Here is an 89,197-nt window from a genome sequence, read left to right as displayed (position 1 = left end):
CCTGACAGTGGATCAACTAAACCGAACTGTTATGTACGTTCTTTCACACAGTGTGTGAATAAAAAAACGTACGTTGAACCGCAATCCATTCTTTTTCTGCCAGAAGGACTTTGTCGACAACTGGAGCCGGAAGACGTGACGATGCTAAACAGCCAATTGCAAGCGCTGCCTGCTGAACAGGCGCAAACTGTGTTGAACTGTTTGGATAAGGCATTACGGGCCGGGAAAATTGGTAATCCGGTTGGCTGGCTGCTGGCGATGATGAAACGGGCACGGGAGGGGAAATTATATGGGCAACCTGAAGCCGTTGCTGCTACGCCTGTTCCCACAAAGACGCAAGTTGGATTCACACGGGAAACGGAGCGCTCGGTTTCTCCCGCCTCACAAGCTCATGTCCGCAATATGGTGAAAGAAATCCGCCAACGGCTGACACAGGCGAAATATAACCGGGATGGTGTTGATTAAAAACCAGACTCTGTTGCCCAGGGCAACACAGGCTAAAAATCATACGGTGTTGCCCTGGGCAACAGAGACTAAAAAATAACCTGTTCTGCGCTACCTAATCAAGGAAGCATTTTTCCCTTTTTCTATAACTGGTTATTCATTGAGTCGCCAACACCTTTGCCTTGATAGTTTTACCGACTTATCAAAGCAAAGGAGTCTTTGTGCATGTCTGATTCAGAAGACAAATCATCACCCCAGCCACGTTTACGCGCTGGGGTCTTAACCTCCTCATTAACGATTGAACTGCATACCCACTATGCCATCCGGCTTTGGGCAGGGCGCAGACGGGAAGAGATCAGTAATCCCCGAAAATTTTCAGGCATTCTCGGGATGCCGCAGGTTATTAAACGCGCGGGCACGATCAGTGTGGATTCCGCCGCCGATAACCCGTATGCCGATACCTGGCTGGTGAAACTGGAACACGCGCTGGATACGGCTTCCGCCAACCTCCAGCAAAGTATAGCCACCTTGCAGGATACTCTGAACGCCGTACCGCAGCAAATCACCTTATCCGCCGTTTCCTCTGTCGAACCGCTGAATATCGGGGTTTACAGCTATTCACCATTAGGCTATCGCTGTGTCTGGCTGCTGGTTGGCTATGACCAGCTGGCGATGAAAACGTTCCAAGCTTTCCATTATGGGCTGATTTCACGCTCAGAACGTGACGATTTTCTGCACAAGGGGAGCCGTGCCCTTCGCCAGATTTACGGCATTGTACGCTCTTACCGTTCACTGGCAGTCACCCGGCAGGATATTGCGGAAAAAACGCCGGCCGGGCTTGAGGCGATTAAACTGCTGGGTGAACCGCATCCCGATATTTTGTCAGGCAAGTTGCGTTCGGTTTTTTCCCCACCTTTACGTTCGGTTGAACCCAATTAATGGAGGGGATGCAATGCAGCTTTATCTGTGTGAAAAACCCTCCCAGGCCAAAGACATTGCCAAAGTCCTAGGGGTGAAACAGCGCGGGCAGGGATTTCTCTTCAGTGCCCGTATCATTGTCACCTGGGCCATCGGGCATTTACTGGAGATAGCCGCGCCCGAACACTATGGCGAGCAGTTTGTTCCGCCGTGGCGCATGGATGTATTGCCGGTGCTGCCCGCTCAATGGCAATGGTCGATAAAAAAAGAGACTGCCGGGCAGTTTGCCGTGATCCAGCAATTATTAAAACAGGTCGATGAGGTGATTATTGCCACCGATGCTGACCGTGAGGGAGAAGTGATTGCCCGCGAGTTGCTGGAATATTGTTGTTTCACCGGCACGGTCAGGCAGCTGTGGCTGTCGGCACTGGATGAAACCAGCATCCGGCAGGCGCTGGCGGCCATCTTACCGGGCGAGCAGACGGAAGCGTTATATCAGGCCGGGCTGGGGCGGGTACGAGCCGACTGGCTGACGGGCATCAACCTGACCCGCCTGTATACCCTGAAAGCCCAGGCACTGGGTTTTGGAGAGGTGTTGTCCATCGGGCGGGTACAGACACCGACACTGGCATTGGTGGTGAACCGGGATAAGGAAATCAGTCAGTTTGTGCCCAAACCCTACTGGCAGGTGATGGCGAAGCTGGAAAAAGACAATATCCGTTTTCAGGCTAAATGGCTGCCCACCGCAGATGATAATGATGAAGAAAACCGCTGTACCCAGGGGGCCGCACAGGCCGTGCAGCAACGTTGCCAGCAGGCAACACACGCCACCGTGATGGAAGCCAGCAAAAAACGGGAGAAAACCCCGCCCCCGCTTTGTTTTGATTTAGGCACGTTGCAACAGACCGCTTCCCGTCACTGGGGTATGGGAGCGAGCTAGGTACTGGCGATTGCTCAGTCCCTGTATGAAACCCATAAAGCCATGACTTACCCGCGCACGGATTGCGGCTATCTGCCTGTATCCATGCAGGCAGATATTCCTGCCGTGCTGACAGCACTGGCGCGAACCGATCCGGCTATGGAGACCATTATCAGCCAACTGGATAAACAATGTGTTTCCCGCGTCTGGAATGACAAAAAAATCACGGCACACCATGCCATTATTCCCACGCGTCATGCTTTTGATATCACCCGGTTAACGACCGATGAGCTGCGGGTTTATCAGCTTATCCGCCAGTATTACCTGGCGCAATTTCTTCCTGCTCAGGAAGCGGATGTGACCGCAGTAACGCTGGATATTGGTGGGCAATTATTCAGGGCGAAAGGCAGGGTTAATGTGATGACGGGCTGGAAAGCGTTGTTTACCGATGAGGCGGGAGAGCATGGAAAGGCGGAAGAAAAGGAAGCCGATTTACCGCTACCGGCACTTAATCAGGGTGATCGCAGTCAGATTATTGAGGCGAAAATTCAGTCACTCCACACCAAACCCCCGGCACCGTTTACTGAATGGACGCTGATTGCCGCGATGAAAAATGCCGCCAGTCTGGTCAGTGATCCGCAATTAAAGCAGGTCTTGCGTGAAAGTGCCGGGCTGGGTACGGAAGCGACCCGGGCCGGCATTCTGGACACCTTGTTTAAACGCCAGCTGATTGAGCGAAAAAAGAAAGCGATCCACGCAACGCCTTTGGCGCAGGAACTGATTGCCGGGCTGCCGGCGGTGCTGACAGATCCGGGCATGACCGCGTTATGGGAGCAGTCGCTGGAGGATATTGCGCAGGGCAAAACGTCGCTGGCAGTTTTTATGCAAAAACAGGCGCAATGGCTTGTGCATTTAGTCGAGCGGGGCAAGGCGCAGCCGCTTCATCTGACGTTGCCGAAAACCCCGGCCTGCCCGAACTGTGGCGGCCGGATGCGGCAACGGCAGGGAAAAACCACGCCGTTTTGGGGTTGCGTGAACTATCCAGCCTGTAAAGGGATGCTGAATGACAAAGCGGTCACGCAATCACGCAAGGCCAGGCGGGCAAATCAACGGACATGAAGATCTGGTTGTTGATTGACGTGTTGATGGGATGCTTTAAGAATCAACCTGTTTCTTAAATGATCGGTGAGCCTGTAACGATCGCCTCCGGGTGGCTGTAAAACTCCCGTAGCCTGAAAGGGAGTGCCTCAGCGCGGTACATCTGCTCACCTTTGGAAGCAAATATTGTCAGTCCAACGGCAATGAAGGTTCATTATTCTTTATCAGAACGTCAGCAACGTCACTGTCTGACACCCGTCGGGGAAAATCATTCCCGTCAGGGGTAGGGTTTTCTCTGTTGCACCTGATTCTTTACCTCCATGGAGAAAATCGTATGTCTGAGAACGCAACTTCGTTAACTAAAAATGACTATTTCAACCTGAATATTAAGGGACTGGGTTATTTGAACCATATCCGCCATGTCAGCACCGCCAGTGGCACGTTTCTGAGTTGTGTGATTAATGCGTTAAATGGTCCGAGTGATAATCCGGTCTATGTGCGTTTTGATATTACCGTGGTCGGCAAGGAGGCGACCAGTCTGATCGCCCGTTGCCAGAAGGCCGTAGACGAAGACAAAAAAGTGTTGCTGGGGTTTACCTTAAGTAATCCTTCCACCGATATTTTTACCCTGAAACGCGGGGATCATTCCGGTGAACAGCGCGTCAGCCTGAAAGCCCGGTTGATCAAGGTTGACTGGATTAAAATCGGTCAGGACAAGGTCTATCAGGCTGAACAATCCGATTCGACACCGCCACAGAACGGTGTTGCGCAAACTGAATATGCAGAAAACTCTTTCTGATATTTGTTATCCCTCTGACCTGCCCTGAATCATTGTCTTCAGGGCAGTTCCCTTTCTCAAATAACAGGATACAGCTATGAATGTTGCACCAATTGGTTTGCTGGCACTGCAATATTGTCATAAGCAATTACCGTTAACGGTGTTGCAAACCCGTGCGTGCTTTTATATCGGCACGATAGAAGGCGGGGTGCCCTACTCCCGTGAGTCTATGGAATATTTTGCCCGCCGTGAACAGGCGGAGTTTGCCCTGAAACAAGGGCGCTGGACACAACGTCAGTCATCGTAACAGAGAGGAAATGGGTATGTCTTCACGTGGCGTAAACAAGGTCATTTTACTGGGGCATCTGGGACAAGATCCGGAAATCCGTTACCTACCCACGGGCGGCGCTGTGGCAACACTGTCACTGGCGACTTCAGACAGTTGGCGGGATAAACAAACCGGCGAAATTCGGGAGAAAACCGAATGGCACCGGGTAGTGATCTTCGGCAAGTTAGCGGAAATCGCGGCGGAGTATCTGCAAAAAGGTACTCAGGTGTACATCGAAGGCCAGCTGAAAACGCGTAAGTGGCAGGATCAACAGGGACAGGATCGCTATTCAACCGAAGTGGTGGTGAGTGTCAATGGCACGATGCAGATGCTGGGAAGCCGTGGCGAGGCAAAACAGGCGGCGGCTCAGCAGGCTGGGCATAAGCCAGCACCGAAGCCACAATCTTCGCAACCCACCAATAAGGAAAGAAAGGCGACTCCGGCAGTACAACCTTCTGTGTTACCGGAAGAAGAGGAAATGGATTGGGATTCAGAAATCCCTTTTTGAGCAAACATATAAAATTTATTAGGAGAGTCTTCAACGGCCTGCTTTTTTGCAGGTCTTTTTATTTGTGTCCCAGATGCATCACATAATGCTGGAAATATTACTTCAGCAGTCATCATTGATGAATATGTTCTATTAATTTAGTATTATCAAACAATTCAGCTTAGTTTCATTGTATATTGTAAGCCATCTTAGGTTTCATTTCTGTATGAAAAGTTTCATACGAAAAACCCGTGATCTGGTTGCGGAGCATTTCCAATCTGGCTTTTGTTATATCAGATATTTGCTTAAAACCAGAGCTATAAGCAACGTGTTGCTCAGGAATGAGTGAGTCTGTTTCCATTAGAATGGTTTTTCTGTTCCCCGTATCTGCTTGATTGAGCATTGCCGCTGCATGGGCTGTAGTGCCTGAACCTGCGAAGAAATCCAATATAATAGCTTCTGATGAAGCCATAGAATTAATAATAGCTTTGATATATTCAAGTGGTTTAGGCGTATCAAAAACTTTTGTTCCAAAGAGCTTGGTCATTTCATTGGTTGCTCGCTCTGTGTAAAATGATGTATCGCTCCAAAGTGTTCTCACTTTTGTTCGTTTGTTTTTGTCATTACTTGCATAATTTTTGACGTAAATAACACCCTTTTGGCTTGCATATAGTTGCCATGCCCTTTCGCGAGCAGTGTCGCAAGACCATAACCAACGCCTTTCTATTCCTTTAGAGTCAATGGGAAATACCATTCCCCATCCAGGCATCGGGTCAACGGATACGCGGTTTGTTTGAGCATCAAAATAAAGTGGGTAAAACATATTGGGCCTATCTGTACGGAGACTGGCTTCCCCCTTTTTTCTAAAAAGTCCATCTATTCTATAATGACCATACTTATCTGTTTTATTGTATGAATCATGGTCATCAGGTTGTCCAACTAATTCCGCCTCTGATGTTTTTCCGTAGATAAGCAGGTATTCATGGCTTGGTGCTATATTTCTTTTGCTACCTTTTCCATTTTTAGAACGGCACACAACGATATTACCGATGAAATTTTTTTCACCGAAAATGTGATCCATCAAGACCTTAAGGTAGACCTGCTCATAGTCATCAATACTGACAGCAATGATTCCTGTGTTTTTAAGTAGTTCTCTTGCCATAACCAAACGTGGCAACATAAATCCCATCCATTCGCTATGAGTTCCAAATGGCCCTGATAGTTCTGATTTACGGCTATCGTGATAAAGAAACTTATTGCCAGTGTTGTAAGGTGGATCGATGTAACATAGGTCTACTATATTTGGACTGTGATGAGCAAAGTGCTTTAGAAAGGTTAAATTATCACCAACAAACAGGGTTGAAGCTGATAGAATCTGAGGGAGAAGTTTTCCCGGAGTCACTGTTAAATACTCAAGATCAGGATATTGCTGGGAATGTAGCCCTAAAGTTTTTTCTAACTGGCTGATTTTATTGTCGATGAATGATAACATGTTAAGTCCTCTTGCTAATGATATTATAGCGTCCGGGGAAAATATTAACAGAAGGATGAAAAATGCAGCTTCCTCCAGAGAAGGTTGATACAGCTGAGCAACTAGCTGAGTTCGACCAATGGCTAACGGCTAAGTTAGAACGGATCAAAGATAGCAATAAATTTACCTCTGAAATAAATTCATTATGTGATTGTATTCAACATATCGCACCATTTCTCGACAACTTCTCTGATCATAAATCATGCGGCATAGATAACCTATGTTGTGCGGTTATTCAAGCAAGCTGTAGTTTCCTTTCTGGAGAAGACTTTTTTGAAGATGAGCTTAAAATAGCAAATTTTTATGACGCTTTCTTCAATTTACTATTTTTAACCTCTGGTGCTACAGACAATAATCTGAAAAATCATTTTTTGATTAAGTTGAAAGATGACGAAGTTAATCCCTTAATCCCCAAGCGCGGATTAGGAAAGAAAATTATTAAGTTTCAATTGATTGAATTGCCATCAACAACTAAATCAGACATGATCGCTAAGCTACTTTCTTCTTGCTATGTCGGTAGCCGTGTTGAGTATGCTGATAAAATCAGAACGGAACCTATTTTTAATCTTCAGACTTATCTTGAACTCTTTCTAAAAGAATATGTTAGTTTAATATTGGAAGATTCTGAAGAAGTCATGCAATTTTGGGCTATATGCCGTTCCTACATATCACTTAGTCGGATTTCTGATGATATTGATTTTGGTCGGTATTTGCTTAACTCATGTACCATATTCAAAGTTAGAGGAAGTGTTTCGGCTTCTGGTGGTCATATCACTGAAGATATCCTGCGTGAAAAGCTCGATGAAATGGGGTTGAGACCAGAGCTTGATTATAATATCAATGACGTAGCGATTGGGGAGCAAGAAGTCGTTGAAGATGGCAAACGAAAAAAGAAAACCAGAGCATACGACTTTATACTCCCATATGATATTGACGGTTGGGAACCTAAACCGAAATTATTTATTCAGTCACAATTTTATGCGGGAGATTCTGGCAGTGTTTCACATAAAGTTGTAGACCAGACAGAGAGTTCTCGGCAATTTACATTAAAGAAGTATGCAAATGCACGTTTTGTTGAATATTTAGATGGAGCTGGTTATTACGCCTCGTTACGAGGTGATTTGGCACACATGTTATCATTGGACAGTACGGCGTCTTTTTTTCAAGTAAAAAGCATTCTTATTCGGTTACGACGTGAATTTCAAAATATCAAGTTTATTACCCCGATAGAGTTTGAACATGCTTTGTTAATGACTGACAAGCACTCAAGGGAGGATGTCTTTGCATTACTAATGCGGGAAGGATACCCAAAAGATGAGGTAGAACGCGCAGAAAAGGCATCTATCGGATCTGGGTATATTTCTCTGAATAGTGGAATTTATCAGATTGCGAAACAGCGGATTATCATCGCCAGAAGGCTATTAATTCTAGATGTTGCAGCATCTAATGTCAGTAAAATATCAGATGAAGAGCGTAACAGTCAGAAATATTTGCTAGTACCTGGTTATGGCCCCAATATGGCAATATTAGAGTCCACATTATCGAAGTTAGTTTGTGACATAATAAAAGCAATTCGAATAACTCCGTACGATTTTTCAAGCGATATTGAGTGGTTGCTTGATGAAGGTGTAATGAAACGTCGCTAATTTAGTGAAAGATAATACTAACTAATTGAGTTAAATAGAAAATGGTGGTATTTGGTAGATTTATTCGATTTAATCACATTAATAACCAATTCACTTGTTAAACTTACATGTTCGATTATTGAATTCGATAACACAATCGGTTAAAGTGAAAAAGCTATCAGCAAATCTGATAGTCGGGAGGTCGCAGCCCCGTAAGTTATCCACTGGTAGGAAGTTTCTACCAGTGTGCCTGCTATCGCACCTTCAATGGCGGTTCAGGCAGGGGAGACTCACGTCTCGCCGGCTGATAACTCCGGTACTGCGAACCCTGTCTGAACTACCACCAATAATCAACAGAAGGGGAAGCAGGTATGATTAATACTCACCAAGACTGGCACCCAGCCGAAATTATTTGTGCATTACGCAAGCGTGGTACGACACTCGCCGCTTTATCCCGTGAATCGGGACTCAGTTCTTCTACACTGGCAAATACCTTATCTCGCTCATGGCCCAAAGGGGAATTGATCTTCGCCACCCGTTTGGAGATGGAACCTGCTGAAATCTGGCCCAGCCGCTACTTTGATGCTCATGGCAATTTGCTTGAGCGAAAAATACGCAAATCGGTTGCTGAATAATGTGCCGTTATCACCCATGCCACGTAATACGATAATACCGGTTTAGGATTTATCCGTTATTTTCTGTTTTGACATGTTTATTTCCAGCAAACACAATTGAGTTGTTCATTGAATACATCACAGGATTCCTTGCATAGTCAGGATTATGTTACGACTGAGCAGGAACCTATTTGGCATGAAAATAAATGCGTTAGTTGGTCTGATAGCGATAACGCTAACCGGATGTGTGGCTCCGGTAAAACCACCATCATCTCCTTCCTCAAAAGAAATTTCCCCTTCCGTCCCGCTGGCACAAAACATCCAATCCGTTTCACCAGATATTTATGGACAAACGTCTGAAGTCGTCCGCTATGGACGTTATTTATTGGTGAGTACCGACCTGACAGCGGCCCAGCGTGCTCCACTTTCCCAGCTGACTAATATTCAGCTCCCCGCGTCCCAGAATCCCACGGTTGCCGATGCGATGCGTTATGTATTGCGTCAATCGGGCTACTCGTTATGTACGCCGGAAAAAACCAATGCCATTTTATATCGTCAGCCGCTGCCCTCTGTGCACACGCAGTTAGGCCCTGTCCGTTTGCGTACTGCGTTGCAAATTATGGCAGGCCCGGCCTGGCAACTGGAAATCGATGAGGTGCTGCGTGTGGTGTGTCACCATTTGCGCCAGGGCTATCAGCTACCGGCTTCGGCTAAATCCCCTCAGCAGGAAAAAACGTCATGAGATTGAACCGAATCGGTCTATGGGGATGGTTGTTGCTGAGCAATTCGGTCTGGGCAGCTACACCGACACCATTAGCTTCACAGCAGACACCATCGACAGAAAGCCAGCAGCACGCCCTGAAAAGCCAGACTGAACAGTGGAAGTTAAGTGCCGATGAATACCAGCGCTATCAGCATCTGATGAATGGGCCTCGGGGTATCCAGTCACCGGGGCTTGATCCGCTGACAACATTAGGCATTGAAGCCGACAGTGATACCGAGCGCCGTCGTTATGCTGAACAGTGGGTTAAATCAGAATTTGCCCGTACCGAGAAAGAATTGCGCTTCCAGCGGGAAGTGGATGCGGCGTGGCAACGGTTTTTTCCGGATGTATTGCCGGTCAATATGACAACATCACGCGCGACAAGTGGCCGTCTGGCGCTGTTTGTCAGAACCAAAGATTGCCCACCCTGTGAAACTCGTCTGGCCGAAGTCCTGACGGCGAAGCAACCCGTTGATATTTATCTGGTCGACAGTCAGGGTAATGACGACACCTTACGCCGATGGGCCAAAAACCACCATATCCCAGTTGAACGGGTACGTAACCGACAAATCACGCTGAATCATGATGCAGGGCACTGGTTTCGGTTTGGCAAGGGGCTGATGCCGGTGGTGTTGCGACAAGGGGAACAAGGATGGCATATCACATCATTACCATGAAACGGCTGGGCATATTCCCCATTATCGGCCTGTTAGGGATGAATACCTGCCAGGCTGAACTGAACGTGATTGCCGATTTAGGCGGTCGAGATGCCTCGCTCTTTTATGCAGGTATTGATGCCCAGCCTGACGGTATTTCTGCGCTGCCACCCAATTTCTCACCAGAGCAGGCCGGTGAAGCGGCCATGTTACCGGTGAAAACACCGGAACTGACGCCAGGGAAAGTGGCAAGCCGGTCATTGCAACTGCCGGGCATTGGCGCGTTATTTCTGATTGGTGATGATACTGATTCACGCCAGTGGTTAAGCCAGAATGCAGTACGTCTTAAGCAATTGCACGCCGTGGGGCTGGTCATTAATGTCAGTACAATGGCAGATTTACAGTCACTGCGGGCATTAGTGCCGGATGTCTTGTTATCGCCGGCTTCCGGCTCGGAATTGGCTCACCGTTTGCAACTGCGACATTATCCGGTATTAATCACCGAAACTGCGCTCTCTCAACAGTTATCACCATGAGCCGCCGTTACGTTGTTGAAGCCCTGTTACGTCCTGCCGTTGAACTGAATACTGCTGTGGTCTCAGCTGTTGCCGCATTTATCTGTATTCGGGCACCGTGGGCGATTGCACTGGCCCCCACAGTCAGCTATGTGATGGCAGGGAGTTTTACTGTATTAGTAATGATACGCACATGGCAGGGTATTCAGGTTATCCGCTATCGCCGAAATCTGAGCCGTTTACCGCGTTACCAGATGAGCACAAAGCACATTCCTGTCAGTCATCAGCGCTTGTTTCTGGGCCGAGGCTTTCGCTGGCAGCAGAAGCATACCCAGCGTTTGCAGGATACACGCCGACCGGAGGTCGAGCGGTTTGTGCAGCCGTCCCGGGTATATCAGCTTGCCCGGGCACTGGAACGCCGTACAGAATACCGCTGGCCAAAGTTATCCGCGTTGCTACTCCAGGATTCGCCGTTCAATCCGGTGCGTCCATTGCCGCCCGTTGGCGGTAATCCCGTGATCCACGGTATTGAACCACAGGAAGCGGAAGTGTTTATGGATCTGCGCGAGCGGGTTGGGCATACCCTGGTGATGGGTACCACCCGTGTGGGAAAAACCCGGCTGGCTGAGTTACTGATCACGCAGGATATCCGGCGGGGTGAGGTGGTGATTATTTTTGATCCCAAAGGCGATGCTGATTTGTTAAGGCGTATCTGGGCGGAAGCGCACCGGGCTGGGCGTGGCAATGAGCTTTCTCTCTTTCATCTGGGCTGGCCGGAAATCTTGGCGCGTTATAATGCCGTCGGGCGGTTTGGCCGGGTTTCGGAAGTCGCTTCCCGTCTGGCGGGGCAATTAAGTGGTGAAGGGAACAGTGCGGCGTTTCGTGAATTTGCCTGGCGGTTTGTCAATATTGTCGCCCGCGCGTTGGTGGCATTGGGTCACCGGCCGGATTACACGCTCATTACGCGTTACGTTAATAATATCAGCGAACTGTATCAGCTTTATGCCACCAAAGTGATGGCAGACAGGCAGCCATTGCTGCTGGAGCAAATCCATCATTACCTCAGCAAGCTGAAAGAAAAAGACATCCCGCGCAATATGCAGGGACAGCCGGATGCGCTTAGACTCTGGGCGATGGAAGTCACGCTGAGTTCAGAAGCGGGTAAGCAACTCTATGACCCCATTCTGGACGGATTACGTTCTGCCGTGCGTTATGACCGTACCTATTTTGATAAAATTGTCGCCTCTCTGTTGCCCCTGCTGGAAAAACTGACCACGGGAAAAATCTCAGAACTGTTATCACCGGATTATCTCAATATGGCGGATCTGCGCCCTATCTTCGACTGGGAACAGGTGATCCGCAAGAACGGCATTGTCTATATCGGGCTGGATGCGTTGTCTGACAGCGATGTGGCTTCTGCGGTAGGAAACAGCATGTTTGCGGATTTGGTCAGTGTGGCCGGGCAAATTTATAAGTACGGTATGAATGCAGGGTTGCCGGTTCGCCAGGACGGGAAGCTCGCGATTAACCTGCATTGTGACGAATTCAATGAACTGATGGGCGATGAATTTATCCCTCTGATTAATAAAGGCGGAGGTGCCGGTATGCAGGTCACCGCCTATACCCAGACCTCCTCGGATATTGAAGCCCGTATAGGCAGCCCGGCTAAAACCGCGCAGGTGATTGGTAACTTCAATACCCTGATTATGCTGCGGGTGCGGGATAACCGGACAGCCGAGTTACTCACCAGCCAATTGCCCGAAGTGGAAATTTACAGCAAAACACTGGTCTCAGGGCACTCGGATATTGCGGATGTTGAACAGGGGCAGGATTTTACCTCATCCACACAGGACAGGGTCGGAACAGTCAAAACACCGCTGGTGACGCCTGCTGAGATGATTAACCTGCCGAAAGGGCAGGCGTTTGCTTTACTGGAGGGCGGTCAGTTGTGGAAAATTCGTATGCCCTTGCCTACAGGCGATGATGACGATGCCCTGATGCCGGCGAGTTTGCAAAAAATCGCCGAACAGATGCGACGGCACTACCGCACCAGTGAAGCCTGGTGGGAAGAGAAAGGATAATTTCCGGCCATGGCACAGTCAGAAAATCAATCCCGCCAACCAGCTCAACCGCCTCGTAAGCACGGCCTGCTGTATCGTGTGTTATGGGAATGGCCGTGGCAAATCGCTGGGTTTATTGTGATGTCCTGGCTATTCAGCCTGTTACTGGAATATCTCGGTATGACCTTTCTCTGGCAGGATGAGGGGGCGGCTCACAGCCAGATGATGATGAAAACTGAGCTGCAATTTTTATCCACGGAATTTACTCAAAGCCTGTTGCTGTCAGCACCTTCACAAACGGTCTCTGACTGGCTGGTACTGTCGTATCAATGGCTGTTTGTGGACAGTGGTTTTATGCACTGGATACAGAAACAGCAACAATACCCGCGACAGGCCAATAATGATTTTATGCGTGAATTCAATGCCGTATTGCATGGGGTATCGGGCTATTTACAGGAATATGGGCTGGCCACGGTGTTTATCACCATGGTGACGTTGATCCGGCTGGCGATCCTGCTGTTATCCGTCCCCCTGTTTGTGATGGTGATTTTAGTCGCACTGGTTGACGGATTGGGACGGCGGGATTTACGGCGTTACGGGGCAGGGTATGAATCGAGCTTTGTCTATCATCATGCCAAACGAGGAATTAAACCTGCTTGTACCATTCCGTGTGTATTGTATTTATCCTGGCCGGATGTGGTGTATCCCACGGTGATATTGTTGCCAGCGGCGATAATACTGGGCATGGCGGTTGTGATCACGTCATCGATGTTTAAGAAGTATATATAGTGCTGCACGATGGAATGCAAAACGGGTTTTTGTTTTGTGTTCCATCGTCAGCAGACAAGCCGCATCGCGACGCGTCAGTCTTCCCGGCTAATGCTGATACTTTGATTGCCCATTCACCACCTGCGTCATCCATTCAAACCAGTCACAGGCTTTATAGGCTCGGCTGCCCAGCTTCGGATCGAAATGGTAGTGATGATGCGAGATATCTTCACAATACCCCACAAAGGGCTGATCAATACGGTGAAGCTGAATAGCAGCCGCTTGCTCTTTGGTCGCAGGGAAAAATGCGCCACCGATTTCCGCAAACATATCGGTATCATCCTGCTGTGCCCCACAGTGCTCGCAGTGATTTAGCCAGTGCTGCCTGCGTATTCGCTGCCCGACCGTTTTGCGTAAGGTGTGATGAAAGCTGGGCAGCACGTTACGCACAATGCTGGGAATATCGGCGATATAAAAAAGAAACGCCGGGCTGCCCTGCTCTGAATAGTCAACTTCAGCACTGGTTTCGTCGTCATCTTCATCGTCATCATACGCTTCCAGCATCTTATGCCCGGCAGGCAGCATAAACCCAGTCACAGTCGTGTGTTCGTGGCAATGTGGACAAAGCGTCCGGGTTTGGGCGAGATACCAAAAAGCAGCATGGACATTGTAGAACGGTAACCAGTGCATAAACGGGGTCGGGTCAAAACTGTGGTCGATATACCAGGTTTGGGCGGCCGCATCCCAGTGAGCGCCCAGCTTCCGTACTTTCTCGTATTCATCGTCGGGGACGTTTAAATCAATTCGCAGCATGTGTCTTCCTTCATTATTAAATCGTTAACTCAATAAATTAGTCAGACTATTTAGCTAATTTTCACCAAAGCATAAAGAGTTTATTGCTGACTGCCGCGAAAAAACCCCGCATCCTCGGTATGTTGGCATCCATTATAAGGTAATTATCTATGCGCGGTGGCTTTTCCATATCCTGTTTTGTCGGCCTGCTGGGATTGGCTATGTTGTGTATGCCGCTGGCTCAGGCGGCCGAGAAAGATGAGCTGGCAAGTGTAAAGCGTCTGATTGAGCAGGTGCAAATGGCCCTGGAGCGCGCAAGTATCGCAGAAAAGCAATCTGACACCGCAAAACGCCCTCGTTATGACTTTGATTATCCGCGCATTAAAGCCGATCTCAACACCATTAAAGCCGGTATCGATCACTACCTTATGCCTTCCCGTGACCAGCCCCATGAATCCGGCTTGTTATCCGGCCATTACCGTCAGGAAAACCCGCAATGACGCCGGCGCAACGCAATGCCTTTGAAGTGGCCTCAGGGCACTTTGATATCACTTTTTTGTATCTGGTATGTGTCGGATTTTTCTTAGCCACCTTATTTTTCTGGGCGGCCTGGGCGGCGGTGGATGTCTGGAACGGCTGGGCAAATGAAAAAGTGCGTAATCAGACCCTCAGCCAGTTTGCCCTTCGAACCGCGGTATTGCTGGTCGTGGCTGTCTGGATGTTTGCGAGCTGAGGCAATGAACACAATGAAAAGGAACAGAGTCATTATGAAGCACATTTTTACCGTCTGCCGGCGTATCGGTACCAGAATAAATGCCTTTCTTTTATTGTGCTGCCTGTCCTGTGAATCTGCCCGGGCCGATTTACCGGCTATCGAACCGCCCAAAAGTGGGGGCGGGGGCGGATTGCTGGGACAGGCGAAAGGGTACGCGCAGGATGGCATTGTGATTGGCGGGTTGATCCTCTCAGCGGTGGCGTTCTTTAAGGTCGCTTCAGCCGCAGTGGAAACTTTTTCCGAAGTGCGGGATGGCAAATCGACCTGGACCCAGTTTGGTGCCATCGTCGTGGTCGGCGTGGTGCTGTTGGTTGCCGTGATTTGGCTGCTGTCGAAATCGGCCAGCATTATTTTTTAAGGGCATCACCATGCAGACAATCGCTTTCTTACCGGATCGTTTAAACGCTGAACCGGTGGTGTTTCGCGGGTTCACCACGCCTGAGATGGGACTGGCTGCACTGGCGGGGATCGTGCTCGGACTGGCCGTCAGTCTTCCCCTGATCCCGTTAGCCGGTTGGGTCATGCTCCCGACCGGCATGTTGGTGATGCCCTTGTTACTGGTCAGCTTTGGCGGGCGTTGGCTTGCGCATGTTAAACGTGGCAAGCCGGAGAATTATATTTGGCTGAAACTGGAAGAGAAAAAACGCCGGCTGGGTCTCGGTGATCCGGCCTTGATTATTACCGCTCAGGGCTGGTCGTTGCGCCGCAGCAGGAGCCTGAGATGAGCCGGTTTCGTCATGCGATCAAAAATCGGGATCAGCATATTCTGACCCTGAGAATGGCGTGCGGCATTTTGGTGCTGATATTGCTGCTGAGCCTGTTCGGCTGGATGGCGTCACCGCGTAATCTCACCATCCATCATCCGCCGGACTTACGCACCGGCAGCACCCGCCCGTGGTGGGAAGTGCCGACACCCAGTGTCTACAGTTTCGCCTTTTATATCTTCCAGCAACTGAATGCCTGGCCGAAAAATGGCGCACAGGACTATCCGGCCAAAATTGATGCACTTTCTCCTTATCTGACGCCGGCCTGTCAGGATTTTTTGCGGGAAGATGCCAAAACCCGGGCTGACAGTGGTGAGCTGCTTGACCGGGTGCGGGTGGTGTATGAAATTCCCGGCCGCGGCTATGGAACGCGCCGTGTGACGGTGCGTGACCGGGATAACTGGGTAGTCCGGCTGGATTTGGTGGCGGATGAATATTATCACGCCGAACCGGTCAAACGGGCGCTGGTGCGCTATCCGCTGAAAGTGGTGCGCTGGGAAGGCGATGCCGAGCGGAATCCTTTTGGTCTGGCACTGGATTGTTACGACGGCATGCCACAGCGGCTGGAAGCCCTGCCGCAACCTTTGGAACAGAAAAAGGGGGTATTTCAATGAAAGGATATCCACTTGGCTGTCGCCGTGTTTGGCTGGGTTTGGCCTGCATGTTGCTGTTTTGCGTCGGCGCTAAGGCCGATGAACTGATGAAATGGGAACGTATTCCCTTATCCCTCTCGCTCAAGGTCGGGCAGGAACGGATTATTTTTGCTGAGCGAAATGTTCGCATTGGTTTGCCGCCGTCACTCAGTGATAAATTGCGGGTACAGAGCGCCGGCGGGGCGGCGTACCTGAAAGCCCACATTGCTTTCCCGCCAACCCGCCTGCAATTGCAGGACAGCGAAAATGGCGAAATCATTTTACTGGATATCACCGCGAGTAAAACGGGCGCAACGGAACCCGTGCGTATTATTTACCCGAATGAAAAACAACCTGATTCAACCGAAAAATCACAACACCAGAGTAAACCCCAATTATCTGCGCCCATTCCGGTGACCTTAACCCGCTATGCCGCGCAGCAACTGTATGCCCCATTACGTACCGTCGAGCCGGTGACAGGCATCCAGCCGGTGAATCTGCATTTACCTGAGTTTATCACGACACTTTACCCGTCAGAGCCGATTGAAATTACCCCGCTGGCCGGCTGGAGACTGCACCATTACACTGTGGTAGCACTGAAACTGCACAATCCCACCCAACGAAAAATCACCCTCGACCCGCGAGAATTACAGGGGCAGTTTGTCGCGGCCACGTTCCAGCATCGCTGGCTGGCTGAAACGGGGACGCCGGAGGATACGACGGTATTGTACCTGGTCACAAAAGGGCAGCCGGATAATACCTTTATCCCTGAGCCGGCATCGGTGAAACCGGGAGGCCGCCATGGAAGTTAAGTCTAATGCGTTGGTGAAAATACTGGTGCCGGTGGTATTGCTTATCGGCGGGGTTATTGGCATCAAAAGTTGCCGTTCAACGGAAAGTGCCGCGCCCGGCACAACAACGAATAATGTGCTGGCCACGCTGTCACCGGAAGAGTTGCAGGCGTTGGGTGTCGGGGGCGATACGCCGGAAGATACCCTGCGTACCCTGATAGGCGCCCTCAATAAAGTGCGCGCAGAGCAGAAACGTTTAAGCCAGCAGAATGCCGATATTTTAAAAGAAAATAACCAGTTAAAAAGTCAGAATCAGGATGTTGCCGGCCAAATCGATGCAGTGGTTGCGGCTATTCGTCAGGACGATGAACAGCGTCAGCGTACGTTGCAGGATGAGCAGCAGGGATTACTGGCACAGATTGATTTGCTGACGGAACGATTAAATTCAACGCCTTTGCCTTCTCAGGATAATCAGATGCCGCTAGGGTTGGGACTGGCCGGTAGTCCGTATTCTGCCCAGCCAGCCAGAGGGCAGGATGAACTCATCTGGGTGACACCTGCTGATGAAAAGTCTTCAGATATGCAAGCTATGGGTAATGGAAAAACCACGGCACAATTTCCGACTTCTTTTTTAAGTGAACAACCGACAACGGGGCAAAATACACCCCAAAATTCCTCGCTGAAGGAAGAAAACGAAAAACCGGTCTATACCCTGCCGGAAAATGCCACGTTAGTGGGCAGTCAGGCGATGACTGCGTTGTTAGGCCGCGTTCCTGTCAATGGTACGGTCACTGACCCGTATCCGTTCAAAATTCTTATCGGCAAAGACAACCTGACGGCTAACGGTATCGAACTGCCGGAGGTGGAAGGTGCGGTGGTGTCGGGTTCCGCCAGTGGTGACTGGACACTGTCCTGCGTGCGCGGTCAGGTCAGTTCCATCACCTTTGTTTTTCAGGATGGCACCGTGCGCACTTTGCCGGGCAGCGGGCAGAATCAGCAGGGAATCGGCTGGCTGTCCGATGAAAACGGCATTCCCTGTATCAGCGGTGAGCGCAAATCCAACGCCAGTACCTATCTGCCGACACTATTTGCCTTGTCCGCTATGAATTCCGCTGGCGATGCGCTGAACGAAAGCCAGCGAACTTCACAAACCAACGGCACTGGCAGCATCACGTCAGCGTTAACCGGCAATGCCGGACAGGCGGCACTCGGCAAAGCTCTGTCAGGGGGCATGAATGAGATGAGCGAATGGCTCAAGCAGCGTTACAGCCAGACGTTCGATGCAGTTTACGTCCCGCCCGGCGCTAAGTTAGTGGTGCATATCACACAAAGTCTGGCGATTGATTATGAAACGGCAGGCCGTAAGGTGCGTTACGGTTTTAGTGAACCTACCCAATCTGTCACTCAGGAAGCCTTAGATTAATGGAAACAACTTCTTCTCAATGGCTGTTTTGTGCCAGCCAGCCTTATTGCCTGCAAATCAGTATAACGCCACATACTGAACCGACATCGGTTCAGCTTGACTGGCGACACGTCCGTACTAAAGGCAGTCAATTGTATCTCTCCAGCGGCAATGAATGCCGACTGCTGAATGACGGTGATTTTATCGTCTTTCGTCTGACCGAAATCCAGTGGCAGGCGGTAGTGGAACGTCACGCAGAGCCTGCACCTGAACAGTGGGAACGTCTGCCCTTTACCTTATCGGAACTGGCGGTACACCCGGAATTTGCCACTTTTATCATTATTAGTAGCATGGAGGCTCAGGGATGCGAAAAATAACCTACGCTATCGTGTTAGGTCTGACGGGGCTAATGGCAGGCTGTTCAACCTCAAAAGACACGTTGCTCCCAGCCGGAGAACAGACTGTGCTGGCGATGTGGCAGGGCAATAAAGCCGGTCACACTGCTGTGCAGGCAAGAGCCGCATTGCGCAGAACGTTGACCGGAACCGAACGGCGACGGGCGCGGGAAGAGCCTGACCATTATAGCCGTTCGGCGGCGCAGGAAATCAGCCGGCAGTTTCCCCGTCTCCCCAATCCCGATATGGTGATGTATGTCTTCCCGCATCTGGCCGCCGGCAATACGCCGATACCGGGCTACAGTACCGTGTTCCCGTTTTATCAGCAGGTGCAGTACGCCCTGCCGGGTGAACGCACGGAGGCCCTGTAATGGAACCCCCAAAACCGCTGCATCGCCCCGGCAGGCTGCGTGAAGCCGATGAAGCCGCGATTTACCGGGCCAATCCCTCCATCATTGACTATCTGCCCTGGGTGGAATATCTGGAAGACGGGCAATGCCTGTTACTGGATGACGGGGTTTCCGTCGGCGCGGTCTACCGGATTGAAGCGGTCGCCACAGAAGGGCGCCCCCTTGAGCGGCTGATTGAAATCCGCGATCAGCTGGAAGATGCGATTCAGGACAGTCTGGAAGAAGACGATATTTCACCGTGGGTGGTGCAGTTTTTTTGTCAGGATGAAGATGAGCCGGCCAGTTATCTCAATACATTACGGGACTATGTGAAACCGTGGGCGCAGGGCACTGCCTTTACAGACACCTTTCTGGCTGAATCGGAACGCCACCTGAAGGGGATTGCTCAACCTGACGGGATATTTCAGGACTCTCTGATTACCGGGCAACCCTGGCGAGGTCAGCAACGTCAGACGCGTATGGTGATTTACCGCTGGCACCCCTCTGGCCACAAATCCCGTGCTGACAATCATCTCTTGTCATCCGTCACGGCACTCAATCAGGTCTGTGAACGACTGGTATCATCACTGGCATCGGCGGGTATTGTGGCGATCCAGCAAGATGGCGGGCAGATCCACAGCTGGTTGCTGCGTCATTTTAATCCGGCCCCGGACTGGGGCATGACAAAAGCCGATTTCTACCGTACGGTGAGTTATGAAACGCCCATACCGCCCGATCTCCCGGTTAACAATGACTTTGCCGAAAGCCTGTGGTTTACCCCGCCGCTATCTGATCCCGAAAACGGTGTCTGGTGGTTTGACGGCCTGCCGCATAAAGCGGTGCCGGTTGAACGTCTGCGCCGTCCGCCTGAGCCGGGCACCCTGACAGGGGAAGTAAAACGGGGGGATCATATCAATGCCCTGATGGATATGATGCCGGCAGGCACCATGGTTTCTTTGACCATCGTGGCACAGGCGCAGGATACGTTGGAAGAGAGCCTGACCCGGCTGGCAAAAAATGCGGTAGGGGAAAATACCGAATCACTGCGCGTTCGCCAGGATGTACAGGAAGTGAAGGAATTACTGGGGTGACGCCATAAACTGTACCGCAGTGCGCTGGCCTTTCTGGTGCGCGGCAACGATGTCACTGACCTGAACCATCGGGTGCATCAGTTATCGTCAACCCTGCTGAGTGCTGGATTACAGCCTGTGCGACCGGAATTCAGTGTGTCCCCGCTGAATACCTATTTACGGGCGTTGCCGATGTGTTTTAATCCGCAGAAAGATAAAAGACACTGGTACAGCCGCCTGATGTGGGTTCAGCATCTGGCCGGATTATTGCCGGTGACAGGCCGTTCAACCGGCACCGGGCAGCCGGGGTTCAGCTTCTTTAATCGCGGTGGTGCACCGCTGACCTTCGATCCGATGAATAAACAGGATCGCACCCAGAATGCCCACTTATTGCTGTTTGGCCCGACCGGCGCAGGCAAATCCGCCACCCTGTGTGCCTCGCTGGTGCAACTGATGGCTATCCACCGGCCGCGCTTGTTTATTGTCGAAGCGGGAAACAGCTTTGGTTTACTGGCCGATTACTACGCCAGTCTGGGATTGACGGTCAATAAAATCGGTATCAGACCGGGCTGTGGCGTCAGTCTGGCACTGTTTGCCGATGCCCATCAGTTGCTGCAACTCAGCCCCAATCAATGGCAGAACATTCCTGATGAATCGCAAGAAGACGAAAATGATGAGCAGCGCGATATTCTGGGCGAGATGGAAATTGCGGCCCGGCTGATGATCACCGGCGGTGAGAAAAGAGAGGAAGAGCGCCTGACCCGCTCAGATCGCGGTTTGATCCGTGAAGCGATTATGATGGCGGCTCATACCAGTCATAAAGAACAACGGCAGATGCTCGCCTCAGATTTACAGAATGCGCTGTATGCCATCGCCCGTAATCATCAGCAGGACGAGCATGGTCAGCCGTTAATCACGGCACATCGCCGGGCACGGGCGGATGAAATGGCCGGCGCCATGTCGATGTTTACCCAGGGGTTTGAGGGGGAACTGTTTAACCGCCCCGGCACACCGTGGCCGGAAGTGGATGTGACGTTAATTGATCTGGGTACGCTGGCCCGTGAAAACTACTCGGCGCAGATGGCACTGGCGATGGTGTCACTGATTAATAAAGTCAATTACCTGGCCGAACGCGACCAGTATCAGGACAGAGAATTGATACTGGTGATTGACGAAGGCCATATCACCACTACCAATCCGCTGCTCTCCCCCTACATGACCAAAGTGGTGAAAATGTGGCGTAAACTGGGTGCCTGGTTGTGGCTGGCGACACAAAACCTCGCTGACTACCCGGATACCGCTGAGAAAATGCTGAATATGGCGGAATGGTGGTTGTGTCTCACGATGCCCCCGAATGAAGTGGAACAAATCGCCCGGTTTAAAAAACTGACGGAAGAACAAAAAGCGGTGTTGCTCTCTGCCGGTAAACTCCCCCGCTGTTATACCGAAGGGGTGGTGCTGGCGAAAAAAATCGAAGCCTTATTTAGGGTCGTGCCGCCGAGCCTCTATCTGGCACTGGGCATGACGGAAAAAGAAGAAAAAGCCGAACGGCGGGCGTTAATGCGGGAATACCAGTGCAGTGAACTGGAAGCGGCGGTTTTGGTGGCAAGGCGGATGGATGTAGTTCGGGGATTGAAAGCAGTTTATTGAATCCAGGCTTAATATCAATTCTGGAAGGAGACAGAAAGAAGCACTTCCCCCTCGTCATTAAGGGGGATAATAGGGTTGTAGATCCTATACATAATATTTTTCAATTTCATAAGTAACTTAGTCTTTCCATAATGCCATTTTTGAATACTTTGCAGTAATAGTTAGGAACATTATTGGTGTGAACCCGATTATTTCCAACGCGTTCAAGATAGCGCTCGACAGAAGCTCTGTTACTCCCATTATTTAGATAATAATACTGATAAATATCGTTATGCCTGAAATTTATATAAGCTGAACCTACATAGCCTTTAACTTCAGTATTTCGTATTATTGCTGACACTTTTGCTGCGAGAGAGGCACTATCATAATTCGCTGAATTGCAAGCAAGAATATGGATTCTGTGCAATGGCTCAACCGTTGTGTTTGACTGAATGTATCTGGCCACGATGTCGTAAGTCCAGAGTTGATTGTTTATTGCAAGACATTCCGGCCTCCCATTAAAAACAGCTAATCCATGACAAGCAATTGTAAATTCATTTATTACGTATCCATCATGAAAGGTTGATGAAATGTACATATGAGCATCCGGATAAATGTCTATAAGATGGACTCTTTGTGTCAAGGGCATTTGAAGTTTTCTCCCTAAAAAGTAGGTTTGCATTAACGGTATTGGTTATGTATATACCCATCTCATTTCAAGTTACAAACTATTTTTGTTTTGTAGGATGCAACTTGAGTTGCTTATGTAAATACGCCTAAAACACGTCCTGGATATTTAATTGTTCGTAGCACCTTGAAATAAATATTAAAATGCTTGTTTATATTGAGTGGACATATAAATAGTTAAATTTTCCCTTTCGGAAAAAGAATTAAGCACAGTATTTAAAGTACTTTTTCTGCATGTTACCCCTTTCATCATTAATGAAAAGGGTAACAATCTGTGGTGCAAAAAATCCAATCTCTTCGATTCAGCAGGGTAAAATCTTCGATTATTAGCCTGTTGAGCCTGTCGCTCAGTTTTTCCGGTCAGGCCACACCAGAAGATCAACAGGCACAAAAGCTGGCTGAAATCACCGCTCAATGGGGGCAACTGACGCAGTCACAATCACCCGGCGACGCGGCAAAGACAATGGCCGCCCAGCAGCTATCGTCGGTGGTGACGTCAACACTGACACCGTGGTTAAATCAATACGGCAATGCCCGCCTCACACTCCCTTTCGACAGTCATTTTTCGTTAAAAGACATTTCATTTGATGGGTTACTGCCTTTTTATCAACCGGTTTCGGGTACTGCATTCAGTCAGATAGGGGTAAAAACCCACCACGGTCAGACAACAACGGCAGTCGGATTCGGCTATCGCTATCTGGCCGATAACTGGCTCTGGGGGGCCAATGCCTTCTGGGATGTGCTATGGCCGGAACAACATCATCGTTACAGCATCGGGCTGGAAGCCTGGCACGATAGCTTTAAATTGTCTGCCAACCTTTACCAGCGTTTATCCCACTGGAAACCCTCCCGGCTCACGGATTTTGATGCAAGACCGGCAAACGGCTGGGATATCCGTGCAGAAGCCTGGTTACCTGCGTTTCCTCACTGGGGCGGGCAGTTGCAGTTTGAACACTATTACGGGCAGGAGGTTGCATTATTCGGTGAATCAGAACGCCAGAAAAACCCGTACAGCATCACCGCCGGGCTGACTTACACGCCTGTGCCGTTAGTGACACTGGGCGCCGATTTTCGGCAGGGTAAACAAGGTGCCGATGAGAACCGTTTTACCCTGAACCTCAATTATCAGTTAGGTGTTCCGTTCAGCCAACAGCTTGATCCGAACGCAGTCGCACCCTTGCGTAACTTGAGATCCAGCCAGTTGGATTTTGTGAACCGGCGCAGTGACATGGTGCTGGATTATCAGAAGCAGATCCTGATAACACTGGCCTTTCCGGCCTCCATGAGAGGCTATGAAGGCAAGGAGGTGAGCTTTGTACCGGTTATCCAGTCCCAATATCCACCGGCACGTTTAGCGCTGGATACCCGTGAATTACAGCAGACAGGCGGAAAAATACTTTATCAGCAACCAGATAAAGTGACGTTACGGTTGCCGAAAACCACGAAAAACCCCGTCCGGCTTTCGGGGATCGCCATCGACAGCCGGGGTAACCGCTCCAGCCGGGCAGAAATCATGATAGTGAGTTTGCCGACTGAAAAACAGTTAAAGGTCACCGCGAATAAAACGCAGGCCAACGCTAATGGTCATGACAGTGTGATCTATACCGTCCTTGTTACCGATCAGGAAGGCGCTCCCATTTCCAATCAGGCTGTTATCTGGTCAGGTGATAAAGGCGAATTATCCCAAACCCGGCAGAACACGGATGCGCAGGGGCAGGCTGCGGTTGTGTTGCGCAGCCGTCAGCCGGGGCTGCACACTGTACGTGTTGCTGTCGATGAGCACGTTACCATGGCGCCTTCGGTACAGTTTGATGCGGTGCTGATACCCGAGATCACCGTTGATAAGCACAGTGTTAAGGCGGATGGAAAAGCCAGGGCGTCCCTGAGTGTCACGGTTAAAAATGCCGACGGTCAACCCGTAGCGAATCAGGCGATTGGCTGGCAAACTAATCTCGGTCAGTTCTCCTCATTTTCATTAATGACTGATATGAAAGGGCAGGCCTCCGCCTGTTTAACCAGCCGGGTATCAGGAAATGCAGAAGTGACGGTGGCGGTTGGCAGCGAAACGGTGGTGTCTTCACCGGTTACCTTTATCGCCTCGCTGACGCACACGCTTCAGGCGGATAAACAAACCGCGATTGCTGATGGTCAGGACAGCATCCTTTATACAGTGAACGTGCGCAATGCAGCGGAGCAACCCGTTGCCCACAGCAAAGTGCAATGGTCAGCGGATAATGGGCAACTGCTGGATAAACAGGAGCAGACAAACAGCCAGGGGGAGGCTACAGCCCGGTTAGTCAGCCGCACCGCCGGGAGGGTAACAGTGAGTGCGGAAGTGTCAGGAAAAACACTTGATGCTGCTCCGGTGATGTTTGAACGTAGGTTGAAACCCGCGATCACGGTGGACAAAGTCCGGGCCAAAGGTGACGGGCAGGATGCGGTTGTGCTGACGGCTATGGTGAAAGACTTACTGGGATCCCCCGTGGAAAATCAGTCAGTGATTTGGCAAACGGATCACGGCGTGTTGTCCTCAGAACGGACACAAACTGACCATCAGGGACAAGTGCAGGTTCAGCTGAGCAGTACATTTGCAGGGGATCACCAGGTTCAGATCCAGGCCGGCGATCATAAAGTGACCGCCCCTGTTGTCACATTTGATGAAGTACTCTCATCAAAAATCCGGGTCAATAAAACTCGTGCGGCTGCGGATGGCAAAGCCCGGGTGACCTTTACGGTCACCGTGACAGATATTCATGGTCAGGGCGTACCTGATAAATCCGTTGATTGGTCGGGGAATTTGAGTGAAATGATTTTTGCCGATGCCCGGACAGACAGTCAGGGGAAAGCGACCGCCACCTTTATCAGTCACCATGCAGGCCGGGTTTCGGTAACGGCTCAGATGGATGAGCAGCAGATGGTGTCTCCGGTTGTGGAATTTATCACACCGTTACGCCTTGTTGATACCGTTGCCGTTGACAGTGAGGGCGGTAATGTTAACCAGAAATCCTTTGGCACCAGAGGGCCTTCCGTACTTTGGCGTGGTGCGAAATTCCGCCTTATCACAGCAGACAATACAGGCCGGGTAAGCTGGCAGAGCGATTTGTAGTGGTATAAGGATCTCGGACACCTCAAAATCCTGACGGAGTAAGATTCACCGGTACTGATGAGACCGGGCAACAGATCGCACTGACCTTGACGGTTCACACCTGGTTTGAGCGCTCCGGCCTGACGGAAGATTTTTACTCGAATGCAAAACAGATTTGTCAATCACTCGGCAGCCGGATTGCCTCCAAATATGCACTCGAACAATTCTATAAGGAGTGGGGTAATTTTTATCTTTATGATGGTTGGGCGCGGGAATTTTATGTGACATCCACGGATTATCTGGCAGCCAGCTCAGGCTCAGCAGAACATCAGGCAAAATGGGCGTTTTGGGCAGAGACAGACCTGTGGGTGCGAAATGCCTGGGCGATGACGGCATTTGCGTGTGGTAAGTAGCAGTACTGAATAGAGTGTTCCATTATTTTACCTATAAGAGAAATGAGCGGCTGTTTGAGCAGTCACTTGAAACGCCGCCATTTTTTCTTCGTTTTGAATACTTTTTTTTGAATACGGCATTACATCCAGTGGTGATCCTGATTCAGACACAGGTTCCCCCCAGAAAAATTCTTATCACTTCAAGTACTCATCTCTTTGGATCAACAGATTTTCTCGAGCAATCCGTTTCCATGCATTACGTTTTTCTCATCCCTGAGCTGACAAATATCGATCGATTGATGGGGAGTTATTAACGGGTTATTCGTCCTCACTAATAAAAAAGTTAGTTAAATATAAATATTGGTTATTATGATGAAAAGAGATATTTCACTTATATAAATAACATGTTAACAATACTCATGGTAACGATATAATCAAACAAATTTAACGGCATAATAAAAAATATTACACCGAAATAAAATCGTGAAGTTATATTTCATATTGGTGAAAGTGTGTTAATTATCACATTTCAATGTAATTGAGAATTCCCATTTCATTTGCAAAATAAAATTAAAACAGAATAAAAGACAAATGCTAAAAATAATGCGATTATAATACAACTGGTTGTTTTTTATGAAGATAGGTTAGAATAAAATATGGTTACCACGCTAAGTTTTTTAATATGCTGTTAATTGGTTATTTTTCAGGTAAAAATTTAAGAGTAAAATCACATTTTTAACGATAAATAATATATCATTAAGTTTTCGATCGCTTTCTCACTACCAGCATAATGTATAAAAATACGCTTTACTGTCATTAATCAATGGAATAAAAACAACTATGTTTAAAAACAATAAAGGGCATAGTATGAGAAAAATGGATAATCTGGAGTTTAGAATATTACAACTGCTCAGGAAAAATCCTTTTCTCGCCCAAAAAGAAATCGCTGATATTATTGGCGTTAGTCGTTCAAGTGTCGCAGGATATATCCTTAACCTACAAAAAAAAGGGCATATAAAAGGAAAAGGATACATTTTTTCCAGTGGAAATTATGCCGTAACGGTGGGGGCTTCCAATATGGATATTACCAGCTTCGCTTCGACTGAATTATTAAAGAAAGATTCCAACCCAGGGAAAACAAAATATACGCTAGGTGGTGTTGCCCGAAATATTGCGCATAACATTGCCTTGCTAAAGAATGATAGTTATTTAATTTCTGTTTTTGGTGATGATTCATATGGAAAAAGATTATTTAGAGAAACCAGATTAGCCGGTGTTGATCTTAGCCATTCTCATAAGCTAAGTGATGAAAGAACCTCGATTTATCATTCAATAGTTGATAGTCATGGTGAACCGCACACATCCGTGAGTGATATGGATATTTTGAAAAAACTCACTCCTGAGTTGCTAAATAAATCTAAAGCTCTCATTGAACGAGCAGGAATACTGAGTATCGACTGCAATTTGAAAGAAGATGCTCTGGAATGGCTATTTAAAAACTCAGGTAATGTGCCCATATTTGTTAATCCTGTCTCGTCATATAAGGCGGGCATAGTACGTAACTGGTTATCATATATTCATACTATCAGACCCAATCGGCTGGAAGCAGAAAAAATCAGTGGCATTAAAATTAACTCAATAAAAGAGGCTAAGTTGGTAACATCATGGTTTCATGAACAAGGGGTCCAGCGGGTAGTTTTAAGTATGGGAGCTGACGGTGTTTATTACAGTGAGCTGGATTATATATCAGGTCACTCTCCGGCATTTCCTGCTGATATTGTCAATAACACGGGTTCTGGTGATGCAATGATGGCGGGATTAGTTCATTGTGCGTTAGCAGGTATGGATTTTGAAGAAAGTGTACATTTTGCACAACGCTGTGCAGCACTTGTACTGTCTACTGAATTAACTCATTCACTAACCCTGTCGCCCTTCGATGTTGAAAATTTGCTGGTATTGGATTCATATCGTTAATAATCATTGTGAAATAACATGATTCATCCCGCCGACATTATAAAAATAAAAAGATTTTAGAGTATTTGGCTAAAGCCGGGCGGAAACCCGGCAATTTTTTCAATGTTTCCTGTATAATAAGTATTATTCACTAATTGAAAAGACAGGAAAGGTTTATGTTCGATGAAATGAAATATATCCATCAATGCGGAGGTAATGGACAACGAACCTAAAACTGACAAATAAGTCCGGTATGAACACAATTCTGCAAATAAATATCCCAAAAACCTTGAGGATAACGTTCTAAGTCGCTTTCTAGGACGGTTGGTTTTTGCCAGCTAAAATGATCGAATCCTGCTTTTTTAAGCGCTTTTTCATAGCTTTCACGACTCCAACGATAAAACGTGAAAGGGCTTGGGGGGGTTGACAGAAATTTTGCCTGGTGACGGAAGCCATTTTTCCAAGGCTCTTCGCTCAAAATCTTAAAGCCATAATTCTCACAGTTTCCGCTTTCTAGCCGATAATCAGGTGATGCCATATAAGCAATCAATTTGCCGGAAGGTTTTAAATGCTCAGCAGCTGATTGAAACATCGTTTCCAGTTCTTCTGTGGATTCTGCATAGTGGAATAAAAAAGCGGCGATGACGATATCAAATTTTCCATCTAATTTCATTTCACATACATTTTTTACATGGAACTCAATATTATCACCATACAGTTTTGACTTGATTTTAGCGAGTTCAATCATTTTTTCAGAGATATCGACGCCAACCACTTTTGAAGCCCCACGGCGGTGCAATTCCCGCCCAAAATAACCATACCCGCAAGCTAGATCCAGAACTGACTTTCCTTGTATCTCACCGACCATGTTGAGTATATCCCGAAGCTCAGACTGTCGCTGGGCTACCGTATTGGAAAACTGTTCGTAATGTTCTCCAATTGAATCATAGCTTGCTTGCTCTTCCATTATTATGGCTCCTGATAAAAAATAGAATAAGGGTACTATTTTATAAAGATAAAGTATCATGAAATAATTAGATATAATTATTTTTGTAACGTGATTAATTTTACACGATAAACAATCTGTTTGAATTAAAACAAGAATAATCAGATGTTGCTCTATTCAAGAGCCTTGCCCAATTTTAAGCAGAGAGTCACCTGTCTGTGATAAAAACTGAGTATAACAAAGAGGAAGGTCTCCGTTGGAGGACCTATTTTTTCAGCCAGAAATCAGCAGATAACTGCTAACTATCCAGTTAAGTCGCCGTCAAGAAGCATTTCCCCGAACAGGCTCAAATGGAGTTAGCTAGTGAGAAAATGTAACATCTATATTTTGCGCCACCGTGAACTATTTGGCACACTGGATGTGTTTGGCTATGTTTTCACTGTGTTATGCTCGAGTTAAACAAACAATTTTTTGAGGCTAATGGAAGCGCTGTTGTGGATATCAAACTGAAAAAGACCATCAAGAGTAAGTGGATTGAACAGGAATGGGATCAGATTCAGCATATCATTTGTTTACTCAGCAAAGCGCAGTGATCAGGAAGTTATCTGGCAACAAGCGGAACAATAGAACACCGTTAGCCCTTTATGTGTATGATAGGCTGATTAAGTGATTCTATCTGCTCGACTTATTGGCCCTTTTTCACATCCGTTTCATAATAACCGATGGTTGGGGCAGTTATGCCAGAGAAATGGAGCTAGGAAATAGTGTGGAATGTACATGAAATAGTCAAGTTAGTTCCAGTCTTTTCACCATATAAACAAAGATCGCCGAAACCACTTCTGACAATAACATGATAAGCATCCATTGACTTAAATGGCGTATCTGTTAACCACATATCAACAATATCTTCATAAACCCTGAGGCTTACTATGCTAAATAGTCCATCATGGTAACTATTCCAATCCTCTGTTGACCAATAATTTAATAGCCTGTCAGGTAATTTTCCACGCCATTGATTTATTGTTTCTGTGGGAAATTCCCTATATTGAGTCGCTTCTTCAATCTTTTTAATAAAATATTATAAATATACATCACGTATTATTTATGTCCATCATTAATAGGTAAAGTGGCTGTTTGAACAGCCATAGTTATTAATAGATAACAATTATAGATTAAATTTCCTGAATATCTGGATCAGCGAATTGACGAAGAATGTCGAGATGAATATGCATATCCAATTTACTGACATTTTCAAGTTTGATTTCGCCACCTAAAATAATGGCAGGTTCAAAGCCAAATATTTCGTGCTCACCTAATGGACCATATTTTTCTACAGCTTTTGCAAAGATACCTTTTTTTGTGCCGCCTTTTAAATCAATATCGTCGATTGATTTTACAGCAAAAAAAGAAGATATATCGTAATCTAATTCTTTCTTTTCTTTTTTATAAGCTCTTTTAGGAGAATAAAAAAAGGTATTAAAAACACAATCAAGTGTTAAGTTAATTCCTGTTTGTTCGCCGCAGAGGTATAGTTTACCAAAACCACTTCTGGCGATGACGTGGTAAGAATCCATAGATTCAAATTGAGTATCTTCTAACCACATATCAACAATATCTTCGTAATCGTCGGGATTGACAATGCTAAACATACCGTCTTGATAACTATTCCAGCCTTCATGTTTCCAATAATATAATAATTGCCCAGGCAGTTTTCCCAGCCATTTATCTATAGATTCAGATGGTACAGGTCTATGCTGGGTTGCTTCACCCAAATCATCAATGAAACACTCAAAAAATGCGTCTCGCATTATTTTTCCTTTACTTAGGCATAATTTTAACATAACTAAAGTGGCTGTTTATACAGCCACTTTAGTTAACGGGTAAATATCAGGGAAATAGGAAATTAAATTTCCTGAATATCTGGATCAGCGAATTGACGAAGAATGTCGAGATGAATATGCATATCCAATTTACTGACATTTTCAAGTTTAATTTCGCCACCTAAAATAATGGCAGGTTCAAAGCCAAATATTTCGTGCTCACCTAATGGACCATGTTTTTCTACAGCTTTGGAAAAAATGCCTGTTTTTGTTCCGCCTTTTAAATCAAAATCATCAGGTGATTTTATTCCAAAGAAAGAAGATATTTCTTGGTCTAACTTTTTCTTTTCTTTCTTGTATGCTCTTTTTTTCGAATAATTAATAGAGTTAAAAATACAAGATATTGTTAAATTAATTCCTGTTTGTTCGCCGCAGAGGTATAGTTTACCAAAACCACTTCTGGCGATGACGTGGTAAGAATCCATGGATTCAAATGGGGTATCTTCTAACCACACATCAACGATATCTTCATAGTCATCAGGATTGACAATGCTAAATAATCCATCTCTATAACTGTTCCAGCCTTCATGTTTCCAATAATATAATAATTGCCCAGGCAGTTTTCCCAGCCATTTATCTATGGCTTCGTCAGGGACTGCTCTGTGTTGAGTGGCCTCTCCCATATCTTCAATGAAAAGCTCAAAATCTTCATCCCGCATCACTTTTTCCCCTTACCTCGACACAATTCTAATTGTACATTCATTTTGGCATCACCCACCCCATTGTCCAGAGCTTCTTTAACTGCATCATCAAGTGATTTTATACGTTTTCCATTCCAGCTACCACCGATGGCGCTGTTAATTCCTTTATCGCCCATTTTCTTAGGTGCATATTGTCCATACCCTCCTGCTACCATATCAGGTTCATGCAACGCAGCCAATCCATCGAATATATCGTCTGCTTTTTTCTGTGATATTTTCTTCGCTTCTTTTGCAGGAACTCCTCGGTTTTTTAAACTATCATATATTTTTCCTTTTATATCTTCTTTAGTATCATTTCGGAAATCTTCCTGCGCTTTACCAGCCAAACTATTCCGTTTATTCTTCTTATAAGAATTCCGTGCAAATTTGAACTCTTCAGGCGACATATTATTAATCGCATCCTGCTGTCTGCGCAGTTGTGCAGAATATTCTTTCAAAAATGCCTGACGCTCTTTCTCTGTTTTTAATCGCTTATAGCGTTTGCTGTTATAAGGATTAAAACACGGGACTTTAGTTTTTTTAGCCCCTTTGACTTTTCCGACTTTTTTCTCTGGTTCGTCAGGTTTTCCTGTGTTCTCCTTCGGTTTTTCAACCTTATTAACCGTTTTTTTCTTTCCTTCTTTAGCGGTCACTTTTTCAATGGTTTTCCCGATATGCTTAATGCCTCCGACGATCCCTTTAACGACACTTTTAACAGCTCCTTTCGGGTTCAGGTCTCCCAGTAGTGCACCGGTCTCCTGATCTGAATTGTCTAATGTCATCCTGAGGTCATCAAACTTGTCGGTGGCAGTACTTTTTCTGGTTTCTTCAGCGGCTTCCGATAACACCCTGGCCTGTTCTTTATTGCCAAGGATATCATGCCACCTTGCTGCATCTTCCATATCACGGGCGGCTTCCATTTTGGCCGCAGGGTATGCAAGTTCCGCAAGATCCACCCCAAAATTCCAGATATCTTTTGCCGCCCCTTCCCCATTTCAACGGCGCTTTCATATACCTGACTGGCAAAGTTCTGTTCGTTCTGCGTACCGGGCTTGAGTACCGGGCTCGCTTCAGCAGGGGCAGTAGTGACTTGTGGTGGCTGCCCGACAATTTCACCGAAGGTATTGCCTTCCCCTGTTGCAGCATCATTGCGTGCCTTTTTTTCCAGTAAAGGTTTATCGCTCACCGTAAGCGGTGCTTTTTTGGTTTTTTTTACCATCGCCGTCTCCTTATGCGCCGTTCATCCAGAATTTATCCCCATGCCGCAGCAGCAGTTTGTTGCCTGCCCGGACACTTTTTGAGTGTTCTTTTGGGTGGCACTTACCCCCGACTGTGCCGCTTTTGATGCCATTCGCAACGCCGTGCTGATCGCCCAGTGTCTGTGGCACAAAACTTTGGGCGAAGACCACCACGGGTTTGCCATTTGTCCGCACGGATTTGACTGGTACAGAGCTGTCTGCCAGTTTGGCCACCACCGGATAGGGAATGGGTGGCGTTGATGCCCCCATCGGCGTTTTGCATACGTCAGGTACAATGCTGACGACCATCCATTGGGTTGCTGTCCGGGCGAAATAGTTATCAGCCATAATGCACCTCCCTGCCATCACCCAAATCGACCCTGACCAGAGGTGCAGCCGGATCCATCTCAAACCGGGCCTCCATCACCCGGATGTTGTCGTCAATCTCGGCGTGGTAGCGGTAGGTCATGGAGAGCGTGAGGGCTTCGCTGTCGATAATTAAGGTATCCGGATGCATCAGATCAGGTAACATTTCGCCATTCAACATTCTCAGCAGCATAAAAGGGCGATGTCCCGGTAGCTGCACTCGCAGTGTGCCCTCACGGGTTAAATGAAACAGGCTGATACGGATATTATTATCCGGATGGTCGATTTGCTGATCTTCCGGCGCGTTATTCCAGTAGCTGAAATCAAAATCATCGGGGAGATACGGATGGCGCTCTTTCAGCCAGGTGTCATCGTAGGTGCCGGCTTTTATGCGACGGGGCAGCCAGGGACGACCAATTATACCGAACCCTGCCGGCAGGCAGCCGGGGTCTTTCATGGCAGCCGGCTGCCCTGTGCATTGGTCCATGTGTTTCCCGGTAACAGGCGCACCAAAGTGTTCAAGGCGTGGAGCCGGATAACGGGAAAGGTTTTTCGCTTCCACATACCACGGTGTGACAAATCCCGTGCCAATCGGATTGTATTCGAAAGTAGCATGGGCAATGGGAGCCTCTTCTTTTTCCGGATGCTGTTCCCGTTGCTCATCGGACAGCCTGAATCCATCTGCCACGGCAGCGGCGGCTTCATCATTTGCGTAGATCTTACACTGGCCGCCAAAGGCATACCGGTAGTCTATCGGTAGTTCCGTGAATTTTTGCGACGGGGTCAGTTGCCATTCCCCTTCTGGGGAACGCTGAAACTCGCGTTCTCCCCACACCAGTAAGGTTTTATCGATAAGGGGTTGCCGATCCGCTGTTGTGACGAGTAACCGGACAGGGACTCTTTCAGCCGGAATGCCCGCTGGTGCATAGGCCACCCCGTTGACAATCACATCACATTTCGGTTTTAAGGGGGCCAGATCACTTTCCAGCCGGACAGAAGACAAGTTAAGTTCACCGCTGAATTCATCCTGCAATGCCAGCTCCCCGAACGGCTCGGTTAATACGGCCTGATAATACGGTCCGTTGCCGACAGGCTGGAGCTGATAGACGATTTTCATCGCGACAACATGATATTCGTCGTCTTCGGTATCCAGCATCTTGTAGTGCATGACCGAAAACGGCGTCAGATTCTTAAATTCCATCGCAAAGCTCCTTAGTTCAGGTCAATGTCCTGTGCGCTGATTTGAATGGCATCACTGGCCTGGAACAGGAAGTTATTCCCCTGAATCGTGACATTACCCAGCTTGTCCATGCGCAGGACACTGTTGCCACAGCGCAGCTCAATCACCGTGCCTGCGGTAATGGATAAGGATTCCCCCACATCCAGTGTATCTGTCAGGCCAATGGTCTCTTCCCGGTGTTCATAGACATCAATGGTCTGGTTTTTTTTTGATCGTTTCACTGTGGTTCGCCAGCACATGGGTATTACGATCATTGAGTACTTTGGTGTTCATGTCTTTTTGAGCGTGAATAAACACTTCTTCGCTGCCTTTCGCATCCTCAAAGCGCAGTTCATTAAAACCCCGGCCTTTGTGGGTCTTGGTTCTGAAGGTAGTGCGGGTTTTTTGGGCCGGTAAATCCAGTAGCGGGCGGTTCAGGCCGTTATAAACACAGCCGGTGACAATCGGCCGGTCAATATCCCCGTTGATGATGGAGAACAACCTGCTGAACCGCTTCCAGCTTCAATTCAACGGAATAGTGGCGTTTGGTCGGTTTCAATTTCATTGTCATACCTCATTGTCATGTTAATAACATTAGCAGGCTTTTGAGGTGTCCGAGATCCTTATACCACTATACTTTGTCATAGCGGTTCCAGTGGAAATGCACTTTGATCGCCCCGTCTTTATTGACGAAGATTTCTTCCCCCTCAGGCCCAACGACAGTGGCGGTTTCATCGCCATCAGCCTGTGGTCTGTAATGGAACGGCGGACGCCAGTCGATGAGACCATCAATAAAGCTGAAGTGATTACTGAGCGTTGTGCCATCACCACTGCTATCGCCCAGTGCCTGCGGGCAGCGACTGTGATGGCTGATACCGACAATCTGCCAGCGGGCGTTGAGCGGCAGATGCGGGTGACTGATGATTTCGAAGATTTTGCCCGGCATCAGTTTGATGCAGTTGCTGCTGCCACTGCCGGTCTGTTTCTGGTTATCCAGTGCGTCATGGCGGTATTTGAGAAACGGTTTGGCGGCGGCATCTTTCTGAAAACGCCCGTAACTTTCAAACACGGTATAGGGGGTTTGGGTGCCAAAATCACGAAATCCCTCGCTGCTTTGCATATGGGAGAGGTGATAGCGGGGATTATCGTAGTTAAAATCTTTGTGGAGGCTGCGTTGCGGACTCATCCCGACACCCAGTCGCACCTGATAAATCGTATCTGTACCCAGCGCGGTTTCCGGTTGCGGACTGTAAGTCAACGGCAATCCCGCAGTCATGCCTAAATGGCTGTCGCTGAAAAACAGGGTTTCATCCTCGAACCAGAAGCTGATGCCTTCTTCTGCTGCCAGCCGGCTGAAAAAGGCATAATCCGATTCCCGCTTCTGGGTAACATATTCTCTGTCCTGATGGGGATCGTAGAGTTTCGAATCGGCCCGGACTTTATGTTTTTTCAGTAAGCCACTCAGAATGGCAGGCACATTTTGCTGATGGAAAATACGGCTCTCCTGATTCAGCGTCAGACGCCAGAGTGCCGGGCGGACGGTGACGCTATAGAGCGTCTTATTGCCGTCGGTGCCGATCCAGTCCGCGTGGGAGATGATCCCGGTGATTTTGCGCTGCAACAATGGGCCGTGAAAGATTTGCAATACCGCTTCCTGCATCAGCAGCAACGTTAACTTAATTTCTGTCAGTGGCTTAAACGGATTCAGATTACCGGCTCTGACCAGCGTCAGGTTCAGGGTAAACAGCTCAGATAATCCTTCCTGAAGGGAAAACTCCCCTACGCTGAATGTCCCTTCGGGCAATCCTGCTATCTGAAAAGTAAAGCGTAATCCACTTTTAGCGGTGGGAAGTATATCTGTAATATTCATCATGTTTTGTGGTGCTCCTTGTTGTAATGGGGTGATGGCTTACATTTCTGCACGTGTTCCGTCGACTTCCCGGAACGTCCACAGAACATCACGGCTGTCCGGGGTGTAAACATCGAGTTTGACGAAGGTGGACTGACTGATAAAACACGCCATGGCATCATTGACTAACCGGCAGAAACGGTACATTTCCCCCGGATTGTGGTAACAGTCGGGATTGAGTGTGAGTCCCACCCAATGCCCCCGGACAGGACGGTCGCGTTTCAGGCGGTCGGTCAGGTGTTCTTCCACACGGACAATGCCGTCGATATGCCGTCGGATATGGCGGCTCAGCGGGCGATTGAATTCGGCGTAGGGATCGAACAGGCGGAGAAAATGTTTCAGGCTTTCTGTGGCGAATAACAGTGCAGGCGGGCTGGAAAGACAGGAAATCAGCGGCCAGCCGACATTGTCCTGTAACAGCGGTGGGTAATCGGGGGTGACAGGAAGAATATTGCGTACGCGGAGATGGGCCGGAGAACCTTCCTGTGTGACAGTAATTTCGCCTTGTTTTAAGGTCATGGCCTGGGGGTGGTAACCCAGAAAATCGCCAACAACACTCAGCGGGGGCAGGCACTCAGCCGGTTTGCCGGTCAGGTCAAAAAAATGCAGTTGGTGTGTGAGCCTGCCCAGTAAATCACAATCACGCTGGTACAGATAGTAAAACGTTTCAGGCTCGTCGTCTTCCGCCAGCCAGGGAGTTGACGGTGTAAACTGTTCGATGGGCAGATAGCGGGAGGGGCTTCCCCGTTGTTGTGTTGCATCGGGCTGCTGAACTACCTGAATATCGCGCAGCCGGAACAATTGCACGGACTCGCCAAGGGACAGGGGATAACGGTGATTTCCTTCATCCAGTGGCAGGGGAGAGCTGGTCAGGATTTCCAGATGCAGGGCAGGTACACAACCGAGCATAAAGGCATCGTCAATATTCTCCAGTGGTAATTCACCCTGAAAACGGAAAATGAGGTCAAAGGTGCCGTTGGCATTTAGCGGGACTTCAGGGCAACTGTTGCTGATATCGACCGTCATAAAATTATACAGATGGGGCAGGGCATAATATTCCATCAGTAATTGCAGGCCGGCATACGTGTGTTTTCCCCTCGGCAGGAGAGGATTATCGAACAGGTTGTGCCAGCCATAAGGAAAACAGTTCAGTTTTCGCTGCTCTCCCTGTGCGTTCAGACGCATCTCACAGATATGTTGATCCAGCCACAGGCTTAACTGGGCTGCCCGTTCATTGTCTGAGCCGAGGAAAAAAGACAATGCCCCGCTCTGCCAGACGGGAGAAGGGGTGCCCGTCTGGCAGAGCGTCAACACTATCTCGCTGTGTGTGCCGGTTTTTTTCACGGCCCGGTTCAACACAATCAGGGGTTCAATATGCAGGAACCGGCAGGTGTTAAAGGTGAGTAACTGCCCGTTGACATCGGCGGAGATCGGCGTGCCTGCCGGGATATCAACCACCCCCTGATGCTCGCCATCGGTGGGATGAAACTGCATGAGCGTGGTCGGCGGGATGGGACTCAGGGCGGACGGCCAGATGCGGGACAGGATACCGTGGGTAATTTCAGGAAAATCATCCTCGACTTTATCCCGTAAGTGGGCAATCAACAGGGCAAAAGCTTCAAAAGTCCGTTGAATATCGGGATCATGGGAGGCTGTTAAAAAATCAGCCAGATGCGGCGAGTCTTTCGCCCCACGCCGGGCTAGCTCCCGCAGGTAGGCCAGTTCTTGCAGGTACAGCGATTCCTTTCTGTTTTTCTCTAAAGTGTCGATTCATTATTGATCGACACTTTGGGTGGAAAGTTTATATTAAATGAGTGTGTTATAAGAAAATGCGACTTATTGTATCTGCATATTGATTAATTTAATTAATGTCATTCTTTTTTTATGATCCCCGTACAGTCCGAAAGGAGAGGGGACAGCGTGAGAAAGTGAGGGATCTTTTTTATCTGATGCAAAAAAGAATTGTTTGCTGATTTTTTCGTGTTTTTTCCACATGCTTCCTGTTTATTGACCAATACGGGAGGAGGAGATGAGAAAGCGCTGTATATTATTCTGGCTGGGATGGATGGTTGCCTCAGTGGGGCAGGCAAAAACGGTGGTGTATACCGATCATCAGCACCCGCCGATAAATCTGACGCCGGACAGTCACGTCGTCTGGCGTCGTCTGGCTGGATACTGCTGAACAACAGCAAAGGCAAATCTTCGCTCAACTCTCTGCCGATCCCCTGCAGGCCACAAAGCAAGCACAGGCAACCCTCCAATCACCCCAATGGCACCAACAAGAACAACAACTGATCAAGGCTTATCGGTCTGTGGTACAGGCATGGCAATTAGATGTGCAAAAGTATCCGGCTGTGGTCTTTGAGGGTAAGGAGGTGGTGTATGGCACAGCGGATGTGGCAAAAGCCCGCGCACTCAGGGAGCAACATCAGCCATGAGTCTTCAACGTGTGACTTTTCCTGTACTCATCACCCTGATAGCGGCATTTTCTCCGGTGACACAGGCTTCAATCAACACCGCCCAGATTGTCGCCAGCAGTCTTTCACCGTCCTGTATTCAGTGGCGGGTCAGTGGTATCTGTTACTGGCTGCTCTGTGGCTGGCACGGTTGTACCGTGAAAACATCGGTTAAGGTGACCCATTACCTCCCCGACGCGGTGGTGTCCACCTATCACGCGCCCGGTGGCAATCCGTGGTCTGAAATGGCGCAGGTCAGTCAGTTATCCGGTGGGTTGGAAAATACGGTCACCGGGGCGTTATCCCATCTGAATGCCGGCGGGGGAAATCACAATGTCCAGATTGCCGGGCAACGGCGTACCAGTCTGCGTTTTAAATATGCTGATGCCATCGGGCATCCTGCGACCAGCCTGATAGGCGGGCAAATCCCCGGTTATTCGTGTCGCAGTGCGGCCACCCCGCTGATGCCTTATTTTCTCAGTACGTTGGATAGTGTGGTATGGCGCTCGGGTCTGCCGGAATCGTTTTATCCGGAAGCCCTCATTCCCGGTCAGCGGGAACTGGGCAGCCAGATGGCCGCCAATCTGTGGGGCACTATTTATCCGCGCTCGGGCTTTGTCAATCAGACTGATGATGCCAAGGCATCGGCTGTGGTCGCGCAACGGGTCGCGGATATCATCACCCGTGCCGGGCAGCCCCATGTTTATCAGACGCTGAAAGGCACCCGTACCGCCGGTTACTGGCCGCCAGAATCGGTCACCGAAAATACCGGCACCAAAAATCACCAATGGCAGCGGTTATCACCGACGTTAAGTCAGTCCTGCGCCGTGTTTCCTGACGGGGAACATTCGGCTGCAAGCAATGGCAACCAGGCGTATGCCCTGTGGCAGCCTTACAGTTGTTGCCAGCGGCGTGGCCAGCGTTTTCTCAGCAGTACGGATATCTGAAAAAGGGATAAATAATGATGAAAAGAAACGCGTTATGGCTGATAGCCGGTGGGCTGGCCATCGCTTCGGCACAAGCCAATGCTACCGGGCTGTCCCTGACATTGCCGCAGGTGAACCGCAGTGCACTGGGTTATGGGGCAGAAGCCAGCGGGGCGGTGTCCGATACGCTGTTCTATACCCTGGGGGGCGGTTCGGTAATTTCTGAACCGGCCAGTCGCAGTGGTTCAGCCACACTCGGTGGATTAGAACTGGGCTGGCGCTCGGATTTGATGTGCGGCAATTTTGACCTGAAAGCCACCGTCAGCAATCAGTTGAACGGTATCACGGCCGGGTTCAAGAACCTGATGAGTGATGTGATTCAGGGGGCGACCGGTGCAGTGGCGAGTCTGCCGGCCATGGTCATTCAACGGGCCAATCCGGGACTGTATGACATGCTGACCAACGGCGTTTTGCAGGCCAATGTGGCGTTCGACAAAGCCCAGTTCAATTGCCGGGCGATGGCCAATAAAATGATGGATTTTGCGCAGAACACTAAATGGACCCAATCGGCGGCCTTGCAGGAATATAAAAATCTGGTCAACAGCGGGGATGGTGATGCGGTGCGCGTCAATAACGCCGGCAGCAAAGCGACCGGTGCCAGCGGACATCCGTGGATTGGCGGACAAAGGCAGGGAGGCAAGGGGCAGAATGCCATTCGTCCGACCCGCGATTTAGCCAGTGCCGGCTTTAATATGATGAATCAGCTGCCGGTACTGAGTCAGTCGCCGGTCAGCACCCAAAATTGTGGGGCCAGTGCCTGCCGTAAATTCAGCAGTGCGCGAGAAGCGGCCGAAGTGGTGGTCAGCGTGCTGGGCGACCGGGCCATCCGCACCTGTGCTCAGGCAGCAGAATGTGTCAGTGGTGGTGAAAAACACCAGCCGGGCACCACAGTCGCGGGCACGGGGTTTGCCCCGATGCTGGAAGCCCATACCCAAACCAATACAGAACAGCTGGTGAAGCTGGTCAGCGGCACGGAAAAACCGATGGCTGCAAATCTGGCGAAACTGAAAACCGGCAGTCTGGTTGTGACTCAGGGTGTCATTCAGGCGTTGCAGCGTGATTCGGATAAGGCCGCACTGACAGCCCGTTTGGCGGGCGAACTGGCGATGGCAGAAACCACAGAGACGGCGTTGCTGATGCGGCGGATGCTCATCACTGGCATGTCCGAACCCAATGCGGCGGCACAATCAGAAGCGCTGGCAGAAGGCGAACGGCGGATTGAGGCACTGGACCGGGAAATCAATGCGTTAAAAAATGAGATGCAGCTGAAACGCGAACTGGCTCACAATGCCATCCTGACCATTATCGAGCGGGACACCCAGCGCATCAGAATGCATCCGCAAAAACAAATCCCGGACAGCACCGATGCACGCTTTTATCAGCTGGAAGTCCCAAACCGTGAACGCAGGTAAGGCGTATGATGGCAGAGAAGCGTTCAGGATTAAGAAAAGGTGTCGTGTTATCACTGGTCATCGCTTTGATGATGGTTATCACTGTAGCGACAGGTTGGGTCGGGCTGTATCAGGCAGAAAATATTACCCGGCTTCACCGCTGGATGACAGCAACCGGCAAATTTTGGTTAGTTTGGCGGCTATGTTTGTATGCCGCACTGGGCTGGGGCAGCCGGAAAATCTGGCAAAGAGTAAAACATCAGGCGGGACACCACGCAACGCTGATAAGGATGATGGTGGTCAGCCTGCTGTTTATTCTGCTGGGTGAATATGCCCTGTCAGGCCATGTTGAGGGAACAACATGACCACCAACAGCTATCTGGAATATTTTCTGACGTTGCTTGGTTGGGTCGTTAATAACGGATTATGGCAAATTCTGATTGCAACCGGGCTGTTTACTCTTCCTTTAGTGATAAAGGTAATAGCCATTTGGTTGAAAGTGCGTGAAGGTGGCGAAGAAGAGGGCAATGGTGGATTACAGTCGCTCGCCCGGATTGAAAACACCCTGTACTGCGCTTTTTTCGTCATGGTGGTGTGTTGTGTGCCGCTGGTCAATGTCAGCCTGACGACCCTTCAGTACGACCCGTCCCGTGCCAAAAGTTGTGGCACCTGGACACCGAAAGCACCGGATAGCAGTGGTTATGCACCGGTGATGTCCAGCCTGAATAATCAGACGGCAGCTGTACCCCTCTGGTGGGCGGTGGTACACCGGTTGTCCAAGGGGGTAACGCAGGCAGCAGTGGCCTCTATTCCCTGTCGGCCGGATTTACGGCAACTGCGTTTTGAAGTACAGCATACCCGTATCAGCAACCCGGCACTGGCGGCGGAGTTACAGGATTTCACCCACGATTGTTATGCGTTGGCACTTTATCAGTGGAAACAACGCGATCAGGGGAAAACTACCGATCCGGCTACCCTGAGTGATATTGACTGGCTGGGCAGCCTAATGTTTTTAGCCGGTGATTACAATACCCTGCAATCGCGCACGCCCAGAGCCGGCTTTCCGTGGCAGGCGAGCCGGGACAATGGACGGCCTGATACCGGGCAGGGTGGATATCCTTACTGCAAAACCTGGTGGTCAGCCGCCAAAACCGGCCTGAAAGACCGGGTAGTGGCACAGGCCGATCCGGGCTTGTGGCTGCGCCTGTTTGCAACACTGAAAATACTGGGCAAAAGTACGCAGACCTATCAGGAAGCGGTGATCCGCCGTCTGGTCAGTCCGGTGAATCTGACAGTTTCTCAGGAGGGTTATGTCTATGCCGGCTATGGCGGCAATGCCGATCCCGGCTTGTTAGATGGATCTAACCGGATTGGTGCTTCGGCTGGTGCTCTATTGGGCGGATTACTCGGCATGCCGATGTTCGACGCGGTGCGTCAGGCTCTGCCAATGATGCAGGCGGTGATCCTGATGGCGCTGTATATCTTAATCCCGTTGATCCTGCTGTTTGCCGCGTATGAGTTTAAGACCGTCTTCACGCTGACTTTTGTGATTTTCGCGCTGAATTTCCTGACGTTCTGGTGGGAACTGGCGCGCTGGCTGGACAGCCATTTGCTGGAAGCCCTGTACGGCTCGGACACTCACAGCCTGTTTAATCTGGCGGGCATTCAGAATACCTCGGACGATTTAATCATGGGGCTGGTGATGGGTACGCTGTTTATTGTGCTGCCGATGGTCTGGTTGGGCGCATTAGCGTGGGCTGGTGTGCGGATGGGGGATATGGCAGGTATGATGAGCCAGGGCGTAGGATAGGTCAGGCAATCTGCGGGCATGTTCGGGCAGATGGTGATGCAGAAGGTGTTGTCCAAAGGAAAATAGTGAGACCCGTTTTTTGTCATAAAGGAGGATTACTGCCCCGTCAGAATACTCTGAAAAACACATCATTTGTTATTTTTTCTAATCATATTGGTCGGGATTGTGTTTTTGGAATAGGCAAAATGCCGACGAATATGCTCCATGCCATACGCAATATGTTTAATTAATGTTAATTCATTGCTATTTTGTTGCATAATGACAGTTTATTAGTCTAAATCCCCGTCTTTTTGATCATCTTGTGATTGGTCTGATTGAAAATAAACCAATTTCGACCATAATACCCTTTCGCGTATTTTTCTCAAAATCATTCAATAATAATTAAGTATCTTATTGGTTCAATTATGGCAACAGTAACGCGCAGCAACCTGTTCGCCGGGGTGGCCGGATGGGCTGTATTTGCTTCTCTGCCTGTGCAGGCAGATGGATGACATTAACAGCACATACTCCGGTGAGTACTTTGCTTCTCTGCCTGTGCAGGCAGATGACCAACCCTTTATTCATCAAAAACAGCAACAACAGGCATTGGAACAGCGTCTGGAAGCCAGGGCACCGACAGTGCGGCTTTCGGCTGATACGGTATCCACGTCTGTATTGACATTTCCCACCGAATCGCCCTGTTTTGTGATCCAGAACGTCACTTTGTCCGGCCGGGAAGACCTGCCGCACTGGGTGCCGTTACAACGGCTGGCAAATCAGGCCAGCGGGCACTGTCTGGGGGCGCAGGGGATTGGTCTCCTGATGAGCACGATGCAGAACCGGCTGATTTCCCACGGCTGGGTGACCACCCGTATTCTGGCACCGGAGCAGGATCTGAGTCAGGGCGAACTGCAACTCAATGTTGTCACCGGCAAAATCCGGCAGGTACGCTATACCGAGGAGTCGGATAAATACGCGACGCTGTATACCGCGATGCCGGCCCATAATGGCCATGTGCTGGATTTGCGGGATATCGAGCAAGGCCTGGAAAACCTTCAGCGCATCCCCAATGTTCAGGCGTCAATGGAGCTGGTGCCGGGTGAACAGCCGGGCGAGAGCGATATCGTGATTAAACGCCAGCAGTCGCGTTTATGGCATGTGGGAGCCTGGGTGGATAACTGCGGGACCAAAACCACCGGACGCACGCAGGGCGGGCTGATGCTGGCGCTGGATAACCCGACGTCGCTCAGTGACCTGTTTTATCTCTCCCTGAGCCGTGATTTGGCTTTTTCCCGCCGCAAAGATTCCACCAACTATACCGCGCATTATTCGTTGCCGTTCGGTTACTGGCAGTTTGCCGTCACCGGCAGCAAATATAACTATATGCAAACCGTGCCGGCACTCAACGGAGATGCCCGATATCGCGGAAAAAGCCGCAGCCTGAACGCGCAATTAAGCCGTGTCCTGCATCGTAATGCCCGTTCAAAAACCACATTGATTTATGGCGTGAATGTACGCGAAACCCGCAATTTCATGCAACAAACTGAAATTGACAGCCAGAAACGTCGCACCAGCAGCTGGAGCCTGGGGCTGGATCACCGCCATTATATCGGCACGGCGATACTGGATGCGGGCATCCGTTATCAAAAAGGTACCCGCTGGTTTGGCGCGCTGCCGGCGTATGAAGAGCGCAATGATAAATCGTCCTTAAACTACGCCACGGCAAAATCCGACATTATCCAGTTATCGGTGGCACTGAATACGCCCTTTAAGCTGGGTAACCAGTCCTTTCAGCACCGGATGGAATACCAGAAACAATGGAGCAACACCCCGCTGACCCCACAGGATCAGTTCAGTATCGGCAGCCGCTGGACGGTGCGCGGTTTTGATGGCGAACGCACGTTGAGTGCCGATGAGGGCTGGACGCTGCGTAATACGCTGTCATGGCAGACCCCAATGCCTGACCAGCAGCTTTATCTGGGGGCGGATTACGGCCGGGTGGGCGGACAGGGATCAGAAATGAGTATCGGGCGCACCCTGGCGGGCGGCGTTGTCGGCCTGAAAGGGAATATTCGCCCGGCGGATCTGGCCTATGACGTGTCGGTCGGTACGCCGTTTTCCAAACCGGATGGCTTTAAAACTGACCACGCCCACGTCAATTTCAGCCTGAACTGGCAGTACTGAGGAGGCAGCAATGTTAATCGGTGATTATGATGTGCGGGCCCCCCTGATCCTTGGCGGACACGACAATGACACAGCGATGCTGGGCGCCGCAACCTGGCTGTGGATGCACTCCCCGCTGCACCGGGATGCGCCGTTAAGTTCGCTGGCCACCCTGCTTCTGCCTTTTATTCAGGCCCAACAGTATGTGCTGGTCAGTGAACGGAGCCAACCGGTGTTTTACCTGAGCTGGTCGCGGTTTGATGAAGAGACCGAACGGCATTACCTGACAACGGATGACGGGAATAATCGCCATCTGGCATCGAACCGGGGTGCCCGGATCTGGATTGTGGACTGGGTCGCGCCGTTTGGCCATAGCCGTGTGATGGCGGATTTAGTCAGACATGACATTTTTCCTTATCAATGTGTCCGGGCGCTTTATCACAAAAGTTCAGCGCGCGGGGCGCAGGTGATCCGTTTTCGCGGCGCCGGTGTCAGCCGTGAACAGGCCGCCGCATGGTGGGATAACTATCCCCTGACCGTCGACTTACCTGAAAGAGGGGCTGCGCGATGAATAAACATTGCTACCGCGTGATTTTTAATAAAACCCGTCAGATGCTGATGGTGGTGTCTGAGTTGGTCAGCAGCCACACGGCCGGACAGGCACGGGATCGCATATCGGTGCCTTCATTATCGGCAACCCGTGTGGCCTTAACGCCCTTGGTGTTCGGGGTCTCACTGGCGCTGGGGCTGGTCAGCCTGAGTGCACAGGCCGGCATTGTGGCGGACACTAATGCGCCTGGTACGCAGCAGCCTTCGGTCATTTCTACCGCCAACGGTATCCCCCAAATCAATATCCAGACGCCGAATGGGGATGGGGTTTCCCGTAACCAGTACAGCCAGTTTGATGTGGCGCAGCGGGGGGCGATCCTTAATAACAGCGGCATCAATACCAAAACCGAACTGGGTGGCCTCATTACTGCGAATCCGTGGTTAGCCCAGGGTGAAGCGAAGATCATCCTCAATGAAGTGAACAGCCGCAACCCCAGCCAACTGAATGGGTTTATTGAAGTCGCCGGTCAACGGGCGGACGTCATTATTGCTAACCCGGCAGGCATTACCTGTCAGGGTTGTGGTTTTATCAATGCCAGCCAGACCACGTTGGCGGCGGGTAAGACCTTACTGGAAGGCGGGCGCCTGAAAGGGTTTGAAGTGGATGAGACGCATCAGGGACTCATCCGTGTGGAAGGGAAGGGGTTGAATGATACCGGCAGTGATTATACGCGTTTGATTGGTCGTGCCGTTAATATTAACGCCAAACTCCACGCCAGCCATTTAATCGTGACAACCGGGCGCAACCGAGTGGATGCCCAGGGCAATGTGACAGACGTTCTGTCTGACAGTCAGAAGAATAAGCCCACATTCAGTCTGGATGTGGCGGCGGTAGGTGGCATGTATGCCAACAAAATTAAGCTGGTCGGCACCGAACAGGGGGTTGGGGTACGCAATGCCGGGCAGTTAGGGGCGCAGGCCGGCAATCTGACACTGGATGGCCAGGGCAAACTGACGAACAGCGGGGCGATAACGGCATCCGCGGAGGTGGTTATCAGGAGTCAGGGGGCGCTGGCGAATCAGGGGGATATCACGGCGGGTCAGGATATTACGCTTAACACGCGCCATGAGATTGAAAACCCGGGGCGGGTACTGGCAGGGCGTCATCTGGCGATTGACAGCGCTGCTTTCGGCAGTGGTGAAAAAGGCAAATTGATTGCCGGTGTCGATAAAAGCGGTCAGCAAACTCAATCCGGCAACCTGACTATTAAGAATCGGGGTTTCCTCAGTAATAAGGGCACGATAGCGGCGTCGGATAACCTGACTGTTGATAATCAGGGCGATTTAACGAACCAGGGGCGGCTGTCGGCAGGCAGTCATAAACCGGGCAGCCTGAAACTCAACAGTGGCGGTCATCTTACTAACAGCGGGACGATAGACGCGTCTGCTGAAGTGAAGGTTGAGAACCAGGGGAATTTCATCAATCAGGGGGATATCACGGCGGGTCAGAATATTGCCGTCAACACCCGCGATCACCTGGATAATCAGGGACGGATGCTGGCCGGTCGTCACCTTGCTATCCACAGTGCGTCGTTGGCCAGCCATAACACTGTTCAACGGCTCGCTGATCGCCAGCCACACCCTGTTCTGGCCGCCGGCGCGGATAAAGAGGGTAAATTAACCCAGCCGGGTAACCTGACGCTGGATATCCAGGGGAAACTGGATAATCACGGTATTGTAACCGCGTCAGACACTATCGACATTCAGAATAACGCGGCGTTAACTAACACCGGCGATATCAGCGCCGGAAAAGTGATGACGATAAAAACCCCGGGCGCGCTGACCAACCAGGGCAAAATGTTGGCCGGTTACCATCTCGCTATCCAGAGTGCAGCCTTAATTAGCGGTCAGAATGGATTACTGTCTGCGGGAACGAATAAAACCCAGCCGGGCAAACTGACGCTCAACAGCCGGGGTCAGCTGGTTAATCAGGGGAGGATGACCGCCACGGAAGATATTGTTATCGAAGAACCGGCGACGCTGGATAATCAGGGCGAGATAAACGCTGACCGCCATATCAGGATCACCACGCCCGGCAAACTGACGAATCAGGGCAAGGTGCTGGCCGGCCACAACCTCGATATCCACAGTGCCTCTTTAGAAAGTGGCCAGAACGGCGTACTGGCTGCGGGGGTAGATAAAACGCCGCCGGGCAAGCTGAAGATCCAGAGCCAGGGTAAACTGGATAACCACGGCATCATCACCGCCACCGAGTCTGTCCATATTCAGCATGAAGGCGCTTTCAGTCACTCAGGGGATATCACCGCCGGTGACGATATCACGATAAAAGCGCGGGATCACCTCGATAATCACGGGAAAATGCGGGCAGGCCGCCATCTTGATATCCACAGTGCGGCGTTAGAAAGTGGTCAGAACGGGATACTGGCGGCCGGCACGGATGATCAGGGCAACCTGACCCGGCCGGGCAATCTTATCCTCAACAGTCGCGGCAGGCTGGTCAATCAGGGGGTGATAACGGCGTCGGATGATGTCACCATTGAGAATCAGGCCGCGCTGGAGAACTGGGGGGAGATAAGCGCTGATCGTGATATTAAGATCACCACCCCGGGTACGCTGACCAATCAGGGCAAGGTATTGGCTGGCCATGACCTCGATATCCACAGTGCTGATGTAGACAACCAGACAGCGGGTAAGCTGGCCGCGGGCAGGGATAAAACGCAGCCGGGCAACCTGAAGATCCAGAGCCAGGGGAAACTGGACAACCAAGGCATTATCACCGCGTCCGAGTCTGTCCATATTGAGCATGAAGGCGCGTTTAATCACTCCGGCGATATCACTTCCGGTGGCGATATCACGCTCAAAGCCCGTGATGATCTTGATAATACAGGGAAAATGCGGGCAGGCCGTCATCTTAATATCGACAGTGCCGCGTTCGTCAGCCGTCAGAACGCGGTGTTAGCGGCGGGGACGGATGATCGCGGCAACCTGATCCGGCCGGGCAATCTTATCCTCAACAGTCGCGGCAGGCTGGTCAATCAGGGGATAATGACCGCGTCGGATGATATCACCCTCGATAATCAGGCCGCGCTGGAGAACCCGGGGGAGATAAGCGCAGGCCATGATATCCGGATCACTACCCCGGGCACGCTGACCAATCAGGGCAAAGTATTGGCCGGCCATCTCCTTGATATCCACAGTGCCGATTTAGACAACCAGACAGCGGGTAAGCTGGCCGCAGGGAGAGGTAAAACGCAGCCGGGGACGTTGAAGATCCAGGGGCAGGGCAAACTGGACAACCAGGGTATTATCACCGCTTCCGAGTCTGTCCATATTGAGCATGAAGGCGCGTTTAATCACTCAGGGGATATCACCGCCGGTGGTGATATTACGCTAAAAGCCCGTGATGTTCTCGATAATGCCGGAAAAGTCCTGGCCGGACGCAATCTTAATATCCACAGTGCCACATTAGTCAGCCACCAGAAGGGGGTGTTGGCGGCGGGGACGGATGATCGCGGCAACCTGATCCAGCCGGGCAATCTTATCATCAACAGTCGCGGTCAACTGGTCAATCAGGGGATGATGACCGCATCGGATGATATCGACATCCAGAATCAGGCCGAGTTGAAAAATCAGGGAGAGATCAGTTCTGGGCGTGATATCAAGCTCAACACGCCGAGTCATCTGACCAATCAGGGCAAGGTGCTGGCTGGCCATCATCTCGATATCCACAGTGCTGATTTAGACAACCAGCAAGAAAGTCAGCTGGCCGCGGGGAGAGATAAAACACAGCCGGGGACTTTAAAGATCCAGGGGCAGGGCAAACTGGACAACCGGGGTATTATCACCGCGTCAGATCATATCCATATTGAGAATGAAAGCACTTTCAGTCACTCAGGCGATATCACCGCCGGTGGCGACATCACGTTAAAAGCCCGTGATGCTGTCGATAATGCCGGAAAAGTCCTGGCAGGCCGTCACCTTAATATCCACAGTGCCGCGTTAGTCAGTTATCAGAACGGGGTGCTGGCAGCCGGTACGGATGATCAGGGCAAATTGACCCGGCCAGGCAATCTTATCATTGACAGTCGTGGTCAACTGGTCAATCAGGGCGTGATGACCGCATCGGATGATATCGACATCCAGAATCAGGCCGAGTTGAAAAATCAGGGAGAGATAAGTGCAGGTCGTGATATCAAGCTCAACACCCCGGGCAACCTGATCAATCAGGGCAGGGTGCTGGCCGGCCACCACTTAGATATCCACAGTGCGACATTAGAAAACCAGAAAAAAGGGGAACTGGCGGCAGGGGCTGACGCTCATGGCAAACCGACTCAGCCGGGTAATCTGACCCTCAACAGTCGCGGTCAGCTCGTTAATCTGGGCGTGATGGTGGCGTCGGATGATATTGCTATCGACAATCAGGCGGATCTGGAAAATACGGGGGAGATGAGTACCGGGCGCGATATCCGGCTTAAAACACCCGGGCATCTGGCTAACCCGGGCAAAATGTTGGCAGGCCGTCACCTTAATATCCACAGTGCGGCCTTATCCAATCAGGAAAACGGGGTATTGGCCGCGGGTGTCGATAAAGAAGGCCGTTTGTCCCAACCGGGAGACCTGACGCTCCATAGCCCGGGTGAGCTGACCAACCTGGGGCTAATCACTGCGTCGGACACGATGACCGTCCAGGATCAGAGCAAACTGGATAATCAGGGGAACATGATCGCGGGCTGGGATCTGTCAATCAACATCCATGATCACCTTGTCAATCAAGGCAACCTACAGGCCGGCCATCACCTTGATATCACCAGTGCGTCACTGGACAACGCCAAAAATGCGGTATTGGCGGCAGGCATTGACCACGACGGTGAACCCGCCCAATCGGGCAATCTGGTGCTTCACAGCCGTGGGCAACTGACCAACCGCGGCGTGATAAGGGCAGCCGGTGATGTGAGCCTGCCTGATCAGGGTAACCTGATGAATGAGGGAGACATTACCGCCGGGCAGGACATGACTATCACCACCCGCAGGCACCTCGACAACCAGGGGCGCATACTGGCGGGGCGCCACCTTGAAAGCCAAAGCGCGTCACTGTATAGCCATCAGGGCAGTACCCTGGCGGCCGGTATGGATAACGCGCTCAGGCTGACCCGGCATGGTAACCTGACCCTAAAAACCACGGAGGAAGCCCGGCTTCACGGGCAGAATCTGGCCCATGACCGGTTATCGGTGAACGCAAAAGATCTTTCACTGGCGGGCAGTCAAACGGAGGCCGGCGATCTGACCCTGACATCTGGCACGCAGTTACATTTACAGGATGCCCACGTCAGCGCCCGTCAACATCTTACGTTATCGGCACCGGAACGGATTGATAACACGCGTGGCCGGTTGCGGGCGGAAACGCTGACCCTTCGCAGCCAGATATTGAACAACCAGCAGGGTAAAATCACCCAGACCGGGTCGCAGTCGTTCATATTGGATCATACGGCCGGGATTGACAATACCGCCGGGATCATTGAATCCCGTGGGCAGGATTTGACGTTGAAGGCGCAGCACATGACGAATGATAACGGCAGACTGATCCATGCCGGCACCGGCGTGATGGCCATTGACACGGCCCACTTTCAGGGCAACGCCGGCCGCCTGATTTCTGACGGTACACTGAAACTGGCTGGGGGGGATTACCATCTGGTGAACAGCGAGACGTCGGCGCAATACATCACGGCCCATATTCAGTCACTGGATCACCGTTCAGGGACGATGACCCAACGGGGCACCGGTGCCATGACGCTGGCTGTTCAGCAGGAACTGGATAATGGCAGCGGCACGATGTCTGCCAATGGCCCGGTGCAGGTCAATGCCGCAGCGCTGAATAACCGGGCGGGCCAACTCATTGCAGCCGAAGACGGCCAGCTTCAGGTCACCGTAAAAAACCGGTTGAACAACCAGCAAGGCCAGTTAGTTGCCTCAGCCGGGATGACCGTGATGGCTGACGACATCGATAACCGGCAGGGGAAGATAGCGGCGTCGAACGGGGATATCACCCTGACCACCGGGCAGCTCACTAATATTGAAGGGAAAATTGCCGGTCAGCATAACCTGCAACTGACGGCGCAGGCGATCAACAACGAAAAAGGCCAAATCCGTGCGGGTACGGCGGATATCAATACGCACCAGCAGCAACTGAATAATACCGCAGGTTCTATCGCCGCAGAACGGCAGATGACGTTACGAACCGGTGAATTACTGAACCGCTACGGATCGATACACAGCGGCCAAAACCTGACCATCGATACCCACGGTCAGCAGCTGGATAACCGGGACAGTGACCAGAACGGCGGGGTGTTCAGCCAGGGGGCTTTGCGCCTGACGGTCGCGGATCTGAATAACCAGTCCGGCCATATTGAAAGCCATGGCGGGCTGAATATGAGCGGAAACACGCTCCTTAACCAGCACGGTCAGCTCCTGGGGGGAAAAGACACCCAATTGCGTGTGGATATGCTGAATAATGATCAGGGGTTGTTACAAAGTGGCGGCAAACTGACACTTAATGCAAAATCCTTAATGAACCGCAACAGTGGTGATCATCACGGGATCACCAGCAAACAGGCCATGATCCTGAATACCGGGGCGCTGGATAATGAAAGCGGGGTCGTGGCCTCATTAGGCAGCCTGACTATCACGGCAGATAATATCCATAACCGGCTGGGATTATTGGCCGCGCAGACCCGGTTTGCTTTGACAGGCCAAAGGCTGGATAACCAGTCCGGACGGATCACTGCCCGTCAGAATTTATCTGTCGATACGCAGGGGCAGACCCTCGATAACACCGATGGCGTGATTGACAGTCAGGCTGAGCTTAAGGTGAAGAGCGGGGATCTGAAAAACCAGCGCGGCACCTTGCATGGTAAGTCGGCCACACTCACCGCCAAACAACTGGATAACCGTCAACAAGGTAAGATCCTGAGCGAATCGGGGCTGCATATTGATGCCGATGCTCTTCTGAATACTCAGGGGCAGATACTGGCGCTGGGCAATTTGAAAGCGCAGGTCAATCACCACATGGATAATACAGCCGGTTTAATCCGCAGTGGGGGTGATACCGAACTGAGCGCTCAGGCCATCCACAATCAGGAGACACAACAGCAGGATAAAGGGATAGAGGGTAAACATGTCCTTGCCACGGCGGACACCCTGCACAATGCCAAAGGGCAACTGTTCGCCACTGAAAATGCCATACTAAAACTGGCTTCGGTGCTCGATAACACGCACGGCCAGTTACAGGCCAATCAGCAACTGACCATACAGGGCAGCCAGCTAGCGGTGACCAATACGGCCGGTGAAATCAACGCCGGAAAGGCGTTGACGGTGGATGCCGGCGCGGCCACCGGTGACGGCAAACTGCGTTCACTGGGGGATATCCAGCTGACACTGCTGAAAGATTTTATTCATACCGGTGAAATCATGGCCAATGGGCGTTTACGGCTGAGCATTCAGGGCAATGTCATCAATAATGGCTTGATCAGTGCCGGCACTTTAGCGGGGGAGGCGGATAACCTGACCAACGAGGCCACCGGGAAAATCCTGGCGGATCACCATCAATGGACCGTCAACAATACCCTCGTCAACACTGGGTTGTTGGATGGTGGCCAAACCTATCTGCGTGCCGCTGAGCTGACCAACCAGGGCACAGGGCGGATTTATGGTGATCATATTGCCATTGAAGCGGGGACGCTGAATAACTGGGGGGATGCGGAGACAAAGGCCAAAGGTCAATCGGCGGTGATTGCGGCTCGTCAGCGTCTCGATCTGGGCGTGGGAACGTTAAATAACCAAAGCCACAGCCTGATTTACAGTGACGGGGATTTTGCCTTTGGCGGTAAGCTGGATGACCAGTACCGGGCCAGCGGAAAAGGGAACGTTATCAATAACCACAGCGCTTATATGGAAGCGATGGGAGAGATGCGGCTGGCAGCCGACACCATCAATAACGTCAATGACCATTTTGAGACCCAACTTGAGCGCATTTCGCAGACGCCAATGGAGGAATATCAGGTCTGGGGGCAACGTTATGATACGAAAAACCACCGTATCACGATTGATAATGATGAAGTGGATCACGCCTGTGTGGATGACCTGGGATGCCGGGATAACTTCCAGATTTACCGGTACACCCGCACGACAGAAGAAACCCGGGTGAAAGCCACCGATCCGGCGAAGATACTGGCCGGACAAAACCTGATTATTGATACCACGACGCTGACAAACGATAAGAGCCAGGTGGCGGCGGGGGGATTGCTGACGGTCACGGGCGGGGAGATCAATAACCTGGATATGCCGAGTGAGCGTTATATCACCGATAAAGGGCAGGTGGAGAATTTTTGGCGTATCAAGAAAAAAGGGCGTGACCGGCAAGGCTGGGGATCATCACACTATGAACCTCCGGCACAAATCCAGACTATCACCCTGACCCCCGGGACAGTCCGGTCATCACAGGGCACGGTCACGCTGGATGGCCAGCGGCCGGCGGATTATCAGGGCACCGTGACACAGATAACGCCAGTCCGTGGCGGGAAAATTAATGCCGGCCTGACGGAAACGGCCACCCTGTCGCGTGAAGTCGCATTACGGCCGGGGCAGCGGCTGGAAGTGATCATCCCGCCCGCGGCAGTGACGGGGCAAAAAGCGGCCATCACCGGTGGCACCGCAGAGACGCCGGTTATCGCGGGGGAAAAACTGACTGAACGGGGTAAAACTGTCACGGTGGGTGAACGATCCACCGTGGGTGGGAAGCTGACCGGTGTCGGTGAAAAATACACCGGCCTGGATGAAAAAATCACGAATGTGGGTGAGAAATCCATGGGGGTGGATGAAAAAATCACAAATGTGGGTGAGAAACCCACCGGTGTGGCGGAAAGGATCCCCCATGTGGGCGAAAAACCCCTTATCGTCCGCACGGAAGTGCCGAATTATCAGTTACCGGACAACAGCTTATTTAAACTGAACCTGCCACCTGAAAATACTCCCCCCACATCGGCTATGGCGGCGATTGACAACCTGCCGCTGGTTGAAACCGATCCGCAGTTTACCCAGCTGAAAAAATGGCTGGGGACGGACTATATGCAACAGCAGCTGCGCTGGGATCACAATAACATGCATAAACGTCTGGGGGATGGTTTTTATGAACAGCGCCTTATTCGTGAGCAGGTGATTAACATGACCGGCAAACGTTATCTGCCGGGACACCAGAATGACGAGGAACAATTTAAGGCGCTGATGAATGCCGGCGTGCGGGCCCAGCATGCCTTTAATCTGGCCCCGGGGATTGCCCTGAATGCGGAACAGATGGCCCATCTTACCGAAGACATGGTCTGGCTGGTCAATGCGACGGTCACCTTACCGGACGGTCGCCGGCAAACTGTGTTGGTTCCCCAGGTGTATGTGCGCACGCAGGCCGGTTCACTGGATGGCACCGGTGCTCTGCTCAGTGGCAGCCAGGTCAATGTGCAACTGCGTGGCGACCTGCTCAACCAGGGCCGGATTATCGGCCAGGATATCAATATCCTGGCGGAGAATATCCGTCATCAGGGCGGACTGCTGCAAGGCAACCAGGTTGATTTGCAGGCCCGGACCGATATGGTTCAGCGGGGCGGGGCGATGGGCGCCAGTCAGTCACTGACGATAGGGGCCGGGAATACGATTGATATCGCCAGTACCACGCGCGGCGGTGAAAATCAGGTTGGCAATAATCAGTTCAGTACCACTTACGTGGATAACGTTGCCCAAGTTTATGTGCAGGGGGCGGATGGCAAACTGCACCTGCGGGCAGGCAAGGATATTTATACGTCGGCCGCCCAACTGATGTCACAGGGTCAACACAGTGAGATTCAGTTAGACGCGGGGCGGGATATTCAGTTCGGGACAGCCAAAACCGCGCAGGGTGAACACCTGGAATGGCACCGGGATAACTATTTGACTCATACCGCATCGGGGGAAACCGGTACGGACATTGACAGTGCCGGACAGGTCAGCCTGCGCGCCGGACGCGATGTGAATCTGCGGGCAAGCGGTATCACGGCGGGTAAAACACTGCAAGTGGCTGCCGGGCGGGATGTGTCCGTCGTGGCGGGTGAACAGCAGCAAACCCATGACGAATACCGGAAGGTGAAAGGCAGCAACAGCTGGGTTTCCTCGGCCACTACCACCACCCGGGAGCAATATGACCGCACCCAGGCAGTCAGCAGCACCCTGAGCGGCAATACAGTGAGCATCCAGTCCGGCCAGGATACCACCGTTCAGGGCAGCAATGTGGTGGGCACTCAGGATGTGGCACTCCAGGCCGGCCAGAATCTGACCCTCACCACAGCCGAAGAGACCCATCACCAGTTCACCCAGCAGGAAGAGAAAAAATCCGGCCTGATGGGCACCGGGGGCGTGGGCTTTACTATCGGCAGTTCGACACTCAAACAGTCCAACGATAGCGATACGACTTTGCAAAAAGGCAGCACCGTGGGCAGCAGTGACGGCCAGGTCACCTTGCGTGCCGGCGAACAGGTCATTGTGCATGGCAGCGATATCATTGCCAGTAAAGATATCGATATTGAAGCCAAAGAGGTGGCGGTCACGGCCGCGAAAAACAGCCATACTGAACTGAGCAAAACCGAGCAGAAACAATCGGGCCTGACCCTGGCGTTGTCCGGTGCGGTCGGCAGTGCGGTTAACACGGCAGTGCAGACGGCGAATGAAGCCAAAGACACCCAAGACAGCCGGTTACAGGCACTGAAAGGCACCCAGTCGGTGCTGTCCGGGGCGCAGGGTTATCAGGCCTGGCAGCTCAGTCAGGCGGAAGCCGCCAAAGCCGATGCGATAAATCAGGCGGGCGGCAACGCGGAAAAACCGACAGACACTATCGGTATCCAGCTTTCCTATGGCAGCCAGTCGGCGAAATCGGAAACCCGCACGGAACAGACGCAGTCACAGGACAGTCAGCTTAATGCCGGGCGGGATATCCGTATTACCGCAAAAGGCGACAAGGCTCAGGCAGACAGCGGCAATATTCAGATTGCCGGCAGCAGTCTGAAAGCCGGGCGGGATGTGACCCTGGACGCGAAACGGGATATCGTCCTGCAATCCGCTGAAAATACCCAGACGACGCGCGGTGAAAACAGCAGCAAAGGCGGCAGTGTCGGTGTGGGACTGACCGCCGGTCAGGGCGGTTACGGCATCAAATTCTCCGCCAGTGTCAATAAGGGCAAGGGGCATGAAACCGGAGACGGCGTCACCCATAGCGAAACACTGATTGATGCGGGCAATCAGGTCAGCCTGACATCCGGTCAGGACACCACACTCAAAGGGGCGCAGGTCAGTGGCGAGAAAGTCACCGCCGATATCGGCCGCAATCTGCATTTGCAGAGCGAGCAGGATAAGGATAATTACGACGCCAAACAGGAAAACATCAGCGCCGGCGCCAGCTTTACTTACGGCTCAATGAGCGGTTCGGCCAGTGTCAATGCCAGCCGGGACAACATCCACAGTCAATTCGAATCCGTCAATGAGCAGACCGGGATTTTTGCCGGCCAGGGCGGCTTTGATATCCAGGTCGGCGAACATACCCAGCTTGACGGCGCGGTGATTGCAAGTCACGCAGAGAAAGACAAAAACCGACTGGAGACGGGCACGCTGGGTTTCAGTGATATTGAGAACAAGGCGGAATACAAGAGCGAACACCAAAGTGTCGGTATTAGTACCGGCGGCGCGGTGGGCAGCCAGCTGGGGTCCAATATGGTCTCGAATATGCTGGCCGGCACCAACAAGAGTGACAGCAAATCGTCAACGACCCATGCGGCGGTCAGTGACGGCACGATAGTGGTGCGTGATGCGGATAAGCAAAAACAGGCTGTCTCAGACCTGAGCCGGGATACTGATAACGCCGCCAATGGCCTGAGTCCGATTTTTGACAAGGAGAAAGAGCAGCGGCGGCTGGCACAGGCGCAGGCCATTGCCCAAATCGGCACGCAGGTACTGGATATTTACAGTACGCACGAAGCGATTAAAGCGACAAAAACCGCCACGGAAAAACTGAAAGACCCGCACACGCAGCAGGCCCTGAAACAGCAAGCCGAAGCGCAGCTGAGGCAGGAGAACGAGGAAATCACAGCGGGATCCATTGCCGACCGGGCGCATAAAATCGCTTACGACGCGGCACTCAAAGCACAGGGTGCGGAAGTTGGCGGCGGTCAGCGTCAGGCGGTGACCGCTGTCGTGACTGCCCTGCAAGGACTGGCCGGCGGGGATATTAAAGCCGCCCTTGCTGGCGGTGCGGCGCCTTATCTGGCCAATGCGGTCAAGGCGTTGACCTACGGCGGTAAGCCGTATGAGCAACTGACGGCAGAAGAAAAAGCGACCAATCTGGTGGCCCATGCGATTTTGGGTGGGGTGATTGCCGAAATGAAAGGCGGCTCTGCCACTGCCGGGGCAACGGGTGCGGTAAGCGGCGAACTGGCCGCTTCGGCGATAGCCAGTGCGCTTTACCCAGCCAAAAATCTGAGTGAATTGTCGCCAGATGAGAAGGAAAAAGTCAGTAACTTGTCTACACTGGCAGGCGGGATAGCGGCAGGACTGGCAACCAACTCTACCGCAGGTGGTGTGTCCGGGGCGCAGACGGCTAAGAATGCAGTCGAATCAAACTACCTGCACGCTGACCAAATAGATGATTTTGCCGCGAGAGCAAAAGGGTGCGAGGCGCGTGGCGACTGCAAACAGCTTGTAAAAGAAATGGAAGATCTGAGCCTTAGACAGCAACAGGAGCTGATTGCGGTCTGTGCCTCGAATCCAGCGGCCTGTAAAGAAAAATACGGTGACATTCCGGCTAACGGCCTGTTAGTGCGCCAGGCGATTGATCGTGTATTGGGTGAAGATGTGCCGTCACGCATGAAAAATGACATGTCTTCCTTGCTGGCTCAGCAGATTGAAGCGGAAGGGGTGGTCTCCAGTACGGAATTTGCGCATCAGTTGATTAGCCGTTATGGCATTGACAAACAGCAGGCTGAAATTTTAGCTGGCGCGGCAATGGCCGCAGTGACTGGCGGCATGAATAGCAAAGGGACTAAACCATCATCTTCAAACGCAGTGACGGATAATAAAGGTGCTAACGCAGCCAAAGGGCAGCAAGTTAATACTGGCAATAGTGGAACGAAAGCACCACAAAATCAGACTGGTAAAACGTCTGAGCGTGTAATACCAGAAAATTTCACAGCCGAAGTATCAAAACATAATACTCAGGTTGGCCTATTGAATAAAAAGAAAACAAGTATATCTGGTGCTCATAAACAGGATGCATTTTTAGAATCTGTTGAAAGATTAGGAGCGAAAGTCACGAATAAAATAACCGATAAGAAATATCCGGGGTTAATAGAATATAGTTATCAATTACCTTCAGTAGACAGAGCAGGGAAGCCTACTGGATACAAAAAAACTCAATCGAAAACAACATATGATTCTAGGATCTTATCTGACGATAAAGTTCTTAAAATGTCTACTCAAGCAGCGAAACAATCAAAGGATTACTTTATATCCAATCCAGATAAAAGAGAGTATTCAACTAAAGTTGATGGATATTGGTTTAGGGTAACGAAAGATGCTAAAAGTGGAGAAATTAGTAATGCATTCATCACTATGCCATCAAGGAATATTCCATGAGTGATAAAACGAAGTGGTTAGACGAGACGAAAGAGTATTTAGCCAACAATGATGGTGAAGATTTATACTACCTCATGTTTACTATGCTGAATGAAGAAAAAATGAGCTTCATAAAATTTCTCTTGGATGCCTCAAAGGGAATTGGGTGTGTAGTACATGAAGGATTAGAATATGTATTAGATCAAGATCTAGATTACCCAGAAGATTTTGATTTAGTTACTTTTTATGTTGGAGAGTTTGAAAGTTCAGAAATCACCCCAAATCAGTTTGTTATGCTGATGCAATATGTGTCTGATGCTTATATCAAGGCTTTTCCTGACAGTAAGGATACGGTGGAAAGACATATGAAAGCACTTACAGAACGTTATGCTTAGCACTGTATCCTGTGAGAACGTAAAAAGATCCCAACCCTAAAAAGCTGGGATCGTTCTTTTATTTGTCAGCTAATTGAATGATCAGTTACCCCCCGTTCAACGGTGATATTCACCGATTGCCCCCTTTTAAGTGCAAACTGGGATTCTGGCTGTAATAGCGGGTCATGCCGGTGTTGCTGTCGGCATGACATCGGCTGATATAGCCGACCTTATAGCGACGTTACGTTTACGGTGAGACCACGGAGTCTTACCTAAAGACACAAAACTTAGTCAGGCGGATTCTGCCAAAGCCGATGCGATTAATCAGGCGGGCGGCAACGCGGAAAAACCGACAGACACCATCGGTATCCAGCTTTCCTATGGCAGCCAGTCGGCGAAATCCGAAACCCGCACAGAACAGACACAGTCACAGGGCAGTCAGCTTAATGCCGGGCGGGATATCCGTATTATCGCAAAAGGCGACAACGCTCAGGCAGACAGCGGCAATATTCAGATTGCCGGCAGCAGTCTGAAAGCCGGGCGGGATGTGACCCTGGACGCGAAACGGGATATCGTCCTGCAATCCGCTGAAAATACCCAGACGACGCGCGGTGAAAACAGCAGCAAAGGCGGCAGTGTCGGTGTGGGACTGACCGCCGGGCAGGGCGGTTACGGCATTAAATTCTCCGCCAGTGTCAATAAGGGCAAGGGGCATGAAACCGGCGACGGCGTCACCCATAGCGAAACACTGATTGATGTGGGCAATCAGGTCAGCCTGACATCCGGTCAGGACACCACGCTCAAAGGGGCGCAGGTCAGCGGGGAGAAAGTCACCGCCGATATCGGCCGCAATCTGCATTTGCAGAGCGAGCAGGATAAAGACAATTACGACGCCAGACAGGAAAACATCAGTGCCGGCGCCAGCTTTACTTACGGCTCAATGAGTGGTTCGGCCAGTGTCAATGCCAGCCGTGACAAGCTGCACAGCACATTTGATTCGGTGAACGAACAAACGGGCATTTTTGCCGGTAAAGGCGGCTTTGATATCAAGGTGGGCGAACATACCCAGCTTGACGGCGCGGTGATTGCCAGCACAGCAGATAAAGACAAAAACCGGCTGGAGACGGGCACGCTGGGTTTTAGTGATATCCAGAACAAGGCGGAATATAAAACGGAGCACCAGAGTGTGGGTATCAGTACCGGCGGCGCGGTGGGCAGCCAGCTGGTGTCCAATATGGTCTCGAATATGCTGGCCGGCTCCAACAAGAGTGACAGTAAATCGTCAATGACCCATGCGGCGGTCAGTGACGGCACGATTATTGTGCGTGATGCGGATAAGCAAAAACAGGCTGTCTCAGACCTGAGCCGGGATACTGATAACGCCGCCAATGGCCTGAGTCCGATTTTCGACAAGGAGAAAGAGCAGCGGCGGCTGGCACAGGCGCAGGCCATTGCCCAAATCGGCACGCAGGTACTGGATATCTACAATACGCATGAAGCGATTAAGGCGACGAAGAAAGCTACGGCAGACCTGAAAGACCCGCACACTCAGCAGGCTCTGAAACAGCAAGCCGAAGCGCAGCTGAGGCAGGAGAACGGGGAAATCACAGCGGGATCCATTGCCGACCGGGCGCATAAAATCGCTTACGACGCGGCACTCAAAGCACAGGGTGCGGAAGTTGGCGGCGGTCAGCGTCAGGCCGTGACGGCTGTCGTGACTGCCCTGCAAGGACTGGCCGGCGGGGATATTAAAGCCGCCCTCGCTGGCGGCGCGGCGCCTTATCTGGCCAATGCGGTCAAGGCGTTGACCTACGGCGGTAAGCCGTATGAGCAACTGACGGCAGAAGAAAAAGCGACCAATCTGATGGCCCATGCGATTTTGGGCGGCGTGATTGCTGAGATGAAAGGTGGCTCTGCTATGGCGGGTGCAACGGGGGCGGTCAGTGGTGAACTGGCCGCGTCTGCTATTATTAATGCATTGTACGGGGATAAAAACCCGCAAGATCTCTCACCGGATGAGAAAGAAACGGTCAGCAACCTGTCGACATTGGCCGGCGGGATTGCTGCCGGGCTGGTAACCAATTCCACAGCCGGTGGTGTGGATGGGCCCAGACCGCGAAAAACGCGGTTGACCACAATCGACTAACAACCCGTCCGGAAAATGAGAAGCTCCAGTCTCTGGCAGAAAAAGGCATTGCACCGAAGGAGGTACTGGATGCTGCGGCCTGTGCAATAGTTAAATGTTCTGCCCAGTTTGTGGAAGGCACGGAAGAATGGATTAAATATAAGCAGCTGGAAGAGAAAGGTAATTCGCCTGAATATGCGGCCTTACGTGACCAGTTAGCGAAAGAAACACTGACGATTGATGTTCCACAACCGGACGGCACCGTCGCTCATTATGCGTTTCCGATGTTCCAGTATGGAAACGCCGATGCACTGGCAGACAATCTTGTGTATGCGGATGGTAAATACCAGATATCAACCCGTGCAGGTGGCTTGATACAGGCCGCCGGCGGGGCAGTTGAGATTATTGGTGGCACAGTGTCTTGTGGCACAGGTATTGGCTGTGCAGTGGGTGCAGTGATGGCGACACAAGGAATTGATAACCTGTATACCGGCTCGAATATTCTGGAATCAGGCAAGCCTATCAAAACGATGGGGGCACAAGGACTTGAAGCATTGGGTGTCCCACCAGAATATTCGGAAATTACCTATGCAGCAATTGGATTGGGTGGCTCTGTAACCACGGTATTGACATCACCGAAGACAGGGAAGACGGTGACAGTGTTGGTGGATAAGAATAACCGGATTACGAAATCTTTCTCTGATAAGGGAAATAATAGCGGTTTATCCCCTCATCAGTCTGGTGGTGTTATACCAAATAACACGGGGTTAAATGATGTAACGATTAATAAAATACTTTCAATTGAAAAAGGGCATCGTCCTGATCCCACAACTTATATGCCTAAAGCTGCAATTGACGCGCACTTATCTAAATTTGATGATGGTGCAATTAGGTTCACTTCGATGAATGATGTAAAAAGGTTTGGAACCATCGGTCCCGATAAAGGATTTGTAATGCCCAAATCTGAGTTTGATAAATTGATGGCTGAATCAAAAGGAAACTTATCTATAGTTGAAGAAAAATTAGGGTTAACTAAAGGATATTTATCCAATTCAGATACAGGGGTTTTTTATATACCTAGGAGTGAATTTAAGAATTTGAATATACCATCTGGTAATGAAAATGGAGCTAATCAATATTGGTTGCCTGGTGGTAAAACATCAGGTGGGGTATCAGAGGCAGTAATGGATTTTTCTCATAAACCTAATGTCCAATTGATTGATATAAAATCATTTAACAAAGGTAAAAAAGAATGAAAGATATGAATGAATATTACACAATGAAACCTTTCTCATACCCCGAACCAACACCTTTAAAGGATAACGAATTCTCAACAGATCCTAGTTGGTGGAGGGTTGTTAAAGAAGAAAATGAAAAATATGTGTTTTCTTGTTTATCTGGTTCTTTAGAAGGGAAAGAATGCAAAGCTGAGATTACAAAAGATGAATACGAAAACTTACTCAAAGGTAATATAACTGCCAATGATATTTGCCATAAATATCATATAGGCTAATTAGACGGTGCTTACAAATTTGTATAGTCCTCATTTCATATCAAACGTGGCCGTTTAGGCGGCCACTGAATTCAAGTATAAAGTAAGCGTCCGGTGTCCCACCGGAATATTCGGAGATTACCTATGCGACCATTGGACTGGGTGGCTCTGTAACCACGGTATTGACATCACCGAAGACAGGGAAGACGGTCACGGTATTGGTTGATAAGGACAACCGGATCACAAAATCCTTCTCTGAAGGAAAAAATGTCTCAAATGCCACAGTTGATTTAAAATCATCAGTAGGTACAAAAATAGATAAAAATGTTGTTGTAACGAATAGGGAATTTTTACCTGATGGAGTAGTGCAGACTTTCAAGGATGGAAAATACGAAACTGTTATTACACAAGAGCCAGTAACTGTATTCAGAAAATTTGGAGGCACGGATAAGCAAGCTAAATTAGATGGTGGGTATGCAACAACTGAACGGAATGTGGGGAGAAATGATACCGCTGTTTACAAAAAGTGGAGCACATCTAGATTTGAAGCTGAAATAGAAGTTCCCCCAAGACACGAAGCTCAATATAGGTATTGTAGGAAAACAGCCGCCATCTAGCGATACTCCTAAGTATAAAGGAGGAGGGGATCAGATCTTATTACCACGTGATTATCCTTTGGATTGGGTAAAATCCATACGAGATGGTAAAACCGGTAAAGTTTATACTTATGAAGAGTTTAAAGCTGCTTTTCCTGATCAAGTAACAAATAAGAGGTAGTAACATGTTAGAAAGTAAGGACATACATGATATTGATAGATTAATAACTTTATTAAAAAGCGTTATTATTTATTTGAAACAATTGGGATATGAAGAAACATTTTGCCCAGATTTAAAAAAATCTATCAATATTCTTGAAAATAAGTCTATAAACGGTATGGGTAATCTACATGATTACATTATGGGAGAGTTCAGAATGATGGCGGATAGAGGACAATACGGAGAAGAATATATAGACTCCCTGACTAATGAAATCTCCATGATTGTATCGGAAAACTCTCTCTTTAATAAATTCAATCGATAGATATAGCTTATTTTTTGAGTGGTTGAGAAATGGATTTCCTTTGAATTTTCTGTCGATTATCGCGAAAAACGCCGTTGACCACAATCGACTAACAACCCGTCTGGGGAATGAGAGGTCCAGTCTCTGGTAGAAAAAGGCATTGCACCGAAGGAGATACTAGACAGTTTTGCGCATAAGGCCCGCACTTGTGAAAAGGGAAGTTGTTAGCAGGTGATCAAGGACATACATCTGGCGGAGTACCTGAAGCTGTGATGAATTTTTCACATAAGCCTCCTGTAACTGAAATAAAAATCAAGTAATTTTTAGGTGAAATGATGAATAAATATTATGAAGAAGAGCCTCTTTCTTACCAAAATACACCTCAGAAACCAGTTGAGAGGGAATTCATCAAAGATAATTGGAGTGTCAGGGTTGAAAATGATAAATACATATTTTCTTATATTTCTGGTGAATTTTTTGGTCAACTGAAAGAGGTGGAGATAAATAAACGTGATTACTTACAGGCGATCAAAAATGGTATTACATTTGACGAGTTATGCCGCAAGTATAACGTATCTTAATTTTTAATAATCAAAAACCTTGTTTATGATTTATGTAATCGCTACTCCACATGAAACGTGGCCGTTTAGGCGGCCACTGAATTCGAGCATAAATCGATTTATAGGATATGCCAATCTTTAACAGCATCTTCGTTTGTTTGTAAGGCTCCGGTGCTCTCACCTTGCTTTGCAAGACAAGAACAAAGTGGGATTTAGCTAAACGGGGTTTTCAGGCCAAGGAAGGAGTTCATGCAACCGGTTGTTCGGCCAGATGGGTAGGTTCACGTCTAAAAAATCACATCAAAGCTATGATACATATGGACCGGATGGTGGTTTTGTAATGCCTGCATCAGAATTTGATCAAATAATGATTGAATCTAAAGGTAACTTGAGTGTAGTTGAGAGAATACTAGGGTATCCATTTTCTGTCTTTTTATATTTCATGTTGGAATTGCATTAGCTTAATGTTCATGATGTGTATCACAAAAAGCTAAATGACTTAATGCCATTTCATTCAAGGTGACTTACACTAAAAGCGCTATACTTGTCATGTTCTATTATATTAAACTCTCTTGTTTATGGTAGTAGACAATTTATAGAAGCCTCAATGGTCGAAGCCATTGAGGCTTCGCCGTTTATGGTGATGGGAATACACAGCTCCGGATCTGATCTGCCTATTACATTTAGTTTTTTCGCTATTGAATTAATAATAAAAAGAGTTAAATTGAAAAAACTTTAATCTATTCTCAAATGGATCAGGAAAAGTGATGAGTGATACCGATAAAAATGATAAGAGAAAGAAAATTCAAAAACGATCCAGTTATTTTATTCCTTACAAAACGACGTATGATTTGCGTTTAAATAAAAGAGAACTCAATTTAATCAACATACTGATGCAGGTCCAGGGTTATGAATATGGCTTTTTTACCGTGTTAGGGGTTCGTCCTTTATCGCAACGGGGTAACCATAAAAACAGTGCCATCTATGTCGTGCGGTGCCGGTGTGGTAAATACGCAGTCAGGACACTCAAGGCAATCAAAAATCCGGCGAATGTGGTTGATATGTGTGAGCATTGCCTTCACCTGTACAACCTGAGACGCAGAAACCTTTTTCTCACGACAGGAAAAGAGGTCGATTTGTCAGAATTAACCGGCATTAAATATAAACATCCTTTAGAGATTAAAGTATAAGGGAATGGTGTTCCTGACAGGTTACGGACTATGAGTTTAAGGCCGTATTTACCCTGACGTTGAGACTTTTTCGCTGAATTTCTCACCTTAATATCGAACAAAAGTTTGACCTCGCTCAACCTAATCGATAAGGTATTTAACTGTTACCAATGATCCCTTGCCTGTAAGGATCAGCGTTAAGCGGCAAACGAAAACTCCCGTAGCCTGAAAGGGAGTGCATACCATGCGGTACATCTGCGCACTTTTGGAAGCAGATATCATCAGACCAATAACCCACGGTTGGTGATGAAAGTTTCCCGGTGGTATTCATCACCGGCTACCCATACAACAGAGCAGAATTGGCTTTGTCTCACACTGATCGATATTGTTTTAACCGGTACAACATTCACCTGTATTTTGCATTTATCACGAAAAACGTCACGAAAATGGCGCGGCGTCACTTGTGTTGAAGCGCAGCGATGACCAAGTGACGTCGCCGGGCGTCAGCGTCCAGAGCGCATTCGGTCTGCCTTCACGACCGATTTGAACCCTGAATTACTCAGTGAAACCATGCAAAACAGACCATTAACAGACATTTTGTTTGATTTACGAGCGAATCCCAGATCTGGTTTTCAACCCACCGCCTTAAAACAGGCTGATGCAGTAAAAAAAGGAGAGATGACATACGTCAAGATAATGAGGCGTTCATCCTGAGCTGATCAGGCAATGATCGGGGAGCCTTCCATCGCTGTGCTCAGCACATCGCGAGCTCCTGCAATAACTCAACACAACCTCACTCTGCTACACATTATCTGACGCATCACGGAACGGTGAACCTGAACCGACACGCAGAGACTTGTTAAAAAAATGAATAAAAACAGAGAAAAAATGACAGGAGAGGCGGGAATGGCGCAGAAATCGGCACGTTCAAAAATTGAGTTGTTCAGGAAAGCATTTATTACCCATGCCCGACAAGCGGGTGGGAGCTTTGCCACGGTTGCCGATCGTGAACGGATTGCCCGGCAGTTTCTTAACTTTCTCAAGGATAAAGGCATTAAGCTCCGGCAGATGGACAGCCTTAAAGTCAGATATATTGAACGCTATATTGCAGAGCGAAAGGCCAACCTTATCAGCCACCGGACTCTGCAAAATGAAATGTCCGTGCTGAGAAGCGTTTTAGCGCAGGCCGGAAAGCATAAGCTGGCTGATCCCGATAATATCCGTTTGAGCAACCGGGCACTCGGTATTGTTGCAATAAACCGAAAAGGAACTAAAACAGCGTTGGCACCGGCGGCGTTCCGTGAAATATTTCAGCAGGTCGAGCAAAAAGATCGGCGCGTGGCGGCGGTGATGCAACTGGCGTATGTTCTGGGGTTGCGTACCAAAGAAGCGGTGGAAGCCTATAAATCGTTAGCCACCTGGAAAAAAGCACTGGAAAATGGGCAGACCTCTGTGCGGGTGATATTTGGCACCAAAGGCGGACGGCCTCGGCAGACGACCATATTGGATCGGGCAGCGCTGCAACATGCCATTGCTTATGCCGAGCGAGAGCAGGCAGAGCGGGGTGGAAAACTGATTGATAAACCGACGATCACGCAGGCCATAGACCGCTACCGATATATTGTCAGAAGCTCTGGACTGGCGGGTAAGAATGCTCCACACAGTATGCGTTATCATTTTGCTCAGCAATCCGGTGAATATTATAAAGCACAGGGTTTCAGTGAGCGGGAAGCGCTGGCATTAGCATCGATGGATTTGGGGCATGGTGATGGACGCGGGCGCTACATCAAACAGGTGTATTACCAGAAAGATGAGGCAGAATAACACTATTTTACCTGATAAAAGGTAATTTATCGTGATTAATCACTATGCTACTTGACCGTCAGTTATGCGCGAGGAGCGGACTTAGCACCTACGATAACGAGTCACAATGAAGGTACTAAGAATCTCAACGAAACCTGAGCGCCAAAATTGGCATGGTATTGATGAGTAATAGCTTAGCCATAACATGTCAGAATAAGCTCTATTTTAAGCAGTGCGCTCGGACTCACCTATACTCTTTAGCAATGAATTGTATTGGTCAGGGTCCGATTTGTAAATCTTGTCTAATACATAGTTTGCGAGCTTTGGAATTTCAGGAATTTCTATTGGCTTGATGCTTCGATCAAAAATTGATTCCAAGTGAGATAGCTCATTGTTCAGGCGATTAGCAAGAGCTATTGCAATGTCGTCATCCCCAAAGAACTTTTTGATCCTTTCAAAGGCATCGTTCTTATTATCATGATGGGGGTATTTGTAAAAAAGAAATGCTTCAAGGAATTTCCTTAAATTGTTTCCAAATGAGTAAAATGATTCGTGATTAGTATTTACAAGTTCTTGATCACGGCATTTGTAGATTTGATGAAAAAGATAATTGAACTCGGTGATGTAATTTTTAAGGTAAGTGGGCATCAACGAAATATTACTCGAGGCCCCATTCCTTTCAATCATGAAGTGTTGATGACCACCATGATTTTCATTTGGAAGAGAAATTGTCTTAAGATACTTCAAGAAATCAAGATTATGAGTTGAGATGAAAAGTTGTTTATACCAATAGCGGTTTGAGCCGTCATTATTCTTGATTGGTTTGGTAATTAAACTCTCGATCAAGCTGAACATAAAGAAGATGTGATTGCCATCTAAGCTTGAGATTGGATCATCAATGTAGATGATGAGTTTTCTATCTTTGCTTTCAGGCTCTTCTAACTTGGCAATGAAGTAGCAAAATGCAATCAAGCTGCACTCACCTTCACTTAGGTTATATGCAGGCTTGTCATCTCGCATGATTTGAAACTTAACAGCAGTTTTATCGCGATTATCTTGAGCTTCAAGCTTGATGCCATCATGACCAAAGAAGTGATTCAAAAGCACATTGACACGAGCAGCACCTTTTCGCTCATCTTTCTGTTCTCCACGCAGGGTAGTGATTTCACTCTTTAACCTAATGATCTCATTTTCAGCATCAACAAAAGCTGCATTTGATATGTCAGAAATAGTCTTCAATTCAGTAATGCGAATCCTTTCTGCATTGTAGCCAATTGTAGAAGCAAAAGATGCCACATCTGATAAACGGAGTGTCTCACTCGCATTAATCTTATCTTTATCCAATGTCTTGGAGCGACGGTTGTTCTGCTCAATTAGTTCGTTGATGTGTTCAACTTGCTGCTCAATAAGTATGGCATCATGATTGACTACGGGGAGAACTACGAGCTGAAAGAGACTATTCTTTCTCTTTTGAAGTGCTAATTTGAGTGATTCCAAATCTCGCTTGTACACCTCCAAACAACCATCCAAAGTTTTTTTGCTGATATCAAATGCTGACTTTTCTTCAGAATAAAATTTGTCGCTTGTTAGGCTTAGGAATGTTGGAATTCGCCTAATTTCAGAATCAACAGAAGCAATAGACAAATTAATCTCTGATTCGAGTTCAATTGATTCTTTGCTGAAGTGCGAATCCAGAATTTGCCAAATATCATGTGGAAGTGTTTGGCGACAGAATGCACATGTATCGTGCTTGTCTCTGTGAAGGGGCATCCCCTCTTTAACCCATAACTGAAGAATACTGTCATCTAGTAGTTCTTGAATTGCCTGAGTAGGTTTAATAGTTCGCTGCAGAAGCTCTTCGACAGTATTAAAAAGAGAGTTTAATTTTAGCTTGATAGAAACCTTGTCGGTAATTTCGGGAAGCACCTCTTGTTTTAATAAGTCTGCTTTCACTTTGGATTCTTCTTGTGATAGTTTTTTGAAATTAGGCTTATTGGTTTTTTCGATGTCAGATTGAATATTTCGAATTGTATATGCCGCAGGAACGTAGTCCTTATTTTCTTTTAGAAACTTTGCATGAGTTCTTAGCTTATCAGTCAGAGCATCATCGCCTTTTTTGTAATTTTCTTTTGCGCGATCTTGTTCAAGGCGTTTTATCTCTAACTCATGCTTAAGCCCTGATTTTTCTTCTACGCTACCAAGTTGGGCTTCAATCGCGGTGATAGCATCTTCAACTTCATTGTTCTTCTCACCAACAATAGCGAATGCCTTGATTTCACCGCCATCTTGGTTGACAAGGAAATTGAGGTTGTCATTCACAAAATCACGATTATAGACTCTTACATTGTAATTATGCGCTGAGACGCCCGATTGATTGACTTCACCTTTGTCTCCAGAAATGATGAAGGATGAGGTACTGTAACTGACAGGGATGCGACCAGTCTGTAGAGCACGGAAGATGCGTGAGAGTGTTGTCTTACCTGAATAGTTGCGACCATAGATAATGTTCAGACGCTTGAAGTTCTGAACATTACCGCCATGGTCTCTGAGGGCGCTCTCCCAAACGAAATCTTTAAAGCTACCGAAGTTAGCAATATCTACCTTACTGATGCTCATCACAGCCCCCTATGCAACATGTTAATCAAAAATACGATGCACCACATTACAAACCGTGCGTTGATCCCTCTAACCTGAACACTGCTTTCAGCCCAATACTGTGGATTGACTAGTTTTTAATAAACTAACCCTTAGTAATGATCGCTGGAACGACAAATGAGCCTTATAGCTCGGATATTTTCTCAAAACAATCGGATAGATCTCATATTAGATCTTGCCCAATTTTCTTCGTAAAGACATTATCAGCTTCTGGCACAGACTGTGTAAAAATCGTGATTTCATCCAACAAACATCGATTTGGGTTGCATTTAAGCATCCGATTAGCGCTCATCACATTCACAATGTTCTGATGCAAATGGGTGGCTTGTAATATGAAGTCATTTAAAAGCAGCGTGCCTTGAGCGTTTGGGGCAGATTTTGGGTGAAACTAAGCTGACTTTATCACTTAGCTCAGACTGATGGACGCCATCAAACCGACAGTTCCCAGTATGGTCATCATACGTTTCAGGTTGTAAGCAAGAACACTGAGGCTGATTTCAGTGCTCATATTTTTGAGGCGTTTAGTCAAAAAGTGAGTTGCTCCCATCCACATTTTTATCGTGCCAAACGGATGCTCAACACTCTGTTTCCTTATCACCGGGAATTCCGGATTCTCGTCCAACCGTTTTTGCCTGTCATCAATAATCGATTCATGTGTCCATCGTCTTATGCGACGGGGATCTTTCTTTGATGTGGTGCATTGAGATCGGATTGGACATTCATTGCACGCTAAATTGTTGAAGTAAACATCCCGTTCTACACCTTTCTCCATGACCTTCATTCGCTTTTGTAACCTTTTACCCGCCGGACAAATGTATACATCACTGTCGTTGTCGTACTTGAAGAGAGACTTGTTAAAAATGCCTTTGCTCTCCGAACCTGAAGTATCAATTTGGGGCACATTCGCCGTGATGCCTTGATCATGAGCGTCTTTGATATCATTTCGACTGAAGTAGCCTTTGTCGGCTAACACTGTAATAGATTTCTTCCCCAAAACCTTTTGGACTTGCTCGACAACTAATGTCAGTTGACCTCGGTCTGTTGTCATGACGATGTCGTGGCAAACGATGAGAGGGTGCTTTGTATCGACCGCCGTTTGCACGTTGTAGCAGACTTGTCTTTCCATGTGGTGTGTTTTCATCAAGCGGGCATCAGGATCCGTCTGTGATATCTGTTTGTCCGGATGCTCATTAACTTGTTTTTCGAGTGCTTTTAGCTCAACCAAGCGCTGCTTTAGCCAGGCTAATTTCGATGCTGCGACGGTCGGCTCAGACTCTTTTTCGTTCTCATCTTTGGCATCCATCTGGCTTAAATATTTCTCGATACTTTTTTCAACTCGCTCGATATGAAACTGCACTTTACTGGGGGTGTAATTTTGGGATTTATTATTGACGGCTTTGAATTTACTACCATCAATAGCGAACACGGCATCTTCAAACATGTTGAGTTGTCGGCATAACTCGACGAATTTACGGCAAACGTTTTTAATTCCCTTACCATTATCCTTTCTGAAGTTTGCAATCGTTTTGAAGTCGGGAGATAAACGTTCAGGCAGCCACATTAACTCGACATTGCGGTTGCATTCCTTCTCCAGCCGTCGCGATGATTGAATTCGATTTAAATAACCGTAAATGCAGAGCTTGAGCATCGTGGCAGGGTGATATCCAGGACGGCCAGTTGACTTGGGATTCACGCTTTCAAAACCTAAGTCGAGTCAATCTAGATGTTCAACAAAGACATCAATAACTCGCACTGGGTTATCTTCGCTAACAAAGTCGTCCATGAGTTCTGGAAAGAGCGTGGATTGATGCCTTGATTGACCAGTAATATGGTGAGACAGGCCAGAATCTCCATGATTATGCTTACCAATCTGATGATACTGGACTGGACTTGGCTTTGAAATTGGATCGGTAGCTAAGACCCATTGATCATAAGTACATCGTATTTAGACCAAAAGGTGATCAAGGGTTTTTACACAGTCTGTGCCCAAAGCCGACTGTTTGATTAGATTTCGCAGATCATCAATAGTGTCGGATCGAGTCTTATTTGGTACATCGCTTTTGTCCAGAAGTGCGTTAGAGCAAGTTGCCTGATTTGATCACACCATAAAATTGGAACGGCTAGATTGTATTCTAATCAATTCAAATAATGCCATCGCGCTTCTGACATTATTTCCTGTCCCGGAAAATGAATTACCCATTGACCTTATTATTTCGATTGATTAGCGTAGAAAAGTTTATTGATGATCTGGTCGCTTGTGAGGATCACCTTCGGGCAGCGACACCCACACTCCCGTAGCCTGCAAGGGAGTACACACTGTGTGGTACATCTGCCCACCTTTGGAAGCAGATATCATCTTTTTTGTTGATGATGAAGGTTATTTAATCCACCCTGGCATGACGCCAGCCACCCAACGGGGAATACGTTTCCCGTCGGGCAAGGTGTTCTCCGTTGTTTTTAAGGAGTCCACAATGCAACAAAACAAAACCAGGACAACGGTGCATGCTGTACCGGCGTCTGAATTGTCCCCTTTTGCGGACGTCTTTCCGCGAAGTAGTCCCCTTGAACTGATACTGCTGGAACACACGGTCATTAAAGCGGCAGTCACGCTGTGTGAGGATTACCGGTGTGATACCTGGCAGTGCCGGAAAGTGTCCGACAACATTGCCTATGCTGTGCCGACCCGCGCTGACACGTATGGAGTCAAAATCGAGACCACTGACTTTAACGGCGAAGTATCCGCGGATACGTTCGGGCTGATGGTCACCCTGAGCGTACTGGGCTATCTGACGGCACTGATGAAGCAGGATGAAGTCGCTGAACGGTTTTGTGATTTGCGGGCATACGCGCTGCAACATCCCCAGGCCCCGTGTATTCGGGCGGCTTTAGGTTTAGCGGGAGCATGACGATAATTTAATCTACCCTGGCACGATGCCAGTCACCCGGACGGGGAACATTTTTCCCGTCGGGCAGGGTGTTCTCCGTCTTTTTTATTGACAGGAGAACATGATGCAAAAAAGTGACCTTATCATGCTGGACAGTCCTGCGCTGTCTGCGGCATTTCCCGGTAAAAAACCGCTGGAGCGGTTATTTCTGGGGTTTCTGATTGCCAATACCGCCGCGCATTTATGTGGTGAATACCGGTATGAATACTGGGACAGGCGGGATGTTTCTGAACAGCTGACCTATATGGTGCCGACATCCGCCGCCTCGTATTCTGTCTGTCTGCCGGACAGTGCGTTAACCGTTACGCTGTCTGCTGATGCCTTCGGGCTGGCGGTGACGTCAATCGTGCTTGCCCGTATCGCTGCGCTGAATGAACCGAATGCGGATGCCTGTCGGTTTCGCGAATTGCGGGAATATGTGGATCAGCATCCGGAAAACGCGCTGATAGGGTCAGTCATGACATTGGGACCCCACGAGGACTTTATCAGCCCGTCATTAATCGAAAATCAAAATAATCACTCTCACTGACGTTATCAGCCCATGATGCTGTTAACCCTTTTCTTAAGCGCCTGACCAGGGAACCGAAAACACCTTCCCGGTATCGGGCGGGTGTTTTCTTTATTTGACCTCCAGTTAAGGAAATACCGATGAACCCGATTTTTTTACCGGCATCAGATGAAGCCGGGACGACATTCCATGAAGACATTTTTACCGTGCAGGTCACTGGTCTGATGCAACACCCGCAAGCGAGGCAATCACTGCGGGAAGAAACCCTGACCGTGTGCGAAGCGGCCTCGGTAACCGAAGCGGTGCAGCGGCTGAAAGTTATCCATCTGCTGGGTGACTGGCCGGTACCGGAAACGTTATCTCATCAAACGAAGGGCGTTTTTTTTCCGCTGACCGTGATGATTTATGACGCCGGGGACAGAAAAGTGCTCGGTGGCCGGTTTTATGACGAAATTGTCTGGGCACAGCCGGTGACGCTGGCCTCAGAGCGCCTGTCACTGGCACAACGGCAACAGCAGTTGTGCCAGTTGGCGGTACTTGAGCAGGGCTGGCAGAATATCCCGGCCGCCCGGGCATTGTGGCATGAGGCGCACTTACTGTCGCTGCATGGGGTTTCACCCCGTTATCACGAGTGCCGTGAAGTGCTGGATATTCTCCGGCACAGCACGACAGTCAGCGTCTAATGTGTGAGGTATCACTATGGCACCTTTACGTTTAACCGTCTGGCAGGTGATTGCCGGCACGCTGCTGAAACGGCATTTTGGCCTGAACCTGAATGATACGGCACTGTGTGATGCTGACACGGTGGCTGAACTGATGGCCAGTGGCGTCCAGCCCTTTGAAGCCATCAATGCGTTGGTGGATAAATACGATTTAACCCGGCTGAATGCACAGGGTATCCAGAGCAGTACACCGTATCTGGGTATTCATGATGAACTGAGGGTGATTTTCGACAGCGGTATTACCGAAACGCTGCTCAGTCAGGACATCGGGTCACAGTCCGAATAACCCATTTTTCAATCACCCATCGGGGGAGCGGTGCCCTGATGGCGCGGCTCCTCCGGTTTATGCTTATTCATCCAATGAGGAACCTGACCATGGCAGAATGGTATACTAATCAACTGGACATCACCGGTAAGTCGGTGTGTATTGACGTGATGCAACAATGGGTCTGCGGGGAAGAAACCCCCCGTTACCGCCAGGCGGTACAGCAAAGCCTGCGGCTGTTTCTGGCCGGCTGTGCGGGGATACTGAAACCGACTAAACCGCAAACCTATGCGCCTTACCCGGCACTGGTGTGCGGCACGGCGGCACCGACGGCACAGAACCTGGCTTTTGAACAGTGGCTTAAGTTGTTGCAGGATAATGTGCCGTTAAACAGCGACAATATTAAACGGACCGATAACCTGTACCGCCAGTCGGGTCTCAGCCTGTTGCGTTGGGAATGCGTACCGGCGCCGGCGCGTGACATTATCACCCGTCTCCTGACCCGCCAGTATACCGACTGGTTTGGCATGGTGGGCTGGTCTGAAGCTATCGATATCGGCGCGTGCTGGGATAAACTGAGTGTTTATCCGGAATCGGCGCAGCCCTGCGATATGCTGATGATAATGCCGACCCGCCTTGCCACCGAGATTAACGGCAACAGTGGCTTGCTGAAAGGCATCGCGACTCCGGCGCAGTTTTACGACGCGCAATACGGTATGGAATGGCCGTTGGGTCACCATGTCCGCTGGGAGCGACGGCATGTCAGCAGCCTGACCGTGCGCTTTGATTCCCCCTGGGCACCCCCTTCGGCCGAACTGATGGGCGAGCTGTCATCGGTGTTTGACTGTGAAATCCGCCACGGGTACAGCGAACCGTCAGGAAGCCTCAAAGGTTACGATTGCTATGACCAGGGCGAGCATGTGGACAGCGGCAACGGGCCGTCAGGATGGGAGAACCGGCCGGCGCTTTATCTGGTCAACGATGACAAACGGGCGGTGAACCTGCCTGTGCCGGCCATTGCCATTGGGCAGTAACGCGTTATTTAACCCATCATTAATTTATTTTTTATCTTCACTTCAACCGAAAGGGGAAACATTTTCCCTTTTCGGGATGTGTTTTCCTTTTTCTCTTTTTGTTCTTCAGGGAAAACATGTGATGGCATCTCAACCCGATTATCAGAAAGCCTTTATTTCTTTGTTTAACCAGACGGCACGTGACCACCGTCGTTATCAGGTTTTTCAGGATTTTTGCAATTGTGCGATGGCCGCCATTCACAATAAATACCATTATTGTGAGGAGCTGGAGCAGTATTACCTGAAAACCATCAATAAGTACGAACGGGAAGATGTTGACCGGATTGTGCAGCTGTTTTCTCATGTGGTACTGGGATTAGCCCAGGCGCCCTGCGATTTTCTGGGCAGTGTGTTTATGCAGCTGGGATTGGGGGATAAAGTACTCAATCAGTTTTTTACGCCCTGGGAAGTGGCCAGAATGATGGCGGAGATGCAGTTGCAGGATGTCTCTGCACTATTGCAGGAGAAACCCTTTGTAACCCTGTATGAGCCGGCTTGTGGGGCGGGCTGTATGACACTGGCCGCTGCCGAAGCCTTGAGAGAGCAAGGGCATGATCCGTTATGCCGCCTGTGGGTGTCAGCAGTTGATATCGACCCGCTGGCCGCGGTGATGGCTTACATCCAGTTTTCCTTGACCGGCATTCCGGCCGCAGTGACCATCGGGGATGCCTTGCATGATAGCGGCAGTAAGCGAACCCGCTATACACCCGCGCATTACTTGGGTAACTGGTCACAGCGTTTACAGGAATATGAACAAGCGGCATGAACCTTTTTTCACATTGACTATTCTTTCTTCCACTTGCGCCTTTCGGGGCGCTTTTCAGTTTTTAAATGTCATTAATATGTTGATTTATGATGAAAATTAAGCTGATTCAGTCAGTCAGTTAATGGGTGAATCGAGTCAGGTTAATTTTCATTTTCGCAAAAAGAGTTTCTCCTTGTTTCAGATTGGGATTCACCGACACTGAGCCAAATTTGAAAAGGAGGAAAACACCATGTTTGTGCGTTTTAAATCGCATTTTACCCGTCAGCCTGCCACCCCACCCGAATCACCCGAACAAAAACCGGAAGGCATTCATGATATCCGGGGCTATTTCCGGCCGCAACCCGTCGATGTGTTACTGGCAACCCCGCTGCGCCGCCAGTGCCTGCAACAATTATGGCAAAACAGTGCGCTACCGGAAGGGCTGTATCAGCGTTTTTATCTTGCCCCAATTAAACAATTGATGGGCAGCGTTCAGCAAATACCCGCCGCCCCGGAAGGGGAGTGGTCAGGGGCCGGGGGATTTGCCGACCTGACGCTGAAATTTACCACCTGTGCCGTGCGATTGGCGAAAGGGCATTTGCTACCGCCGGGTGTGGCACCGGAAACGCAGGCCGCACAGAGTGTCCTATGGCAGGCGGTCGTGTTCTGGGCCGCCCTATTTTATCACCTGCCGCTGCTGCGGCAAGTGGAGGGCGAGCTGGACGACGGGCATTACTGGCGGCCGGGATGGTGGACACCCGAGCGTCGCTTTCGTTTTCGTTTCCGGTCGTCTCCGCCTGATTTATCGGCACCGCTGGAAGCCATGATAGCAACGCGTTTATTGCCGGAAGAGGCGGTGAGCTGGTTATTTCTGGTGCCGGCGGCATGGACGTGTCTGGTGTTACGGCTGGGTGGTCATCCTTCTGCCATGCCATTGATTGAGGCACTGCTTCAGGACGCCGCCATGCAGGTGCAGTCACCGTTGCTGAAATCCGCTGGACTCGCTGAACGCCCGGTGACGGATTCAGTATCAATACCAACAGATTCTGGTGTTGTTGCGCCGATCCCCGAATCAGCAACCCCATCAGCCGCCGATCAACCCGTTTATGATGATACACAGGCATTATTGTCATTATTTCAATCAAATGATGAAGTTTCAGAACAAGTTAACGCAAATGATAATCATATCGATTTGAAATCATCCAAACGTACACGGAAAAAGCCCAAACGCGTTGCTCCCGCAGGGAATTAGCGGCCATGATATTAATAATGAAACAATTTAGTTTTGTTATTTGTTTTTGACGAGTTTTTTGGCTTATGGCTCTGCCACTAAGCCGCCAGATTATGTTATTGATAACAGGAAAACGAGGATGCACGGAACAGAAGAAAAAATGGGCTGGGATGAATTGTGAGAGGAATATTTTTTCTCACAGATGTTACGCCCGGCCTCCGAGTGGAGCTACCACAAGGTCAAGCGGGTGTTTACCCGGTTTATGGGCGACGCGGTATTACCGGAGCAGGTCACTCACCGGGATGTGCTGCGGTGGCGGCGTCATTCGTTGGTGGAGAAGAAACAATCCGGTCATACCTGGAACAATAAGGTGGCACACCTGCGGGCAATTTTTAATTTCGTGATGGAAAGAAAACTGCTGCCGCTCACTGAAAACCCGTTTAACGATGCGGCAGTGAAAAAAGAGAAGAAAAAGAAGAAAATTCTGAGTAAATCCCAGATCATTCATCTCTATCTGCTGATGAGACAATACGAGGAAGAGGAAAGAAGACAGGTCGTTCCCCGGGGAGGCCGTTGTGCATTGTACCGGACCGGGTACTGGCTGACCGTGTTAGACACCTTCCGGTTAACGGGGATGCGCCAGAACCAGTTATTGCACCTGCGGTTGCAGGATATCAATCTGGAAGGCAATTATATTGTCCTGCGTGTCGAAGGCAGCAAAAACCACAGTGAATGGCGGGTGCCGATGATCCGGCAGCTTAAACCCCGGTTGGCGCAGTTGGTCGGGCAAGCAAGAGCCTGTGGTGCAAAAGACGGTGATCCGTTGTTTGATTTAACCCGTCTGCGTTTTCGTCATCACGGGCGCACAATCAGTTATCAGTACAATTACGATAAAGAAAAGCAGCATATCCGTTCTTTTTTTAATCGGTTATCACGGGAATGTGGCTTTGATATCTCCCCTCACCGTTTTCGTCACACGCTGGCAACGGAACTGATGAAAGCACCGGACCGTAATCTGCAGTTGGTCAGAAGCCTGCTGGGGCACCGCAGTCTGACCACCACCCTGGAATATATTGATATTGATATGGAAATCGCGGGTAAAACGCTGGAGAATGAGCTGGCGATATATCTGGATATTTCGGTGTAAGGATAACATCAGGTAAAAAAACAGGGCAGGTCTCAGACAGGATTGAAGAGGAGGTGTGAGTGAACAGCCCTGCATCAACATTGATGGTATAAAAAATGGTTGGTTTCGATCCTGCATCCCGTAAAGTTTTGACCTTACTTGACATCAGAATCAATTACTGAAATCATTACCCTGAACGAAAAAAGAGTGCTTGCAAATGCAGGCACCCTGTATGCTTTATTTACGGCTTTTTTAAACACTGAGTATGCAAACCAAGCTACCAATTGTTTAGCATTTTATTAACAGCCCTAAGTTTTAACTTATTTGTTAATTATCTGATAGCATTCAACAAATTAGCTTTAAAATCGTGGTGCCGGAGGCGGAATCGAAAAGCATTATAACGTGTTGAATAATCAAAGTCTATAACCTGACTTTCCTTTTATGCCCCTTTTAATGCCCCCAGATTTTTTTGTTTGCTTTTTCTTCTATATCTGACTGATTTTTATTATTTATATCGCTAGTTATGTGCTTTTCAGTCATCTTAAAGCAAAAAAGCCGTGAGGGTTAAAAATGGTCAAATTCGGCTGCCATTTCACGCTCAGGGCTTAAGATAAAAAATATTCATTTTTATGACATCTATCACAAATTACAGCGGGTTATTCCTGTGGCTTAGAGCGGGCTTTCCTTTCTAATAATTCTCCGGTATGAGAATCGAAATAACGACTAGGCCAGATCTCTGAGGGATGGATGCCAAGATAATCTGCAATGATCCATTCACCTTTCGGCCACGGTCTGCTGAAAGCATTTGCCAGTGTCGATGAACTGAGTCCTGCCTCACGAGAAACCGCTGCTAAGGTTGTCCCGCGTTTGCGCAATGCGGCGATGATATCGGCCTGATGCCAGTCATTTTGAATATTGTTGTTATTCATTCCTGCTACCCCTTCCATTAATTAATATTGATGGTGGCGATTCAAGCAGGGTTCGCAATACCGGAGATCAACCAATCCGGCGAGGCCGAAGCCTCCCCTGCCTGAACCGCCATAGAAAAGGCGAACGCAGGCGCACTGGCAGAAACATCCTACCAGTGGGTTGATCATTACAGGGTTGCGAATCCCCGACCACTAGATTTTGCTAATGGCGGGAATACTTTAACTGATTGTTTTAGCTTACTCAATAACTGAACGGCTAAGTTTAACGACTATAACTCCTCTCAAGAGCACATAAACTCAGGAGAGAATACGGACGGCTAAATCAATCTTTGTTGTTTGTTCTCGTTCTTGATCGCTTCGCTGCCCGCATTTCTCCTGTGATTTTCAGACTAATTTTACTCATTTAGAAACATTTTCCCTGCGTGTCGGTTCAGGTTCACCGTTCCGTGGTGCGTCAGATAATGTGTAGCAGGGCGAGGGTTATGTTGAGTTTTTGCAGGAGTTCGCTGCGTGCTCAGCACGGCGATGAAATACTCCCCGTTCAGTGTCTGATGTTACTCAGGGTGAACGCCTCATTAATCGTGACGTGTGATATCTCCTTTCTTTACTGCATCGGCCTTTTACAAGGCTGTGTGTGAAAAACAAATGAAATAAGTGAATTAAGGCAGAAAAATGCCAATGAAAAATGGTGACACTGAGTAAAACGGGGTTCAAATAGGTCGTAAAGCCAGACTGTACGTGCTCTGGACGTTTGCCGCCCGGCGGCGTCACTTGGTAATCGCTTCGCTTCAACGCAAGTGACGCCGCGTAGTTTTCGGGACGTTTTTCGTGCGTAAATCAAAGCGTGAGTAAAGATCGTGCAAGGTAAAATGGTTAAGGTGAACGTGGCAAGGTTACTGCCCTATGTGTGTGATAAGCCGGTGCATAAAGAAACCGGGAAACTTTCATCGTCGATACATTGGTTATTTATCCGACGATATCTGCTTCCAAAAGTGCGCAGATGTACCGCAATGTTTGCTCTCCCTTTCAGGCTACAGGAGTTTTTTTATTGTCGCTAAAAAGCGATTTAAACAAGTTTAGATTAACTGATTTTTTTAGTTGTGGCAATGAAGGTTGTGATTTGAATTACAGATGGTCAAAATTGAATATTTGATTTAATTTTGACCATCTGTTTTTGTTATGGATTCATACCATCAAAAGGCAAAATAAAGAAAGGAGCACATTGTTTTGCTTCACAACCGAAGAAAATTTCCTTATTATCCTTTACGAGAGTAATCATTCCTCCACCATTTATATAATATTCCCATATTTCATTGCCTATTTTTGCTTTTCCAACTATGTCACATGGAGTTTGATAGAATAAAATATATGGAGAAGAATCATATTCTTTGCTAATACTTAAAATATTATTTATATCATTTTTACTTAATTTCCATTTTTTGCATACATTAATAATATCTTTATCATTGCTATTTGTTATCTCTAACCCTGTTACATTAATTATTTCTACTTTGTTTTTTGAATAAGTATAAGGGCTAAATATTATTAGAGTAAAGATCAGCACCTTCACCCTCTGTTTTATAAGATATTTTATCATGTTCATATATATCACTATCACCTAAACTATAATTACATTTTAGTAAATTGATCAATTTTTTAATTGACTCATTTTGTTGTGTAGTAGCTTGATCCCAAGACTTAGATGTCTTGTTATAAGCTGCAACAACTTCAATTCCTACACTATCAGTATTCATAGGATATCTATCAGGATATTCTTTTAATTTTTCATGATCATGAATTTTTTTTGTATTCCATCCAAAACCACTTATTTTTTTTGTTTCATTAGTATTGCAATTATTTTCTGCCATACACTTAGATTTTATTCTTCCTATGTGATATGTATGTTGTTTTAAGCTGGCTGTTTGTTTTATTGTACCATCTTTATCTATAATAAAATGTGTTCCAATACCAGTTGATTTGAATGATGATATAGCTGGTGACATTTTTGATCCTCCAGTCCTATGTAATACTATAGCATGTACTGTACTCATTTTACCATGTTCTAAATCGCTAACATGATCTTGAATTATATCAGTATTTTTAAAAAAACCATCATCATTAACATATGGGATCTGATTTAATACATGTTTAATAAAATCATCTCTCGCTTCTGGAGGTGGACATGTTGCACAGGCTTTACCAGCACTCCATGTGTTATTTTCATCATGCTTAGATAATTCTTTTATTAATTCCTCTTTTTTGTTAAAGCAGATATTATCATTAAGTGCTATTAACAGTGTTTTTTCCTTTTCGTTGATAGGTTCCATTTATTCTTCCTTTTGACTGTAAATTAATAGAGTTTAAGCAATAAGTGCTGTTTAAATATAGTTCATAAACTGAGTTCTTTTCTTGTGTGAACCAAAGTATATTTATATGTGCTTTCTCAAGTATCCTCAGCCAATATTTACACTGCCTCCACCAATAACAACACCGCCACAATCAACAGCATCTCCTGTTCTAGCGGCAGGTTTTCCTTCAATAAATACAGAGCCAGAACCCCCTTCTATTGTCCGTGAATGTGATGAGTGTGATTCTAAAGTATCTCCCTGTCTGGCTAAATATAAACCATCTACTTTCACACTGCTGGCACCAGTAATAACAGGTGTTGCTGGGCAATCACCATGCTTTGTGCCTATATCACCGATTCTGACGGCATTTCCCATACTGTTTCTCTCCCGAATTAATTTCAATATACAGATAAATTTTATTAAATATTAAGAATAAATTTCTTAGCCCTATACCAGCCGGGAGTCCCATCATCAGCCAGTTTGGTTAAAATGGATTTATCAAATTCATCAATATCAAAATCATCTTCTCTGATATTTTTCTTAAGAATTCCCTCTATAGAGCGAGTGTCTGTTATTTTTTCAGAAATAAGATAATCATAGAAAAAATTCAAAAATGATAATGAATTATTGATACTGATACTTTTTCTTATTTCTGCTAATTCAGATAGCAAAATAGAATCAAGTTTTTGTAAATACTTTTCTTTTTGCTTTATTTCTATCAATTCATATTGTTGTTCACTGATTTTAAAAATCTTATATCTCCCCTTGGCATTAACAGGAAAAGGTTCTCTGATTTTGGCAAAGTTATCCGTGCGTTCTTTTTCAAGGTAAAGCGTTGTGATCCGGGTGATGGGTCCCAAAAAACAATGCACTTCCCAGTCACTCAATACACCGAGGAAATCCCAGATATTGCGCGGATCGTAAAAACGGAAAAAGACCGGTTTTTCCTGTTGAGGTAGCAATACTTGCAGGTATTTTCGTAAATGCTGGCGCACGGTTTTCATATCCGCTTCGCTGTAAACGAAAATTCCCCACGGGGTTTTGCGGCATTCCAGCCAAATTTTAACCTCTTCATTGACCTGTACCAGATAAGGGGCAATTTTCACCAGTTCTGGCTGGAGGGGTTCACCATAAAGACAGGCGGAAGGCGGGTCATAGCGCTCCAGCATTAAAAACAGATCAGATTCTGCGGCACCATCAATAATGGCGTAGAGTTTTTCCTGACTCATTCGGGCTTCTCCTTCTCTTTCATTGGGCAGTGGGCGACAAACATTGAGCCTTCGCTTGCTGCGGCCAGCAGGATGGCGGGGTTAGCCGGTGCCAGTAAATCACCGGGGCTGCCACCGGAGTTCAGGTTAATCGCCGCGCCTTTGATATCAATACCGCCCGCGTGAAGCACAACAAAATTTCCACCAACACTCAGGGTGATTTTGCTGCCACTTTGCAGGGTGAGATCGCCCTGTGTATCCACACTGACTACTCCCTGAATTTTTTCAGCCAGATCGCCTTTGAGCTGTAATGAGCGGTCACCGTCAATCTGCTCAATATAATTGCCTGTGGTTTTATGATCCTGCTGACCTTCTACGGTCACCTTGCGGTTATTGGCTATCACCAGTTCATCGTCATGACCAATGCTGGTTGTGCGGTCATAATTAATGCGTTCTCCCCGTGAATTGCGCACCTGAATGGCGAGGTTTTTCTGGGCGTGGATAAAGACCTCTTCACGATCTCTTTCATCTTCAAAGCGCAGTTCATTAAACCCTTCGCCTTTATGGGTTTTCGAACGGATCGACATTTGGGTTTTCGCCATGGGCAGGCGGTTGGGCGGAATATTATTGGCGTGATAAGCCCGCCCGACAATAATCGGTTGGTCGGGATCACCGTGGACAAAATCCACCAAGACTTCATGACCAATGCGGGGAATGGCAATCATGCCCATTAATTGCCCTGCCCAAGCCTGACTGACCCGTACCCAGCAAGAACTGCGGTCATTAAATGCACCGTATCTGTCCCAGTCAAACTGAATACGGACACGCCCGTACTCGTCACAAAAGATTTCTTCGCCCTCCGGCCCAACAACCGTGGCAATATGCGGGCCTTCCATTTGGGGTTTCGGGTAGGGGGAAGGTCGGTAAGCGTTTTTGCGGGTGGTGAAGGTAAATTGATTAGATAGCCATGTACCGCTACCGCCTGACTGGGTTTCATCGGCTTGTGGCTGTTGACCTGAATGGGTTATCTGAATTAATTGCCATTGGTCATTAAAAGCTTCTCTGGGGTGATCCATCAGGTTAAATAACTGCCCCGGCCACATGGCAAAACAGTCACCCTGACCGTTACCAAGCTGAGTGTCCCGGCGCAGGTATTCCAGACGATACTGACTTGCCCGTTGTCCTAACTCATCATCTTTATAGCGGCTGGGAAAATCGTAATGGTGATAGCTGTTCAGTCTTCGCTGATTGTCAAGATTGCGCCCTTCATACCAGAATTCCCGATTCCAGCGTGGGTTCTTAAACGTTCTGTCTTTGGTCGTGATATTGGCAACACCAACGCGTTCTGACCAGCTAAATTGGCGGATACAGGTTGTTTCTCCCGTTACGTCGGTTTCCGGGCGATAGGGGACAGTAATCACCTGATTAAGTGACAGGCAGGAATCGTGAAACACAATGCGTTGTTCGTGTTGATCCTGATCGAATGTGAAATAGTAAAAAATGCCCTCATCAGCCAACAAGCGTTGAATAAAAGCCAGATCGCTTTCATCGTACTGAACACAAAATTCTCTCGGCGGATGTTTGTAACCGAGCGCAAAGAAAAAGTTTCGTACCCCATTTTCTCTGAGCAGGCATTCCACAATATCCATAACAGACTGATTTTGGAAAATCCGGCTATTAACCCGTAAGGATGCGCGCCATAAAGGGGGCTGAATAGTGATATGGTAGTGGCTTTGATGGCGTCCGGTTGATTGCAGTGAAAAATGCGTCACCATGCCGGTGATTTGCCGCTCAATTCGCCCGTTGCGATGTACGGCAAAAGCGGCATTTCTGTCGAGGACATCGGCAAAGTCAATTTCAGGGGTTTTACAGGTCAGTGTGGCTTCCAGCCGAAAGGGGGTCGATAGCGCTTCATTCAGAGAAAAATCGACAACTGCGAACGTTTGTTCGGGTAAATTTTCTGTAATTAGTGTGAATATTAAACCTGAGCGATCAAGCAGTTGATTGATTTTATCCATTACCCTGCTCATTTGTACTCTCCATAATTTTTTGGTGTATCAATCCTTATTTACCACCTAAATAGTAAAAATAATTTAATAATAAAATTACCATTGCACGTTTTTGGCACAATGAGGAGCAGAATATAATAGAATTATTTATACATACAACCACGAATAAAAGAACATCAGAAAAATTGTGATTAACGTCTCTTCTTAAATAAAATCAGATTATTACGTCATCTCAATTTCACGTAATACAACGAATTAAATTCACACTGACGCGCTGCGCTTGTCATCTCCGTGATACCGGGCTAATACATTAACCCGGTAGCACGGAGAGCTGAAAAACACCTGCCAGAAAAAATAGTTCCTCATCTGCTCCTCATTTTTCTCCTCACTTTTTATTTTCCTCACTGTGAAAACAGGTGAGGAATTGATAATTTTTTATCCTTAAAAATCAATGCTTTTTGTGCTCCTCACTTTTTCCGTATATATGCGAGAAAAGTGAGGAATACGGTGAGCAGTAAAATCCCTTTCCTCACCGTTCCTCACTTTCTGACTTACTTTTTAATCTTCATTATTCCGGTTAATAATCGTGAGTTCCTGCCCGTGGCGGGTAATCATCCCGTCCTGTTCTAACTTGGTTAACCAACGGCTGAAATTCTTCACATTCACGCCCATCGATTTTAAATCATCACGCACAAGGGCAATGCTGCAAGGTTCTTTCAGGGCCGTGCGCGACCGGATACACTGCCACAAGGCTGTGTGGTTATCAGTTTTATTGGCGACATGATCGATGTCTTCCTCTTCAACCGGATCACGCGGCCTGTCAATCAGCGCCAGTGACGTAATCTCTTCACCGTCTTTATCGGTAAAAAGCTCCACCACGCGCATATCATAGGCTTTGGTTTCCGGTTCTTCGGCATCTTTCATTTTGGTACAGGTGATAACCAGTGAGCCACCTTTTTTCCCTTCCCGGCTGATCTTGTATTCAACATCCAACGCGGCGCGAAGGGCACTGGAGCCTCTCGCGCCTTTGCTTTCGTCTTTGCCGGAGTGGTGAACCACGAGAATGCTTGCCCCTGTTTTGGCTTTCAGTTCATCACAGCCCCGGACAAACGCGCCCATATCTTTTGAATCATTTTCATCCGCACCACCAAAACAGCGGGCGAGGGTATCCAGAATAATCAGGCGCACCGGCTGGCCTGTTTCAGCTTCAACCTGCCGGGCGGCAATCACCAGTTCATGCACTTCGGCAGGAGAGGCCGGAAATACCGGCGTATTGATCAGGTACATATTTTCAACCGTTTGACCGTTGACGATTTCCCATGCTTTGATGCGCCGGGGCACACCAATCCCACCTTCACCAACCACGTACAGTACAGCACCCTGAGCAACCTGTTTTCCTGCCCATGCCTTACCTGTGGCAATATGACAACCCCACGCTCCCGCCAGAAAACTTTTGTATGATCCGCTCGCCCCGTAAATGCTGCACAGGGAATGCGCCGGAATAATGCCCTTAACCACGTAGTCTAACTGAGCATCAAAGCCCTCAGAGCCAACTGACAGGGGTAATTTTGTTTTACGATTTGGATAGAGGCTTTCAACATTGTCATAACGACGGGTTTCTATTGCATCACTATTTATCGGTTCCCTCACCTGATATAACGCCTGACTGAATGCCTGTTGTGCTGTCTCCGTGCCATGTTGTTGGCGATAATCATCCCAGTCGGCTTTGTACTCTGTTGGTGGCAACGAGATCCAGCCATTCACCGTCAGCGCTGCTTTCTCTGCTGAGATCCTGCCGATATTTACTTTGGGTTTGCCGTGCTTGTCCAGTTCGCCAGGGCTATGCCAGTCATTATCTGCCGCAATAATGATTTTTACGTCCGGCCAGCGTTCCCGAACAGCTTTGGTGACAGAAAATAAGTTGCCTGCATCCAGTGCCGCCAGAACGGCACCTTGATGTAACTGGGTAATGGTCAGGGCTGTGGCGTAACCTTCGGTAATGATCACCGTATCGGAGGATGCTTCCAGTTCTGACAAAGCAATAAACGCGCCTTTCTTCTGGCTGCCAGACAGTAATTTTTTCTCGCCATTGGGTTTGATAATCTGCGCACCGGTGATTTTTTTATCCAGTGTTGTCAGTGTCAGCACTGTCGAATTATCAAACAGTAGCCGCTGATCAAGATGTTGCAGACCCTTTGCAGTCAGATAGGGCGATTGCCCGGCGACAGTTTGCGCCATCAGTACCGCCACTCTTTCGGTAATCGGTAGTGTTGGATAATGGGTTTCTTTGGCTGGCTTGGAGGCTGGCAAAGGTAGCGCCAGTACATTAGCGACAACTTTTGCCGCCTCAGTAACAGAGATCCCCTTGATTCTTGCCACTAAATCCAGTCCATCGCCATAGTTTGGGGCGTCACACTGACGGCAATGCCAGTTGCCATGATGGTGATCATCGATAAAATGAAAACGGTCAGTACCACCGCAGATGGGACAAGCGCCATGTTTACCTTTTGTGGGAATATCAATACCACAGGTAGGTAGCAGATTTTGCCAGGAATACATAGCCGAGGTTTTGACGGTTTGGATCAGATCAAGCGGTTTTTGGCTGCCTGATGTTTTTTGAACTGTAAATTTGGGACGAGTTTGGGTATGCTGTGTATCAGCCATAATTTTTTACCTTACGAATGGTTATTGGTGAAACGCCCTGTCAGTGTTTGCCGCACTTCGGGGCGTTGTGTTTTTATGTTACGTGTCTTATGTCATCGTCTTTTCTGTGTTATGCCGCCCGCGATTCTGCAATCCGCTGGGCGATCCAGTTATCAATTTCTGCTTCAATAAAAGCCACGGAACGCGGACCAATTTTGACCTGTTTCGGGAATTCTCCATCGCTAATCAGCTTGTAGATCCACGCCTTGCTGTAACCCGTTCTGCGTTGTACTTCCGGCAAACGAATCAGGCTTGTTTTCAATGCAGCCACTGTCATGTCACTTCTCCTGTTACCCAGTCCCTGAAATATCATCGTGGACGTTGTTTGATGACAGGCGGATTATTTAAAAAGCAAGACTTAATGAACAGCGTTAATTGTTTTTCTCCCGATGAAAATTAACGGGTTGCAAATTGTACTAGCGGTTTTTTCTGTCGCGCAGTGGTTTGGCGAAGTCATAGGGTGTGATTGACTTTTCCCGGTTCGCATCCAGATAGTCCGCCCACCATTGCACCATCAGCCGCCGTTCATCCAGATGTTTAGAGGTGTGAATATACGCCGCCCGGACGTTGTTTCGTTCGATATGGCTGAGCTGGCGTTCGATGGCGTCATCGCTCCA

The 89,197-nt window shown here is 48.7% G+C and carries 73 protein-coding genes and 7 pseudogenes; 51 read left to right on the top strand and 29 right to left on the bottom strand.

Features of this window, described 5'->3' with window-relative positions; translation table 11 throughout:
- The 6 genes and pseudogenes from PSI14_RS13485 to ssb all read left to right on the top strand — a co-directional run.
- Positions 1-465, top strand: a pseudogene (locus PSI14_RS13485) (STY4528 family pathogenicity island replication protein); the annotation flags it as partial.
- Between the two features lie 204 nt (positions 466-669).
- Positions 670-1,383 carry a PFL_4669 family integrating conjugative element protein gene (locus PSI14_RS13480; protein WP_273576373.1) on the top strand — a complete coding sequence of 238 codons (714 nt, stop codon included), beginning with the start codon at positions 670-672 and terminating at the stop codon, positions 1,381-1,383.
- A gap of 13 nt (positions 1,384-1,396) precedes the next feature.
- Positions 1,397-3,400 (top strand): annotated as a pseudogene (locus tag PSI14_RS13475) (DNA topoisomerase III).
- A gap of 313 nt (positions 3,401-3,713) precedes the next feature.
- Positions 3,714-4,178 (top strand): STY4534 family ICE replication protein, encoded by a 465-nt coding sequence (locus PSI14_RS13470; protein ID WP_273576372.1) that lies wholly within the window; start codon positions 3,714-3,716, stop codon positions 4,176-4,178.
- Positions 4,179-4,254: 76 nt separating this feature from the next.
- Positions 4,255-4,464, top strand: coding sequence for a hypothetical protein (locus PSI14_RS13465; protein ID WP_273576371.1), 210 nt, complete (start codon positions 4,255-4,257; stop codon positions 4,462-4,464).
- 16 nt (positions 4,465-4,480) lie between these two features.
- On the top strand, positions 4,481-4,993 hold the full coding sequence (gene ssb / locus PSI14_RS13460; RefSeq protein WP_273576370.1) for a single-stranded DNA-binding protein: 513 nt from the start codon (positions 4,481-4,483) through the stop codon (positions 4,991-4,993).
- A 166-nt stretch (positions 4,994-5,159) separates the two neighbouring features.
- Here ssb and PSI14_RS13455 read toward each other — a convergent pair whose 3' ends face one another.
- Positions 5,160-6,464: a site-specific DNA-methyltransferase gene (locus tag PSI14_RS13455; protein WP_273576369.1), complete on the bottom strand. Its 1,305-nt coding sequence runs from the start codon at positions 6,462-6,464 to the stop codon at positions 5,160-5,162.
- Between the two features lie 62 nt (positions 6,465-6,526).
- On the opposite strand from PSI14_RS13455, the gene PSI14_RS13450 reads away from it, so the two are divergent.
- From PSI14_RS13450 to PSI14_RS13420, 7 genes are all read left to right on the top strand, one after another.
- Positions 6,527-8,149, top strand: a complete 1,623-nt coding sequence (locus PSI14_RS13450) for a hypothetical protein (RefSeq protein ID WP_273576368.1) — start codon at positions 6,527-6,529, stop codon at positions 8,147-8,149.
- Positions 8,150-8,499: 350 nt separating this feature from the next.
- Positions 8,500-8,763, top strand: coding sequence for a helix-turn-helix domain-containing protein (locus PSI14_RS13445; protein ID WP_273576367.1), 264 nt, complete (start codon positions 8,500-8,502; stop codon positions 8,761-8,763).
- Positions 8,764-8,938: 175 nt separating this feature from the next.
- Positions 8,939-9,484, top strand: coding sequence for a PFGI-1 class ICE element type IV pilus protein PilL2 (pilL2, locus tag PSI14_RS13440; RefSeq protein WP_273576366.1), 546 nt, complete (start codon positions 8,939-8,941; stop codon positions 9,482-9,484).
- Positions 9,481-10,182, top strand: coding sequence for a TIGR03759 family integrating conjugative element protein (locus tag PSI14_RS13435; protein ID WP_273576365.1), 702 nt, complete (start codon positions 9,481-9,483; stop codon positions 10,180-10,182). The genes pilL2 and PSI14_RS13435 overlap by 4 nt, the downstream gene beginning before the upstream one ends.
- Positions 10,158-10,697, top strand: coding sequence for an integrating conjugative element protein (locus PSI14_RS13430; RefSeq protein WP_273576364.1), 540 nt, complete (start codon positions 10,158-10,160; stop codon positions 10,695-10,697). The genes PSI14_RS13435 and PSI14_RS13430 overlap by 25 nt, the downstream gene beginning before the upstream one ends.
- Entirely contained in the window at positions 10,694-12,757 is a 2,064-nt protein-coding gene (traD, locus tag PSI14_RS13425) for a type IV conjugative transfer system coupling protein TraD (protein ID WP_273576363.1), read from the top strand. Before PSI14_RS13430 ends, traD begins: the two co-directional genes overlap by 4 nt.
- 9 nt (positions 12,758-12,766) lie before the next feature.
- On the top strand, positions 12,767-13,525 hold the full coding sequence (locus PSI14_RS13420; RefSeq protein ID WP_273576362.1) for a TIGR03747 family integrating conjugative element membrane protein: 759 nt from the start codon (positions 12,767-12,769) through the stop codon (positions 13,523-13,525).
- A gap of 87 nt (positions 13,526-13,612) precedes the next feature.
- Here PSI14_RS13420 and PSI14_RS13415 read toward each other — a convergent pair whose 3' ends face one another.
- Positions 13,613-14,317, bottom strand: a complete 705-nt coding sequence (locus PSI14_RS13415) for a DUF5710 domain-containing protein (protein ID WP_273576361.1) — start codon at positions 14,315-14,317, stop codon at positions 13,613-13,615.
- 149 nt (positions 14,318-14,466) lie between these two features.
- Here PSI14_RS13415 and PSI14_RS13410 point away from each other — a divergent pair, with 149 nt between their 5' ends.
- The 10 genes and pseudogenes from PSI14_RS13410 (at position 14,467) to PSI14_RS13365 (ending at position 22,164) form a co-directional block, all read left to right on the top strand.
- Entirely contained in the window at positions 14,467-14,796 is a 330-nt protein-coding gene (locus PSI14_RS13410) for an integrative conjugative element protein, RAQPRD family (RefSeq protein ID WP_273576360.1), read from the top strand.
- Entirely contained in the window at positions 14,793-15,029 is a 237-nt protein-coding gene (locus PSI14_RS13405; protein ID WP_273576359.1) for a TIGR03758 family integrating conjugative element protein, read from the top strand. The genes PSI14_RS13410 and PSI14_RS13405 overlap by 4 nt, the downstream gene beginning before the upstream one ends.
- Before the next feature lie 34 nt (positions 15,030-15,063).
- Entirely contained in the window at positions 15,064-15,429 is a 366-nt protein-coding gene (locus PSI14_RS13400; protein ID WP_099133412.1) for a TIGR03745 family integrating conjugative element membrane protein, read from the top strand.
- Between the two features lie 10 nt (positions 15,430-15,439).
- Positions 15,440-15,796 carry a TIGR03750 family conjugal transfer protein gene (locus PSI14_RS13395; RefSeq protein ID WP_273576358.1) on the top strand — a complete coding sequence of 119 codons (357 nt, stop codon included), beginning with the start codon at positions 15,440-15,442 and terminating at the stop codon, positions 15,794-15,796.
- Positions 15,793-16,449 carry a PFL_4703 family integrating conjugative element protein gene (locus PSI14_RS13390; RefSeq protein WP_273576357.1) on the top strand — a complete coding sequence of 219 codons (657 nt, stop codon included), beginning with the start codon at positions 15,793-15,795 and terminating at the stop codon, positions 16,447-16,449. Before PSI14_RS13395 ends, PSI14_RS13390 begins: the two co-directional genes overlap by 4 nt.
- Positions 16,446-17,279, top strand: coding sequence for a TIGR03749 family integrating conjugative element protein (locus PSI14_RS13385; protein ID WP_370688860.1), 834 nt, complete (start codon positions 16,446-16,448; stop codon positions 17,277-17,279). The genes PSI14_RS13390 and PSI14_RS13385 overlap by 4 nt, the downstream gene beginning before the upstream one ends.
- Positions 17,269-18,681, top strand: coding sequence for a TIGR03752 family integrating conjugative element protein (locus PSI14_RS13380; protein ID WP_273576356.1), 1,413 nt, complete (start codon positions 17,269-17,271; stop codon positions 18,679-18,681). Before PSI14_RS13385 ends, PSI14_RS13380 begins: the two co-directional genes overlap by 11 nt.
- A complete protein-coding gene (locus PSI14_RS13375; protein WP_273576355.1) occupies positions 18,681-19,037 on the top strand; it encodes a hypothetical protein in 357 nt (118 codons plus the stop codon). Before PSI14_RS13380 ends, PSI14_RS13375 begins: the two co-directional genes overlap by 1 nt.
- The gene (locus tag PSI14_RS13370; protein WP_273576354.1) at positions 19,025-19,426 is read left to right on the top strand and encodes a TIGR03751 family conjugal transfer lipoprotein; all 402 of its coding nucleotides are present in this window, start codon (positions 19,025-19,027) and stop codon (positions 19,424-19,426) included. The genes PSI14_RS13375 and PSI14_RS13370 overlap by 13 nt, the downstream gene beginning before the upstream one ends.
- Positions 19,426-22,164 (top strand): annotated as a pseudogene (locus PSI14_RS13365) (conjugative transfer ATPase). Before PSI14_RS13370 ends, PSI14_RS13365 begins: the two are co-directional and overlap by 1 nt.
- A gap of 106 nt (positions 22,165-22,270) precedes the next feature.
- Here the strand turns inward: PSI14_RS13365 and PSI14_RS13360 are convergent.
- Complete coding sequence (locus tag PSI14_RS13360) at positions 22,271-22,792, bottom strand: hypothetical protein (RefSeq protein WP_273576353.1); 522 nt, start codon at positions 22,790-22,792, stop codon at positions 22,271-22,273.
- 312 nt (positions 22,793-23,104) lie between these two features.
- Between PSI14_RS13360 and PSI14_RS13355 the strand changes: the two genes are divergently transcribed.
- Positions 23,105-25,936 carry an Ig-like domain-containing protein gene (locus PSI14_RS13355; protein WP_273576352.1) on the top strand — a complete coding sequence of 944 codons (2,832 nt, stop codon included), beginning with the start codon at positions 23,105-23,107 and terminating at the stop codon, positions 25,934-25,936.
- Between the two features lie 86 nt (positions 25,937-26,022).
- Positions 26,023-26,328 (top strand): hypothetical protein, encoded by a 306-nt coding sequence (locus PSI14_RS13350; protein ID WP_273576351.1) that lies wholly within the window; start codon positions 26,023-26,025, stop codon positions 26,326-26,328.
- Positions 26,329-26,355: 27 nt separating this feature from the next.
- Here PSI14_RS13350 and PSI14_RS13345 read toward each other — a convergent pair whose 3' ends face one another.
- Complete coding sequence (locus tag PSI14_RS13345) at positions 26,356-26,478, bottom strand: hypothetical protein (protein WP_273576350.1); 123 nt, start codon at positions 26,476-26,478, stop codon at positions 26,356-26,358.
- A 669-nt stretch (positions 26,479-27,147) separates the two neighbouring features.
- On the opposite strand from PSI14_RS13345, the gene PSI14_RS13340 reads away from it, so the two are divergent.
- Entirely contained in the window at positions 27,148-28,281 is a 1,134-nt protein-coding gene (locus PSI14_RS13340) for a PfkB family carbohydrate kinase (RefSeq protein WP_273576349.1), read from the top strand.
- Between the two features lie 208 nt (positions 28,282-28,489).
- Here the strand turns inward: PSI14_RS13340 and PSI14_RS13335 are convergent, their stop codons facing one another.
- The 12 genes from PSI14_RS13335 to PSI14_RS13285 all read right to left on the bottom strand — a co-directional run bounded on the left by PSI14_RS13335 (position 28,490) and on the right by PSI14_RS13285 (position 38,211).
- A complete protein-coding gene (locus PSI14_RS13335) occupies positions 28,490-29,227 on the bottom strand; it encodes a class I SAM-dependent methyltransferase (protein ID WP_273576348.1) in 738 nt (245 codons plus the stop codon).
- Between the two features lie 733 nt (positions 29,228-29,960).
- A complete protein-coding gene (locus PSI14_RS20245; RefSeq protein WP_370688863.1) occupies positions 29,961-30,269 on the bottom strand; it encodes a GAD-like domain-containing protein in 309 nt (102 codons plus the stop codon).
- Positions 30,270-30,378: 109 nt separating this feature from the next.
- On the bottom strand, positions 30,379-31,014 hold the full coding sequence (locus PSI14_RS13330; RefSeq protein ID WP_273576347.1) for a GAD-like domain-containing protein: 636 nt from the start codon (positions 31,012-31,014) through the stop codon (positions 30,379-30,381).
- A 95-nt stretch (positions 31,015-31,109) separates the two neighbouring features.
- Positions 31,110-31,745, bottom strand: coding sequence for a GAD-like domain-containing protein (locus tag PSI14_RS13325; RefSeq protein ID WP_273576346.1), 636 nt, complete (start codon positions 31,743-31,745; stop codon positions 31,110-31,112).
- The gene (locus PSI14_RS13320; protein WP_273576376.1) at positions 31,745-32,548 is read right to left on the bottom strand and encodes a polymorphic toxin type 15 domain-containing protein; all 804 of its coding nucleotides are present in this window, start codon (positions 32,546-32,548) and stop codon (positions 31,745-31,747) included. Before PSI14_RS13320 ends, PSI14_RS13325 begins: the two co-directional genes overlap by 1 nt.
- Positions 32,545-32,985: a hypothetical protein gene (locus tag PSI14_RS13315; protein ID WP_273576345.1), complete on the bottom strand. Its 441-nt coding sequence runs from the start codon at positions 32,983-32,985 to the stop codon at positions 32,545-32,547. The genes PSI14_RS13320 and PSI14_RS13315 overlap by 4 nt, the downstream gene beginning before the upstream one ends.
- Positions 32,986-32,995: 10 nt before the next feature.
- A complete protein-coding gene (locus PSI14_RS13310; protein WP_273576344.1) occupies positions 32,996-33,370 on the bottom strand; it encodes a DUF4150 domain-containing protein in 375 nt (124 codons plus the stop codon).
- The gene (locus PSI14_RS13305; RefSeq protein ID WP_273576343.1) at positions 33,345-34,571 is read right to left on the bottom strand and encodes a DUF2169 family type VI secretion system accessory protein; all 1,227 of its coding nucleotides are present in this window, start codon (positions 34,569-34,571) and stop codon (positions 33,345-33,347) included. Before PSI14_RS13305 ends, PSI14_RS13310 begins: the two co-directional genes overlap by 26 nt.
- Positions 34,572-34,582: 11 nt before the next feature.
- Positions 34,583-34,831 (bottom strand): hypothetical protein, encoded by a 249-nt coding sequence (locus PSI14_RS20240; protein WP_273576342.1) that lies wholly within the window; start codon positions 34,829-34,831, stop codon positions 34,583-34,585.
- Positions 34,800-35,090, bottom strand: a complete 291-nt coding sequence (locus PSI14_RS20235; protein WP_370688859.1) for a bacteriophage T4 gp5 trimerization domain-containing protein — start codon at positions 35,088-35,090, stop codon at positions 34,800-34,802. Before PSI14_RS20235 ends, PSI14_RS20240 begins: the two co-directional genes overlap by 32 nt.
- 130 nt (positions 35,091-35,220) lie before the next feature.
- The gene (gene tssI, locus PSI14_RS13290; protein WP_273576341.1) at positions 35,221-36,462 is read right to left on the bottom strand and encodes a type VI secretion system tip protein TssI/VgrG; all 1,242 of its coding nucleotides are present in this window, start codon (positions 36,460-36,462) and stop codon (positions 35,221-35,223) included.
- Positions 36,463-36,498: 36 nt separating this feature from the next.
- Positions 36,499-38,211, bottom strand: coding sequence for a type VI secretion system baseplate subunit TssF (locus PSI14_RS13285; protein WP_273576375.1), 1,713 nt, complete (start codon positions 38,209-38,211; stop codon positions 36,499-36,501).
- Between the two features lie 316 nt (positions 38,212-38,527).
- On the opposite strand from PSI14_RS13285, the pseudogene PSI14_RS13280 reads away from it, so the two are divergent.
- The 9 genes and pseudogenes from PSI14_RS13280 to PSI14_RS13240 all read left to right on the top strand — a co-directional run bounded on the left by PSI14_RS13280 (position 38,528) and on the right by PSI14_RS13240 (position 59,925).
- Positions 38,528-38,936 (top strand): annotated as a pseudogene (locus tag PSI14_RS13280) (TIGR03757 family integrating conjugative element protein).
- Positions 38,933-39,901, top strand: coding sequence for a TIGR03756 family integrating conjugative element protein (locus PSI14_RS13275; protein ID WP_273576340.1), 969 nt, complete (start codon positions 38,933-38,935; stop codon positions 39,899-39,901). Before PSI14_RS13280 ends, PSI14_RS13275 begins: the two are co-directional and overlap by 4 nt.
- A gap of 17 nt (positions 39,902-39,918) precedes the next feature.
- On the top strand, positions 39,919-41,352 hold the full coding sequence (locus PSI14_RS13270; protein WP_370688862.1) for an integrating conjugative element protein: 1,434 nt from the start codon (positions 39,919-39,921) through the stop codon (positions 41,350-41,352).
- 5 nt (positions 41,353-41,357) lie between these two features.
- On the top strand, positions 41,358-41,696 hold the full coding sequence (locus PSI14_RS13265; RefSeq protein WP_273576338.1) for a hypothetical protein: 339 nt from the start codon (positions 41,358-41,360) through the stop codon (positions 41,694-41,696).
- Positions 41,693-43,141 carry a conjugal transfer protein TraG N-terminal domain-containing protein gene (locus PSI14_RS13260; RefSeq protein WP_370688858.1) on the top strand — a complete coding sequence of 483 codons (1,449 nt, stop codon included), beginning with the start codon at positions 41,693-41,695 and terminating at the stop codon, positions 43,139-43,141. Before PSI14_RS13265 ends, PSI14_RS13260 begins: the two co-directional genes overlap by 4 nt.
- Positions 43,142-43,624: 483 nt before the next feature.
- A complete protein-coding gene (locus PSI14_RS13255) occupies positions 43,625-45,304 on the top strand; it encodes a ShlB/FhaC/HecB family hemolysin secretion/activation protein (RefSeq protein ID WP_273576337.1) in 1,680 nt (559 codons plus the stop codon).
- A 10-nt stretch (positions 45,305-45,314) separates the two neighbouring features.
- Positions 45,315-45,854 carry a toxin-activating lysine-acyltransferase gene (locus tag PSI14_RS13250; protein WP_273576336.1) on the top strand — a complete coding sequence of 180 codons (540 nt, stop codon included), beginning with the start codon at positions 45,315-45,317 and terminating at the stop codon, positions 45,852-45,854.
- Positions 45,851-59,551, top strand: a complete 13,701-nt coding sequence (locus PSI14_RS13245; protein WP_273576335.1) for a hemagglutinin repeat-containing protein — start codon at positions 45,851-45,853, stop codon at positions 59,549-59,551. The genes PSI14_RS13250 and PSI14_RS13245 overlap by 4 nt, the downstream gene beginning before the upstream one ends.
- The gene (locus PSI14_RS13240; protein WP_273576334.1) at positions 59,548-59,925 is read left to right on the top strand and encodes a hypothetical protein; all 378 of its coding nucleotides are present in this window, start codon (positions 59,548-59,550) and stop codon (positions 59,923-59,925) included. The genes PSI14_RS13245 and PSI14_RS13240 overlap by 4 nt, the downstream gene beginning before the upstream one ends.
- Positions 59,926-60,046: 121 nt before the next feature.
- On the opposite strand, the pseudogene PSI14_RS13235 reads toward PSI14_RS13240, so the two are convergent.
- Positions 60,047-60,145 (bottom strand): annotated as a pseudogene (locus PSI14_RS13235) (SymE family type I addiction module toxin); the annotation flags it as partial.
- Between the two features lie 78 nt (positions 60,146-60,223).
- Here PSI14_RS13235 and PSI14_RS13230 point away from each other — a divergent pair.
- From PSI14_RS13230 to PSI14_RS13200, 7 genes are all read left to right on the top strand, one after another.
- Positions 60,224-62,050: a hemagglutinin repeat-containing protein gene (locus tag PSI14_RS13230; RefSeq protein ID WP_370688861.1), complete on the top strand. Its 1,827-nt coding sequence runs from the start codon at positions 60,224-60,226 to the stop codon at positions 62,048-62,050.
- A gap of 110 nt (positions 62,051-62,160) precedes the next feature.
- Positions 62,161-63,285: a hypothetical protein gene (locus PSI14_RS13225; RefSeq protein WP_273576333.1), complete on the top strand. Its 1,125-nt coding sequence runs from the start codon at positions 62,161-62,163 to the stop codon at positions 63,283-63,285.
- Positions 63,282-63,542, top strand: coding sequence for a hypothetical protein (locus PSI14_RS13220; RefSeq protein WP_273572372.1), 261 nt, complete (start codon positions 63,282-63,284; stop codon positions 63,540-63,542). Before PSI14_RS13225 ends, PSI14_RS13220 begins: the two co-directional genes overlap by 4 nt.
- A 197-nt stretch (positions 63,543-63,739) precedes the next feature.
- Positions 63,740-64,138: a hypothetical protein gene (locus PSI14_RS13215; RefSeq protein WP_273576332.1), complete on the top strand. Its 399-nt coding sequence runs from the start codon at positions 63,740-63,742 to the stop codon at positions 64,136-64,138.
- A 164-nt stretch (positions 64,139-64,302) separates the two neighbouring features.
- A complete protein-coding gene (locus tag PSI14_RS13210; RefSeq protein ID WP_273576331.1) occupies positions 64,303-64,602 on the top strand; it encodes a hypothetical protein in 300 nt (99 codons plus the stop codon).
- Positions 64,603-64,916: 314 nt separating this feature from the next.
- Positions 64,917-65,162, top strand: coding sequence for a hypothetical protein (locus PSI14_RS13205; RefSeq protein WP_273576330.1), 246 nt, complete (start codon positions 64,917-64,919; stop codon positions 65,160-65,162).
- 746 nt (positions 65,163-65,908) lie between these two features.
- The gene (locus PSI14_RS13200; RefSeq protein ID WP_273576329.1) at positions 65,909-66,331 is read left to right on the top strand and encodes a hypothetical protein; all 423 of its coding nucleotides are present in this window, start codon (positions 65,909-65,911) and stop codon (positions 66,329-66,331) included.
- 136 nt (positions 66,332-66,467) lie between these two features.
- Here PSI14_RS13200 and PSI14_RS13195 read toward each other — a convergent pair whose 3' ends face one another.
- On the bottom strand, positions 66,468-66,644 hold the full coding sequence (locus PSI14_RS13195; RefSeq protein ID WP_273576328.1) for a hypothetical protein: 177 nt from the start codon (positions 66,642-66,644) through the stop codon (positions 66,468-66,470).
- A 572-nt stretch (positions 66,645-67,216) separates the two neighbouring features.
- Between PSI14_RS13195 and PSI14_RS13190 the strand changes: the two genes are divergently transcribed.
- Positions 67,217-68,134, top strand: a complete 918-nt coding sequence (locus tag PSI14_RS13190; protein WP_273576327.1) for an integrase domain-containing protein — start codon at positions 67,217-67,219, stop codon at positions 68,132-68,134.
- Positions 68,135-68,338: 204 nt separating this feature from the next.
- On the opposite strand, the gene PSI14_RS13185 is transcribed toward PSI14_RS13190, so the two are convergent.
- The gene (locus PSI14_RS13185) at positions 68,339-70,729 is read right to left on the bottom strand and encodes an AAA family ATPase (RefSeq protein WP_273576326.1); all 2,391 of its coding nucleotides are present in this window, start codon (positions 70,727-70,729) and stop codon (positions 68,339-68,341) included.
- A gap of 445 nt (positions 70,730-71,174) precedes the next feature.
- Positions 71,175-72,608 (bottom strand): annotated as a pseudogene (locus PSI14_RS13180) (IS1182 family transposase).
- A 478-nt stretch (positions 72,609-73,086) separates the two neighbouring features.
- On the opposite strand from PSI14_RS13180, the gene PSI14_RS13175 reads away from it, so the two are divergent.
- The 8 genes from PSI14_RS13175 to PSI14_RS13140 all read left to right on the top strand — a co-directional run bounded on the left by PSI14_RS13175 (position 73,087) and on the right by PSI14_RS13140 (position 79,404).
- On the top strand, positions 73,087-73,674 hold the full coding sequence (locus PSI14_RS13175; RefSeq protein ID WP_273576325.1) for an antirestriction protein: 588 nt from the start codon (positions 73,087-73,089) through the stop codon (positions 73,672-73,674).
- A 103-nt stretch (positions 73,675-73,777) separates the two neighbouring features.
- Complete coding sequence (locus PSI14_RS13170) at positions 73,778-74,242, top strand: antirestriction protein (protein WP_273576324.1); 465 nt, start codon at positions 73,778-73,780, stop codon at positions 74,240-74,242.
- A 119-nt stretch (positions 74,243-74,361) separates the two neighbouring features.
- On the top strand, positions 74,362-74,904 hold the full coding sequence (locus PSI14_RS13165; RefSeq protein WP_273576323.1) for a hypothetical protein: 543 nt from the start codon (positions 74,362-74,364) through the stop codon (positions 74,902-74,904).
- 16 nt (positions 74,905-74,920) lie between these two features.
- Positions 74,921-75,229: a TA system toxin CbtA family protein gene (locus tag PSI14_RS13160; protein ID WP_273576322.1), complete on the top strand. Its 309-nt coding sequence runs from the start codon at positions 74,921-74,923 to the stop codon at positions 75,227-75,229.
- Positions 75,230-75,318: 89 nt separating this feature from the next.
- Positions 75,319-76,242 carry a DUF1281 domain-containing protein gene (locus tag PSI14_RS13155; protein WP_273576321.1) on the top strand — a complete coding sequence of 308 codons (924 nt, stop codon included), beginning with the start codon at positions 75,319-75,321 and terminating at the stop codon, positions 76,240-76,242.
- 121 nt (positions 76,243-76,363) lie between these two features.
- Entirely contained in the window at positions 76,364-77,047 is a 684-nt protein-coding gene (locus PSI14_RS13150; RefSeq protein ID WP_273576320.1) for an N-6 DNA methylase, read from the top strand.
- 229 nt (positions 77,048-77,276) lie between these two features.
- Positions 77,277-78,278, top strand: coding sequence for a TraI domain-containing protein (locus tag PSI14_RS13145; RefSeq protein WP_273576319.1), 1,002 nt, complete (start codon positions 77,277-77,279; stop codon positions 78,276-78,278).
- Positions 78,279-78,459: 181 nt separating this feature from the next.
- The gene (locus PSI14_RS13140) at positions 78,460-79,404 is read left to right on the top strand and encodes a tyrosine-type recombinase/integrase (protein ID WP_273576318.1); all 945 of its coding nucleotides are present in this window, start codon (positions 78,460-78,462) and stop codon (positions 79,402-79,404) included.
- A gap of 635 nt (positions 79,405-80,039) precedes the next feature.
- Here PSI14_RS13140 and PSI14_RS13135 read toward each other — a convergent pair.
- The 9 genes and pseudogenes from PSI14_RS13135 to PSI14_RS13095 form a co-directional block, all read right to left on the bottom strand.
- Positions 80,040-80,312, bottom strand: a complete 273-nt coding sequence (locus PSI14_RS13135) for a helix-turn-helix domain-containing protein (protein ID WP_273576317.1) — start codon at positions 80,310-80,312, stop codon at positions 80,040-80,042.
- Between the two features lie 1,177 nt (positions 80,313-81,489).
- Entirely contained in the window at positions 81,490-81,876 is a 387-nt protein-coding gene (locus PSI14_RS13130) for a hypothetical protein (protein ID WP_273576316.1), read from the bottom strand.
- On the bottom strand, positions 81,848-82,639 hold the full coding sequence (locus PSI14_RS13125) for a peptidoglycan recognition protein family protein (RefSeq protein ID WP_273576315.1): 792 nt from the start codon (positions 82,637-82,639) through the stop codon (positions 81,848-81,850). Before PSI14_RS13125 ends, PSI14_RS13130 begins: the two co-directional genes overlap by 29 nt.
- A gap of 126 nt (positions 82,640-82,765) precedes the next feature.
- The gene (locus PSI14_RS13120) at positions 82,766-83,035 is read right to left on the bottom strand and encodes a PAAR domain-containing protein (protein WP_273576314.1); all 270 of its coding nucleotides are present in this window, start codon (positions 83,033-83,035) and stop codon (positions 82,766-82,768) included.
- A gap of 44 nt (positions 83,036-83,079) precedes the next feature.
- Positions 83,080-83,889, bottom strand: coding sequence for a DUF4123 domain-containing protein (locus tag PSI14_RS13115; protein WP_273576313.1), 810 nt, complete (start codon positions 83,887-83,889; stop codon positions 83,080-83,082).
- Positions 83,886-85,898: a type VI secretion system Vgr family protein gene (locus PSI14_RS13110; protein WP_273576312.1), complete on the bottom strand. Its 2,013-nt coding sequence runs from the start codon at positions 85,896-85,898 to the stop codon at positions 83,886-83,888. Before PSI14_RS13110 ends, PSI14_RS13115 begins: the two co-directional genes overlap by 4 nt.
- Before the next feature lie 537 nt (positions 85,899-86,435).
- The gene (locus PSI14_RS13105) at positions 86,436-88,541 is read right to left on the bottom strand and encodes an AAA family ATPase (protein WP_273576311.1); all 2,106 of its coding nucleotides are present in this window, start codon (positions 88,539-88,541) and stop codon (positions 86,436-86,438) included.
- 109 nt (positions 88,542-88,650) lie between these two features.
- On the bottom strand, positions 88,651-88,857 hold the full coding sequence (locus PSI14_RS13100; RefSeq protein ID WP_273571074.1) for a helix-turn-helix transcriptional regulator: 207 nt from the start codon (positions 88,855-88,857) through the stop codon (positions 88,651-88,653).
- Positions 88,858-88,996: 139 nt separating this feature from the next.
- A pseudogene (locus PSI14_RS13095) lies at positions 88,997-89,197 on the bottom strand (tyrosine-type recombinase/integrase); the annotation flags it as partial.

It is taken from the genome of Xenorhabdus anantnagensis (genome assembly GCF_028598555.1).
GTDB lineage: Bacteria > Pseudomonadota > Gammaproteobacteria > Enterobacterales > Enterobacteriaceae > Xenorhabdus > Xenorhabdus anantnagensis.
This window is presented reverse-complemented; position numbering and strand designations above follow the sequence as displayed.

Bases quoted from the DNA above. Each gene is read 5' to 3' on its own strand.
- PSI14_RS13310 (WP_273576344.1), bottom strand. From the start codon at position 33,370: ATGGCAGGGAGGTGCATTATGGCTGATAACTATTTCGCCCGGACAGCA.
- PSI14_RS13420 (WP_273576362.1), top strand. From the start codon at position 12,767: ATGGCACAGTCAGAAAATCAATCCCGCCAACCAGCTCAACCGCCTCGT.
- PSI14_RS13185 (WP_273576326.1), bottom strand. From the start codon at position 70,729: ATGAGCATCAGTAAGGTAGATATTGCTAACTTCGGTAGCTTTAAAGAT.
- PSI14_RS13340 (WP_273576349.1), top strand. From the start codon at position 27,148: ATGTTTAAAAACAATAAAGGGCATAGTATGAGAAAAATGGATAATCTG.
- ssb (WP_273576370.1), top strand. From the start codon at position 4,481: ATGTCTTCACGTGGCGTAAACAAGGTCATTTTACTGGGGCATCTGGGA.
- PSI14_RS13190 (WP_273576327.1), top strand. From the start codon at position 67,217: ATGGCGCAGAAATCGGCACGTTCAAAAATTGAGTTGTTCAGGAAAGCA.
- PSI14_RS13250 (WP_273576336.1), top strand. From the start codon at position 45,315: ATGTTAATCGGTGATTATGATGTGCGGGCCCCCCTGATCCTTGGCGGA.
- PSI14_RS13145 (WP_273576319.1), top strand. From the start codon at position 77,277: ATGTTTGTGCGTTTTAAATCGCATTTTACCCGTCAGCCTGCCACCCCA.
- PSI14_RS13430 (WP_273576364.1), top strand. From the start codon at position 10,158: ATGGCATATCACATCATTACCATGAAACGGCTGGGCATATTCCCCATT.
- PSI14_RS13240 (WP_273576334.1), top strand. From the start codon at position 59,548: ATGAGTGATAAAACGAAGTGGTTAGACGAGACGAAAGAGTATTTAGCC.
- PSI14_RS13165 (WP_273576323.1), top strand. From the start codon at position 74,362: ATGAACCCGATTTTTTTACCGGCATCAGATGAAGCCGGGACGACATTC.
- PSI14_RS13140 (WP_273576318.1), top strand. From the start codon at position 78,460: ATGTTACGCCCGGCCTCCGAGTGGAGCTACCACAAGGTCAAGCGGGTG.
- PSI14_RS13170 (WP_273576324.1), top strand. From the start codon at position 73,778: ATGCAAAAAAGTGACCTTATCATGCTGGACAGTCCTGCGCTGTCTGCG.
- traD (WP_273576363.1), top strand. From the start codon at position 10,694: ATGAGCCGCCGTTACGTTGTTGAAGCCCTGTTACGTCCTGCCGTTGAA.
- PSI14_RS13260 (WP_370688858.1), top strand. From the start codon at position 41,693: ATGACCACCAACAGCTATCTGGAATATTTTCTGACGTTGCTTGGTTGG.
- PSI14_RS13390 (WP_273576357.1), top strand. From the start codon at position 15,793: ATGAGCCGGTTTCGTCATGCGATCAAAAATCGGGATCAGCATATTCTG.
- PSI14_RS13435 (WP_273576365.1), top strand. From the start codon at position 9,481: ATGAGATTGAACCGAATCGGTCTATGGGGATGGTTGTTGCTGAGCAAT.
- PSI14_RS13100 (WP_273571074.1), bottom strand. From the start codon at position 88,857: ATGACAGTGGCTGCATTGAAAACAAGCCTGATTCGTTTGCCGGAAGTA.
- PSI14_RS13470 (WP_273576372.1), top strand. From the start codon at position 3,714: ATGTCTGAGAACGCAACTTCGTTAACTAAAAATGACTATTTCAACCTG.
- PSI14_RS13375 (WP_273576355.1), top strand. From the start codon at position 18,681: ATGGAAACAACTTCTTCTCAATGGCTGTTTTGTGCCAGCCAGCCTTAT.
- PSI14_RS13160 (WP_273576322.1), top strand. From the start codon at position 74,921: ATGGCACCTTTACGTTTAACCGTCTGGCAGGTGATTGCCGGCACGCTG.
- PSI14_RS13465 (WP_273576371.1), top strand. From the start codon at position 4,255: ATGAATGTTGCACCAATTGGTTTGCTGGCACTGCAATATTGTCATAAG.
- PSI14_RS13265 (WP_273576338.1), top strand. From the start codon at position 41,358: ATGATGGCAGAGAAGCGTTCAGGATTAAGAAAAGGTGTCGTGTTATCA.
- PSI14_RS13305 (WP_273576343.1), bottom strand. From the start codon at position 34,571: ATGGAATTTAAGAATCTGACGCCGTTTTCGGTCATGCACTACAAGATG.
- PSI14_RS13455 (WP_273576369.1), bottom strand. From the start codon at position 6,464: ATGTTATCATTCATCGACAATAAAATCAGCCAGTTAGAAAAAACTTTA.
- PSI14_RS13315 (WP_273576345.1), bottom strand. From the start codon at position 32,985: ATGGTAAAAAAAACCAAAAAAGCACCGCTTACGGTGAGCGATAAACCT.
- PSI14_RS13220 (WP_273572372.1), top strand. From the start codon at position 63,282: ATGAAAGATATGAATGAATATTACACAATGAAACCTTTCTCATACCCC.
- PSI14_RS13410 (WP_273576360.1), top strand. From the start codon at position 14,467: ATGCGCGGTGGCTTTTCCATATCCTGTTTTGTCGGCCTGCTGGGATTG.
- PSI14_RS13275 (WP_273576340.1), top strand. From the start codon at position 38,933: ATGAGTCTTCAACGTGTGACTTTTCCTGTACTCATCACCCTGATAGCG.
- PSI14_RS13125 (WP_273576315.1), bottom strand. From the start codon at position 82,639: ATGGAACCTATCAACGAAAAGGAAAAAACACTGTTAATAGCACTTAAT.
- PSI14_RS13155 (WP_273576321.1), top strand. From the start codon at position 75,319: ATGGCAGAATGGTATACTAATCAACTGGACATCACCGGTAAGTCGGTG.
- PSI14_RS13110 (WP_273576312.1), bottom strand. From the start codon at position 85,898: ATGAGCAGGGTAATGGATAAAATCAATCAACTGCTTGATCGCTCAGGT.
- PSI14_RS13245 (WP_273576335.1), top strand. From the start codon at position 45,851: ATGAATAAACATTGCTACCGCGTGATTTTTAATAAAACCCGTCAGATG.
- PSI14_RS13450 (WP_273576368.1), top strand. From the start codon at position 6,527: ATGCAGCTTCCTCCAGAGAAGGTTGATACAGCTGAGCAACTAGCTGAG.
- PSI14_RS13135 (WP_273576317.1), bottom strand. From the start codon at position 80,312: ATGAATAACAACAATATTCAAAATGACTGGCATCAGGCCGATATCATC.
- pilL2 (WP_273576366.1), top strand. From the start codon at position 8,939: ATGAAAATAAATGCGTTAGTTGGTCTGATAGCGATAACGCTAACCGGA.
- PSI14_RS13200 (WP_273576329.1), top strand. From the start codon at position 65,909: ATGAGTGATACCGATAAAAATGATAAGAGAAAGAAAATTCAAAAACGA.
- PSI14_RS13415 (WP_273576361.1), bottom strand. From the start codon at position 14,317: ATGCTGCGAATTGATTTAAACGTCCCCGACGATGAATACGAGAAAGTA.
- PSI14_RS13105 (WP_273576311.1), bottom strand. From the start codon at position 88,541: ATGGCTGATACACAGCATACCCAAACTCGTCCCAAATTTACAGTTCAA.
- PSI14_RS13120 (WP_273576314.1), bottom strand. From the start codon at position 83,035: ATGGGAAATGCCGTCAGAATCGGTGATATAGGCACAAAGCATGGTGAT.
- tssI (WP_273576341.1), bottom strand. From the start codon at position 36,462: ATGATGAATATTACAGATATACTTCCCACCGCTAAAAGTGGATTACGC.
- PSI14_RS13380 (WP_273576356.1), top strand. From the start codon at position 17,269: ATGGAAGTTAAGTCTAATGCGTTGGTGAAAATACTGGTGCCGGTGGTA.
- PSI14_RS13395 (WP_273576358.1), top strand. From the start codon at position 15,440: ATGCAGACAATCGCTTTCTTACCGGATCGTTTAAACGCTGAACCGGTG.
- PSI14_RS13205 (WP_273576330.1), top strand. From the start codon at position 64,917: ATGAATAAATATTATGAAGAAGAGCCTCTTTCTTACCAAAATACACCT.
- PSI14_RS13385 (WP_370688860.1), top strand. From the start codon at position 16,446: ATGAAAGGATATCCACTTGGCTGTCGCCGTGTTTGGCTGGGTTTGGCC.
- PSI14_RS13270 (WP_370688862.1), top strand. From the start codon at position 39,919: ATGAAAAGAAACGCGTTATGGCTGATAGCCGGTGGGCTGGCCATCGCT.
- PSI14_RS13370 (WP_273576354.1), top strand. From the start codon at position 19,025: ATGCGAAAAATAACCTACGCTATCGTGTTAGGTCTGACGGGGCTAATG.
- PSI14_RS13115 (WP_273576313.1), bottom strand. From the start codon at position 83,889: ATGAGTCAGGAAAAACTCTACGCCATTATTGATGGTGCCGCAGAATCT.
- PSI14_RS13405 (WP_273576359.1), top strand. From the start codon at position 14,793: ATGACGCCGGCGCAACGCAATGCCTTTGAAGTGGCCTCAGGGCACTTT.
- PSI14_RS13335 (WP_273576348.1), bottom strand. From the start codon at position 29,227: ATGGAAGAGCAAGCAAGCTATGATTCAATTGGAGAACATTACGAACAG.
- PSI14_RS13445 (WP_273576367.1), top strand. From the start codon at position 8,500: ATGATTAATACTCACCAAGACTGGCACCCAGCCGAAATTATTTGTGCA.
- PSI14_RS13210 (WP_273576331.1), top strand. From the start codon at position 64,303: ATGTTAGAAAGTAAGGACATACATGATATTGATAGATTAATAACTTTA.
- PSI14_RS13400 (WP_099133412.1), top strand. From the start codon at position 15,064: ATGAAGCACATTTTTACCGTCTGCCGGCGTATCGGTACCAGAATAAAT.
- PSI14_RS13150 (WP_273576320.1), top strand. From the start codon at position 76,364: ATGGCATCTCAACCCGATTATCAGAAAGCCTTTATTTCTTTGTTTAAC.
- PSI14_RS13330 (WP_273576347.1), bottom strand. From the start codon at position 31,014: ATGCGAGACGCATTTTTTGAGTGTTTCATTGATGATTTGGGTGAAGCA.
- PSI14_RS13325 (WP_273576346.1), bottom strand. From the start codon at position 31,745: ATGCGGGATGAAGATTTTGAGCTTTTCATTGAAGATATGGGAGAGGCC.
- PSI14_RS13255 (WP_273576337.1), top strand. From the start codon at position 43,625: ATGGATGACATTAACAGCACATACTCCGGTGAGTACTTTGCTTCTCTG.
- PSI14_RS13360 (WP_273576353.1), bottom strand. From the start codon at position 22,792: ATGCCCTTGACACAAAGAGTCCATCTTATAGACATTTATCCGGATGCT.
- PSI14_RS13480 (WP_273576373.1), top strand. From the start codon at position 670: ATGTCTGATTCAGAAGACAAATCATCACCCCAGCCACGTTTACGCGCT.
- PSI14_RS13320 (WP_273576376.1), bottom strand. From the start codon at position 32,548: ATGACATTAGACAATTCAGATCAGGAGACCGGTGCACTACTGGGAGAC.